A 114,801-nucleotide genomic window follows, 5' to 3' on the forward strand; every position below is an offset into this window, starting at 1 on the left:
CCGATCGGGTGACACCCGTCGGGTCGATCTGCGCGCCGATCCAGCTCCCGATCGGGTGACACCCGTGCGCGCGGCGCGCTCCCGATCGGGTGACACCCGTGAGCGCGGACACCCGTGCGCGCGGCGCGCTCCCGATCGGGTGACACCCGGCGAACGGACGCCCGGCGAGTGCGCTGACACCGGAGCGCGCGGGTCAGCGATCCATGACGGAGCGCGCGAGGCCGTAGACGACCCAGGCGCCGGCGCCGGCGATGGCGAGCATCGCCAGCAGGGCGAGGCGGGCGCGCCAGGACAGCGGCTCGAGGTCGCGCCGCATCGAGACCCGCATGCCGACCATCAGGGCGACGCCGGCCACCCCGGCCATGGCCAGGACCAGCCCGATCACCTGGGGTGGTAAGTACGTCACGCGGGCCATGGATACCACGCCGCCGGGGCGTAAGCCTTCGGGATCGCAGCGGTCCTGTCCAGCGCGAGAATGCGTCGCGGCGGTGTCAACCGCTGGCCCGCGGTGGGGCTCCTTGCCGGTACAGTGTTCGCGCGAGGCCCAACCCTCTTGACCAGCGACTCCGTGCCCATCGCGCCGGGCGCCAGCGAGCTGCGCGCCCGGGTCCTCTCCGAGCTGGCCGGCGCCCCGGCCCGCAAGGCCTACGCCATCGCCTACGACCTGCTGGGCAACCGGGCCGAGGCCGAGGAGGCCGTCCAGGACGCCCTGGCCCGGGCCTGCGAGAACCTCCACGAGCTGCGCGATCTGGTCGCGGCGCCGGGCTGGTTCCTGCGCATCGTGACCACCGGCTGCCTGCGCGTGCTGCGCCGCCGCCGCCTGCGCCGCGCGGTCTTCGGCCGCTGGCTCGAGCGGGTGTCGGACGACGGCGAGGCGACGCCGGTCGAGGGCGATGGCCTGCCGGCCGACGCGCTGGGCGCGCGCCTGCACGCGCCGGCGCCCGAGGCCGCCGACCACGCCCTCGGCACCCAGCAAGACATCGCCGCGCTGATCGCCCGCATGGGCGACCTTCCATCCAAGCAGCGCACCGCGCTGGTGCTCCGCTACGGCCACGACCTCCCGGTCCCCGAGATCGCCCAGATGCTCGGGGTCGAGCAGGCGACGGCCAAGACTCACCTGGTGCGCGGGCTCGCCCGGCTGCGTGAACTCCTCGAGGTGTCGCCATGACTACCCCCGTCCGTCCCGCGCTCGCTCCCTCCGATCGCTGCAACCTCGTCGCCGGCGCGGTCGCCACCGGCGCGCCGCTGACCGACGCCGAGCGCGCGCACCTCGACGGCTGCGCCGACTGCGCCGCCCTGGTCGCGCTGCCGCGGGCGCTGGCCCGGACCGCGCGCGCCGCGGATCCCGGCCCCGGCTTCTCCGCCCGCATGACCGCGGGCGCGCACCGGCGGATCGTCGTCCGGCGCCGCCGGCGCATCACCACCGTCGCGGTGGCGGCGGCCGCGGCCGTGCTGCTCATGTTCGTCAGCGTGCAGCAGGTCCGCCACGCGCCCCGCGACCAGGCGCTGCGCCCCGCGCTCGCCACCCACGTCCCGTCCGAGCAACCCGCGCGCGCGCGCGAGCTGCTCGAGCTCGCCCGCTTCGATCGCGCCATGGCGCCGGCCGCGCCCTGGCAGGACATCGAGGCGCCCCTGCGCTCGCACCGAGCGCTCCTCGATCAGCACCGACTTCGCACTGGAGGATCCCGATGACCCGCACCACCGTCGCGCTCACCTCGTTGCTGGCGGGCATGCTCGTCAGCGCCACCACGCTGGTCGGATCGGCCGGCGCCCAGCCGGCGCCGCCGGCGCCGCCGACCGCGCCCAAGGGCCCCAAGCCGCCCAAGCCGCCCAAGGCCCCCAGGCCCCCGGCGATGCCCGACATCAGCGCGCAGATCAAGGTCGAGATGCGCGCCGCGCTCGCCGAGACGATCGCCGAGCTCGAGGGCAACGACGACATCCCGCCGTCGATCAAGGCCCGCATCCTCAAGAGCCTGAAGAAGGCCCAGAGCTCGGGCAACCCGAGCGACCTGATCGACCTGTCGGATCTCAACGGCCTGGGCGCCGATCTGTCCGACAAGATCACCGACGAGGTCGAGCGCGCGCTCAAGCAGGCCGGCAAGGACGCCAAGATCCGGATCCACAAGGGCGGCGTGCGCATCGACCTCGGCGGCGATCCGTGGGCGCCGGGCGCGCACAGCTCGCCGTTCGACGATCCCGATCTCGGCTGGCTGCGGGGCCTCCCGTTCGGGCCGTTCGGCGGCGACGTCGACGCGCCGGACCTCGACCTCGACCTCGACCTCGACCTCGACTTCGATCCCGACGACGTCCAGCTCGATCCGGCCAAGGTGACCGCGCTCGAGAAGATCGCGGCCGACGAGGACAAGATCACCGAGCCGGCCCAGAAGAAGGTGGTCGAGCTCGGTCGGCAGCTCAAGAAGGTGGTCGCGGGCGCCAACCCCAACCAGGCCGAGATCGATCGCCTGGTCGACGCGATCACCGCCGAGGAGGCGAAGATCCGGAAGGCCCGGCTCGGCGCCTTGACCCAGACCCGGAAGGTGATCGGGAAGTAGGGCGGGGCGCGGTCGCGGCCAAGACCGCGATCGCGCGGGTCAGCTCGGCCGGCGTGTGCGGCGCGAACACCAGGCGCAGCGCGCCCGGCTCGTGGCCGTCGAAGGTGTAGCGCGCGCCCGGCGCGACGAACACCTGGCGCGCGGCGCAGGCCGCGGCCCAGGCCTCGAGGTCGACGCCGGGCGCGACCGCGGCCCACAGCGAGATGCCGCCGCGCGGGCGCGCGACCGTCAGGTGCCCGGCGAGCTGGGCCTCGATCGCGGCCACGAGCGCGTCGCGCCGGGTCTGGTAGGTGACGCGCATCCGGCGCATGTGCCGCTCGAGCTCGCCGTCGTCGATCAGCTCGGCGACCGCGGCCTCCATCGGCTGATCGCCCTGGCGGTCCATCGCGCCGCGCCAGCACGCGAGCAGCGCGATCACCGGCGGCGGCGCCACGACGAAGCCGAGCCGCAGCCCCGGCGCCAGCACCTTCGACAGCGTGCCGATGTAGACGACGTGGCCGTCGGGGTCGTCGGCGGCCAGGGGCGTGACCGGGCGGCCGTCGTAGTGGAACTCGTGATCGTAGTCGTCCTCGAGCACGACCCAGCGGTGGCGGCGCGCCAGGGCCGCGAGCGCGAGCCGCCGGGCCGCGCTCATCGTGACCGTCGTCGGGTACTGGTGGTGAGGCGTGGTGTAGACCGCGCGGATCGGCGCGCGGGCGTGGGCGGCGGCCAGCGCGTCGACGTCGAGGCCGTCGCCGTCGACCGCGATCGGCACCAGCTCGGCGCCGGCCAGGATCAGCGCGTGCCAGGCCGGGCGGTAGCCGAGCGCCTCGACCGCGACCCGATCGCCTGGGCGCAAGAGCGCGCGCGCGCACAGGTCGAGGGCCATCTGGCTGCCGCGCGTGACCAGCACGTGCGCGGCGGTCGCGGGCACCGCGCGGGTCGAGCGCACCAGCGCCGCCAGCGCCTGGCGCAGCGCCGGGTGGCCCTCGGGCGGGCCGTAGGTGAGCAAGGTCGGCGCCGCGCGCCGGACCACGCGCCGCCAGGCCCGGGCCAGCGCGTCGACCGGGAACAGCCGCGGATCCGGGATGCCGCCGTCGAGCGACAGCGCGCCCCGGCGGCGCGGCGGCGGCGCGCGCGGGGTGATCAGCGCCGGCGGCAGCACGAAGCCCGCGCGCTCGCGGTCGCGGGTCGGCGCCCGGGTCGGCTGCGCCGGCAGCGCCTCGGACACGAACGTGCCGCGGGCCGGCGCGGTCGTGATCCAGCCCTGGGCCTGGAGCTCGGCCAGCGCCGCGAGCACGGTGTTGCGGTGGACGCCGAGGTCGCGCGCCAGGGCCCGGCTCGACGGCAGGCGCGCGCCCGCGACCAGGCGGCCGCGGCGGATGTCGTCGGTGAACGCCCGCGCGATCGCCAGGAACCGCGGGCCCTCGGGCCCGACCTGCGGGGACAGCGGCGCGCGCGGCATGGCGATCGCCAGCGTAGCCGCGCCGGGCGCCGGTCCGAAACTGGTCTAGTCGAGTTTTCGAGACTGGCACTCATCACCAGACCAGTTCGCGGCCAGGGTGTGGCCATGCGTCGCTCCGAGTTCGCGATGGCGCCGGCCGAGGCCCGCGCCTTCCTCGCCACCCAGCCCACGTTCCACCTGGCCACGACCACGCCCGACGGCTCGCCGCTCCTGCGCACGCTCCACGGCGTGATCGTCGACGACTACCTGGCGTTCCACAGCGCGCCCAAGGGCGAGAAGACCGAGGCGGTCGGGCGCCCGGCGGTGGCGGTGGCCGAGGAGGTGGTCGCGGTGGTGCCGAGCACCTTCTTCGATCCGGTCAAGGCGTGCCCGGCCACGACCTACTACCGCAGCGTCAGCGTCCACGGTCCGATCGAGCTCCTGACCGAGCCGCACCACAAGGCGCGGGCGCTGCAGGCGCTGATGACCAAGCTGCAACCCGACGGCGGCTACCGCCCGATCACCGCCGACGATCCGATGTACCGCGCCGCGGTCAACGGGCTCATGGTCGCCGGCCTGCGGCTCGAGCGCGTCGACGGCAAGGCCAAGCTGGCGCAGAACCGCACGCCGGCGCAGCTCACCTCCCTGCTCGCCAGCCTGTGGCAGCGCGGCGAGCCCGGCGACGTGCGCGCGATCGAGCTGGTGCGCGCCGCCAACCCGGCCGCGCCGACGCCCGCGTTCCTGGCCGCGCCGGCCGGCGTGACGCTGCACCCGTGGCTGCCGCCCGAGGCCGCGGACGACGTGGCCGCGCTGCTCGACGGCACCTACTGGAACCTGGGCTTCACCCGGGCGCAGCTGGCCGCGGCCCAGCGCGGCTCGACCGCGTGGGTCGGCGCCCGCGCCGACGGCGGCGCGCTGATCGGCAGCGCCCGGGCGCTCAGCGACGGCGCCAAGCGCGGCTGGATCTACGACGTCATCGTCGACCCGGCCTGGCGCGGGCGCGGCGTCGGCCAGGCGCTGACCCGGCTGGTGCTCGATCACCCGGCGGTGCGCGCGACCGCGACCGTCATGCTCGGCACCCGCGACGCCCAGGGCCTGTACGCGAAGTTCGGCTTCGTCGATCGCGCGACCGTGCCGCCCCGCGGCTTCGTCACGACCGAGATGGTGCGGACCGTGTGACCGGCCGAGTGGCGCGGACCGCCTGGACTCGCCGAGCTGGCGCGGACCTGCCGACGGGCCGAGCTGGCGCGGACCGCGTGGCCGCGCCGAGCTGGTGCGGACCGCGTGATGCGCGCGCCGCCGATCACACGAACCGCCAGGTGCGGCGGGCCACGGTCAGGTCGACGAACCCGCGCACCGCGGCCGACAACAGCCGCGCGCTCGGGTAGACCACCTGGATCGGCAGCGGCGGCGGCTCGAACGACGGCAGCACGACCTGCAGGCGTCCGGCGGCGAGCGCGTCGACGACCTGGTACGACAGCACCATCGCCACGCCGCCGCCGAGCTCGGCGTGGCCGATCGCGGCGTCGGCGCTGTTGGTGACGAAGGCCGGGCGCAGCGGCACGCGCAGCTCGCGGCCGCGGCGCACGAACCGCCACTCGCGGGTCGCCTGCAGGCCGGTGAACTGGATGTGCGCGTGGTCGGCGAGGTCGGCGGGCGCGCGCACGCGCGTGCGACCGGCCAGGTAGCTCGGCGCCGCCACCAGCACCCGCCGGGTCTCGCCGACCTTGCGCACGGTCAGCGACGAGTCGTCGAGGTGGCCGATCCGCACCGCCACGTCGACGCCCTCGTCGATCAGGTGGACCACGCGATCGGCCAGGGTCAGCTCGCCGGTCACCGCCGGGTACCTGGTCAGGAACTCGCACAGGAGCGGCGCCACCTCGCGCCGACCGAACACCGTCGGCGCGGCCACGACCAGCCGGCCCGCGGGCGCGCTCTTGTGGGCGCGGGCGGCGGCCTCGGCCTCGGCGACGTCACCGAGGATGCGCCGGGCCCGCTCGAGGAACCGGGCGCCGGCGTCGGTCAGCGCCACCGAGCGGGTGGTGCGCTGGAGCAGGCGGATCGACAGCCGGGCCTCGAGCCCCGCCACCAGCCGCGTCACCGCCGGCGGCGACAGGCCCAGGCGCCGCGCCGCCGGCGCGAACCCGCGCAGCTCGGCCACGGTGACGAACGCGGTCATGGCGTCGAGGCGGTCCATTTCGTTATTTCATATTCTGAAATGATGTCGTGTCAACTGCGCTGATTGTTGCAACTCGGCGCGGGGCCCATGGTGGCGCTCATCGGCCGGCACTGTCGCCGCCGCAACCAAGGACCCCGACCATGTCTCGCATCGCCATCCCCGCCACGATCGCCGACGTCCCCGCCGCCGCCCGGCCGCAGCTCGAGGGCGTGCAGCGCCAGCTCGGCAGCGTGCCCAACCTGTTCCGGCTCGTCGCCACCAGCCCGGCCGCGCTCGCGGGCTACCTCGGCCTGGCGGGCGCGCTCGGCCAGGGCGCGCTCGACGCCCGCACCCGCGAGCGCATCGCGGTCGCGATCGCCGAGACCAACGGCTGCACCTACTGCCTGTCGGCCCACAGCTACCTGGGCGCGCACCGGGCCCAGCTCGACCTTGCCGAGCTGGCCGCCAACCGCGACGGCGGCTCGAGCGATCCGGTCGCGGCCGCCGCGGTCCGGTTCGCGGTGCAGGTCGCGCGGGCCCGCGGCCACGTCCGCGACGCCGACCTGGCCGCGGTCCGGGCCGCCGGCTACGACGACGCGCAGGTGCTCGAGATCGTCCTGCACGTCGCGCTCAACACGCTCACCAACTACGTCAACAGCGTCGCCGACACCGACGTCGACTTCCCGGTCGTCGCGGTCCGCCCGCGCTGAGCTTCCAGGAGCTGTGGCCCCCCCGGGGAAGCCCGCCCTCAGGACGCGAACTCCCGGGGACCGGGCAGAACAAGCCTGACCCACCACCCCCAGCAACCGCGACCTCGCGTTCACGCCGTCGGTGCAGGCCCTCCAGGCCCGCGCCGGCAGCCGCCGGGCCTACGGGCGCGCCCGCACGACCGCGGGGCCCGACCGCCTGGGCCCCGACGAGCGCGCCTTCATCGGCGCGCGCGACAGCTGCTACCTGGCCAGCGTCGGCGCCACCGGCTGGCCGTACGTGCAGCACCGTGGCGGCCCGCCCGGGTTCGTGCGCGTGCGCGACGACGCGACGCTCGCGTTCGCCGACTTCCGCGGCAACCGGCAGTACCTGACCGTCGGCAACCTCGCCGACGACGACCGGGTCGCGCTGATCTTCGTCGACTACCCCAACCAGGCGCGGCTCAAGGTGCTGGCCCGGGCCCGCGCGGTCGAGGCCGCCGACGATCCGGCGCTGATCGCCGAGGTCGCGGTGGCGGGCTACGACGCCAAGGTCGAGCGCGCGCTGGTGCTGACCGTCGAGGGCCTCGACTGGAACTGTCCGCAGCACATCGTGCCGCGCTACACCGAGGCCGAGGTCGACGCCGCGGTCGCCCCGCTGCGGGCGCGCCTGGCCGAGCTCGAGGCCGACAACCGGGCGCTGCGCGCGGCGCGGCCCGGCTGAGCCAGCGCCGCGATCACGACCGGTCGGCCAGCGCTGCGTTCACGACCGGTCGACCAGCGCCGCGATCACGACCGGTCGGCCAGGGCTGCGATCACGCCGGGGCGACCAGCGCCGCGATCACGACCGGGGCGGTGCGGCGATCACGCCGGGGCGGCCCGCGCGGCGATCACGAAGGGGCGGCCCGCGCGGCGATCGCGCCGGGGCGGCCCGCGCGGCGATCGCGCCGGGGCGGCCCGCGCGGCGATCAGGACAAGTCGGCCAGCGCCGCGATCACGACGGATCGGGCTTGGGGGTCTTGGGGCCCGACTTCGGCAGCTCGGGCTTGGTGATCAGATCGGTCGGCAGGTCGCCGGTGAGCGCGTCGAGGAACGCGACGATCAGCTTGACCTCGTCGTCGGTGAAGCTCTTGGCGAGCTGCAGCCGGCCCATCTCCTTCACCGCGGTCGGCAGATCGGCGATCTTGCCATCGTGGAAGTACGGCGCGGTCTTGGCGATGTTGCGCAGGCTCGGGACCTTGAACATGAACTTGTCGGTCTCGACCTTGGTCACGCCGAACCGTCCGAGGTCGGTGGTGTCGGCGTACGGCGCGGTCAGGCCGGTCTTCATGTACATCGAGCCGCCGAGCAGCGGGCCGGTGTGGCACGCGGTGCAGCCGCTCGAGACGAACAGGGCCAGGCCCTTGGTGGCGTCCGGGCCGAGCGCGGCGGCGTCGCCGGCCAGGTACTTGTCGAACGGCGCCGGAGTCGCGAGCTTGCGCTCGAACGCGCCGATGGCCTTGGCCGCGTTGTCGAACGTGATCGCGTCGGCTGTGCCGGGGAACGCCTTGCCGAACGCGTCGACGTAGCCGGGGATCGACTTGACCACCGCGACCACGTGGGCGTCGTCGGCGAGCGCCATCTCGACCGGGTTCAGCATCGGCCCCTTGGCCTGCTCCTCGATCGTCGCGGCCCGGCCGTCCCAGAACTGGGCGAAGTGACCGGCGGCGTTGTAGACCGTCGGCGAGTTGCGGGCGCCGACCTGGCCCTTGTGACCCTTGGACACCGGCAGGCCGTCGACGCCGTAGGTGTCGAGGCCGTGGCAGGTGTTGCACGACACGTCCTGGTTCTTCGACAGGCGCGTGTCGAAGTACAGCTGCTTCCCCAGCGCGATCTGCTCGGCGGTCGCGGGCGCGGTCGCGTCATCGAAGTTCGCGGGCAGCGGCTTGAACAGCGCCGCGATCTGCGCCGGGTCAGGTCCGACGGGCGCGGGCGGCGGGGCGGGCTTCGGCGCGGGCGCCGGCGCCGGCGCGGGGCCCGCGCTGCCGCTGTCGGACGACTTCTTGCCGCAGCCCGCCAGCGCGAGGGCGGCGAGGGCGGCGACGAACACGGGCGTACGGATCGACTGCGTCATCATGGGCCGCACCATGTCGCCATCTCGGGCGAACCCAAGGTGGCGACTCGTCGCGCGCCACCCTGCCGCACCTCCCACGTCTGCGCGTTGTCGTCGCCACACGCGCCGTGGCACGATGGCCCCTTGCCGTTCTCGTCACCGCTGCCGTCCGCGTGGTCGCCGTCGCCGCTGACCGACGAGGAGTTCGACGGGCTCTTGCCCGAGGCGCTGTGGAAGGTGGCGCCGGTGCACTTCACGCCGGTGGCCGTGGCGGCGCTGGCGGTGCGGCTCTTGGCCCCGGCCGCGGGCGCCCGGGTGCTCGACGTCGGCGCCGGCGTCGGGAAGTTCTGCATCGCGGCGGCGCTCTACTACCCGCAGGCGACCTTCGTCGGGGTCGAGCGCCGGCCCACGCTGGTCGCGACCGCGCGCGAGGTGGCGCGCCAGCTCGGCGCCCGCAACGTCGAGTTCATGGTCGGCGACGCGCTCGACCTCGACTGGGCTGACTACGGCGGCCTGTACCTGTTCAACCCGTACGGCGAGCAATCACACGACGGCGCGGCGCCCCTCGATCCCGCCGACGGTCGCGATCCAGCGGCGTTCTTCGCCCAGGTCCGCGCCACCCGCGAGCGCCTGCTGGCGCTCCCGACCGGCCGCCGTGTCGTCACCTACCACGGCTACGGCAACCGCGCGCCAGCGGCGTTCGACGTGCTGCAGGTCGACCACGCCACCGGGCCGCTCGAGCGCTGGACCCGGCGCTGACCGTCGGGCACGCGGTCGAGGCGGGCGACGCTGCGCGCAGGTCCGATCGGCGACGCGGCCGGCGCGGAGCGCGGCGGGGCGACGCGGCCAGCAGGGAGCGCGGGTCAGATCGTCGACGCGCTCGACGCCGTCGGCGCGACCGCGGCCGGCTCGGTCACCGGGCGTCCGAGATCGTGGAGGTGACTCAGGCACTGCCCGAGCGCCGACAGGTAGCCGCCGCAGTCGCGGTACGGCAGGCCGAACTCGGCGCAGGTGGCGCGCACGATCGGCGAGATGGTCGGGTACAGATAGATCGACGTGCTCGGGAACAGGTGGTGCTCGATCTGGTGGTTGAGCCCGCCCGACACCCAGTTGGTCCAGCGCTTGCCCGAGCCCCAGTTGGCGGTGCCCTGCACCTGCTGCTCGGCCCAGTGCGCGCCGGGCCGCGGCACGAGGTCGGCCTGCAGGTGGTTCACGATGAAGATGCCCTCCATGTAGTAGGCGCCCACCGCCATCATCACCATCGTCGTGGCCAGGCCGTGGAGCGGACCCAGCAGCACGACCGGCGCGACCACGTTCATCCCCAGCCAGAGGGCCTTGCCGATCACGACCTGCACCCAGGCGGCGCGCGGCACGTGGAAGCTGGCGTGGATCGCGCGCCCGCGCCACAGGTGGCTGAAGTCGGCGAAGAGCCACTTCACCAGCCCGACGCTCATGCCCACCGCCAGCGTCAGCACCTGCACGCGGTGCCAGCGTCGGCGCGGCAGCGCCGGGTGGAAGCGCAGCAGCGGGAACCCGATCTCCGCGTCGTTGTCGGCGCCGCTGACGTTGGGCTGGCCGTGGTGCGAGACCTGGTGGGCGTAGCGCCAGACCAGGGTCGAGCCGCCGATGAAGTCCATCAGCCCGCCGAGCACGCGGGCGCCGCCGCCGCGGCGGCTGGTCGCGGCGTGGTTGCCGCTGTGCATGACGAAGCCGAGCCGCGCGACCACGAGGCCGCCGACCACCGCCGCGAGGTACGAGCCGTAGCGCACGCGCACCGCCCACGCGGCGACCAGCGCCAGCACCAGCACGGCCGCCTCGAGCGCGACCAGCCAGCCGAGGCTGTGGTAGCCGAGCCCGCGCGCGCGCAGGTGATCGTCGACGCGCCCGCGCACCGCGTCGAAGAACGCGGGATCGCCGTAGGGGGTGCGCTCGGCCGGCGCCAGCGTGCCGACCAGCGTGCCGCGCGCGGCCAGGGCCTTGCGCGCGCGGTCGAGCGACGGCCCCGGGTGGTAGGCCTCGAACAGCGTCGTCGCGGGACGCCCGGCGCCCAGCGCCAGGAGCCCGCCGCCGGGGTGGCGCGCGCTGAAGCCGCTGACGTCGTAGATCCGATCGTCGAGCTCGATCCAGTAGCTGCCGCCCTGGCCGCCGTGGCGCGCCAGCTCGGCCAGGGTGATCGTGGGCAGGGCTTCGGTGGGAGCGGGCGCCGACACGGCCGCAACCTAGCTCAGGGTGGGGGCCGGCCCTGTCACGGTCTGGTCAGCGCGCGATCATTCGGCGGACCGGCTCGACCAGGGCACCAGCGCCAGCCGCGGCGCCAGCGCGGCGACCTCGTCGAGGAAGCGGGCCTCGGCCGCCCGGCGCCGGACCAGCACCGGGTCGCGGACCGTCAGCGGGGTCAGGCTCTGGTTCACCACCCACGCCCACGGGCGGATGTCGGCCCGCGCCAGGTCCCGGGCCAGCGCCGCGGCCTCGTGGACCGGCGTGGCCTCGGGCAAGGTCACCAGCACGATCCGGGTGAACGCCGGGTCGCGCAGGCGCGGCAGGAGCCGCCGGACCTCCTCGGGCGCGTGCCCGGCGGTGCGCAGCACGTCGCGGTGGTACGTCTCGGCCGCGTCGAGCAGGAGCAGCGTGTGCCCGGTCGGGGCGGTGTCGATGACGACGACGCCGTGGTCGCCCTCGTCGACCAGGCGCGCGAACGCGCGGAACACCGCGATCTCCTCGGTGCACGGGCTGCGCAGGTCCTCGGCCAGGAGCGCGCGGCCGGCGTCGTCGAGGCCGGCCCCGGCGGTGGCCATCACCTCCGCGGAGTACGCCGCGGTCTCGGCCGCGGGATCGATGCGGCTGACGCGGATGCCCGCGACCTCGGCGCCGAGCGCGGTGGCGGCGTGGCCGGCCGGGTCGGTGGTGGTCAGGTGGACGGCGTGGCCGGCCTGGGCCAGCGCGCGCGCGATGGCGATGGCGACCGAGGTCTTGCCGACGCCGCCCTTGCCCATCGTCATGATCACGCCACGGCCGTCGCTGGCGAGGCCCGGCACCAGCTCCGCCAAGGTCGGCAGGGCCGGCCGCTCCGACGGCGCGGCGGTCGCGGCGGTCGCGGCGGTCGCGGCGGTCGCGGCGGGATCGCCGGCCAGGGCGCGCAGGGCGTCGACGCCGATCAGGCCGAACGGCACCAGCGGCAGCTCGGTCCGCGCCAGCGCGCGCAGGCCCGCCGGCACCGCCGCCAGCGCCGCCTCGCCGCGGCGCTCGAGCTCGAGGGCGATCGGATCGTCGCGATCGGTGGCGCGGAACCGGCCGTTGACCACCAGCTCGAGCCGCGCGAGCCCGAGCTCGCCGAGCTCGCCGCGCGTGCGCTCGGCCTCGGTCAGCGCCGCGCGCTCGGGCCGGGTCACGAGCACCACCGCGGTCTGGTCCGGATCGGCCAGCGCCGCGCGCGCCCGCTGGTAGAGGTCCGCCTGCGCGGCCAGCCCGGCCAGCGGGCCCAGGCACGACGTGCCGCCGACGTTCGCGGCCAGGAAGCCGGACCACGCGGCCGGCAGCTCGAGCAGACGCAGCGTGTGGCCGGTGGGCGCGGTGTCGAAGACGACGTGCGCGAACGCGCGCGTCGTGGCGGCGTCGCCGAGCAGCGCCGCGAACTGATCGAACGCCGCGATCTCGACCGTGCACGCGCCGGACAGCTGCTCCTCGATGCTGCGCACCGCCGCGTCGGGCAGCACGCCGCGGTACGGGCCGACCATGCGCTCGCGGTAGGCCGCGGCGGCCTGGACCGGATCGATGTCGAGCGCGGCCAGCCCGGGCACGGCGGCGATCGGGCGCGGCGTCGAGCCGAGCGCGGTCGCGAGGACCTCGCTCAGGTTCGAGGCCGGGTCGGTGCTGACCAGCAGCACGGCGCGGCCGCGCGCGGCCAGCGCCACCGCGGTCGCGCACGCGACCGAGGTCTTGCCGACGCCGCCCTTGCCGGTGAAGAACAGGTTGCGCGGCGCGCGGGCGACCAGCTCGGCCAGCGCCGACATCAGCAGCAGCCCGATTTCGGCGCGCAGCCGCCGGCCACCGGCAGCTTGCGCACGACCACGCCGGCCAGCGCCGCGAGGGTGTCGCGCGAGGGGTACGCGCCCTCGATCGCGACGCGATCGTCGACCATGATCAGCGGCAGCACCTCGGTGCCGCGGGCCAGCGCGTCCTTGACCGCGGGCGTGGTCGCGAACGCGGCCGGCTGCTGCGCCAGGTTGAAGCGCTCGACCGCGACGCCCTGCTGCTGCAGCCACGCCACGTCGGCGGCGAACCGCGCCAGCTCGGGATCGATGCCGGGCCCGCACACGCCGGTCGCGCAGCACATCGCCGGATCGAACACGCGGATGGTGACGGACATGCGGAACTCCTCGGGCTCGATCGAGCCGAGCCCAACGTACGGCCGCCGCGGCCGTCGTCAATGCGCCGTCGCGTCGCAGGCGTCCCAGGTTCGGCGACGAACCCTCTGGAACTCACGGATGGTGCGGCGGCGGCGCCGTGGTCGCGCGGGCCCAGCCGTCTTGATCGACCACCTGCTGGCGCCAGGTGGCGTGGCACCCGGTGCACGCGGTGAGCGTGGCCGTGAGCGCGGTCAGCACCTGACCGCGATCGCCGGCCCGGGCTGCGACGCCGATGCCGTCGGCGGTGCGGTGGAACGCCAGCGCCTGATCGGTGAAGCCCGGCGCCGCGGCGCCCATGTGCTCGCACATCTGGCCCATCGACTCGGACATGCCGATGCGCCCGGCCGCGGTCGCGATCGCCGCGTAGTCGTCGGTGGCGAGCGCCGCGACGATCTCCTGGACGGCCACGAGGTGGTCGCGCATGTTCTGCTTCTGGTGGTTGGCCATCATCGGCAGGAGCGGGATCGGCTTGCGCCCGTCGAGGGCGTCGAGCACCGCGGCGGCCGAGGCCACCGGCGGCGCCTCGGCCGCGCCCGGCGTGGTCGTCGGCGCCGGGGCGGGGCGCGCCTCGTGGCGGTCGCACGCGCTGGCGCTCGCGACGACGAGGAGGAACACGGGCAGGGACGGACGCATGGACTTCACCTCGATGGGGGCTGGGCGTGGAGCGGCAGGGCCTCGACCGCGCGCGCCAGGAGCGCGAGCGCGTCGACGACGTCGGCCCGGCGGCGGGCGGGGACCGCGGCCAGGAGCGCGGCGAACCGCTGGTGGCTGGCGCGCTCGACCGTGCCGGCGACCCGGCGCCCGGCGGCGGTCAGCTCGACGACGCGGCTGCGGCGGTCGCCGGGCGGCGCGGCCTGGCGCGCGTGGCCCTGCGCGACCAGGCGCGCGCCCAGGCGGGCGACGGTGCTCTTGTCGACGCACAGGATCGCGCCGAGCGCCTGGTGGGTGAGCGGGCCGTGCTCGGCCAGGATCATCAGCGCGTGGGCGTACGCCATCGACAGCGGCTGGCCGCACGGCGTCGTGCCGCTGGCGAGCGCGCCGAACCGCCGCACGACGCGGTGCAGGTGCGCGCGGAGCTGCGCGGGCGCGGGGGTCGGCACGCGCCGACGGTGCCACGAGATAGTTGCGCACGCAACTACATGGGCGGGCCGCCGGCCCGGGGCCGCGCGGCCCGGTCCGCGGGCCGCGCGCTCGCTGCGCACCGTCGAGCCGCGGGCCGCGCGGCCCGGGTCAGCGCGCCATCTGCTGCGCGAACTTGGCGTTGAGCGTCGGATCCTGCGCCAGCTTTTGGCCCCACGCCGTCGCCACCGACGCGTAGCCCATCATGTCGAGGCCGTACTGGCCGAGCGCGCCCATCATGTTGCCGGACTGCATCGCCTTCATCAGGCCGACGTAGTCCGAGAGCCGGGCGACGCGCTGGCCGGGGAACACCACCGGGTCGGGGTCGCCGCCGCCGCCGCTGGCGAGCTGTTGCTGCGCCGCCTGCGCCGCCGACACCTCGGCCGCCATGTCGAACTTCTTGGCCTCGATCTGGCACATGTGCACCGACGACGAGCCGGTCTTGCCGTCGAAGATGCTGGCCTTGTAGTCCTCGAGGCGCTTCCGGGTCACGTCGTCGACGTCGGGGAAGGTCAGCCAGGTCACGACCAGCGGCAGCTCCCAGCAACAGAAGCCCGCGCGCGGGATCTGCTGGAACAGCCAGCCGAACGCGGCCACCACCTCGGCGCGGATCGCCGGGTCGCGCCGCGCCAGCACGCCGAGCGCGACGATCGCCGCGCCGGTGGTCCAGTCGCTCGGGCCGTACAGCAGCGCGTACAGCGCCTGCTGCCGCTGGCTGCCGGCCCACGGCGTGTGGCCGTCGCAGTGGGCGATGATCAGGGTCGTCGCGATCTGCGCCCGCTGCACCCACGGCAGCACGCGCCACGCCGAGCCCGGCGGCCGCGGCGGGAACACCAGCGTGCCGAGCAGCCCGCCGATCGCGGCGGCGCCGCCGAGCTTGGCCGCGGTGCGCTCGGCCATCGGCGCCCACACGTCGAGGGCGAACGGCTCGCCGGCGAGGCCGTGGACCGCGGTGACGATCGGGGCCGGCGGCCGCTCGACCGTGGGCTTGGGCTGGGTCCCGTCCCACGACCAGACCGTGAACGGGACCTGGGTCTTGGGCAGGCGCGGGTCCGGCGTCTGCACGGTCTCGACCTGGTAGTCGAGGCCGACCTGCGGCCCCCACATCTCCATCTGCAGCCAGAACGACGCGACCACGCTCGGCGACTCGACGTGCGACAGCTTGAGCCGCACCGTCGAGCCGTGGTGCTCGGCCGGGTTCTGGAACATCTGCTGGAAGATGTCGTCGAGCGCGTTGGCCGAGGCGTCGGCCGGGTGCGGCAGCCGGTTGATGAAGAGCCGCGGCGGATCGATCTTGGCGTAGAGCTCCTTGGCGCGGTGGTTCGGGGGCTCGTCCTCGGTCAGGCGCAAGAGCGCCAGCTTGGTGCCCTCGTCGCGGTTGGCCAGGAATCGCAGGTACAGGAGCGACGCGGACGCCCACGGGTGGTCGGCCTCCTTGCGGGTCGCGGCCTCGTACTGCTGCTGGGCGTCGGCCAGGCGGTCGGCGTCGAGCATCATGTCGCCGCAGTCGAGGTGGGCGCTGACGTCGGTGGCGTCGTGGCTGCCGGCGCGCGCGAACCACTGGGCGGCCTCGTCGACGCGCGCGGCGTCGCGCAGCGCGTTGGCGACGCCGATCGCGCTCTTCCACGACGGATCGATCTGGTAGGCGTGCTGGGCGAACTGCAGCGCGTCCTCGGCCCCCCCGAGGCGGCGCGCCACCATCGAGCTGCCGAACCACAGCAACCCCTCGCGCGGGTGCAGCCCGCGCAACGTCGCCAGGATCCGCGCGCCCGACTCGAGCGTGGCCTTGCGGGGGTCGTCGGCCGGGATCGGCACCGGACACTTCGAGGCGATCTTCAGGATGTCGACGGCGATGCCGCTGATCAGCTCGGGCAGCGGGATCGACTCGACGACCCCGGCCTGGCTCATCCACCACTCGCACCACAGCATGTACGGGATGTCGGGGCGGATCTCGGCGACGTCGGTGATGAGGTCCATGGCCTCGGACCAGCGCCGCATCCACGCCAGCACGTAGCTCTTGTTGGCGGCGTCGACGAAGCTGACGTCGCCCTCGAGCTGGACCAGCGCCATCGGATCGGGCGCGGCCGCGATGATCTCGTTGAGGAGCTGCATGCGCTCGCGATCCATCGGATCGTGGGTGAGCGCGCAGCCGATGTGGTGCAGCGCGTGCGGCAGGTCGCGCTGGGCCAGGGCCTGGCGCGCGAGCGCGACGTCTTGATCGGGTGAACCCTGGCGTGGATCCGACATGGCACCAGGATGGAGCCCGCGCCGGCGGCCGTGTGACCTCGCGGGGCAAAAAAACGCGCGACGTGGCGCCGCGCCGCGGCGGCGACGCTACGGCTGGGCCGCGACCGCGACGCCGGGCACCCACAGCGGCGTCTCGGCGCCGCCGACCTCGAGCTCGTAGTAGCCCTGCAGCGCCTGGCGGACGACCGCCGAGTGCAGGAGGCCGTCGGCCAGCGCGACCAGCACGCGCGTGCCCGCCGGCAAGGTCGCCGGCTCGGTCGGCACCTCGATCGCCGGGGCCGAGGTGGCGGCGACGGTGTCGGGGCTGGGCTCCTCGGGCGGCGGGCCCTTGGCGGTGTCCTCCACCGCGGGCGCGGGCTCGGCCGTCCCGCCGATGGCGCCGGAGGCCTCGGCCTTGCCGCCGATCATGCCGGACGCCTCGGCCTTGCCGCCGATCATGCCGGACGCCGCGGCCTTGCCGCCGATCATGCCGGAGGCCGCGGCCTTGCCGCTGATCATGCCGGAGGCCTCGGGGGCGCCGCCGATCATGCCGGCGGCCTCGGGGGTGCCGCCGATCATGCCGGAGGCCTCGGGGGTGCCGCCGATCATGCCGGAGGCCTCGGGGGTGCCGCCGATCATGCCGGAGGCCTCGGGCGCGCCGCCGATCCAGCCGGACGCCTCGGCCGCGGGGTTGCCCCGGGCGGCGGGGGCTGGCGCCCCGCCGTTGGGGGGCGTGGCCTCGGGCGGCGCCGACCAGCTCGGCGTCGGCATCGGCGCCGGCATCGGCACCTCGAGCGGCTGCAGATCGGGGCCGACCTGCAGGATCTCGAGGCTCGCGAAGCGGCCGAACTGGACCCCGAACACCGAGCCGACCGTCGGGTTGTAGGCCGACAGCTCCTCGGCCAGCGGCCCCCACATCGATGGATCGGTGACCGCGCGCGGCGACCCGGCCATCGCGATCTTGCGCGGCAGCACCTTGCCGAGCAGGCGCTGGACGCTCTGGGCCACGCTGTGGGTGAGGCCGTCGTTGATGCGATCGAACGGCAGCCCGACGAACTGCGCCACCAGCATGCCGGGATCCGAGACCCGGACCAGCACGCTGCCGCTGGCGCGCACGATGACCTGGGTCCCGGTGCCCGGCAGCGCGAACTGCGTGACCATGTCGAACGGCACCTCGACCGGGCCGACGAGCACGAAGTAGACGGCGAGCGGCTTGCTGGGCTCGGGCGACTGCCACTGGTGGCGGCCGGGGCCCAGGAGTCCGCCGACCGCCCAGGCCGGGCACAGGACCACGACCTCGTCGGCGCCGCACGAGACGTCGACCACCGGCCCCACCGCATACGGGTACGCGTAGACGAGCTGGTCGGCGGCGACTGCGTCTCGGACAACCATCATCGGCGCCAGAATACTAGCGGACCCGGGACGCCTCCGACAACGCGGATCGGCGCCTCCCGGAGGTCACGCCGCGGTGTCCGCGGCCGCGTCGGCGGGCGGCCGGGGCAGCCCGACCGGGTGGATGCGGACCCGGCGGACCCGGCGCGGCGACGCCTCGATGATCTCGAGGATGGTGCCGTCCTCGGTGGTCAGCCGCTCGCCGGCCTGCGGGATCGCCTGGGCCAGCGACATGCACAGGCCGGCGATCGTGGTGCGGTCGGCGCCGACCGGCAGGTCCAGATCGAGCGCGCGGTTGACCTTGCGCACCGGCGCCCAGCCCTGGGCGATGGCGGTGCCGCTGGCCTCGCGCACGATCAGCGCGTCGGGCTCGTCGTCCTCGCTGAAGATGTCGCCGACCAGCTCCTCGACCAGATCCTCGATCGTCACCAGGCCGGCCAGGCCGCCGTGCTCGTCGGTGACCACCGCCATCTGCACGCGCCGGCGCTGCATCTCGCGCAGCAGATCGAGCGCGCGGGTGCGCTCGCCGACGACGTACGGCGGCCGCAGGATGTCGGCGAACTGCACCAGCCCGCGCTCCCAGGTCAGCGCCAGCACGTCGCGCGCGACCACGTAGCCGACGATGTTGTCGATCTGGCCGGCGTAGACCGGCATGCGCGAGTGGCCCTCCTCGAGGATGGCCCGCTGGATCTCCTCGGCCGGGGCGCCCTGCTTGAGCGCGACGACGCGGTTGCGCGGCACCATCACCTCGGCGACGGTGATCGCCTCGAACTCGAGCGCGCGCGACGCGATCTCCGAGGCGCGCGGGTCGACCGAGCCGGTCTTGGCGGCCTCCTCGACCAGCTCCTGCAGCTCGTCGCGCGACAGCCGGGTCTCGGTGAAGGTGGTCTTGTCGCCGAACGCTCGCAGGACCACGTTCGAGACCCCGGTCAGGAGCCACACCAGCGGCCGCATCACGTGCGACAGGAACAACACCGGCCGCGCGACCACGAACGAGAACGTGTCGGAGTAGCGCAGCGCGAGCGACTTGGGCACCAGCTCGCCGATGATCAGCTCCGCGAACGAGATCGCCACGATCACCAGCGCCAGCGCGATGGTGTCGGCGGAGTGATCGACGCCCATCGATCGCAGCAGGTCCGCGATCGAGCTGGCGCCGTGGGCGCCGCCGAAGGTCGCCGCCGCGGTCCCGACCACGGTCAGGCCGATCTGCAGCGTGGCCAGGAACCGCTCGGGCCGGTTGCGCAGCGCCTGGACCGCGATCGCGCGCCGGTCGCCCCGCCGGATGAACTCGGTCAGGCGGGTCTTGCGGACCGAGAGCAGCGCGATCTCCGCCCCCGCGAACACGCCGTTGCCGACGATGAGGACGAAGATCAGGAGGAAGTCGAGCATCCCACGGGCGTGCCGCACCGGCGGCCGGCCGGCAGTGTACCCGAAGGTGGGCGTCCGGACCATGCGCCGGCGTTCGTGTTACGCCCTCGCGATGAACGCCATGTACCTCGTCGCGCCGATCGCCATCATCGGCGTGATCGCCTACAGCATGATCATGGTGCGGCGCACGCGCGCGCACGTGAGCGCGGTCGGCGCCGAGCAGGCCCTGACCGACACCTACGGCGCGGCGTTCGAGCTGGCCCCGGGCGAGCTGCTGCGCAACCTGTGGATGGGCCAGCTCTACACCGGCCCGGCCGTGCCGGAGTTCCACGACTCGGTCGGCGACAAGGCCGGGCGGCTGGCCAAGCAGGCCGGCGCCGCGCTGCTGGGGGCCAAGCTGCGCTACGTCGCGATCCAGGTGCACGTGGCCGCGACGACCCAGGGCCGGCTCGTCGTCGCGCGCACCGGCACCGAGGGCGGCGACGATCTCGGCCTGCGGCCGCACTCGGGCTGGGCCCTGGGCCAGCCGGGCGTGGCGTTCGCGCCCGAGCTCGGGCTCGACGTCGGCGGGCCGCCGGCGTTCGACAACGGCTACCGCGGCGAGGTCGGGTTCGTCATGTTCGGCACCGCGCCGGGCCAGCGGCTGCCGGTGTGGCTGCCGGCCGACGGCATCGCCGCGATCGCGGCCTGGCGCGGGGCCGCCGCGTGAGCCGCTGGCTGGTCACCGGCGCCAACCGCGGCATCGGCCGCGAGCTGGTGCGGCAGCTCGGCGCGCGCGGCGACGCCGTCGTCGCGGTCGTCCGGAATCCGGACAGTCTGGCGCCGGGGCCCGGGCTCGAGGTCATCGGCTGCGACGTCGCCGACGGCGCCGCGGTCGCGCGCCTGGCGGCGGCGCTGGGCGACGGCGCGCTCGACGTGATCGTCAACAACGCCGGGGTCTGGCCCGACGACGGCCAGGCCCTGGGCGGGCTCGACTTCGCGGAGCTCGAGCGGTCGCTCGCGGTCAACGCGCTGGCGCCGCTGCGCGTGACCGAGGCGCTCCTGCCGCACCTGCGGCGCGGGCGCGGCAAGAAGGTCGCGCACATCTCGTCGGGGCTGGGCTCGATCGCCGACAACACCAGCGGCGGCTGGTACGGCTACCGCCTGGCCAAGGCCGCGCTCAACATGGCGGCCCGGACCCTGGCCCGCGACCTCGTCGATGACGGCATCCACGTCGCGGTGATCGATCCCGGCTGGGTCCAGACCGACATGGGCGGCGCCAACGCGCCGACCGCGGTCGCCGACTCGGCGCGCGGCATCCTGGCGCAGATCGATCGGCTCGACGCGCGCACGTCGGGCGGCTTCCTGCACTGGCAGGGCGGCACGACGCCGTGGTGAGCGGGCCGGTCCGCGCGCGGAGCTCGGATCGATCGCGCACCGGTCCGCGCGTCGGGCGGCGCGTCGGGCGGCGCGTGTCCGTCAGCGCGGCTTGACCGCGCGCGGCAAGAGCGCCCAGTACTGGCCCTTGCCGCCGAGGTGACCGGCGACGTCGCCGTCGGCGGCGTCGGGGCCCCAGTACAGGTCGGCCCGGACCGCGCCCTTGATGTTGCCGCCGGTGTCCTGGGCGACGACCAGGTGCCGCCACGGCTCGGTGCCGCGGGCGTTGACCCGGGGCGCGTCGGTGTCGATCCACAGCGGCGTCGACGCGGCGATGAAGTTGCGGTCGACCGCGGCCGACCGCTGCGGTGTCAGGATCACGTCCTGGGAGCCGATCGCGCCGGCGCGGTCGCCGAGCTTGAAGAACACCATCGAGGCGTCGCCGTCGATGATCTCGTGCATGCCGTCGCCGTGGGCCGTGAACGCCGCGCGGATGCCGGCCATCGTGCCCTGCCCACGCGGCAGCTCGCCGCGCGCGCGCAGCAGCCGGGCCGGGCCGGTGTAGGGCTGGCCGTTCTTGCCGTCGTACTCGACCCAGACCTCGGTGCCGTCGTCGAGCGTGGCCCGGCCTGAGCCCTCGATCCGCAGGAACAGCTCGTCGACCGGATCGTCGACCCACAGCAGCTCGAGGTCGCGGCCCGCGAAGGCGCCGGCGCGGATCTCGGCGCGGGTCGGCAGCGGCACCAGCGCGTGGGTGGCCGGATCGAGCCGGCCCCACTGCTTGCGCCCGCGCCCGGTCGGGCTGCACTTCGACCAGTCGATCATCACCAGCTCGGGCGGCCGGCGGTAGATCGGGTACTGGTACTGATCGTGGCGGGTCCGCGACGCGCGCAGCGGCTGCACGAAGTACGCGGTCATCTTGCCGACCGGGCCGCGCTTGCCCGCGACCTGCCACGGCGCGAACTCGCGTTCGAAGAACCCGCGGGCCGCGGCGTCGTCGCCGGCCGGCAGGTCGGCCACCGCGGCGCACGCGCGGCGCCACTGCCGGGCCCGGCCGAACCGGCGGTCGAGGCCGACCCACGCGGCGTCGGCCAGCTCGGCCAGCTTCGGGCACGAGCGCGCGAACGCGGCCGCGGCCGCGGCGTGGCGGTCGTCGGCCCAGGCCGGCAGGTCGGCCCAGGTCGCGGCCGCGAAGCGCATCCGATCGAGCGGCGGCGGCGGCCGCGGCGTGACCTTGGGGCAGGGCGGCTCGATCGCGGTCACGGGCGCGCCCGGGGCGACGACGGTGGCGGCGACGGTGGGAGCGACGGCGGCGACGACCGTGGCGGCGACGGCGGCGCGCGCGTCGCTCGGCGCGGCCGCGGCGGTCGCGCCGGCAGGATCGTCCGTCCGCGCGACCGGCGCGGGCGCGCTCGTGCCCCCGCTGCACCCGAGCGCGATGGTCACGACGGTCGCGGCGAGGCGTCGCACTGTTCGATCGTACGCGCCGGCGGGCCGGCGTGTTCCCGAAATCGGTCGGCGACCCGCGCGCCGCGATCGCCGAGAACGCTGGCTCGCGCGCGCGCCCGGCGTACACTGCGCGCGATGTCGGTCCGTGATCGCACCCCTCGCCCGCCCACGGCGAAGTACATCACGCCCGAGGGCGCGAAGCGGCTCCGCGAGGAGCTCGAGTGGCTGTGGACCAAGGAGCGGCCGCGCGTGACCCAGGCGGTGTCCGACGCCGCCGCGCTCGGCGACCGGTCCGAGAACGCCGACTACATCTACGGCAAGCGGCGCCTGCGCGAGATCGATCGCCGGATCGAGTACCTGGCCAAGCGGCTCGACGTGGTCACGGTCGTGACCGAGACCCCGCGCGATCGCGGCCGGGTCGCGTTCGGCGCCTGGATCACGCTCGAGGACGACGACGGCGGCGAGCAGGTCTACCGCCTGGTCGGGCCCGACGAGTTCGATCCCAAGCAGGGCTTCATCAGCGTCGACTCGCCGGTGGCCAAGGCGGTCCTGGGCAAGCGCGCGGGCGACGAGGTCACGGTCGCCCGGCCCAAGGGCGCGGCCACGTTCACGATCGTCGGCGTGCGCTACCGCGAGGCGTAGGCGGTTGACGCCGGCGCGCCGGTTGCGGACAATGGTCGTGGCATGCGCCCGACGCTGGTGTTCGTGACCGCCGCGATGATCGCGGGTTGCTCGGTCGGGATGGGGCCCAACACCGCGGCCTCGCGGCCGGTCCTCGGCTGGGTGACGAGCAGCGACAAGGCCACGATGTGGTCGGTGGCCAAGGACCAGACCGGCGTGCCACCCGGCTTCGTCCGCGTAGATCTAGTGGAGGACGGCTTCGCAAAGATCTTCAACTTCTTCTCGATCGTGAGCGCGGTGCGCAAGGGCAACGTGGCGGCCACCGGCGACGGCGTGGTCGCTGGCGACCGTGACGTGGTCGACCTCGACCTCGCGTTCCTGGCCCGGTTCCCGTTGCCCGTGGGCGCGTTCTGCGTCGGCGTCGGCCACGCGTGGGCGCTGCAGGGTGCCACCGACCTGACCGGCTGGGGCGTGCGGGCGTCGGTGGCGCCGATCGGCCAGCTCTCGCTCGACTTCGCCCACAGCTGGGGTGACGGCAGCGACCAGCTCGCCGACGGATCCAGCCGCGCGATCGACGGCACGCACACCAGCCTCGGCGGGACCGTGCTCCTGTTCGGCTACCGCTACTTCCGGTGGGGCGTCTCGGTCGCGCGCACCTGGACCCGCGCCGATCCCTACGCCAGCGACGGCTACACCTACTCGTTGGTCGGCACGATGTACTGACGCGAGGTCGCGCTGGAGGCGGCCGCGGCGCTTGCCGTGGGCGGGCCCGCCGTCGACAATGCCGCGATGTCCGCGCCTCGATCCGGTCGCCGCCTCGGCGGTGCGCTCGCGGTCGGGCTCGGCATCTTCCTGTCGCGCGTCGCCGGCCTCGTGCGCGAGCGGGTGCTGGCCTACTACCTCGGCCTCGGCGACGCCGCCGGCGCGTTCCGCGCGGCGATGCGCATCCCGAACATGCTCCAGAACCTGCTGGGCGAGGGCGTGCTGTCGGCGTCGTTCATCCCGGTCTACGCGCGGCTGCGCGCCGAGGGCAAGGACGACGACGCCGAGCGGATGGCGCGGGCGGTCGGCACGCTCCTGACCCTCGTCGCGACCGCGGTCACGCTCGTGGGCGTGCTGGCGTCGCCGGTGCTGGTCGACCTCGTGGCCCCGGGCTTCCACGGCGCCACCCGCGCGCTGACGGTGCGCCTGGTCCAGATCATGTTCCCGGGCGTCGCGCTGCTGGTGCTGTCGGCGTGGTGCCTGGGGGTGCAGAACAGCCACGGCAAGTTCTTCCTGTCGTACGTGTCGCCGGTGGTGTGGAACGCGATGGTGATCGCGGCGGTGGTGGTCGCGGCCCAGCGCTGGGCCGGCCGCGGCGACGATCTGGCGGTGGCGGCGGCGTGGGGCGCGGTGGTCGGCGCGGCGGCGCAGCTCGCGGTGCAGCTGCCGACGGTGTGGCGGCTGCTCGGCAGCCTCCGGCCGACGATCGCGCGCGGCGATCCGGGCGTGCGCGCCACCTGGCGCGCGTTCGTCCCGGTGTTCATCGGCCGCGGCTCGGTGCAGATCTCGTCGTACCTCGATCAGATCCTCGCGAGCTACCTCGGCCCGGCGATGGTCGCGGGCATGAGCGCGGCCCAGACGCTGTACGTGTTGCCGGTCAGCTTGTTCGGCATGGCGGTGTCGGCGGCCGAGCTGCCGGCGATGGCGCGCGCCACCGGCGACGCCGACGCGATCGCCGCGGCCCTGCGCGGGCGCCTGCGCAGCGCGCTCCGGCGGGTGGTGTTCCTGGTGGTGCCGTCGGCGGTCGCGTTCGTCGCGCTCGGTGACGTGATCGTCGGGCTGGTGTTCCAGAGCGGCCGGTTCGACGCCGGCGACACCCACGCGGTCTGGATCATCCTCGCCGGCTCGGCGCTCGGGCTGTCGGCCGGGACCCAGGGCCGGCTGCTGTCGTCGGCGTTCTACGCGCTGGGCGACACCAAGACGCCGCTGCGCGCCGCGCTGGTGCGCGTGGCGATCACCTTCGTCGCGGGCTGGGCGTTCGCGCTGCCGCTCCGTCATCACTTCGGCTACAGCGCGGTGTGGGGCGCGTTCGGCCTGACCGCCAGCGCCGGCGGGGCCGCGTGGATCGAGTACGAGCTCTTGCGCCGCTGGCTGGCCCGTCGGATCGGCCACGTGCCGGTGCCGGTCGCGCTCATCCTCGGGGCGGTCGGCGCCGCGGTGGTCGCCGGGGCGCTGACGTGGATGGTGCTGCACGCGCTCGCGCCCCGGGGCGTGCTGGTCAGCGCCGCCGTGGCCCTGCCGCTCTATGGCGTGCTGTACCTATGGCCAATGGTCGCGTTCCGGGTGCCCGAAGTGAGCGCGCTCACGCGGCGGCTGCGGCGCTGACGGCGCCGCCCGTCGACAAGTGGCAACACCATCCGCCGGTGTGTTCACATGTGACGCACGTCGTCCGCGTGTTCTCGCGCGGTTAGTTCGCCTTGACCCAGGGCATGAAAGTTGCTGACATGGCCGGGACCGCAACGGAGCTATGTCCGGGGGGCGGTGGCCGCTCGCTTCGAGCGGCGCGACTCAAACGGAAGGACGCAACGATGCGTGGACTCGTGCTTGTGGGACTAGCGATCGGAACCACCGGTTGCCTGATGTCGGGCAACTATCACTCGGCCAAGACCCTGAACAAGGGCGAGTCGGAGGTCGGCGTCACGTTCTCGGCCACCCGCTACGAGTCGACGACGACCGATCCGAACACCGGCCAGACCGAGACCGGCGCGGTCGTGCTGCCCAACCTGATCCCCGAGATCTCGTACCACATCGGCATGGCCGACGACGTCGAGGTCGGCGGGCGCGTCGGGCTCGGCTCGCTCGCGCTCGAGGGCGACGTCAAGTACCGCTTCTACAAGAGCGAGAAGCTCCACCTCGCGATCGCGCCCGCCATCAGCTACCAGTCGATGATCATCATCCAGGGCGTCGGCCTCCGGCTGCCCGCGATCTTGACCTACCAGCTGGCCGACAACATGGACTTCACGGCCGCGGTGTTCGGCTCGACCACCAAGTACTCGAACGTCGACTCGTCCGATTCCGACAACAGCCTCGGGACCTTCGGCGGCAGCCTGGTCAGCACCGGCGGCGCCGTCGGCTTCGATCTGCACGGCGAGACCTTCAGCATCCGGCCGGCGATCGAGTTCACGCGCTACGTCGCGCGCCTCGACGACACGGACGGGAGCTCCGACTTCAGCACCTTCAACTTCCTGGTCCACATCGCGTGGATCGGCGGCAAGGAGAAGCAGCAGCTCAACCGGATCGAGAAGAAGATCGACGCGCTGTCGGCGCCCGCGCCGATGGCCCCCGCGCCGGCCCCGGCGCCGATGGCCCCCGCGCCGGCCCCGGCGCCGGCGCCGATGGATCCCGGCCCGCAGTAGCGGCCGACCAGCCTCGTCTCGACGGCTCGGCTCGCGCTGGGCCGTTTGGCGTTTCGGCCGAGATCGCGACCACAATGTCGCGATTCCCGGCGCGGTCCGAGCACCGGCGCGGCGCGGCGCCGATCGATCGATCGCCGAAGACGCGAGCAATTCAAGTTGGTTGATCGTCGTTGCGGGGTGTGGCGCGGCGGTTGCTGTTGGCTCGGTCATGACCAAGCTCGCCGTCCTCGGCCTGGTGTTGACCACCGCCGCCGTCGCTGTCGCCCAGCCCGCCGAACCGCAGGCCGTGACCACGACCGGCACCGTCGTGGTCGTGTCGCCGACGCCGGTGGTGGTGACGAGCGCCGCCGCCATCGCCGGGCCCGCTGCGGCTGCGCCCGTGCCCGTGCCCGCGGCAGCGGTCGCCGCCAGCGCGCCCCAGACCCACGCCTGGGAGGAGGTCAACCACATCAACGGTACGCTGGTCCCGGTCGGGCAGGAGAACGACTACCTGAAGAGGTTCAGGCGCTGGAACGTGTCGACCAACCCGATCGGCTACATGTACGGCAGCTACGGTGTGTCGGTCAGCTACGGCCTCAACAGCAACCTCGCGATCCGCGGCGACCTCAACTACTTCGATCCGCCCGGGTCGAACTCGTACGAGGCCACCGGCGTCGATGTCGGCGTCGCCCTGCCGATCTACTTCCGCCGCACCTATCAGGGCCTGTTCCTCGAGCCCGGCATCATCTCGCGCACCTTCAGTGAGCGCTGCGGTGGGTGTCGGTCGTCGAGCGATACCAACACCACCTTCGGGCCGCAGGTGCTGGTCGGCTGGCACTGGACCTGGTCGAGCGGCTTGAACTTCGCGGTCGCCGCGGGCGCGGGGCGCAACTGGGCGGCCCGGGACAGCGAGTACGGCTCTGACGAGGTGTTCGGCAACGGGTACATGCGGTTCGGCTACGCGTTCTGATCGAGCGAGGCGCAGACCGAGCGGGCGACGCGCGGCGGCACCCGCGCCTCGCCCCGGCGGCGGCGCGATCCTGGCGGTGCTCCACGGTGGAGCAGCTGGTCGATCTCGACGCAGCGCCGTCGATCGCAAGTGCGCGAAGCCAGGGGCCGACGGCCTGGCGCAGCGGCTGCAGTAGTCCTCCACGTCGCGAGTCGATTCCCCTCGCGACGAGGAGTACGCATGTCTCACGAGCTGTCGGTTCATTTTCACGGTGTGCGCGGCTCGATCGCCGCGCCGGGGATCAGCACGGCGCGCGTCGGCGGCAACACCAGCTGCGTCGAGGTGATCGCCGGCGACACCCGGATCGTGTTCGACGCGGGCACCGGCCTGCGCGGGCTCGGCGACCGCCTGATCACCAGCGGCCCGTCGGCGACGACCCTGTTGCTGTCGCACCTGCACTGGGACCACATCCAGGGCCTGCCGTTCTTCACGCCGATCTACGTGCCCGGCAACTGGGTCGAGGTCGTCACCGGCGGCAACGGCGTCATGCCGCTCGAGGCGGCGCTGCGGCGGCAGATGTCGGCGCCGTTCTTCCCGGTCGAGCTCGACGACGTGCGCGGGCAGCTGCGCTGGCGCGAGCCGCGGGTGGGCGAGGCGTTCGCGGTCGGCGACGTCCGCGTGACGATGGCCAAGCTCAACCACCCGGATCCGGTCTACGGCTACCGGCTCGACTACGCCGGCGCGTCGATCGTCTACGCGACCGACACCGAGCACTTCGCGTGCGTCGACCCGCACCTGGCGCGGCTGGCCGCCGGCGCCGACGTGCTGATCTACGACGCGCAGTACACGCCCGAGGAGTACCCCGGCAAGGTCGGCTGGGGCCACTCGACCTGGGAGGCGGCGAACGCGCTCGCTGACGCCGCCAGCGTGCGCCAGCTGGTCCTGTTCCACCACGATCCGCGCCGCTCGGACGACCAGGTCGCCGCGATCGAGGCGCGGGCCGCGGCGGCGCGCCCCGGCACGATCGCGGCCCGCGAGGGCGCGGTGCTGCACGTCGAGACCCGGGCGACCCGGCGGACCGAGGTCTCGATGGCGGCGGTGTCGGTGGCGTGATCGGCCCGGCCGCCGATCGGCGCGCTATGCTGCCCCGCCCGATGAGCGAAGACGAGCAGCGGTTCGAGCTCCTCGCCGATCTCGGCGCGATGATCGCCCGCGAGGTCGAGCTCGACGAGCTGCTGGCGTCGTGCGCCGATCGGGTGGCGCGGGCGATCGGCGCCGAGCGCGCGACCCTGTGGGTGGTCGACGGCGCCACCGGCGAGCTGCGCGCGCGCCTGGCCGACGCGCTCGATCTCGACGCCCTGACCCTGCCGGTCGGGCGCGGCGTGGCCGGCGCCGTGGCCGCGACCGGCGAGCCGGTCATGATCGCCGACGCCGCCCGCGATCCGCGCTGGCACGCGGAGATCGATCAGCGCACCGGGTACACGACCCGGTCGATGCTGTGCGTGCCGGTGCGCGGCCCCGACGCGACCCTGCGCGGCGTGCTGCAGGTGCTCAACCACAAGGCCGGCGCGTTCTCGGATCGCGACCGGGTCTTCGCCGCCGCGCTCGCCGATCAGATCGGCCGCGCGCTCGAGTTCACGACCCTGCGCGGCCACCGGCAGCGCCCGGGCGTGGCGGTGCGCGGGCGCTACAACCACGTCGTCGGCCAGTCGCCGACGATGCGCGCGGTCTACGACGTGATCGCGCGCGCGGCCCAGACCGACGCGACCGTGCTCCTGCGGGGCGAGACCGGCACCGGCAAGGGCGTGTTCGCGCGCGCGATCCACGTCAACAGCGACCGCCGGGACGCGCCGATGGTCGCGGTCGACTGCACGACCCTGCCGGCCAACCTGGTCGAGAGCGAGCTGTTCGGCCACGAGCGCGGCGCGTTCACCGGCGCCGACGCCCGGGTCATCGGCAAGGTCGAGGCCGCCGCCGGCGGGACGCTGTTCCTCGACGAGCTCGGCGAGATCCCGCTCGAGCTCCAGGGCAAGCTCCTGCGGTTCGTCCAGGACCGCAAGTTCGAGCGGGTCGGCGGGCGCGAGACCCTGACCAGCGACGTGCGGCTGGTGGTCGCGACCAACCGCGACCTCGCGGCGATGGTCAAGGCCGGGCAGTTTCGCAGCGATCTCTACTTCCGGGTGCGGGTGATCGAGCTCGAGCTGCCGCCGCTGCGGGCCCGCGGCGACGACGACATCCTGCAGCTCGCCGAGCACTTCGCGGCGGTCTACGGCCGCCGCCACCGCAAGGTCGTGCCGGTCGTCGCCGACGACGCGCGCGCGGCGCTGTGCGGCCACACCTGGCCCGGCAACGTGCGCGAGCTCGAGCACGCGATCGAGCGCGCGGTGGTGCTGGCCCGCGGCCCGGTCATCGACGCGGCGGCGCTCGCGCTCGACCGCGGCGCCGAGGTCGACGCGGGCGCGGGCGTGGTGGTGCCGCACGAGCTGACGCTGGCCGCGGTCGAGCGCCGCTACGCCGCCGCCGCGGTCGAGCGCGCGGGCGGCAACCAGTCCGCCGCGGCGCGGACGCTGGGCATCGGACGCAACAAGCTCGCGCGGCTCCTCAAGGGCTGACGCCGCTGCGGCGGCCTGCGACAGGGTGCGACGGTCGCAGGTACCTCGCGCATCGCTCGTGCGGCGCGCCCAAGTCCTCGTCGACGCTCGCCGCGGCGACGGCGCCGCGGCGGCCGCACCTGGCCCGCGATGTGAAATAGCGATCATTCGTCAGCGCGTGTCAGCCGGCGCGCTGCTTGGCGCATCTACCTGAGCGAAGGAGCCAACCATGACCACCACGACCAACCGCTACGACGAGATCATCGGCCGCAACCGCGCCACCCGCGTGCGCGACTTCGGGTTCGCGCTGTTGCTGGCGGCGGTGACCGCGTTCGCGCTCGGCTCGATCGGCACCGCGGGCAGCACCGCCCACGCCGCCACGCCGACCGCCGGCGCCGCCCACGCCTGCGCCGTCACCGTCACCACGTGCTGAGCCGATCGAGCGGCGCGCCGCCGACGCAGGTCGCCGGCGGGCGGCCCGGTCGTCCCGGCGGACCCGCGCGGCGCAGTCGCGGCGCCGGGCGCTGGCCACCCGGTCGCGGCGCCGGGCGCCAGGCACCTGGTCGCGGCGCCGGGCGCTGGCCACCCGGTCGCGGCGCCGGCGGTCGCCCGGATCGTTCGAGCGCGGGGCCGATCCCGCGCCGGTCCTGAGGCGGCCGCGGATCGACGCCGGGCGCGCGCGCGACCCGGCGGTCGCCCGCGGGTCGTCCGGCGGGCGCATGCTACCATCGGCGACGTGCACGGGGACCATGCTCACGGTTTGAGGGTCTGATGTGGGCCGCGATCCGTCTGCTGCGGGCGACCGCCGTGTTCGGGATGATCTTCCTCAGCTACCTGTGGGCGCTGTCGTTCGCGCGGCTCTGGCCCAAGCGGCTCGACACGCCCGAGCGGTGGCGCAAGATCCACCGCACCAACGCCCGGCGCATGTACCGCGGGTTCGTGAGCCTGCGCGGCGTCTACATCAAGCTCGGCCAGATCCTGTCGATCATGGGCACGTTCCTGCCCAAGTCGTACACCGAGGAGCTCGAGGGCCTGCAGGACGAGGTCCCGCCGCAGTCGTACAAGATCATCGCGCGCGCGTTCGAGAAGGCGCTCGGGCAGTCGCCCAAGGCCGCGTTCGCGCGGTTCGAGGAGACGCCGATCGCCGCGGCGTCGCTGGGGCAGGTCCACGAGGCCCACACCGCCGCCGGTGAGCGCCTCGCGGTCAAGGTGCTCTACCCCAACGTCGCCGACATCATCCGCATCGATCTCAAGGTGCTGGGCTGGGCGCTGCGGGTCTACCGGAACTTCGTGCCGATCCACCAGATCGAGCGGGTCCACGAGCAGCTCGGCGACATGCTGGCGCGCGAGACCGATCTGGTCAACGAGGCCAGCTGCCTCGAGCGGATGAGCAAGAACTTCGACGGCGACCCCGACACGCTGTTCCCGACGGTGTACCCGACGTGGAGCTGCAAGACCGTGCTGACGATGTCGTTCATGGACGGCGTCAAGATCAGCAAGAAGGACGCGCTGTCGACGCTCGGGCTCGACCCGTACGCGGTCGCGACCAAGCTGACGCAGGTGTTCTACAAGCAGCTGTTCATCGATCGCTTCTTCCACGCCGATCCGCACCCCGGCAACTTCTTCGTGCAGAAGGGCCCGGGCGGCGAGGTCCGGATCGTCGTCCTCGACCTGGGCTCGGCGACGTCGCTCGAGCCCAACCTGGCCGACGGCATGCTCGACATCCTCCAGGGCCTGCTGACCAAGAACGACGACATGGTCGTGCGCGGCATCGGGACGATGGGCTTCGTCGCCGAGGGTGGCGATCGCGGGCTGCTCGAGCGGACCGTGCGCAAGTACTTCGAGAAGCTGCTCAACCTCAACATCACCGACTTCTCGCGGATCGATCCCAACGTCGCCCAGCAGCTCGCCGACCCCGACATGAAGCGCGACGAGCTGCGCGAGCTGATGAAGTCGATCGCGTACCCCGAGGGCTGGTTCTACGTCGAGCGCGCCGCGGTGATCATGTTCGGGCTGTCGTCGCAGCTCGCGCCCAAGCTCAACACCGTCCAGGTCGGCATGCCGTACGTGATGAAGTTCATGATGGCGCGCACCGCCGAGCGCCAGGCCAAGGCCGCCGCCGCCCCCGCGGTCCCGCCGGCGCCGGTCCCCGCCGAAGCCTCCTAGCCGCGCCGGCGGCCGTCGCGCGGGCGAGGGAGCCGGAGCTCACGGGCGTCAGCGATCGGGATCCGGCACCGCGCCCCATCCGCTGTCCGGCGATCGGTCGGGCGGCAGGGGCGGTCGTGCGGCCGTCGGGTGTCAGCCGATCGGTCGGGGGCGGCGGCCGACGGGTGTCAGCCGATCGGTCGTGCGGCAGCTGTCGGGTGTCAGCCGATCGGTCGTGCGGCAGGGTCGGTCGTGCGGCCGACGGGTGTCAGCCGATCGGTCGGGGGCGGCGGCCGACGGGTGTCAGCCGATCGGTCGGGGGGGTCAGCCGATCGGTCGGGTGTCAGCCGATCGGTCGGGGCGGTAGCGGTCGGGTGTCAGCCGATCGGTCGGGGCGGTAGCGGGCGGGTGTCAGCCGATCGGTCGGGGCGGCGGCCGTCGGGTGTCCGCCGATCGGTCGGGGCGGCGGCCGACGGGTGTCCGCCGATCGGGCGGGGCGGCGGCCGACGGGTGTCAGCCGATCGGTCGGGGCCGCGGCCGTCGGGTGTCCGCCGATCGGTCGGGGCGGCGGCCGTCGGGTGTCCGCCGATCGGAGGGTCGATGGCTGTGAATGTCTTGCAGTAACAGGTGGTTACTTGAATCGGAAGGAATGTCTTGTCAGAAACGTAAACGTAGTTTACTTTGTGCTCGTGATTCACGAAGTGGTCGAAGCCAGCCCGCGCGCGCGCCGTCGCGAGGCCAAGCTCGAGCGGATCCTCGACACGGCCCTGGCGGTGGTCGCGGCCGACGGTCTCGAGGGCCTGCACATGGCGCGGCTGGCGGCGGCGGTCGACTACACGCCAGGCGCGCTCTATCGCTACGTCGAGTCCAAGGACGCGCTGGTCGCGACGCTGGTCGCGCGCACCCTGGGGCAGGTCGAGGGCGCGCTGCGAGCGGCCGAGGCCGAGCCGGCGGCGCCGCCGTCCGGGCTGGCCCGCATCGGCGTCCTGGTCAGGGCCTACCGCAGCTTCGTCCAGGCCGAGCCCCACCGGTTCGGCTTGCTGGCCCTCGCGCTCGCCGAGCCGCGGGTGCTCGTCGGCGATCCCGAGCACGCGCGCGCCACGGCCGCGGCGGTGATCGGCGCGCTCACGCCGCTGGCCGAGGCCCTGACCGCGGCCGCCGCCGACGGCGCGCTGACCGCGGGCGACCCGGTCGCGCGGACCCTGTGCGTGTTCTCGCTCGTGCACGGCCTGTCCCAGCTGCCCAAGCTGGCGCGGGTCGCGCCGACCTCGTTCGACATCGACGCGCTGGCCCTCGCCGGCGTGCGCGCGCTGCTGATCGGCTGGGGCGCGTCGCCCCATGCCGTCGACGCGGCGCTGACCTGACCTCGCTGGATCCGGAGGACCCATGACCTCGCTCGTCGTCACGTTCGCGCTCGGCGCCTGCAGCTGGACCCTGCTCGAGTACGTCATCCACCGCTGGCTCGGCCACGATCGGCGGTTCCGCGGCAACCCGTTCGGCGTCGAGCACGTGCGCCACCACGCCGAGGGCAACTACTTCGCGCCGACCGTGAAGAAGCTGATGGTCGCGGTGGTGGTCGCGCTCGGCGTCGGCGGACCGGCGACGCTGCTGGCCGGGGCCCACGGCGCCGCGGCGGTCGGCGGCCTGCTGGTGATGTACGGCGCGTACGAGGTGCTGCACCGCCGCGAGCACACGCACCCCGGCATCGGCCGCTACGGCCGGTGGGCCCGCCGGCACCACTTCCACCACCACTTCGTCGACCCGCGCACCAACCACGGCGTCACGACGCCGCTGTGGGATCTGGTGTTCGGGACCTACCGCACGCCCGAGGTCATCCCGGTGCCCGAGAAGCTGTGCATGCGCTGGCTCCTCGACGACGCCGGCTCGGTCCGGCGCGAGCACGCCGATCGCTACACGCTGCGCCCGGCGCGCGCGTGACCGGCGCGCGCGCCGATCACCGCAGCCCGTAGGCCATGCGGATCGCGCGCTGGCCGGCGCCGTAGCGGCCGACGTCGAGCGCGACCGCCGCGAAGCCGGCGCGCTCGTACATCCGCTGGGCCCGGTGGTTGTGCTCGGCCACGCACAGGCGCAGCTCGGTCAGGCGCCCGGCGCGGGCGGTGGCGCGCGCCATCGCCATCGCGTGATCGAGCAACGCCCGGCCCAGGCCGTGGCGGCGCCACACCGGCTCGACCGAGATCGCGAGCAGGTCGGCGACGTGCTCGCCGGTGGCCTCGTCGCGGTAGAACGCCAGCATCGTGAAGCCGCGCCGCGGCGCCGGATCGTCGATCCACGCGGCGACGTTGGGCTGGGCGAGCCACGCCGGCAGCACCTCGCGGTAGTCGCCGAGGTCCGCGAAGGCGCGGATGCCGAGATCGATCAGCCACCCGTGGTCGAGCGGCGTGGCCCGCCGGATCGCCGGAGGCGCGACCGCGGGGCGCAGCAGGGTGACCACGCCGTGAGTGTTGCGCAAGACCCGGGCGCGTGCACGCCCTCCGGTCGGGGCGCGCGACCGGCGTCAGCCCGCGGACGGACGGCGTCAGCCCGCGGGACGGGACGGCGTCAGCCCGCGGACGGCGTCAGGCCGCGGACGGACAGCGTCAGCCCGCGGACGAGCTGGCCGTGCCCTGGCGCGGAGCGTCGCGCTTGGCCGGCAGCGCGGCGGCGCGGTCCTGCTTGAGCGCGGTGGCGGCGATCGGCGTGGTCTCGGCGGTGTCGGCGCTGGTCGCGGCGGCCGCGGCGGTCGGCGCCACCAGCTCGCGCAGCGTGTAGCGGCCGGGCGAGGCGCGCACGAACCGCGAGCTGTCGCCCTGGCGCTTGATGTCCATCGCGAGGTCGCGGGCGACCACCGTGTCGGGAGTCTTGGACTTGCTCGGCAGGCGTGCACCCGCGCGCGCCACGATCTCGCGCACCGTGATCGGCGCGCCCGACGTCCTCAAGATCTCCTCAACCACGGCTAGCGTGCTCATCGTGAATCCCCCTGGGAAGACGTCCCCGCGCTCGGCGGTGGCCACTTCCCCCTGGCCATTCGGTGCCTGCTTCGTGCTGGTCTTCGTGTCGTGACGTGCGCGGCGTGCTGCTCGAGCACCACCGCCCGAGTCATCCTACCCACGTGGCTCGACGCTACCAGTCTTGACATGCTCGAAAAATCCGGCGGGTGTCCGCGGCGAAAATGATCCGCGAGCAGAGTTGCAATTTCACCCCGATCGATCCGGGCGCAGGTGCTACACCGACCGCAACAAGGAGTCGTCGATGAACCTGTGGGAACCCATCCTCGCCATGATCATGGCGCTCACCAGCTTCGCTATCAAGCCCAACCCCAAGGCGCCCACGGCCGAGGTCGTGCTCGAGCACACCGTCGACGACGCCGACGTGTTCGTCCACCTCGACCTGACGCCGACGGTGATCGACAACTACGCGGTCTGGCAGAAGCTCGTGGACGAGCCGCTGGTCAAGCAGATGCCGGCGCTGCGCGACGGCCTGCGCGACGCCTCGACCCAGGCCGAGGGCGGGCGCGCGATGGTGAAGAGCCTGATCGGCGTCGATCTCGCGGCCGACCTGACGTCGATCACCGCGTACGCGAAGTTCAAGCCGAGCGGTCCGCCGGACGTGCTCGTGGTCGTGCGCGGCGCGATCGCGGCCGACCTGCCGCAGCGCCTGAGCCAGAACATGGGCGGCAAGCCCGAGACCATCGACGGGCGGGTCGCGGCCACGACCTCCGACGGCATGATGATCGGCACGGCCAAGAGCGGCGCGCTCCTGGTCGGCACCCGCGCCTGGGTGGCGCCGCGCCTGGCCGACGGGTGGAAGGCGGCGCCGCGGGCCCGGGGCTCGGCCTGGGCGCACATCGCCACGGCGCTGACGCCCAAGCCGTTCTTCGTGCTGGCGTCGAAGCCGTCGTCGTCGGCGGCGGCCCAGCTCGCGACCCAGATCCCGGCCAGCTTCGGCCGCGAGCTGGTCACGCAGCACACGCTCGCGATCGTCACCGCGAGCGCGACCGGCATCGGCTGGACCTACCAGGCCAAGGACGCGGCGTTCGCGGCCCGGATCAAGCTGGCGTCCGAGGGCTGGATCGAGCTGATGCGCGCGGCCCACATCGCGCCGCGCGGCATGGCCGAGCTCGCGGTCGCGGCGCTGCCCAGCTACGCCGGTCGGGGCGCCGCGCTCGACGACGCGATCAAGCACAAGGACCAGATCCTCGCGGCGGTCGGCGAGCTGACCGGCGACGGCAAGTTCCAGGCGACCGTGAAGCAGAGCGGCACCCTGGTGACCGTGACCACCCGCGGCCGCCGGATCTCCGACGTGGTCCCGGTCGGCCTGGTCATGGGCCTGGGCGCGCTGGGCTGGGTCTCCGCGACCGCGCCAGCGCCGGCCCCGGCCACCGTGCCGGCCCGGCCGACGCCCCGTCCGACGACGGTGCGGCCGCCGCCGACCCGCTCGACCACGCCGCGGCCCGCGCCGAAGCCGTCGGCCGGCTCGGCCCACCCGTGATCGGGGCGTGACGGTCGTCTAGACCGCGACGCGCTCGAGGATCCGCGTGAGATCCTCGAAGTCGCAGTCGCTGGCGGGGCTGGCGGCGGGGACGATGGCGATCGGCCGCACCGGGCCGAGGTCGTCGCCCTCGACGCTCATCTCGACGATCATCTCCTCGTCGATCGCGACCCACTCGCCGTCGCGCAGCTCGCGGCGCTGGCCGACGCGGCGCTCGTACTGGAACACGCGGGTGTCGGCCTTGCCGATCCGGCGATCGATCTGCCGGCGCTCGCGGGTGAGCGCGGTGCGCAGGTCGGCGATCGTGGTCGGCATCGGCTCGAGGATCTGGACCTGGCCGTGGCACGAGAAACACATCGGGTGCCAGCCGCCGAGCAGCTCGACCGAGCGCAGCAAGCGCCGGCGGCGCTCGAGGCAGGTCACGCACCGGGCGCCAGCGCCCACCGGGCGGGCGTCGACCCAGCGCGCGTAGCAGCCCCAGCAGCGGCCGCGCCGCAGCTCGTGGACCTTGGCGTGGCAGACGTCGCACTCGTGGGTCGGCAACACCATCGTGGGATCGGTGGTACGCGGCGGCCTGGAGCGGGGCAAGTTTTTGGCGGGGCGCTGCGTCCCGCGGGCGGGCGTGCTAGGTTCGTCGACGGGGAATCGTGCCGACGACGCGCGCGCTCATCCATGCTCCGTGGTCGGCCTCGAAGGTGTCGACCGCGCTCCGGTGCCCGCGGTTGTTCCACTTCCGCTACGTCGAGAAGGTGCCGGAGCCCGAGGTCAGTCCCGAGGCCCGCATCGGCAAGGCCATCCACGTCGCGCTCGAGCACGCGCTCCAGGGCACGCCGCCGGCCGAGGCCGCGGCCAAGGGCCGCACCGCGCTGACCGACGAGCACGAGCAGCTCCGCTACGACGCGCTGACCGGCGGCGTGGCCCCGTTCACCGAGCGCATCAACCGGTTCCGGCGCCAGCGTCGGGTCCAGCGCCAGTTCGTCGAGTACTCGCTGGCGGTGCGCGAGGATCTGACCCAGACCCAGTTCTACGCCGGCGACGCGTTCTACCGCGGCGTGGTCGACGCCGCGTACCTGTACGACGACGAGCACCTCGCCGTGGTCGATCACAAGACCGGGCGCCGGTTCCCGGGCAGCTCGATGCGGGACCAGCTCGAGGGCTACCTGGTGCTGTCGGCGGCGTGGTGGAAGAGCGCGCGCACGTTCTGGCTGGGCCTGCACTGGGTGGCCGAGCGCGCGGTCGAGTGGTCGCCGCCGGTGGCCGCCGCCGAGGTCACCGACCGGCTGGCGCCAGCGGTGCTCGACAACATCGAGGCCGCGGCCCTGGCCATCGACGACGGCCCGCGCACCAACCCCGGCCCGTGGTGCGATCGCTGCGCCTACCGGTCGCTGTGCCCGGCCAGCCAGGATCGCTGGGAGCCGGTCGACTACGACGAGGACGACGAGTAGCGGGTCGGGGCGGCGCTCAGTCGTCGTCGCGGTCGCCGCCGAGCCAGCCGCGGCGTCGGAACCACAGCACCATGCCGCCGGCGATCGCGGCCATGGCCCCGAGGAGCGCGGCGAACGCCCAGCGCCGGTGCACGCCCGGCAGCGACTCGAAGTTCATGCCGTAGACCCCGGCGACGAAGGTCAGCGGGATGAAGATGCTGGCCATGATCGTCAGCGTCTTCATGACCTCGTTGCTGCGGTGGCCGACCAGCGACAGGTAGGTGTTCATCAGGCTGTTGATCAGGTCGCGCTGCGCGTCGATGACCTCGACCAGCTGCGTGCAGTGGTCGAGCGTGTCGCGCAGGTACAGGCGGACGTCGGCCGGGAACGGGCCGGTGGGCTCGCGCAGCAGGCCGGCCAGCGCCAGTTGTTGCGGCGCGAGCGCCCGGCGCGCCTGCACCAGCTGCGCGCGGATCGCGTTGAGGCGCTGCAGCACGCGCGGCGAGCTGTGCTCGTCGAGGCGGTCCTCGATCCGCTCGAGCCGCTCGGTCAGCTGCTCGATCAGCGGGTAGTACCCGTCGACGATCGCGTCGACGATCGCGTAGGCCAGGTAGGCCGGCCCGGCGGTGCGCATCTTGCCGGCGCCGTCGTGGAGCCGGCGGCGGATCGGATCGAGGCAGTCGCCGTGCTGCTCCTGGAACGAGATCAGGTAGCGGGGGCCGATGACCATCCCGACCTGCTCGATCTCGACCCGCGCCGCCGCGGCCGGGCGGACCATCCGCGCGATGACCAGGACCTGGTCGGGGTACTCCTCGATCTTGGGCCGCTGGGGCGCGTTGACCACGTCCTCGAGCGCGAGCGGGTGGATGCCGAACAGCTCGCCCAGGGACCGCAGCACCGCCTCGTCGCCGAGCCCCTGCACATCGATCCACGTGGTCCCCGGCCGCTCGAGCAGCGCCGGCAGCTGCGCGACCTCGGTCACCTGCGTGGTCGTCAGCCCGGCGGCGTCGTAGCTCTGGACCGTGATCGTCGGCGGCGGCGCGCCCGCGGCCACCACCAGCGTCCCGGGGCGGGCGCCGGCGGGCGGGTGGCGCTTGCGGAACGTGCGCAGCACGCCGGGCAGCTTCTCGTGCAGGGACACCCGTCAGTGGTACCGCGGGCGCGCCGCCGGGGCGAGCCGGCATGTGGCGCCGGGCGTCGGTGGCCGCTCAGCGCTTGAACCTCGGTCGAACAATGGTCCACGCGCTGGGCGTCTCGTGGGGGCCCTGGCGGGGCTCGCCCGAGCCACCGACGCGGTCCGGCGTGACCTTCGGGCGCCCCGGCACCTGCCTGAGGAGGCCTGGCGGCCTGGCGGCAGGCCTCCCGGGAACATCAGCCGCCGCGGCCGGCGCCGCGCCAGCGCAGCACCCGGGGCGGCCACGGCGGCAGGCCGTCGGCGGCGCGCTTGGCGGCGGCGCGCGCGGTCAGGCGCGCGAGCATGCGCAGGTCGTCCTCGGCGGCGGCGTCGGTGGCCGCGGCCACCGCGGTCAGCGCGACCGCGCCGGTGTCGTCGAGCTCGGCCTGGTAGGCGTGCTCGGCCGTGGCGGTGAGCACCCACGCCGCGTAGGTCGCGCGGGTCGGCTCGGCGGCGACGCGGTCGAGCAACAGCCGGGCGCCGTCCTGGGGCCACAGGCCCCGCCGCTCGGCGTCGCTGATCGGCATCTACTCGCCCATGTCCTCGGCGAACCGCGCGCTGACGTTGGCGGCGTTGCCCCAGACCGACTTCTTCCAGTCCTTGTTGAACGTGCGCAGGAGCCACAGCGGATCGAGCACCGTGCGGCCGCCGATCGCCGCGGCGGCGTCGCCGGTCAGCGACTTCATCTCGTCGGGATCGGCCGCGAGGTCGTAGACCCGCAGGTTCGCGCCGCCGGAGATGCGCACCTTCCAGTCACCCAGGCGGGCGCCGTGGCTGTCCTCGTACATCGACGACAACGACAGCCGGCCGTAGCCGGCGCCGACGCCGTTGGCCAGCGGCACCAGCGACTGGCCCTGCCACTCGGGATCGGTCTGCACGCCCAGCGCGTCGGCGACGGTCGGGACGACGTCGATCAGCTCGGTGCCCTCGGCGTGCTTGCCGGCCGGGAACATCGGCGGGTAGTGGATCAGCAGCGGCACGTGCACGAGCATGTCGCGGCTCGACGCGCCGTGGCCGACCCGGCCGTCCTCCCACTGCTCGTCGCCGTGATCGGCGGTGATGATGAGCATGGTCTCGTTCCAGACGCCCGCGGTCTGGAGCGCGGCGATCAGATCGCCCAGGACCTTGTCCTGGTAGCTGACGTTCGAGTCGTAGAGCGCGCGGACGTGCCGGGTCTCGGCCTCGGTCAGCTTGCCGCCCGACGCGGCGGCGGCGGCGTCGGCGCCCGAGAACACGTCCTTGAACCGGCCGCTGTAGCCGGGGTCGTACTTGGCCAGCCACGGCTCCTTGGCGCGCCACGACACGTGCGTGTCGACGGTGCCCAGGTACAGGAACCACGGCTCCTTGCGGGCGCCGACGAACTTGAGGCCCTTGGCGAGGATGTCCTCGGCCTTGAGGCCGAGCGCCTCGTGGATGTGGTTCGAGTACGCGTCCCAGGCGGTGCCGAAGCCCCAGCGCTTGGGATCGACGTAGCCGTTGGCGCTGGCGCCGGCGACGAACTTGCCGCCGGTCTTGGCCACCTCGTCGATCGTCGTCCACTTGGGGTCGAGCTTCTCGCTGGCGCCGATCATCGAGTGCTTGATCGGGTACAGCGACGACCACAGCGACGCGTGCGAGACCCGCGACTCGTTGCCCTGGACGTAGTGCTGCATGAACACCGCCGAGGTCTCGGCCAGCTTCTCCCAGGTCGGGACCTCGGGCCGGGCGCCGGGCGAGAACACCCGCACGCGATCGGCGCGCAGCGAGTCCATCACGAACATGACGACGTACTTGGGCGCGGCGCCGCGCGCGGGCGTGGGCTCGGTGCCGGCCACGACCAGCGCGGCGTTGGCCAGCTTGGCCTCGGGGCAGCCCGCGGCGGTCAGCTCGAGCCGGACCGCCTTGCCGCCGAGCGCGGCCAGATCGACCGCCGAGCCCAGGCCGGTGAGCTTGCCGTCGGCGCCGGCGCCGTCCGCGGCCGTGGCCTTGACCGTCACCTCGCACGCGCCGTCGGCCAGGTCGCCGGTGACGCGGCCGCCCTCGGGCACCTGCACGTAGTAGGCGAGGCCGCCGCCGTCGGGCAGGACCAGGCTCTTCGTGGCCGGGTCGTAGAACCTGGTCGCGGTGGCCTCGGCCGGCGCGGCGCCGCCGACCTGCACCCAGTCGACCGCGAGGCCGGGGCCGCGGGTGAAGAACAGGAGCTCGTTCTCGCCCTCCTTGAACTGCCCGGTCGGCGGCTTGAGCTCGATCACGGTCCAGCCCTCCGCGGCCTGGCCGTTGACGTCCTTGTTGCCGTTGACGCGCACCGAGAACGCGCGCGGCGCGGCGCTGTACACGCGCACCCGGATCACCGGCTCGCCGGCCAGCTCGGCGGCGGTCACCGGCACGTCGAGCCGGGCCGACGCGCCCGACATGATCGCGACCTTGGACTGATCCTGGGTCTGGCGCAGCTGCCAGGCCGGGGTCTTGATCTTCTCGGTGTTGCCGAAGCGGGTGTACTTGGCGAACCCGGCCGAGCCGCCGGCCAGCACCAGGCCGCCGTTGCGGTGCAGGTGCGCCGCCAGGCGGTTGTCGATCAGCGAGTACACCGCGCGCTCGGGGCCGCGCGCCGGCGCCTTGGTCGGGGCCTTGCCGGCGGCGCTGGCGGTGCCCGCGCTGCTGCCGGCGCCGGTCGGCGCGGGCGTGGGCTTCTTGTCGCCGCCCTTGCAGGCCAGCGCGAACGAGGGGAGCAACGCGACCAGCGTGGCCGCGCAGAACTTCGAGGTCATCGCGAAACCCTAGGCATGAGGTGAGCGGGTGGGCAAGTAACCGACGGTGGCGTGCGGCCGCGCCCGCCCGCGGCGCGCGGCGCGCCGACGCGCAACGCGCAGCGTCGGCGGTGTATTGCACGCGGCCGCGGCGGTCAAGGCGTGCGCACGCGCCAGCCGTGGCTGTACACGTTGAGCCGCGGCGCGCGCACGAACCCGCACAGCGTGACGCCGAACCGCTCGGCGACGTCGATCGCGAGGCGGCTGGGCGCCGACACCGCGACCACCACCGGCACGCCCGCCAGGACCGCCTTCTCGAGCAGCTCGTAGCCGGCGCGGCCGGTCAGCACCAGGACCCGCTCGGTCCACGGCAGCGCGCCGTCGGCGAGCGCGGCGCCGACCAGCTTGTCGACGGCGTTGTGCCGGCCGACGTCCTCGCGCACGGCCAGGACCGCGCCGGCGCGATCGCACAGCCCGGCCGCGTGGACGCCGCCGGTGCTGGCGAACGTGGGCTGGTGGGCGCGGACCGCCTCGGGCAGCCCGGCCACGAGCGCGGCGTCGATCTGCCAGTCGCCGGCGACCGCCCGGGCCCGACCCTCGAGCGCGGCGACCTCGATGCGCCCGCACACCCCGCACGCGGCCGACGCCAGGACCGCGCGGCTGGGCAGCTCGTCGGCGTCGGCGTCGACCTCGACCCGGTGGGGCTCGGCCTGGGCGATGGCGCGGCCCGCGACCGCGGCCCCGGCCTCGGCGAACAGCAGCCCGCGGACCAGCGCGACGTCGTCGCCGGGGGTGCGCATGATCGTCGCGATCGGCCGGCCGCGGGCGGCGATCACCAGCGCGGCCTCGTCGACGATGGCGTCGAGGTCGGGCCGGCGGGTGCCGGCGGCGGTGTCGAGGCGTTCTACCCGGCGCGCTGCCACGCGTATGTATACGGCGGCGCGCCCGCCCCGCAAAGTTGACACCGGGCCCGGCGCGGCCGACGTTCGGGGCGTGCGCGACCGGGTGTTCCGCGATCCCGTCCACGGGCTGATCGAGCTGCGCGGCGACGATCGCCCGATCGCCGACCTGCTCGAGACCCGCGCCATGCAGCGCCTGCGCCGGATCCGGCAGATGGGCCTGGCCTGGCTGGTGTACCCGGGCGCCGAGCACTCGCGGTTCTCGCACGCGCTGGGCGCGCTGCACATCGCGCAGCGGGTCAGCCGGCAGCTCCGGCTCGAGCCCGAGCTGGCGCTGCACGTCAAGGTCGCGGCCTTGTGCCACGACGTCGGCCACGGCCCGTTCTCGCACGCGTGGGAGCACGTGTTCCCGGGCGCCGACCACGAGGCCTGGGGCGGGCGGATCGTCGCCGAGGACCCCGAGCTGCGGGCCGCGCTCAACGCGCTCGCGCCCAACCTGGCCGACACGCTGGGCGGGTTCTGGAGCAAGACCTACCAGCCGGCGTTCGTGCGCAAGCTGGTGTCGTCGCAGCTCGACGTCGATCGCCTCGACTACCTGCTGCGCGACGGCCACTACTCCGGCGCCGGCTACGCCACCTACGATCTCGACTGGATCCTGCACGCGCTCGCGGTCGAGGACGTCCGGGTCGGCGCCGACGATCCCCGCGACCTGGTGATCGACTACCGGCGCGGCATGTACGCGGTCGAGCAGTACCTGTTCGCGCGCTCGTACATGTACGCGCAGGTCTACCACCACAAGACCGTGCGGGCGGCCGAGTGGATGTTGATCAAGGCGTTCGAGCGCTACGCGCAGCTGGCCCGGGTCGGCGCCGAGCCGCCGGGGCTGCCAGCGGCGGCGCAGCTCGCGCGCGGCGCGGTGCTGCCGGTCGACGACTACCTGCGCCTGCACGACACCTCGGTGACCGCCGCGTTCGACACCTGGTCGGGGCGCGGCTTCGGGCCGCCCGCGGCCGACGCGGTGCTGCGCGATCTGGCCGGGCGCCTGGTCGACCGGCGGCTGTTCAAGACGTTCGATCTCGGCGACGACCCGCGCGTGGTCGAGCGCGTGCGCGCGCCGGCGCTGGCGGTGGCCGAGGCGACGTTCGGCAACGCCGGCGGCGCGTACCTGGCGATCGACACCACGCGCCAGGTCGGCTACGCCGCCGCCGACGACGAGGAGCTGCACGTCGTCGATCACCCGCGCTACGGCGCGGTCACGCTGGGCCGGCTGCTCGAGGACATGCCGCTGGGCCAGCCGATGGCGACGATCCGGCTGATCTGCGCGCCCGAGCTGGTCGAGCCGATGCGCCCGGTGGTCGAGGCGGCGCTGGGCCGCCCGCGCGGGCGCCGCTGACCGCCGCGGGCTACCACTTCCAGACGAGCGGCGTGCGGATCGTCAGGCCCAGGCCGAACTGCAGCCGGCCGACGTCGGCGCCGAGCTGGCGGACCGCGGCCTCGGCGTAGACGCCGATCGCGTAGGTGCCGAGGAACAGCCCCTCGGGCGACACGCCCACGCCGGACAGGTAGACCTCGGCCTCGAGCTTGGCGCTCGCGCCCAGGCTGGTGCGGCTCTCGCCGAGCCCGTCGCTGCCGAGGTACTCGCCGCGGCCGAGCGCCCAGGTCCGCCAGTAGTCGCCGCCGCTGAGCGTCTTGCCGAACTCGCCGTAGACCCCGCCGTACGACAGCACCTGGTGATCGCCGGCGGCGTCGAGCGGGGTCCGGCCGTTGGTCATCGCTCCGCCGAACACGCCGAGGCCCACGTCGAACGTGGTCGGCTCGGGCGACAGCGACGCCCAGTGGATGCCGATCGACGCCTCGGCGCCGCTGAGCAGCCCGTAGTCCGAGTCGGCGCCGATCGCGCCGATGTCGATGCGCATCGGCGCCATCAACCGGGGCCCGCGGTGGCGGCGGTAGCGCCGCTGTGGCGGCGGCACCGGATGGATCTCGGCGCCGCCCTGGACGACGACCGAGCCCTCGACGCCCGCGTGCGCGACGGTCACGACCGAGGCGACGGGCGCGACGGTCGCGAGGGACACCAGCACGACGGCTACCACGGTTCGATTCACAGCATGCTCCTGCGCAGACGGACGGCCCGATGAGCGTACGCCGAAACCGGCGGCGCCGGGTCCGCGGCCGTGGTGCGCTGTGACGGCGACGACACCGCGGCCCGGTGGTAGAACCCGGCCATGGAGCCGACGACATCGACGCCCGAGGTCCTGCGCCCGCGGGGGCCCTTGATCGCGCTGGGCCTGGCGGGCGCGGCCCTGGCGCTGGCCGTGATCACCACCGTGGTCGTGCTGACTCGCCACGCGCCGACGCCGTCGACGCCGACCGCGCCGGCCGTGCCGCCGCCGGTGGCCGGGGCCATCCGCCCGCTGCTCGAGACCCGGACCACGACCGACGCGCTCCTGGCCACGATGGCCGGGACGCCGTTCACCGACGCGACCGGGCGCGTGGTCGCGACCGACGCGGCGGCGCTGGGCCTGGCGCCCGGCGACGTGATCGTCAGCGTCGGGGGCCGGCCCGCGCGCCGCGCCGCCGCGGTGACCTTCGCGCTGCGCACGCTGGTGCGCGAGCAGGCCCCGGCGCTGCTGTTCGAGATCGAGCGCGGCGGCGCCCCGGCGGTGGTGCGGGTCGCGGTCGCCGGCGATCTGGTCAAGCTGTCGCTCGACATGCGCCGGCCGCGGCCCGCGGCATCGGCGCCGGCCGCGCCGGGCGCGCCCGGGCTCGATCTCGACGATCTGGCCGCGGGCATCACCAAGCTCGACGACGAGCACTACCAGATCACCCGCGCCGCCATCGACGCGGTCGTCGCCGACCCGATGACGCTGGCCCGGGGCGGGCGGGTCGTGCCGTCGGTCAAGAACGGCACCCCCGACGGGCTCAAGCTCTACGCGATCCGCCCCGGCTCGCTGCTGGCGCTGCTCGGGTTCGTCAACGGTGACACCGTCCACCGCGTCAACGGCGACGCGGTCGACTCGATGGACCGAGCGCTGGACGTCTACGCGAAGCTGCGGGTCGCCGATAAGATCGAGTTCGAGCTGACCCGCCGCGGCCGCCCGGTAACGCTGGTCCTCGAGGTGCAGTAGCTACGCACGACCGCGGCGCGCGACCGCCGCGCACACGACCGCCGCGCACGACCGCGGCTCGCTACCACGAGCGGCGGGCGCGTCGACGCTGCCCGTACTCGGCGAAGCGGCGCCGGACGTTGTCGAGCTCGGCGTGGTCGAGCACGTGGGGCGGGCCGAGCTGCACGGCGTGCCAGTACTGGCTCGCCAGGGTCTCGATCTCCGCCGCCAGGCGCAGCGCCGACGGCAGATCGGCGCCGAGCGCGACCATGCCGTGGTTCGCGAGCAGGCAGGCGTTGCCGCCGCGCAGCGCCGCGACCGCGTTGGTCGCGAGCTGGGCGCTGCCGAAGGTCGCGTACTCGGCGCACGGGATCTCATCGCCGCCGGCCCGGACCACCATGTAGTGGATCGCCGGGATCGGCCGGCGCTGGCACGAGATCGACGTGCAGAACAGCGAGTGCGTGTGGACGATCGCCTGCACGTCGGGGCGGGCGCCCAGCAGATCGCGGTGGAGCTGCCACTCGCTCGTGGGCGTGCGCTGCCCCGGCGTCATCGTGCCGTCCGGCTTGATCTCGACGAGGTCGTCGCCGATCAGGTCGCCGTAGGGCATGCCCGACGGCGTGACCAGCAGGCCGGCGGGGCTGCGCACGCTGACGTTGCCGGACATGCCGGGGGTCAGGCCGAGCTCGCTCATCCGCTGGGCCGTGCGCACCAGCTCGTCGCGGAGCCGCATCGTCATGCGCGGACGTGCTCCGGGAACAGCGCGGCCAGGCCGGCGGCCGACGCCGCGGTGGTGCCGCGCTCGGTGATCAGCCCGGTGACCAGGCGCCGCGGCGTGACGTCGAAGGCGGGGTTGGCGACCGGGCTGCCCGGCGGCACCGCCTCGACCCGGGCCGGGCGGCCGTCGGGGCCGCGGCCAGCGACGAAGCGGACCTCGTCGCCGTCGCGCTCCTCGATCGGGATCTCGTCGGGCTCGCCCACGGTCCAGTCGATGCTGGGCGACGGCAGCGCCACGTAGAACGGCACGCCGCAGTCGTGGGCCGCGAGCGCCTTGAGGTAGGTGCCGATCTTGTTGCAGACGTCGCCGTTCCTGGTCGTGCGATCGGTGCCGACGATGCACAGGTCGACCAGGCCGCGCTGCATCAGGTGGCCGCCGGCGTTGTCGGCGATGACCGTGTGCGGCACGCCGTGCTGCGCCAGCTCCCAGGCCGTCAACATGCCCTGGTTGCGCGGGCGGGTCTCCTCGACCCAGACCTCGACCGCGAGCCCGGCCTCGTGGGCCTTGTAGATCGGCGCGAGCGCCGTGCCCCAGTCGACCGTGGCCAGCCAGCCCGCGTTGCAGTGCGTGAGCACCCGCACCGGCTGTCCGGGGCGGCGCGCGGCCGCGGCCCGGAGCAGCGCCTCGCCGTGGCCGCCGATCGCCTCGCACTGGGCGACGTCCTCGTCGGCGATCCGCGCGGCGGCGGTGAACGCGGCCGCGGTCCGGTCGGCGGCCGGCACCGGCGCCAGCTCGGCGCGCATCCGGTCGAGCGCCCAGCGCAGGTTGATCGCGGTCGGTCGCGCCGCCGCCAGCCGCGCGTGGGCGTCGGCGAGCGCCGCGTCGCTGGGGTCGGCCAGGAGCGCCAGCGCCACGCCGTAGGCCGCGGCCGCGCCGATCAGCGGCGCGCCCCGGACCCGCATGTCGCGGATCGCGGCGACGGCCTGGTCGAGCGTGTCGAGGCGCAGCCACGCGATCGCGTACGGCAGCGCCGCCTGGTCGAGCACCATGACCGCGCGGCCGTCGTCGGTCGGCTCGATCGTCCGCCGCCAGCGGCCCTCAACCTTCATCTTCGGTGAACCCGCACAGGGAGAAGACCGGGCAGTGCCGCTCGAGGCGGGCCCGGCCGGGCAGATCGAGCAGGTCGATCACGAACGCGCACTCGACGACCTTGGCGCCGACCCGCTCGAGCAGCGCCAGCGCCGCGCCGGCGGTGCCGCCGGTCGCGAGCAGGTCGTCGACGACCACCACCCGCTCGCCGGCGGCGACGCCGTCGACGTGGACCTCGACGCGGTTGGTCCCGTACTCGAGATCGTAGTCGTGGCCGATCGCCGCGTGCGGCAGCTTGCCCGGCTTGCGCATCGGCACCAACCCGACGCCGAGCGCGTGGGCGATCGGCGCGCCGAAGATGAAGCCGCGGGCCTCGATCGCCACGACCTTGTCGACCTTGCCGCGGTAGCGCTCGGCCAGGGTGGTCGTGACGTAGTGGAACCCGGCCGGGTCGGCCAGCAGCGGGGTGATGTCGCGGAACCGGATGCCCGGCTTCGGGAAGTCGGGGACGGTGCGGATGAGCGCCTTGAGGTTCACGCCGCACCGCCCGCGCGCAGCACCCGGCCGGCGACCGCGTCGAGGCGCGCCATGACCTCGGGGTCGCGGGCCTCGGGCGCGGTCAGGATCGCGAACTCGAGCGCGCGGTCGCAGCCGTGCGGACACGGACCGGCGCCGTGGCCGAGCCGCGGGATGACCTGCTGCAGCAGCCGGCGCGCGTTGTGCGCGTTGGTCTTCATGACGGCGATGACGTCGCTGACCTGGACGTGATCGTGATCGGGGTGCCAGCAGTCGAAGTCGGTCACCATCGCGACGGTGGCGTAACACAGCTCGGCTTCGCGGGCGAGCTTGGCCTCGGGCATGTTGGTCATGCCGATCACGTCGGCGCCGAAGCCGATGTGCAGCTGCGACTCGGCGAGGCTCGAGAACTGCGGCCCCTCCATGACGACGTAGGTGCCGCCGTCCTGCATCGGCAGGTCGAGGTCGCGGGCGACGCCGACCAGGTGGCCGCGGACCCGCGCGCAGGTGGGGTGCGCCATCGACACGTGCGCGACCAGGCCGGTGCCGAAGAAGGTCTTCGGCCGGCGGAGCGTGCGATCGATGAACTGATCGACGAACACGAACGTGCCCGGCGGCAGGTTCGCGCGCAGCGACCCGACCGCGCTGACCGAGATCACCGAGGTCACGCCGGCGCGCTTGAGCGCGTCGATGTTGGCGGCGAAGTTGATCTCGTGCGGCGGGATCCGGTGGCCCCGGCCGTGGCGCGGCAGGAACACGATCGGCTGGTCGCCCAGCCGGCCGAACAAGAGCTCGTCCGACGGCGCGCCGAACGGCGAGTCGACCTTGACCCACCGCTGGTCGGTGAGCCCGTCGAGGTCGTAGAGGCCAGTTCCGCCAACGATGCCAATGGCGCCAGGGGGGGACATCGGGGCAAGGGGTACCACAGAATCGTCATTGTCTCGGCCGGGGGACCTCTGCTATCCACCCGGGATGGCGGCGACGAGCACGGACGCGATCCCGACGAAGCAGACCCAGAAGCGACGGGGCTACTGGCGCCCGCAGGTGCTGGCCTACGGGCCCCACCTCGCGCAGCTGGTCATCACCCGGCGCTGCAACCTGACCTGCGGCTACTGCAACGAGTACGACGAGGTCTCGCCGCCGGTGCCGACCGAGGTGCTCAAGCAGCGCATCGACAAGCTCGCCAGCTTCGGGACCTGGTTCCTCGAGTTCAGCGGCGGCGAGACGCTCCTGCACCCCGACCTGATCGAGCTGGTCGCCTACGGCGCGCGCTACAAGTTCTTCGAGCGGTGGATCATCACCAACGGCTACCTGCTCAGCCCCGAGATCGTCATGCAGCTCAACGACGCCGGGCTGACCCACCTGCAGATCAGCGTCGACGGCGTCACGCCCAACAAGACCACCGTCAAGACCCTCAAGCCGCTGCGCAAGAAGATCGAGCACCTGCAGAAGCACGCCAAGTTCACCGTCCAGATCAACGCGGCGATCGGCGCCGGCAACGACGAGGAGGTGCTCGAGGTGATGCAGTTCGCGCGCGAGGCCGGCTTCCGCCCGCGCGCCTCGGTGCTCCACGACGGCACCGGCGCGATGGCGCTCGACGAGCGCGGCCGCGAGATCCTCGACAAGGTCGCGGCGGCGGTGGGCAAGCGGTTCTCCGAGTCGGGCGACTACCGCGCGAAGCTCATGGCGACGGGCGCGGCCGACTACAAGTGCCGGGCCGGCTCGCGCTACCTCTACGTCGACGAGTTCGGCGACGTGAACTGGTGCTCGCAGACCCGCGGCGTCTTCAAGAAGGCGCTGCTCGACTACACCTGGGACGACCTCAAGGGTCAGTTCTACACCCGCAAGACCTGCGCGCCGACCTGCACGCTCGGCTGCGTCCGGACCGCCAGCCGCCTCGACGAGTGGCGGGCCCAGGATCGCGAGTTCGTCGCGCCGCCGCCCGCGCCCGACGTGCCGGTCGACGCCCTGGTCCGGCGGTGAGACCCAAGGAGGGCGCTTCGAAGGGGAGCGTCAGGGCGTGGCAGGGGCGCGGGTGACGGTGTAGCCGCGCGCGGCCAGGAGCGCGGGCAGGCCGCCGTCGCCGAGGAGGTGCGAGAGGCCGACCGCGACGAAGCCGCCGTCGGTGGCCAGGTAGCGCTCGAGCTGCGGCAGCCACGTCGCGTTGCGCGCGGTGATGAGCGCGCCGGCGCCGGCGACATTCAGGTGCCGCGCCATGCGGTCGGCCTGGCCGGCCTCGTACGAGGCGCGCATCGCCGCCAGGTCGCAGCGCATCGTCGCGCGCGCGTGCAGCGCCTCGCTCAGATCGGTCAGGGTGACGGCGTCGGCGACGGTCGTGAGCTGCGCCTGCCAGGTCTCGAGCGCGTCGATCGGTCGGCCCAGCGCGTGGGCGCGCTCGGCCAGCGCCACGTCCATGGTCGGCGCCGGCCCCGGCGCGACCCGGGCGGTCACCATCGACATCGCATACCACGGCCGCGCGCGCCGCAGCGCCTCGGGCTTGATCACCCCGCGCAAGAGCTCGCTCAGCTCCCACCAGTCGTCGACCGGCAGCAGCACGTCGAGGCCCTTGCCCCGGGGCAGGGTCGCCAGGTCGTGGATCAGCTCGGGATCGGGCTCGGCGTCGCCCAGCTCCGAGGCGAACCGCGGCGCGGCGGCCAGCGCGGTCCAGGCCGCGTCGGGGACGCTCGCGGCGCCGGCGTTGTGGATCGTGCCGAAGAGCCACAGCACCGGGCCGTCGTCGCGCTGCGCGCGCCACAGGAACGGGGCGTCCAGCGGCAGCGGCACCTGCGGGCACGGCCGCGGGCGGGCGCAGGCGCTCGCGAGGGTGACCGCGACCGCGAGCGCGACGCGGACGAGGGCCGAGGTCGGGGCGCGCGCCATCGCGCCGAGTATCACCCGGGCCCGGCCGCGCCGGCAGCGAAGCGCAGCCGTCGACCTCCCCGCCGACCCGTGGCACCATCCCGCGCATGCGCGCGTCCGGCCTGCTGTTCGCCTCGCTCCTGACCGCCGGTGCCTGCACCTCGGTCGACGTCCCCGACGATCGCCCCGGGGCGCCGCCGGTCCACAGCTACCGGCAGGTGGCGGAGCTCGACCTGGCCGCGCGCGGGCCCGTCGACGTGGTCTGGGACGAGGCGCTCGATCGGCCGCGCCAGGTCGTGGGCGAGTTCGCGGTGACCGGCCCGACCGAGGCGGCGGCGCGCGGGTTCCTGCGCGCCCACGCGGCGCTGTTCCAGCTCGCCCGCGACGGCCGCGACCTGACGCTGGCCACGACGCGCCAGGGCCTGGCCGGGACCTACCTGCGGTTCCAGCAGGTCGTCGGTGATCTGCCGGTGTTCGATCATCAGGTGGTCGTGGCGCTGTCGGCCGCGGGCGACCGCGTGCGGGCCGTCACGCTCGGCCACGCGCCGGTGACGCTGCCGCCGCCCGGCGCGGACGTGGGCGCCGCCGCCGCGCTGGCCACCGCCCGGGCCGCGGTCGGCGCGCCGGTCGAGGTGGCCGCGCCGACGACGCTGGCGGGCGTCACCGTCGACGGTCCCGCGCCGCGCCGCGCGTACCGGGTCACCCTGGTGACCGCGCGCGCGACCTGGGACGTCGGCGTCGACGCCGGCACCGGCGCGGTGCTGTGGCAGCGCGATCGCACCGTCACCGTCAACGGCACCGGCCTGGTGTTCGACGCCAACGCGGTGTCGTCGACCGGCATGACCGCGCTGACCGACAACAACGACGCCACGTCGGCGGCGCTCGACGCCGCGCGCGTCACGGTGACGCTGCCCAACCTCGACGGCAGCGGCGTCCTGCGCGGCACCTACGCCGACGCCCGGCCGACCAACATCAACCAGCGGGCCCAGAGCGCGACGCACGTCTTCAACTACGACCGCGCCGACAACCGCTTCGAGGAGGTGGTCACCTACTACCACCTCGATCGCGCGCAGGCCCGGATCCAGGCGCTCGGCTTCACGATGGTGAACAACCGGGTCCAGATCGCGGTGGTCAACGACGGCAACCAGGACAACTCGTTCTACAGCCCCGGCACCCGGCAGCTGTCGTTCGGGGCCGGCGGCGTCGACGACGCCGAGGACGGCGACATCGTGCTGCACGAGTACGGCCACTCGATCCAGGACAACCAGGTCCCGGGCTGGGGCGGCGGCAACCAGAGCGCGATGGGCGAGGGCTTCGGCGACTACCTGGCCGGCTCGTTCATGGCGACGCTGGCGCCGGCCGCCGGTCACCCGCAGCTGGCCGATCCGGCCTGCGTCGGTGACTGGGACGCGGTCTCGTACGACAACCGGACGCCGAAGTGCCTGCGGCGGCTCGACGAGCCCAAGCACTACCCCGAGGCCGCGACCGGCGAGGTCCACGACGACGGCGAGATGTGGTCGGCGGCGCTGTGGCGCGCGCGCACCGCGGTCGGCGCCGACGTCGCCGATCGGATCGTGATCGAGGCCCACGAGCTGCTGGGCACGTCGGCGACGTTCGATCAGGCCGCGAGCGCGGTGCTCGCCGCCGATCAGATGGTGTTCGCCGGCGCCCACGTGCCGATGGTGCGGCGCGCGCTCTACCGGCACGGCGTGCTGCGGACGCCGCTGACCGGCCCCGGCTTCCCGACCGTGACGATGATGCAGACCGTCGACGTCGGCAACCCGGTGACCGGCGGCCAGTACGCCAACAACCTCGACGACACCCAGACCGTGACCCTGGCCGGCGCGACCGCGGTGCGGGTCCACTTCGTCTCGGTCGACACCGAGCTCGACACCGGCTGCCTCGCCGGCGCGTGCGACAACATCTACCTGTCCGACGCCGCCGGCGACCTCTACCAGATCGTGAGCGGCGTGCAGACCAACCTGACCAGCGTCCAGATCCCCGGCGACACCGTCGTGGTCCGGCTGGTCACCGACGGCTCCGTGACCCGCGCCGGCTACCGCATCGACCGCATCGAGGCCCTGGGCGGCATGCAGGCCATCGACGCCGCGCAGCCGATCGACGCCGCGCCGGCGATCGACGCGCCGCAGCCGATCGACGCGGCGCAGCCGGTCGACGCGGCGCAGCCGATCGACGCCGCCTCCGGCGACGACGGCGGCGCCGGCATCGACGCCGGGGCCGGGCCCGACGCCACCGATCCCGGCAAGGGCGACGAGAGCGGCGGCTGCTGCCAGACCGGCGCGGGCACGCCGCCGGCGTCGACGGTGCTCGGCCTGGCGCTGGTGCTCGGCTGGCTGCGCCGTCGGCGTCGCTGACCCGCGCGTCGCGGGCGCCGGGCTGCGGTCGACCGGCGCTTGCCGCGTCGGACGTACGCTGCGCGCCCGTCGGGGGCACGCTGCGCGCCCGTCGGGGGCACGCTGCGCGCCCGTCGGGGGCACGCTGCGCGCCGTCGGGCGCACGCCGCGCACCTGTCGGGCGCACGCCGCGCACCTGTCGGGCGTACGCTGCGCGCCCGTCGGCGCGCGTCAGGCCCGCGCGTGCGGCTTGCGGAACAGGTGCAGCGCCAGGCGCTCGGGCGCGAACCGGCCGCGGTCGTCGGTGACGGTCTCGCCGGTGAAGCCGACGCGCCCCAGGACGCCGTCGCCGGTGCCCGCGGCCGAGGGCAGCTCGGGCACGCTCGTGAACACCAGCCGGTAGCCGGCGGCGTGGGCGGCGGCGACGACGCGCGGATCGTGGGCGCCGTGCGGGCACGACATCGACACCGGCGCCGCGCCGACGTGGCCGGCCAGCGCGGCGCGGGCGCCCCCGAGCTCGCCGTCGAGGTCGGGCGCCCGGGTCAGGGGCGTGTGGGTCTTGCCGTGGGCCCCGATCGCCACGAAGTGCCCGGCCAGGTTGCGCAGCTGATCGCCGGTGACCATGTACCGGACGCCGTCGTCGAGCACCGGCGCCAGCTCGGCCAGGAGCGGCGCGCGCGTCGCCGCCGTGAGCTGCTCGAGCTGCGCGATCACCGCGCGCACCGGCGCGAGGTCGGCGCGGTCGCCGAACGTCGGCGTGCGGGCGGGATCGCCGCCGGCGGCGCGCCACAGGGCGCCCGCGCGGGCCGCGTCGAGCCGGCCGCCGAGCCAGGCCCCGACCAGGCGCTCCTGGAAGAACGGCTCGTGGCGCCCGACCACGTCGGCGACCACGAACAACAGCGACGGCAGGCCAGCCCGGCGCAGGTGCGCGAGCGCGAACTCCTCGTTGTCGCTCCAGCCGTCGTCGAAGGTGATCAGCAGCGGCCGCGGCGGCAGGCGCGGCCCGCCGGCGCGGGCGGCGAGCACGTCGTCGAGGGCGACGACGTGGTAGTGGCGCTTGAAGAAGTCGAGGCACGCGGCGAAGAGGTCGTCGCGCAGGCTGTACTCGGGGTCGGCCGTGGCCCAGCGCGGATCGGCCGGCGCCAGCACGCGGTGGAACATGATCACCGTCAGCTGATCGCGGTTGCGGCGGCGGTGGTAGGCGTCGAGCGCGCCCGAGTAGTACAGGGCGCGCTGGACGGCCGACGACTTGGCGAGCTGGGCGAGGCGGGCGCGCGCGGTCACGGCCCAGTCGTACCGCACCGCCCGGGCGCGGTCCACGGTCCCGACCGACGACGGCTGCGCCCGATGGTTGACGCTTCGCCAGCGCCGGGCGAACAATGCACCGTGGCCGTGCCGCGGGTGTCCGCCGTGATTCCGACCTACAACCGGTCCGCCGACGTGCGGCTGGCGGTGGCGTCGGTGGTGGCCCAGACCTACCCGGCCGAGGCCCTCGAGATCGTCGTGGTCGACGACGGCGGCGCCGACGACACCGAGGCAGTGCTGGCCCGCGAGTTCGGCGACCGGGTCCGCTACCTGCGCAAGCCCAACGGCGGGGTGTCGGCGGCGCGCAACTTCGGCATGGCCGCCGCGACCGGCGAGCTCCTGGCCCTGCTCGACGACGACGACGAGTGGCGGCCGACCAAGATCGCGCGCCAGGTCGAGGTGCTGACCGCGCGACCCGAGGTCGGGATGGTGATCACCGACGTCGAGCGCATGGACGAGCGCCGGGTCGGCTTCGAGATCTTCCGGCGCCGCGAGTTCATCCCCGAGGACGGCTGGGTGCTGCCGCACGTGCTCCGCAACCCGGCGCTGGTGCCGGCCTCGGCGATGCTGCGCCGCGCGGTCTTCACCGCGACCGGCGGGTTCGACGCGGCGCTGCCGACCGCCGAGGATCTCGACTTCCACCTGCGCGTGGCGGTGCGGTTCCAGATCGCCGTGGTGACCGAACCGCTGACCCGGGCCATGCGCGGCCACCAGGGGCTGTCGGCCCAGGCCCGGACCAACCGCGACTACGTCGACGCGGTCGAGCGGTTCGTGCGCGCGCACGCCGACGCGATCGCGCCGCGGGATCGCGCCGCCGCGCTGTTCTGGGCCTACGCGCGCAACGCCCGCGGCCTCCTGGCCACCGGGACGCTCACCGAGGCGGCGCGGCTGGCGCTGTGGGCCGGGCTGCACGCGCGCGGGCCGGCCGAGGCCCGGGAGCTGGCCCGGCTGGGCGTGGTCATGTCGAAGAACGCGGTCGTGCGCGCGCGCCGCCGGCTGGGGGCCGCCTGATGGGCACGCGCGAGCGCGCCGCCGCGGTCCTGCACCGGCTCGGGGCGCTGGGCGTCGCCATGCGCGTGCGCGCGCTGGCCCCGGCGCGCTCGCTCGTGGTCGTCACGTACCACCACGTCTGCGACCCGGGCCCGGCCTACGCGTTCGATCCCGACGTGGCCGACGTGACGCCGGCGCAGTTCCGCCGCCAGCTCGCGCTCTTGACCCGGCACTTCAACGTGATCGATCTGGCGACCCTCGCCGGCGGGCTCGACGGCGGCGCGCTGCCGCCCAACCCGTGCCTGATCACCTTCGACGACGGCTACCGCTCGAACCTGACCGAGGCGCTGCCGGCGCTGCGGGCGGCCGGCGTCCCCGCGACCTTCTTCATCGCCACCGGCTTCACCACCCAGCGCCGCATGTACTGGTGGGATCGCATCGCGTACCTGGTCCGTCACGCCACCCGCCCGCGCGTGAGCCTGACCTACCCGCGCGCGCTCACGCTCGATCTGGCCGCGCCCGCGGTCGGCCGCGCGGCGCTGGTCAAGCTGGTCAAGAACACCGATGGCCTCGACCTCGAGCGGTTCCTGACCGAGCTCGCGGCCGCGGCCGGGGTGCCGTGGGACGCCGCGCGCGAGCGGGCCCTGGCCGACGAGCTGATCATGACCTGGGACGAGGTCCGGACGCTGGCCGCGGCCGGGATGACGATCGAGTCGCACACCCGCGACCACCGCGTGCTCGAGACCCTGCCGGCCGAGGCGCTGGCGGACGATCTGCGCGGCGCCCGCGCCGAGCTGGCGCGTGAGCTCGGCGTCACCAGCCGCGCGATCGCGTACCCGGTCGGGCGCACGATCGCGCGCTACCCGGCCGTGCGCGCCGCCGTGGCCGACGCCGGCTACCAGCTCGGCTTCACCAACGCCAGCGGGCTGGTCGATCTGCGCCGCCGGGCGCGCCTCGATCGCCTCGACCTGGCGCGGATCGCGGTCGACCGCGATCTGTCCGACGCGATGTTCCTGGCCCAGCTGGCGGTGCCAGGGTTCGCCTACTCGCGCACCCCCGAGAACGTATGAGCACCAAGGACGACCTCCTCGCCGCCTACCACCACCTCCGCAGCGGCGACGTCCGCGCCGCGCTGGTCGAGCTCGACCTGCCGACCCGCACCGCCGCCGCGCGCGCGCGCGCCGAGCAGGTCGTCCGCCGCGCCTGGATGAAGTACGCGCTGCGCACCGTGCGCCAGAACGACGCCCACGACCGGCTCGACCTCGCCTACAAGATGCCGGACCCCTGGCACATGGCCTCGGCCCAGGAGCAGGCGCGGTTCGCCGAGACCAACGCGATCATCGCGCGCGAGCTGGGTGACCACCACGAGACGCTGCTCGAGATCGGCTGCGGCGAGGGCCACCAGACCGAGCACCTGATGGCGCTGGCCGACCGCGTGACCGGGCTCGACGTGTCGGCCACCGCGGTCGAGCGCGCGCGCGCGCGCCTGCCCGACGCCGAGTTCGCGGTCGGCGACATCTACGCCCAGCCCTGGGCCGAGGAGCGCGGCCGCTTCGATCTGGTGACCGCGTGCGAGGTCATCTACTACATGAGCGACATGCCCGGCTTCCTGCGCACGATCGACCGGCTCGGCCGCGAGTGCCTGGTCACCTACTTCGCGCCGGCGGCGCGCAAGGTCGCGGTCCACGTCGACGCGATGCCCGGCGTCGAGCAGACCCGGTTCCGCTACCAGGACGTCGAGTGGGTGGCGGCGTGGTGGCCGGGCGCGGCCCAGCGCAGCGCCTGACGTAGGGCCCACGCGTGAACAACTCGGTCGGTCTCGCGGCCGATCCATCCCGGCTGGCTGCGTTGCCGGCTCCGGTCCTCGGGTCACGTCCAACGGGGACGCTCCCCTCCGGTCCTCGCCGTCGCCTTGCCATCCGGGCGCCTCGTCCGCGATCCTCGATCGACTTGTTCACGCGCGGGCCCTTACAGAGGGTTCGTCGCCGAACCCAGGCAGGTGCAGGGGTGCGCCGCAGTCCGAGGTCTCGTCCAGCCCAGGTCGGCGTCTCGAGGGGCAAGCCCCGATGGGGCCCCCACCCAGGACCACCCAGGACGCGAAACTCCCGGCGCGGGGACCGGTGCTCGACCGAAAAGACTCACGAGCGCTGACTTCCAGCGGGCCGTGCGCCGAACCCAGGCAGGTGCAGGGGGCCTCGGCGGTCCGCGGTCACGCCCGGATCACGTCGGCACCGCCCGGGGCCAGCTCCGCCGAACCGGCCACCCGCGACGCGAGCCGCCCGGCGCGGGGACCGGTCCTCGACCGAAGCGGCGACGAGCGCCGCGCCGCGCGCTACTGGTAGAGGTAGACGATGAAGCCGATCGGCACGGTCAGGCCGGCGCCGACGAACCACTTGCCGCGCCCGCGCAGGCCGCGGTCGCCCTTCATCATGGTCATGCCGGTCAGCGCCAGGAAGATCAGCGCGACCGCGAACAGATCGGCGACGTAGGTCCAGACGCCCTTGAGGTTGTTCAGGTGCAGCGCGTTGAGCTCGAACAGCACCGCGCGCCGGGTGATCGTCTTGAGCGTGCCCCGGCCGGTGGTCACGTCGAGCCGGGCCTCCTGGCCGTCGCCCAGGAAGATCCGCAGCTCGCGCTCGGTCTCGAGGAAGTGGCCGCGCACGGCGGCGCGATCGAGGCGGAGGCGCGCGACCGCGGTCGCCTCGAGCTCGGCCGGCGGGCCCGGCGGCAGCGGCCCGATGTCGAACGAGCGCTGCGTGAACCGGTAGTTCGGGTTCCAGTCCTCGATGTGGTTGACCGCCAGGCCCGACACGCCGTACGCGATGATCAGCGCGACCGCGACGTAGCCGACGTCGCGGTGGAGGATGCGGAACCACTTCCGCCACATCACGCGCGCCACGCGCGTCACATCTTGTCGCGGATGAGCGCGCCGGTGCCGTCGAGGCGGACCACCGTGATCGGCGCGGTCACGCTGGCCGGGTCGAAGGTCTCGCCCTTCTCCTCGGCCTGGTACTTGGCGTAGTCGACGCTGTCCTCGAGCGACATCTCGGTCACCGCGACCACGCCCTCGGCCACCGCGTGCTTGCCCTTGGCGTCCATCGGGAAGACCATCTCGCCGTCGACGACCTTGAAGCGCAGCTTCTCGCCGGGCGCGGCGCCGGCCATCTCGAACCAGCAGCCGCGCTTGGGGCACACGTCGACGATCATGCCCTCGGCCCGCACGGTCTTGCCGGCGAAGGCCTTGGGGTCGGCGAGGATGCTGGCGATCGGGGTCGACTCGCCCAGCTTGACGCCAGCGCCGAACGCCTGGCCGTCGGCGGTCGCGACCGCGGTGCCCTCGGGCTTGGCGGCGGCGGCGGCGGTGTCGGCCGGCTTGGCGGCGGCGGTCGGCGCGGCGCCGGTCTTGGGGCCCTTGTCACAGCCGGCGGCGGCGACGAGGAGCGCGAACGCGAGCAACGAAGATGGACGGATCATCATGAGGGGGCCTCGACGGGTGGTCGCGCGCAGTCTGCGTCGAGGGCCGCCGCCTGTCAACGCGGCGGTCGGCCGCAGCGCCGCGTCATTCGGGCGGCTTGACGCGGGCGGTCGCGGGCGGTAGCTCGGCGCGCTTGCCGCCCAGCGCCTTGGCCTCGCGCTTGGTCCGGCGGCGCGCGTCCTTGGCGCTCTCGCCCGGCAGGCGGGTCTCGATGTCGACGCCGCCGAACATGATGAGCCCGGTGATCCGCAAGACCGGGCGCTCGGGGTCCGGCGACGCCGGGGCCCGGTGGACCTCGCCGAAGCCGCCGAACAGCGCGGTCGCGTCGGACTCGACCGCCAGCCACGGCGGCACGATGATCGTCATGCCGCCGAACAGGCACCGGATCCGCAGCTCGGTCACCCCGGGCGCGAGGTTGGCCTCGCGGAAGTCGAGCTCGGATCCGCCGAACATGGTCACGGCGGTGACCTGGCGGGCCGGGGTCCAGGTGCCGCCCTTGTCGACGCCGCCGAACACCGCGATCACGCGACCGCGCGCGGGCCAGGCGCCGCCAGCGGGTGTGGTCGGGGACGGCACGAGGGCGGTCGTGGTGGTCGACGCCGGCAGATCGGCGATCAGCGCGTCGAGCGCGGCCACGGTCTCGGCCCGCTGGGCCAGCTCGAGCCGGCGCTCGAGCTCGTCGACGTCGAGCGCGTCGGCGCTGAACTGGTCGGTCAGGACCGCGATCACCTGATCGCGGCGATCGCGCAGCGCGATCAACGGCCCGGGCGCGTCGCTCATGGCGCGAGCATACCGGGCGCCGGCCCGGGCGCCAGCGCGGCCCAGCGGGTCGCGGTGTCGTGGGCCAGGCGCGCCAGATCGACGCCGAGGGTCGCCGCCAGCGCCAGCTCGCGCTGGTAGCTGGTCGCCAGCGGCTCGGGGTCGTCGCTGCCGAGCACGCACCGGACGCCGGCCCGCTGCAGCGCCGCCAGCGGCGTGGCGCCGTGGGCGGCCTCGAGCGCCGCCACCGCCGACGGGATCAGCAGCAGGTTCGAGGTCGGGCACACCTCGAGCGTCACGCCGGCGTCGATCACCTGCGCGAGCACCGCCGGATCGTCGAGCGCGCGCACGCCGTGGCCGATCGCCTGGGGCGCTAGCGCCAGCGTGCGCGCGACCGAGTCGGCGCCGGCGAACTCGCCGGCGTGGATCGTCAGGTCGGGCAGGTCGGGGCGGAGCTGCTCGATGATCGCCACCAGCGCCGCCGGCATCGGCTCGCGATCGTCGCCGCCGACGATGCCGAGCACGTCGAGCCCGACCAGCGCCGCCGCGTGCTCGCGCACCATCGCCGCCAGCGCCTGGTAGTGGGGCGCGCTCTCGAACGTGCGCGACAGGCCCAGCCGCAGCAGGATCGGCACGCCGGTGGCCGCGACCACGCGCGCGCGCGCGGCGATCACCGCCGCCAGGATCGGGCTGGCGTAGCGGCTGGCGAACTCGACCGGCGCCACCTCGCGCCAGGCCCGGCGCTCGTGCTCGATCAGGGTGCGCGCCATCGAGAACAGGCTCAGGCGCAGCTCGCACCCGGCGGCGTCGGCCGCGGCCTCGTCCATCGCCCGCTCGGCCAGGGCCGCGATCGCCGGCACGCTGACGTAGGCGGCCCGGCTCGCGACGATGCAGCCGTAGAACGCCGACGGATCGTCGGACGGCGCGGTCACCGTCACCGCCGCGGCCAGCTCGGCCTCGGTGCGGAAGCGCCCGGCGGCGTCGTCGTAGAAGGTCGGGCTGCGCAGATCGAACTGGCGCGCGATCGCGGCCAGGGCCGCCGCGCTGTGCGAGCCCTCGAGGTGACGGTGGAGATCGAGTTGCACGGCGCTGGTGTACCGCACTGACGTCGGGCGGGTAGCGCCGCCTGGTGTTTGTCGGCGCCGGGCCGGCGCCGGGCCGGCGCCCGATCGCGTATGGTGCGCGCGATGGCGAGCCGCGCTGACCTGAAGCGAGCGCTCCTGGCCGCGGCCGAGGCCGCCCTGGCGACCGCGCGCGCGGCCCACGCCGCCGCGGTCGAGGGCGCGACCCACGCCGAGGCCCGGGCCGAGAACGACAAGGACACGCGCGGCCTCGAGCAGTCGTACCTGGCCCGCGGCCACGCCGCCCGGGTCCAGGAGATCGAGGCGGCGTTGCCGGCGCTGGCGGCGCTGTCGGTCGGCCGCGCGCCGAGCCAGGTGGCGCTGGGCGCGATCGTGACGGTCGACGACGACGGCGCGACCGTGCGCTACTACCTGGCGCCGTGGGGCGGCGGGGTCACGGTCGGCGGCGACGTGGCGGTCGTGACGCCGCAGTCGCCGATCGGCCGGGCGCTGCTGGGCCGGGCCGCCGGCGACCTGGTCGAGATCCGGCGCCCCGGCGGCGTGCGCGAGGTCGAGGTCACGCGCATCGACTAGTACCTCGCCACAGGGAATCTGATCGGTTGAGGACGCCGATCCATCGCCGATCGCTGCGTTGCAACTCCTCGAGTTCCAACGAGGGGCCCGTCGTCGTTGCGCCTTGCGCTCGGCGCGCCTCGGCGCCCGCAACCAATCATCTCCCCTGTGGCGAGGTACTAGCGCGCGGTCGCGTCCGCGCGGCCGGGTGTCAGCGGTGTCAGCCGATCGGGCGTTCGGGTGGGTGTCAGTCCGGTCGGTCGCGTCAGCGCGGCCCGACGCCCGCGTCGCCGGCCACGGCCTCGTCCTTGGTCGCCTCCTTGTACCCGGCCTCGACGCCCCGCTTGACCTTCTCGACCACCGGCTTGGCCTTCTCGCTCACGCCCTCGCGCATGTCCTTGGCCTCGCTGGTCGACCAGATCGCCGACACGTGTCCGAAGAACGTGCGCTTGCCCAGCTTCACGGTGGCGCCCATGAAGATGAGCACGCCCACCAAGATCAAGGTGACGACGGAGCGGATCACGCCGTCAGCCTAACGCGGCCTCGGCCGTGGTGCGAGCCGGCTGCAGGCTGCGGCCCGCATGCGGGCGCTGGCCTGCACCTCGGCGGCACCGGCGCCGCGCGGTTCCGCGGAGTTGCGCCGCTGCCGGGGAGGCACGGCGCCTGCAACTGCCTGCCTGCGATGGACACCGCCCGCACCAGCTCGCCCTCGCACTCCGCCGCGCTCGCCCCGTCGCCGTCGCCGTCGCCGCGGGTCGAGCACCTCGCCCGGGGCACCAGCCCGCCGGCCGCCGGCCGGACCCGCCTGAGCCCCAGCGTGCCGACGGCGATGGCGACCACCTTCGCGCTCCGGGTCGTCAGCGGCCCCGACCTCGGCGGCGACGCCGTCGCGGTGACCGAGCCGCTGGCGATCGGGACCGCGGCGACCAACGGCCTGGTCCTGACCGACGCGCTGGTGTCGCGCTACCACTGCGAGCTGACCGCGACGCCGGCCGGCCTCTACCTGCGCGACCTCGGCTCGACCAACGGCACGCTGGTCGACGGCGTCCGGATCGAGGCGGCGTACGTGCGCCCCGGCTCGCGCATCGCGATCGGCGGCACCCAGCTCGCGGTCGAGGCCGGCGCCGACGAGATCGTCGAGGCCCTGCCGACCGCCGATCGGTTCGGCCGCGCGCTCGGGACCTCGCCAGCGATGCGCCGGGTGTTCTCGGTGATGGAGCGGGTCGCGCGGACCGACTCGACGATCCTGCTCGAGGGCGAGACCGGCACCGGCAAGACCCTGATGGCCAAGATGATGCACGAGCGCTCGGAGCGCGCGGCCGGGCCGTTCGTCGTGATCGACTGCAGCTCGATCCCGCCGACCTTGATCGAGAGCGAGCTGTTCGGACACGAGAAGGGCTCGTTCACCGGGGCCCACGCGGCCCGCGCCGGCGCGTTCGAGGCGGCCGCGGGCGGGACGCTGTTCCTCGACGAGATCGGCGAGCTGCCGCTCGACATGCAGCCCAAGCTGCTGCGCGCGCTCGAGGAGCGCGTGATCAAGCGGGTCGGCTCGAACGAGCAGGTCCGGCTCGATCTGCGCCTGGTCGCGGCCACCAACCGCGACCTGCGCCAGGAGGTCAACCGGTCGAGCTTCCGCGCCGACCTGTACTACCGGCTCAACACCGTGCGCGTGAAGGTGCCGGCCCTGCGCGAGCGGCCCGAGGACATCCCGCTGCTGATCGCGAGCTTCTACCAGCTCTACGCCGGGCCGGGCGCGGCGCCGTCGGCGGCGCTCCTGACCGAGCTGATGCGCCGGCCGTGGCCCGGCAACGTGCGCGAGCTGCGCAGCGCGGTCGAGCGCGCCGTGCTCCTCGGCGAGGTCAGCGACGACGACGATCCGACGGTCGACGACGGCGGCGGGCCCGATCTGTCGGTGTCGTTCCGCGACGCCAAGGACGAGGCGGTCGCGCGCTTCGAGCGTCGGTACGTGCGCGACCTGCTCGGCGCGCACAAGGGCAACCTGTCGCGGGCGGCCCGGGCGGTGCGCATGGACCGCAACCACCTGCGCGATCTGGCCAAGCGCCACGACATCCCGATCCGGGTGTGAGCCGCGGCGGCGGCCGATCGCGCACGCGCGCGGCGCGGCTCGTCCGACCGGCGGCGTCACGGGCAGTCGTCGCGCACGCTCTCGCTGACGTCGTCGCCGACCTGCACGAACCAGCCGTCGGGCAGGTAGTCGATCTGCGCGACGGCGTCGGCCGGGACCCGATCGGCCAGCGCCTGGGCCCAGACCGCGGCGAGCGGGCACCGCGGCTGCGGCCGCAGCGGCTCGTCGCAGACCTCGCGGGTGACGACGTAGGCCTCGACGCCGGCGGGCGTGACGTCGACGTAGACCATGCACGGGAGCTCGACCGGCACGCCCGCGGGCACGTGCGGGCGGGCCGAGCGCGACGGCGACCGGAACTGGTAGGTGGCGTCGAAGTCGGGCGCCAGCGTGAGATCGGCCAGGCCGCTCGCCGCGACCCCGTCGACGTCGAAGCCGACCAGCAGCGCGTCGGGCGCGAGCTGGACCGCGCGCGCGTGGGCCCGCGGCAGGTACGCGATCGCGTCGAAGCGCGCCGGGTCGAAGTCGGGCGCCGCGGTCGTGCTCGGCGCGGCGCTCGCCACCAGCGTGACCCCGGCCGGCGCCGCCGCCGAGGTCGGCGCGCGGCCCCCGGCGCCGCGCTGGCTGACCGCGAGCGCGATCACCGCGGCGACGACGACGGCGCTCGCGCCGACGATCCGGGCGCGGCGGCGACGGGCCGCGGTCGGCGGCGCCATGGGGTAGGTGTGGCCGTGGGCCAAGGACGACGACGACGGCGCGGCGGGCGCGGCCGGCTCCCGCGGCGGCGGCCACGCGCCGCCCGGCAGCCCGGCGGTGGCGGCGGCGAGCGCGGCGGCCATGGCCGCGGCCGACGGGAACCGATCGTCGGGGCGCTTGGCCAGGGCCCGCATGATCACCGCGGTCACCGCCGGCGGCAGGTCGGGGCGCAGGCGATCCGGCGGCGGCGGCATGACCTCGACCTGCGCGCGCAGCAGCTCGAACAGGTTGGCGCCCGCGAACGGGCGCTGGCCGGTCACGCACTCGTAGATCAGCGCGCCCAGCGCGTACAGATCGGTGCGCCCGTCGATGGCGCCGCCGGCGACCTGCTCGGGCGCCATGTAGTCGGGCGTGCCCAAGAGCGCGCCGGTCGCGGTGCGGGGCGAGTCGCCGCGCTGGAGCTGCGGCGCCAGCTTGGCGATGCCGAAGTCGAGCACCTTGGCGTGGCCGGCCGCGGTGACCAGCACGTTGTCGGGCTTGAGATCGCGGTGGACGATGCCGATCGCGTGCGCGGCCGCCAGCGCCGACAGCACCTCGGCCATCAGCGCCGCCACCGCCGCCACCGGCAGCGGCCGGCGCCGCACCAGCGCGCCCAGGGTCTCGCCGTCGACGAACTCCATGACGATGTACGGGCGGCCGTCGTCGAGCCAGGCCAGGTCGAGCACGCCGACGATGTGCTCGTGGCGCACCAGGTTGACCGCGCGGGCCTCGGCGAAGAACCGGTCGACCAGCTCGCGGTCGCGCGCGCACGCCTCCGACAGCACCTTGATCGCGACCCGGCTGCCGATCGCCGGCTGGACCGCGAGGTAGACCCGCCCCATGCCGCCCTCGCCGAGGACGCGGGCCAGGCGCCAGCGGCCGATCGTCAGGCCGAGCAACGTGTCCTTGCTGGTCGCCAGGACCGCGCCGTCGTCGCCGCAGTGCCCGCCGCTCGGCCACGACCGTCCGCATTCCGGACAGATGTGGCTCACGGCTCCTCGCCCGGCCACGCCACCGGCGGGCACGCCCGGCCCAGCGCGGCGGCGGCGGCGGCGGCGGCCTCGGCGTAGGCGCGGGCCGCGGCCGCGGCGCCCAGGCGGCGCGCGGTGCGGGCCCGGGTCCACCACACGAACACCGCGTCCTCGGGATCGGCGGTGTCGCGCCGCGCCTGCTCGATCACCGCGTCCCAGCCGACCTCGAGCTCGTCGGCGCACACCAGGAGCGCGAGATCGCGGGTCAGCGTCAGGAACGGGTTGTCGCCGAGATCGTCGACGCGCAGGCTGTCGAGCTCGCGCCGGGCCGCGGGCAGCTCGCCGGCGGTGGCGAGCAGGAGCGCGTACCACACCGACGCCACCACCGGCGGCGCCTCGCGGAAGCGCTCGCTGCCGATCCGGTGGGCGGCCTCGCTGGCGGCGAGCGCGCCGGCCAGGTCGCCGGCCCAGAAGCGCAACAGCGATAGATCGTACCAGCCCCACAGCTCGACCTGATCGAGCCCCATCCGGTTCGCGATCGCGATCGCGCGCTCGGCGTCGGCGGTGGCCGCGGCCGGGCGGTCGAGCTGGCGCCAGACGTTGACCCGGTTGAACAACCCGATCGCCAGGTGGAAGTGATCGCCGGCCAGGTCGCACTGCGCGATCGCGCGGTCGAGCACGGCCAGGCCCTCGTCGAGCTGGCCGAGCCGGCGCAGCACGCCGCCGAGCATCAGCCGCGAGCCGATCGCGGTCGCGTGATCGCCGAGCCGGTCGGCGGCGTCGATCGCCGCCGTGAGCAGCGCGCGGGCGTCGTCGAGGCGCTCCTGCCGGGCCCGGACCACGCCCAGCCAGTTGTCGAGCCGGGCCCGGACCGCGGCCGGCAGCCCCGCCGGCGCGGCGGCGGCGGCGTCCTCGATCAGGCGCGCCGACTCGCCCAGGCGCTCGGTGAAGTCGCACACCGCGCCGTCGGCGACCTGGAGATCGATCGCCGCGGCCGGGTCGCCGAGCGCCAGCGCCAGCTCGCGCGCCGCGCGCAGATCGGTCTGGGCCGCCTCGTAGTGGGTCAGCAGCCGGCGGGTGTGGCCGCGCGCGCCCAGCAGGCGCAGGCGCGCGGCCGGTGGTGGATCGTCGCCCAGCTGATCGAGCGCGAGCGTCAGCCAGCGCTCGGCCTCGAGCGGCGCGTGCCGGGCCTGGGCGTCGGCGGCGAGCCGCTCGGCCGCGCGCACCGCGGTCGCGGCGTCGCCGGCGCGGGCCGCGTGGAACGCCATGCGGGCCCAGGTCGCCGCGTCGTCGCCGCGCGCGCGTACGTGGGCCAGCGCCGCGGCGTGGACCGCGCGCGCGACCGGCGCCGGCGCGGTGTCGGCGATCGCGTCCTGCTCGGCCTCGCTGTGGAACCGCCAGCTCGCGCCGTGCGCCACCACGACGCCGGCGCGCGCGAGCTGGTCGAGCCCGACGCCGGGATCGATGCGGACCCCGGCCGCAGGCACCTGGGTGACGGCCTCGACCACGTCGTGCTCGAACTCGGCGCCGAGCAGCGCGATCGCGCGCGCCAGCTCGGCCAGCCCGGGGCCGAGGCCGGCGAGCTGGCGGGTCACGAACCACTGCACGCCCGGCGCCGGCGGCAGGAAGTCGAGCTCGTCGGCGGCGACGAACCACACCTCGCTGCCGGGATGGCGCCGGATCACGCCGGCCCGCCGCAGCTCGCGCGCGAGCGCGGTCAGCACGCCGGGGCTGCCGCCGCACCGCGCCGCCAGCCGCGCCACCAGGGCCTCGGGCACGCGCCGCGCGGGCGCGAGCGCGCGCCGCAGCAGCACCCGCGCGTCGGCGTCGTCGAGCGGCGCCAGGCGCTCGACGCTGACCCGGGCGCCGTCGAGCCAGGTCGGCCGCGCCGCGGCCAGCGCCTCGGTCGCGGTCGCCGCCAGCCACAGCGGTCCGGTCGCGGTGCGGGCCGCGACGCCGAGCGCGGTCATCAGCGCGTCGTCGATCCAGTGGGCGTCGTCGACGACGATCGCCAGCGGGCCCACGGTCAGGGCCGCGTCGATCGCCGCCCGGACCTCGGCGGTCAGCGGCAGCGCCGCGCTGGGGTCGGGCCCGGGCGCGATCGCGTCGAGCTGGGCCCGCAGCGCGCGCACCGCGGCCGCGGCGCCCGCGCCGAACGTGCGCGCGCCGGCCAGCCGGACCACCGCGGCCTCGGGGTGGGCGGCCGCCACGCGCGCCGCGAGCTCGTCGACCAGCCGGCTCTTGCCGGCGCCGGCCGCGCCGAGCGCGAGCCAGGTCGCCGGCGGCCCGTCGGTCAACGCCGCGGCCGCGCTGGCGAGCGCCGACGCCACCCGCGCGTCGGCCCCGAGCATCGGCCCGGTCGTCGCGGGCGCGGGCGCGGCGTCGACCTCGGGCCGCGGGCGCAGGCGCTGGCCGCCGTCGATCGTCTCGACCTGGCCGCCGTCGAGCTCCCGCGCCGCCGCGGCGGTCAGCAGCACGCCGCTCGCGGTCGAGGTCGGCAGCCACGCACCGGGCTGGTCGAGCGGCGGGCCGAACAGCATCGCGCGCCCGTCCTTGCCGCGGCGGACCACGAGCTGGGTCACGTGCACCGCGGTGCGCGCGCCCAGCTCGGCCAGGGTGGCCGCGGTCGCCAACGCCGCCGCCACCGGCGCCGGGCAGTCGTCCGGCACGAACGCCAGGATCGCGCGGCCCGGGGTCTGACGTGCGACCTGACCGCCGCGCGCGCGCACCAGCGCGTCGAGGTTGTGGGCGGTCGGCGCGCGCTCGACCGCGACCAGCGCCACGCTCGAGCGGTTGGCGACCGCGACCGGCGCGACGCCGGTGACGAGCTCGGCGCCGTCGATCGCGGCCAGCGCCGTCACCACCGCCGCCGCCGACGCGGGGCGCTGGGCCGGCGCCTTGGCCAGGCACGCGGCCAGCAGCTCGTCGAGCTGGGGCGGCACCGGCCGCACCGTCGACGCGCGCGGCGCGCGGAAGCTCAGGTGCCCGAGCTCGACCGCGGTGCGATCGCCGACGAACGGCGGCCGCGTGGTCACCGCCTCGAACCCGACCGCGCCCAGCCCGTACAGATCGGTCGCCGCCGACAGCGGCTCGCCGCGGACCTGCTCGGGCGCCATGTACAGCGTCGTGCCCCCGGCGGTCGCGGGCGCGCCGTCGTCGACGAGGCGTCGGGCCATGCCGAGATCGAGCAGGCGGACCGCGCCGTCGGCGGCCCGGACGATGTTGTCGGGCTTGAGATCGCCATGGACGACGCCGGCGGCGTGCGCGAGGGTGAGCGCGCCCGCGACGCCGCGCAGCCACGCCAGGGCCTCGTCGATCGCGAGCGGCCCCGCGGCGCGCGCCAGGTGGGCGCCCAGGGTCGTGCCGGCGACCAGCTCCATCGCCAGGTACGGGCGCCCATCGGGCAGGGCGCCGTCGGCGAACACCGTCGGCACCGCCGGCGGGCCGATCGTCCGCATCGCCGCGGCCTCGCGCGCGAAGCTGGCCACGACCTCGGGGCCGCCGGCGTGCGCGACCTTGATCGCGGCCTCCGCGCCGTCGTCGCGGCGGCCCCGCCACACCGCCGCCTGGCCGCCGCTGGCGATCAGCTCGGCGACGCGCCAGCCGGGCACCACCGGCGGCGCTGGCGGGGCGTCGTCCTCGTGCTCCTCGCGGGTCGGCTGCGCGCCGTCGGCCGGGCACGCCATGTCCCGGGCCAGCTTGCGGAAGCAGCGCGGGCACCTCACGCGGCCATGCTACCTGCGATCAGGCGGCGTCCGCGCACAGCGACGCGCAGCTCGCGTCACCCGGCGCGCCCTCGCCGGCGGCGTCATCGAGCATGGCGTCGGCACCGGCGTCGGGCGGCGTCGGCGCGTCGGGCGGGGCGGCGTCGATGCCGGCGTCGGGCGGCGTCGGCGCGTCGGGCGGTGTGGCGTCGATGCCGGCGTCGGGCGGCGTCGGCGCGTCGGGCGGGATGGCGTCGGCGCCGGCGTCGGACGGCAGCGGCGCGTCGGGCGGGGTGGCGTCGGCGCCGGCGTCGGACGGCAGCGGCGCGTCGGGCGGGGTGGCGTCGGCGCCGGCGTCGGGCGGCAGCGGCGCGTCAGGCCCGCCGTCGATGCCGGCGTCGAGCACCGGGCCGTCGACGCCGGCGTCGGTCGGCGGCGGCACGACCGGCGCGTCGGGCGGCGGCGGCAACCAGTTACCGGGCATCTCGAACGGCAGCATGCCGTTGGCGAGCGGCGACTCGCACGCCACCAGCCAGTCGACGTCGGTCGTCTGGCCCAGCGCCGACTCGAGCGCGAGCTGCGACGCGATCCGCCCGACGCCGAGGCCGGTGATCGCCATCGCCGCGCCGTTGGCCTTCCAGCTCGAGTAGTTGTGGTAGCGGTTGTTGTTGAGCGAGTTGCCGGCGTAGAGCCCGGCCCGGTACGGCGACGGTCCCGAGCCCAGGTGCGTGCTGGCCGCGGCCATGCGATCGCCCGGCGGCAGCGGCGCGACCTGCGCCTGGACGCTGTCGAGGCTGCCAGGGTTGGCGCGCTCGGGCGCGGTGAGCTCGAGCGGCGCGATCACCGCGCCGCCCCAGCTCGGCGGCAGGCGCACCGACGACGCCGCGCCCAGGCCGCGCGCCAGCGCGAACATCGCCACCGGCGTGCCGTCGCGGGTGAAGAACGACAGGAACGAGTGCTGGTCGGGATCGACGGCCGCCGGGTGCTGCACCCACGACGCGTTGCCCAGCGCCAGCGCGCCGCGCCACAGGAACTGCGCGTTGGTGATCGCCGCCCCGCTCGCGCTCACGAAGTCGAGCGCCGGCTCGCCGTGCAGCGCCACCGGCAGCGACGCGTAGAACGCGAACTTGAACCACAGCGCGCCGGTCTGGAGCGCGACGCTCTGCGGGACGTTGGGGTTGTCGCGGTACTCGTCGCGCGGCACCGTCGTGATCGCCTGGACCATGTCGGTCCGGACCTCGAACGGGTCCCCCGGCAGCTCGGGCAGCCGCACCATCGGCGCCCAGGTCACGAAGCCGTGGTGCGCGAACACGCCGACCGGGCCGGCGTTGTCGCACGACGACAGCTCGAAGATCGGCCACGCGTACCAGAGCGCCTGCCGGAACACCATCGTGTCGACCCGGCGCAGCCGGAACACGACGTCGGCGACGCCGAGGTAGCCGTCGTAGACGTGGCCGGGGAACTGGATCTCCTCGCCCATCGCCAGCCGCGCCCGCTGGCCGCCGGTGCGGGCGACCTCGACGTCGGGGCCGATCGCCGCCGCGGCGGTGCCGCTCGAGCTGAGGAAGTTGACGCTGGTGACGCCGGCGGTCGCGGTCGCGCACAGCGGCGGCACGGCGCCGTCGTACTGGATGCCGTAGATCGTCGCGTTGTTGAGCGTGCCCGGGCCGGTCGGGCCCCAGGGCGGCGAGCCCCGCAGGCCGGTGATGGTCGAAAACGAACCGAGGTTGCCGCTGTAGCTGCCGGAGTTGCGGTCCCAGCCGCCGCGCTCGATCGCTCGGCCGCCGTCGTCGCCCGTGCACGCGACGGCCGCCACCAGGGCGGCGACACCGACGACGACGACGGATCGCGAGGAGCGCATCGGGACAGGACTCTGCATGGAGCGTACCGGGAGCCGAGGGCGCAATGGAGGGCGCATCGAGGACGGTGCAGGCGCGAGCCTGCAGGCTGGCGGCATCACCTGAGGGCCGGACCCCGCAGGCCCCCCGACGACAGAGGTATAGTATCCCGAGATGACAGCCTCGTTCACGCAGCCTGGCGACGGGACCATGCTGCTCGACCGCGCAGGTCGGGAGATATCCTACCGACGCATCAAGGTCGAGGTCATCAGCGGCGTCGACCAGGGCAAGACCTTCGTCGCCGAGGGCGGCGAGATCTCGATCGGCACCAGCGACGGCAGCGACCTCCAGCTCACCGACCCGGCGGTGTCGCGCCACCACTGCGCGGTCGCGGTCGTCGCGCGCGGCTACCAGCTCGCGGATCTGGGCTCGACCAACGGCACCACGGTCGCGGGCATCGGCGTCGAGCGGGCGCTGGTGCGGCCCGGCGCGATCGTCGAGATCGGCCAGACCCGGCTGCGGTTCGACGTCGGCGACGATCGCGTGCGCGAGCCGCTCGCGGTCGAGGAGCGCTGGGGCCGCGCGCTCGGACGCTCGAGCGCGATGCGCCGGATCTTCGCGATCCTGCCGCGCCTGGCCGGCGGCGACACGTCGCTCCTGCTCGAGGGCGAGACCGGCACCGGCAAGTCGCTCCTGGCCGAGGTCATCCACGACGCCTCGAACCGCCGCACGCGCCCGTTCGTCGTCGTCGACTGCGGCGCGATCCCGCCGACGTTGATCGAGAGCGAGCTGTTCGGTCACGAGAAGGGCGCGTTCACCGGCGCGGCCGCGGCCCGCCGCGGCGTGTTCGAGGCCGCCGAGGGCGGCACGGTCTTCCTCGACGAGATCGGCGAGCTGCCGCTCGAGATGCAGCCCAAGCTCTTGCGCGCGCTCGAGGACCGCGTGGTCCGGCGGGTCGGCGGCAACGACACGGTCAAGCTCGACGTGCGCGTCATCGCCGCGACCAACCGCGACCTGCGCCAGGAGGTCAACCGCGGGCGCTTCCGCACCGATCTGCTGTACCGGCTCAACACCGTGCGCCTGCGCGTACCGCCGCTGCGCGAGCGCCGCGACGACGTCGGGGTCCTGGCGGCGCACTTCTGGACCCAGTTCGCCAACGATCCCCACGCGGCGCCGCCGGCCGAGCTCTTGACCGACTGGCTGCGGCGGGACTGGCCCGGCAACGTGCGCGAGCTGCGCAGCGCGGTCGAGCGGGCGGTGCTGCTCGACGATCCGCTGATCTGGGCCGAGATCTCGACGACGATCGAGGTGCCGGCGTCGGCCGAGGTCGAGCGCGCGTTCGAGTTCGACGAGGCCGCGTCGTTCCGCGTCGCCAAGGAGCGGGCGGTCGGCGCCTGGGAGCGCGGCTACGTGCGCGAGCTGGTGCGCCGCCACGACGGCAACCTGTCGCGCGCGGCCCGCGCGGCCCGCATGGATCGCAACCACCTGCGCGAGCTGCTGCGGCGCCACGGCGTCTCGGCCAGCGACGATTGAGCGGCCGCGCCCGTCGGTGCAGGCCCGGGCCTGCACCGGAAACGCGGTCGGCGGCGTCGGCGCGCGTGGTACCCTGAGGCGTGCACGGCGCCGACTCCACCGGCTTGCCCCTGGCGGCGCTCGGCGACGCGGCGGTGCTGCCGTCGGGCACGCGCCTCGACGGGTTCCGCCTCGAGGCGATGATCGCGCAGGGCGGGTTCGGGCAGGTCTACCGCGCGACCGAGGTCGACAGCGGCCGCGTGGTCGCGGTCAAGGTGCTGCACGGCGAGCTGTGCGGCGCGCCCAGCGCGGTCGCCCGGTTCCTGCGCGAGGCCGAGGTGACGGTCCGGGTCCGGCACCCGCACGTCGTCGAGCTGGTGTCGTGGGGCACCGTCGCCGACGGCCGGCCGTACCTCGTGATGGAGTTCCTGACCGGCACCGATCTCGGGCGCGTGCTGGCGCAGCACGGGCGGCTGTCGATCGAGCGCACGCTCGCGATCGTCGCGCCGATCTGCGCGGCGCTGACCGCGGCCCACGCCCAGGCGGTCGTCCACCGCGACGTCAAGGTCGGCAACGTGTTCTTGGCCCAGGGGCCCGACGGCGTCGAGCGCGTCGTGCTGATCGATTTCGGCATCGCCAAGCTGGCCGCGCCCGAGGCCGCGGAGCTCACGACCTCGCGCCAGCTGGTCGGCACGCCGGTGACGATGGCGCCCGAGCAGATCGCCGGCGGCGCGGTCGACGCGCGCACCGACGTCTACGGCCTCGGCGTGATGACGTTCCACCTGCTGACCGGCCGGCTGCCGTTCGAGGACGAGTCGGCGACGATCGTCCAGTACCTGCACGCCCACGCGCGCCGGCCGCGGGCCTCGGCGTTCGCGCCGGTGCCGACCGAGCTCGACGACGTGCTCGCGCGCGCGATGGCGATCGATCCGGCGCAGCGCTACCCCGGCGCCGACGCGTTCGCCGCCGCGCTGCGGGACGCCGTCGCGACGCCCAGCGCCAGCGCCGACGAGCTCGAGCCGCGTCCGGCGGTGGCGATCCTGGTCGAGGTCCGCGCCGACGACGACGCCATGGCCGATCCCGACGACGCGCTGCTCGCCGACCTCGAGGGCCTGCTGCCCCTGGCCGAGCGCCACCTCGCCAGCGCCGGCTTCGCGATGGCCTTGCACAGCGGCAACTTGCTGCTCGCGGGCCACGCGATCGACGGCGACGACGCGACCGCGCGCGCCGCCGCGATCGACGTCGCGCGGGTGCTCGCGGCCGAGCTCGAGGTCCGGCCGGCGCGCGATGCGCGGGTCGGGTTCGTGGTCGTGGTCCACGCCGGCGTCGCGCTGTGCGCCGGGACCGCGGTCCGGGCCGGCGAGCTCACCGACGTCGCCTACTGGACGCCCGATCCCAGCGTGCGCGGCCTCGTCGCGACCCGGGCGGCCCTCGACGGTCTGCCGGTGCTCAGCGCCGCGGTCAGCGACTCGCGTGTCTGGCAGGTCCGCTGACCCTCCATCCTGGACGCTCGCTTCCACAACGGAACGATCGGGCGTAACCTCGCGGCCGAACCCCGCGTAGGTACATCACATGCGCGCCGCCGATCTCGCCCTGGTTGAGCTCCTGGACTTCGTCCCGGCGGAGGGCCGGATCACCCTGCGCGATCGGCGGATGCTGCTGTGGGACGCCGACGCGTTCGGCAACCTGCGGCGCGAGCTGATCGAGAACCTCGGGGCCGAGGTCGCGCGCGGCATCCTGCGCCGGTTCGGCTTCGCCAACGGCTACCGCGACGCGCTGTCGACCAAGACCCTGGCCGAGTGGCCGAGCGACGCCGAGTGGTGGCTGACCTGCCCGGCGCTCCAGGCCCACCAGGGCAAGGCCCGGCCCCAGGTCAAGACGCTCGAGCTCGACCGCGCGGCCGGCCACTTCGTGCTCGAGGTCGACTGGCACGGCTCGTACGAGGCCGACCAGCACGCGCGCATCGGCGCGACCGCCGACCTGCCGGCGTGCTGGACCCTGGCCGGCTACGCGTCGGGCTTCTCGACCGCGGTGATGGGCGAGGAGGTCTTCGTCGTCGAGCAGCAGTGCCGGGCCCAGGGCCACCCCGCACTGCGTCGTCGTCGGCAAGACCCGCCGGGCCTGGGGCGACGCCGGCGCCGAGATCGCCCGCGAGTACCAGGCCCGCGACCTGGCGCACGAGCTGACCGAGCGTGAGGCCGAGCTGCAGCGCACGGTCGCGGCGCTGGCGCAGCGCGACGACGAGCTGCGGGCGCTGCGCGGCGAGCCGCCGGCCGACGACGGCCTGGTCGTGCGCGGGCGCGCGATGACCGCCGTGATCGACCTGGTGACGCGCGTGGCCCAGGTCGACGCGACCGTGCTGATCAGCGGCGAGAGCGGCACCGGCAAGGAGCGCATCGCGCGGCTGGTGCACGCGCGCTCGCCCCGGGCCGGGCGCGCGTTCGTGGCGATCAACTGCGGCGCGCTGCCCGAGCCGCTGCTCGAGAGCGAGCTGTTCGGCCACGTCAAGGGCGCGTTCACCGGCGCCACCGTCGACAAGCCCGGGCTGTTCGCCGCGGCCCGCGGCGGCACGGTGTTCCTCGACGAGATCGGCGAGATGACCGCGGCGACGCAGGTCAAGCTCTTGCGGGTCCTGCAGGAGCGCGAGGTCCGCCCGGTCGGCGCGACCGCGTCGATCGCGATCGACGCGCGCATCGTCGCCGCGACCCACCGCAACCTGGCCGAGATGGTCGCGGCCGGGACCTTCCGCCAGGACCTGTACTACCGGCTCAAGGTGGTCTCGGTCGCGGTGCCGCCGCTGCGCGAGCGCACCGAGGAGATCTTGCCGCTGGCGCGCCACTTCTGCGAGCGCACCAGCGCGGCCTACAAGCTGCCGCCGCGGCTGTTGTCGCCCGAGGTCGCGGCGCTGCTGACGCGCCACGCCTGGCCCGGCAACGTGCGCGAGCTCGAGCACGCGATCGAGCACGCCGTGGTCCTGGCCGGCGCCGACGGCAAGCTCGCGGTCGAGCACCTGCCGGCCGAGCTGCGGGCCGTGGCCGAGGCGCCGGTCGCGCGGCTGCTCGACGCCGATCTGCCGCTGGCCGAGATCGAGCGGCGCTACACGCTGCTGGTGCTCGAGCGCAACCGCGGCAGCCGGGTCGCGACCGCGCGCGCGCTCGGCATCGGCACCAACACGCTGTGGCGCAAGCTCAAGCTCTGGGGCGCCGACGGCGCGTCGAGCTGAGCGCCCGCACCCGTCGCCACACTCCAACCTGGAACGCCGGGACTCCAACATCGCACCCTGAGGGCCGTGGCGCGCCGTCGCAGGCCGGTTCGGCGGTGGCACCGATCGTGCTGAACCGGTCCGCATGTTCGCCCGGCCCCCGTTCCCCGTCGCCGCGATCGTCCGCGCACTGCTGTCGGTCGCGGTCGATCGCTGGCGCGGGGGCGCGTGGTGATGATCGCCACGCCGACGCCGCTGGCGCGGACCGTCGTGCGTGCGACCGTGCTGGCCGCGCTGGTCGGCTCGGTGCTCGTGCTCATCAACCACGGCGATCACCTCGCGCAGGAGCCGATCTGCCCGGGGTTCTACTGGAAGGTCGCGCTGTCGTACGCGGTGCCGTTCACCGTCTCGTTCGTCTCGACGTCGCTCGCACACGGCGATGCGCGTCGTCGTTCACAGGTTCAGGACTCAAGGAGCACTCACCGATGACCCCCTCGCTCAAGCACGGAATGTTGATCGCCATGGCCGCGGGCTCGCTGTTCGCCGCCGCCTGCAAGAAGGCCGATGACAAGGGCAACACGGCGCCGGCCGCGGCCAAGCCCGAGGCCACCAAGGCCGACCCCGGCAAGGCCATGCCCGCCGCCACCACGCCGCCGGCCGAGCAGACCGCCAAGGTCCACTGCAGCGGCGTCAACGCGTGCAAGGGCCAGGGCGGGTGCAAGACCGCCGCGAACGCGTGCGCCGGTCAGAACGGCTGCAAGGGGCAGGGCTTCGTCGACGTGCCGTCCGAGGACGACTGCAAGACCAAGGGCGGCACGGTCATGGCCGGCATGATGTGATCCCACTCGATCGTCGCGCGCACCCGCGCGTCTCGACCGCCGCTCGCGCGCCCCGCGAGCGGCGGTTCGCGTTTGTGCGCGCGGGCGCGGGGGTGGCGCGTCGACGTTCCTCCATCCTGGCGTGCCGCGTTCCAGGTTGGCGCGTCGAGGCGGCCGCGCACGGCGACGGCGGCCGCGCGACGCTGGCCCGAGACGTGCTGATGCCCAGGTCAACACCATGCTGACCACGCTGACGACCCGCATCCGCTCGCTGACCGATCGCGCTCGGTGGCTGCCGCCGCTGCTCCTGCGCATCGTCCTCGGCGTCACCTTCATCAAGACCGGCTGGGGCAAGCTCCACCACCTCGACCGCGTCGAGCAGTACTTCCGCTCGCTGCACATCCCGGCGGCCGGGCTGCAGGCGCCGATGATCGCGACGATCGAGTTCGTCGGCGGCCTGCTCCTGCTCGCGGGCCTGGCCACGCGCGCGGTGGCGCTGCTGCTGACCGGCGTGATGGCGGTCGCGATCTACACCGCGATCTGGCCCGACGCCGACGGCGTCACCGCGGTGCTCGGCGGCGTCGAGGCCATCTACCTGGCCGCGTTCGTCCACCTCGCGATCAGCGGCGGCGGTCCCATCTCGCTCGACCGCGTCGTCGGGCGCTTCGTCCCCGCGCTCGCGCCTGCGCCGATCCCGGCGTGACTCGTCTCGTCTCGTCTCGTCTCGTCTCCAACCTCACCGCACGACCAAGGAACCGATCATGAAGACCACGACCACCTCGCTCCTCCTCGCCGCCGCCCTCACCGGCGCCCTGTCCGCCGCCGCCGCCGCCGCGCCGCTCGCGCCCACGTCCGCCGCCGCCGTGCGCATGGACGACGGCAAGACCGCGCCGCCGGCCGACAAGAAGGACGCGGACAAGCCCAAGGACGACGGCAAGAAGGACGCCGACAAGCCCAAGGACACCGACAAGCCCAAGGACAAGTCGGCGTGCGGCGGCAAGGACGGCTGCGGCGCGAAGAAGTGATGGACCGCCGCCGATGACCGCCCACCGCTGGAACGCCCACGCCCACCTCGGGGTCGGCCTCGGGCTGCGGGCCGCGCACGTCGACGACATCGTCGCGTCCGCGCCCGCGGTCGGCTGGTTCGAGATCCTCGCCGAGAACTTCCTCGGCGACGGCGGGCGTCCCCGCGACACGCTCGAGCGCATCGGCGCGCGCTACCCGCTGGTGCCCCACGGCGTGTCGCTCTACGTCGGCGCCGCCGACGGGGTCGATCGCGCGCACCTGCGCCGGCTGCGGGCCCTGGCCGACGCCGTCGACGCGCCGTGGGTGACCGACCACCTGTGCTGGGGCGCGGTCGACGGCCACGTCAGCCACGATCTGCTGCCGCTGCCGTTCACGCCGGCGGTGGCGCGGCTGTGCGCCGAGCACATCCGCCGGGTCCAGGACACGCTCGGCCGCCCGTTCGCGATCGAGAACGTCAGCTCGTACGTCGAGTGGCAGGCGTCGACGATGACCGAGTGGGACTTCGTCGCCGAGGTGGCCGAGGCCGCCGACTGCGGCATCCTGCTCGACATCAACAACGTCTACGTCAGCGCGCGCAACCACGGCTTCGATCCCCGCGCCTACCTGGCGCGGATCCCGGCCGAGCGGGTCGCGCAGCTCCACCTGGCCGGCCACGCGCCCCATGACGGCTACCTCATCGACACCCACGATCGCCCGATCGCCGAGGCGGTGTGGACGCTCTACGCCGAGACGATCGCGCGGCTCGGCCCGACGCCGACCTTGATCGAGTGGGACGCCGATCTGCCGCCGCTCGCCGTGGTCGTCGCCGAGGCGGCCCGCGCCGCCGCGATCGTCGCCGCGGCGCGGACGCCGGAGCAGGCCCGTGCGAGCTGAGCCCGCGGTCACGCCGCGGCCGCTCGGCGACGCGGCGCCCGCGGCCCAGCTGCGCGCGCTGCAGCGGCAGTTCCTGGCCGCGCTCGCGCGGCCGTTGACCGGCGCCAGCCGGGCCCGCACGGCGCTGCCTCCCGACGACGAGGTCACGTCGGGGGTGTCCGCGATCGCGCGGCCGTCGGCCCGGGCCGGCCGAGCCCGGACCGGGCTGCCGATCGACGACGAGGTCGCGTCGGCGTTCGCCGCGGTCGCGCGCGCGCTGGTCACGCCGTCGGCGACGCTCGCGGCGCCCGCGCGGCTCGAGCTGTACCACCGGCAGTACTGGTTCCGCCTGCTCGACGCGCTCGCCGACGACTTCCCGGCGGTGGCGTGGCTCCTGGGCCCGACCGCGTTCGCCGCGCTGTGCGAGCGCTACCTGCGCGCGCGGCCGCCGGCCACGCACACGCTGGCCGACCTCGGCGCCGGCCTCGCGCGCTTCGTGGCCGCGACGCCCGCGGCGACGTCGTCCCCGCACCACGTCACCGAGCTGGCCGCGCTCGAGTACGCGTGGTGCCACGCGTTCACCGCCGGCGCCGGCGCGGCGGTCGCCCCGGCCGCGCTGGCCACGACGCCGCTCGCGCTCGCGCCGCACCTGACGCTGATCGCGGCGCGGACCTCGGTCGATCGGCTGTGGCTGCGCGCGCGCGCCGGCGCCGCGCCGGGGCGGCCGGGCGCGGTGGCCGCGAGCCCGCGCCGCTTCGTCGCGGTGTTCCGCGACGGCCTGGCGCGCGACGTCGAGCGCCTGCACCCGGCGGCGCACGCGCTGCTCGCGAGCATCGCCGCCACCGGGGCGCTGCCCGCCGCGCTCGAGGCCGCGGCGCCGCGCTTGCCGGCCCGCCGCGGCGCCGCGATGGTCGGCGCCTGGTTCCAGACCTGGACCGCGCGCGGCTGGCTAGTCGCGCGCGCCGCGTAGCGCGCGCGGTGGCGCGGTGCCGTGCCGCGCGCGCGGCGTGCGTGGCGGCGTGCCGTGCCGAGTCGTGCTGGCCGTCGTGCGCGTCGCGCCGTGCAGCGCGTGTCGTGCGTTCGCGCCGCGCGACCTCGCGCTACTTGACGTCGAGCTTGAGCTCGACCGAGTGCTTGCGCGGCTCGCAGGTCGTGTCGGTGCACAGCGCGAACTTGAGCTTCAGGCCGATGCGCTTGTCGCCGGCGACCTTGGGCGTCAGCGCGAGCCGGAACGTCGCCCGGTCGTGGGAGATGGTCGCGTCGCCGCGGCCGAGCTTGGCCTTGGCGACGCCGACGTCGGTCGGCGCGGTGATCTCGACCGCGATCGGGTACTCGTCGTTGACCTTGTAGCCACCGCCAGCGGTCACGACCAGCCCGACCTCGACCGCGGCGCCCGCGACCGGCTGGTCGGTTGTGGTCGCGGTCACGACGAAGCCATCACCGGACCAGCGCTGGGTGTCAGCCAGGGCGAGCGCGGGTGCGGCGGTGATGAGGGCGGCGACCAGGAGCGGACGGAAGATCATCGCGAGTTCCTATTCATGCCACGTGCCAGGCGTCCAGGCCATGCCCGCCGGCCTGCGCGCGCGGAATCGTTCCAGCGTGGCGCGGTCGGGGGTCCAGATCGGCGGGGCCAGACCCGGCGGAGCGGCGCGACCTCGGCGGCGAGGGCCAAGCGCTCGTCGACCTACCAGCGCTCGACCGCGCGGCGCGCTCGAGCGCACGGATCATGGTGCCGCCTCGGGGCCGGTCAGCGCGCCGGCATCGAGCCAGCGGATCAAGAGCGCGATCGCCCGGTCGGCCGGCTCGTCGGTGAGCGGCGCCAGCGCGGCGCACACGTCGGCGAAGCGCGCGGCGGCCGCCAGGACCGGGGCGACGACGGCCTCGTCGGGCTCGAGCGTGCGGTGCACGACCTCGAGCCCGCGCCGCCACACCAGCACGGTGCGCGCGGTCGCGGCCGGCTCGATCCAGGGCGCGTCGCGCTCGAGCGCGGCCCAGCCGTCGTCGACGGTCCACGCCAGGGTCACGACCGCGCTCGCGGGCACCCACGCCAGCGCCAGCGCGGCCAGGGCGTCGGGCGGCAGCGCGGCCACGTCGTCGCGCCCCAGCGGCGTCGCGTCGGCGCCGTCGAAGACCTCGACCCGGGCGCGCTCGAGCCGCGCCAGGTCGCCGGCCCAGGGCGGCACGTCGGCGGCGCCGTCGAGGTACGCGCCCAGGGCGACGCCGAGGTCGCGCAGGGTCCACGTCGACGGCGGCCGCGCCGCGACGTAGCCGTCGACCTCCTCGTCGAACCGGGCCGGGCCGAGCGACGCCTCGAGCTTGGGGTGGTCGGCGCGCAGCGCGTCGCGCAGGCGCGCGCCGTACGCGAACGCGTAGATGCCGAGCTCGCCGGCGGCGATGAGCCCGCGCGGATCGCCGCCGCCGCTGGTGACCAGCGCCTGGAACGCGCGCTGTTGCTCGAGCAAGCTAGCCGGCATCGCGGACCTCCGCCGTCGGCGCGCCGGCCGCGATCGCGCGGGCCTGATCGAGCTCGGCCACCAGCTCGGCCAGCGGCGGCAGGTGATCGTCGCGCTCGATCATCGTCGCGACGCCCGGGAACCGCGCGCACGCCTCGGCGAACAGCGCCCACACCTCGGGGCACACCGGGTGATCGTGGGTGTCGACCAGCCAGCGGCCCTGCCGCGAGTGCCCGGCCAGGTGCAGCTGCCCGACCCGCGCCGGCGGGATCGCCGCGAGGTACGCGCGCGCGTCCCAGCCGTGGTTGGTGGCGCTGACGAAGACGTTGTTGACGTCGAGCAGGATGCCGCAGTCGGCGCGGCGCGCGACCTCGGCCAGGAACTCGGCCTCGCCCAGCGCGCTGGCCGCGAACGTGACGTAGCTCGACGGGTTCTCGAGCAGGATCCGGCGCCCGAGGCGGTCCTGGACCTGCCCGACCTTGGCCACGACCAGCGCCAGCGCCTCCTCGGTGTACGGCAGCGGCCACAGATCGTGGCTCTGGTGGCCGCCGAGCGAGGTCCAGCACAGGTGATCGGACACCAGCGCCGGCTCGACCTCGTCGACCAGCGCCGCGAGCCGGGCCAGGTAGGCGTCGTCGAGCGGCTCGGCCGAGCCGATCGACAGCGACACGCCGTGCAGCACCACCGGCCATCGCGCGCGCACCGCCCGGAGCACGCGGCGCGGGTTGCCGCCGGCGACCATGACGTTCTCGCTGATCACCTCCCACCAGTCGACCACCGGGGATCCGGCCTCGACCTCGGGATAGTGCGGCGGGCGCAGCCCGAGGCCAAAGCCCAGCGCAGGGAACACAGCCTCGATGCTACGCCCCGGCGCGGCGGTGGTTACCGCCGTTCCGTTCTGGCGTGCGGGCGCTCCACGCTGGAACGGTCCCGGCCTCGGGGGCGCAGGTTCGAGCATCGCCAAGGAGCAATGCACCCCCCGCGCCAGGCCGCGCGTCACTTCACCAGCGCCAGCGCGACCTCCGCGGCCAGCGCCGCGTCTCCGATCAGCCTCGCGACCACGTCGGTGACGTCGGCGCGCACGCGCGCGTGCTCGACCCGCGCCGCGACGATCGCGGTGCCCAGCCAGGCCGTGGGCAGCGTGACGGACCGCCGGTCGAGGCCGAGGTGCAGCATCGGGTCGTCGTCCCGCTCGGTCAGCGTGACGCGATCGCCGACGAACTCGATCCGCAGCATCGGGTGACCGATCCACAGCAGGTCGTCACGCGGCCGCTCCGCCAGCGCGGCGCTCCACTCGTCGAGGTCGCCCAGATCTCCGCAGCACCCGGGCAAGTGCACCGGGATGTCGTCGACGACCAGGGCGTACCCCCCAGCGAGCGCGCCGACGCGCTCGATCGGCGGGCAGTCGTCGGGTCCGTCAGGATCTGGGAAGTTGGGCAGGCCGGTGTCGGCCAGCCGCTCGGCGATCAGGCGGTCGAGCAGCGGGTGGCCGGTGAGGTCGCGCGCGCGCACGAAGTGAGCGCCTGGCGCGATCAGCGCCACGGCCTCGAACCCCGCGTCGGCGACGCACTCACGAAAGTGTGCATCCCAGGCCGCGGCGTGCGCGCGCGCCGGACCGTCCGCAGGCAGCGGTCGATCGCTCAGGCGCCACGGCTCCACCTCGAGCACGGGCACCAGCTGGACGTCGCGGGTCGCGGTGATCAGAGACATCGTGCCGCTCCGTGATCCCGTTGGGGAGGCCTGGCGACCCGCAGTCAGCCCCCTGCGACTCAGCGCTCTTTCGGTCGCCGGGGAGTCCCTGGAGACTCAGCGCGACTTCGGTCGAGCACCGCGCCTCGCGCCTTGGGTGGTCTCGGGTGGGAGCCCTGTCGGGGCTTGCCCCCGAGCTACCGCCGTGGTCCGGGCGTGACTCGGACCTCGGAGCACCCCCTGCACCTGCCCGGGTTCGGCGACGAACCCGCTGCCGCTCAGTTCTGGTCGTTCGAGCGCTTGAGGATCAAGAACTCGACGCGGCGGTTCTTGGCCCAGGCCGCCTCGTTGTGGCGGTTGTCGAGCGGCTGGGTCTCGCCGTAGCCCTGCGACTCGAGGCGATCCTTGTCGATGCCCTTGTCGAGCAGGTACTGCTTGACCGACGCGGCGCGCTTGGTCGACAGGTCGAGGTTGTAGGCGTCGTTGCCGCGCTCGTCGGTGTGGCCCTGGACCTCGATCAGCTGGATGTCGGGGTTGCCCTCGAGGGTCGCCGCGACCGCGTCGAGGATCGGGAACGACTCGCTCTTGATGACGGCCTTGTTGTACTCGAAGAACACCTTGTCGAGGATCTCGATCTTGGTGCCGGTGAGGATCACGCGGCCGCGGTCGGGGCAGCCGTCCTCGTCCTCGAAGCCGTTGCGGGTCTCGGGCTCGTTGGGGCAGCGGTCGTCGTTGTCGAGGATGCGGTCCTTGTCGTTGTCGGGATCGGGGCAGCCGTCCTCGTCCTCCCAGCCGTCCTTGTCCTCGGGGTCGTTGGGGCACAGGTCGTCGACGTCGAGGATGCCGTCCTCGTCGTTGTCGGGATCGGGGCAGCCGTCCTCGTCCTGGAACTTGTCGAAGTCCTCGGGGTCGTCCGGGCACTGGTCGACGTCGTCGAGCAGGCCGTCGCCGTCGCGATCGTTCTTGTTGCCCTCGGGGCAGCCGTCCTCGTCCTCGAAGTTGTCCTTGTCCTCGGGGTTGAGCGGGCACTTGTCGTCGACGTCGAGGATGCCGTCCTTGTCGTTGTCGGGCTCGGGGCAGCCGTCCTCGTCCTCGAAGTCGTCGAAGTCCTCGGGCTCGTTCGGGCACCCGTCGACGTCGTCCTTGTAGCCGTCACCGTCGCGGTCGCCGATGTTGGGCTCGAAGACGATGCCGATGAACGCGCGCGCGCGCGGGTTGCCGGCCTTGCCGGGGACGACGCCGGCGCCGCCGCCGATCGTCAGGAACGAGTTGCGGGCGAGGTAGACCTTGATGCCGCCGATCGCCTCGAGCGGCTGGTAGTTCTCGCCGGCCAGCGCGGCCGCGCCGTAGATCTCGCCGAGGATGTCGAACTTCTGCGGCGCCAGCGCGTAGGCCAGGCCGAGCCCGAACGGGATCTCGTTGCCCGACTTGATGGTCTCGCCGGTGGCGGGCGACCCGACGTCGCCGGAGCCGGTGTCGGTGTACTCGGTGGCGCCCGTGCGGATCCGGAAGCCGGCGTTGATCGCGGCGCGGAACCGCCGATCGCGGCCGAACTCCTTGTCGACCACGACCAGCACCTGCGGCACCAGCTTGTCATCGCCGATGAACTTGTTGCGGGGGCTCGAGTCGCCGCCGAACGTGCCCAGGTACAGGCTGCCGATCAGGCCGACGCCGATCTTGGGGCCGCGCGAGGTCTTGAGGAAGCGGGTCTTGAGGTGCAGGCCGATGTTGCCGACGCCCTGGCCCGACATGCCGAAGGTGAGGTCGTCGTTGGGGTTGGTCGGCGTGCCGCCGTCGGAGTCGGGCCCGCGATCGCCGGCCATGACCACGAACGGCACGGTCGCGCCGAACTCGAGCTCGGCGGGGCCGATCTTGAGGCCCGCGGCGGCCAGCAGCGTCGGCGTCACGATGTGCGTGACCTCGAACGTGGTGCCGGCGTCGCCCTCGAGCGACACCAGCTTGAAGCCCCAGTCGGTCACGAGACCGAAGGCGAACTCCTTGTTGCCGAGCACCTGTGAGGCGTTGACCGTCAGGTAGCCGCGCGAGTCCATCGCGTGGTGGAACGGGTTCACGCTCACATCACCGGCCTGGGCGCGAGCCAGTGACGGGGCGGCGACCAGGGCTGCCGCGGCGATGAGTCCGAGGCCGAGAGCGGTCCGACGAGCAGGCGAGTGCATGAAGCCTCCGGAAGGCGGGCGTGCGCCGACGGGCGCGCAGCAGCAAGGGGTGCCTTGAGTTACACCAGGATGGCGCGGGGGGTCAAACCGCCCGGCCCGGCCTTTCGCGGCCTCGGCGCACATGGACACCATTCGGCGAGGTAGTGCCCCGCGGCCACGCGGCGGTTACGCGCGATCGGTCGACCCGCCGGCCCGGGACCCGGTATCCACCGGACCGGGTGTCACCGGATTGGGTGTCACCCGATCGGTCGGCGGGACCCACCGGCAGCGGACCGGTGTCACCCAGCGGACCGGGTGTCACCCGATCGGTCGGCGGGACCCACCGGCTCCGGACCCGGTGTCACCCAGCGGGCCGGGTGTCACCCGATCGGTCGGCGGGACCCACCGGCAGCGGACCGGGTGTCACCCAGCGGACCGGGTGTCACCCGATCGGTCGGCGGGACCCACCGGCGGTCGGGTGTCACCCAGCGGACCGGGTGTCACCCGATCGGTCGGCGGGACCCACCTGCACCCGACCGGGTGTCACCCGATCGGTTCGACATCGGAAGCGCCACCGGCACCTGACCGGGTGTCACCCGATCGGTCGGCGGGACCCACCGGCCGTCGGACCGGGTGTCACCCGATCGGTCGGCGGGACCCACCGGCACCCGACCGGGTGTCACCCGATCGGTTCGACATCGGAAGCGCCAGCGCCGACCGGTGTCATCCGATCGGTTCCCGTTCCACCGCCCGCCCTCGGTCCGACCAGCGCTACTCGGCGCCGGGATCGAACTTGGCGACCCGGAGGCAGGTCTGCCGGATGCCGGTCTTCGCGCCGGAGGTCGCGCGCGAGTAGTACATCTTGGCCTTGGCCTGGTTCTTCAGGTTGCACGCCGAGAGCGCGGCGATGTTGATCGCCTTGGTGATCTGCGGGGTCGGCGCGCCCGACATCTTGATGACCTGCTCGGCCAGGGAGAGCGCCCGCGCGTACTGGCCGTTGACCGCGGCCGAGCTGGCCTCGGCGGCGATCGCCGTGGCGTCGCCGGAGGGGGGCGGCGAGCCACCGCCACCGCTGCTGCCACCGCTGCTGCCGCCGCTGCCGCCGCTGCTGCCGCCGCCGCCGCCCGGCGGCTTCACGGCCACGGTGTCGTCGCAGTTCACGTCGCGCACGGCGGCGCCGGCGTCGGAGAACACCTTGCTGGCCTCGGTGGCGAGCTTGTCGAGGTCCTTGCAGCGCTTGGACTTGGCCAGGCTCGCGGCCTGGCGCTTGGTCTCCGACAGGTACTGGCTGTGCAGCTTGTCGTAGCCGTCCCGGGCCTTGTTCTTGTAGACCGAGTTCTCGGGGATCGCCTCGAACGCCGCCACCGCCGACTCGTACTGGCGCCGGCCCGCGGCCGCGGTGAAGTCGCTGTACAGGTTGCTGTTGGCGGCCTCGCGGTGGGCCTGGTCGGCCAGGGTCTTGGCCTCGGCGTTGTTGCGGTCGAGCGCGAGGATCTCGGCGGCGCGCTCGGCGGCGGGCCCCCACTTGTTGTTCTCGATCGCGGCGCGGGCCTCGGTGAGCAGCGCGGCGACGTTGTCGCTGACCGACGGGACCGCGCTGCCGCTGCCGGCGGGCTCGACCGCCGAGCCGGGGCTGGGGGCCGTGTCGCTGCCGCTGCCGGCCGGGTCGGTCGGCCCCGCGGCCACGCCGGGGTTGGTGGCGGGGGTGCCGGCGCTGCCAGCGCTGCCCCCGCTCCCGTCGCTGCCGCGCGCGGCCATCTCGGGGTTCTTCTTCCCGCCGCCGCCGCCGCCCGACGCGACCACCGCGATCACGCCGCCGACCACGACCACGCCGAGCAGCGCGAAGATCCAGGTCTTGCTCTTGCCGGTGGGGACGTCGACGATCTGGGCGTCGCGCCCGAACAGAAAGTCCTCGCCGGCCTCGACGAAGCGGAACCGGACGTGGCCGAGATCGATCGTGTCGCCGCGGCGTAGCTCGACCTTGCCGTAGTCCTCGCCGTTGACCCGCACGCCGTTGGACGACTGCAGATCCATGATCGTGTAGCGGCCGGTGTCGGCCTCGCGGACGATCTTGGCGTGGTTGCGGCTGATCGAGCGGTGGTTGATGACGACGTCGTTGTCGTCGGTCCGGCCGATGACCATCTGCTGCTTGGTCAGCTGGAACTCGCGGCCGGCGAAGTTCGACGACAGCACCACGATGCGGGCGTGGCCACCGGGCGCGGCGACCGCCGCCGGCGCCACCGCGCGCGCGGTCGGGTCGGTGTCGGCCAGGCCCATCGGCACCGCCATCGGCGCCGCCGGCATCGCCGCGGCGAGCTGGGCTGGATCGAGGCGCTCGATCGGCTGGGTGCGGGCGTCCTCGTAGGGCACCGGCGCCTCGACCCCCTCGGCCTTGAGCTCGATGAGGTAGTCGCCGATCTGGACCCGGTCGCTGACCGCCAGCACCGTGCGCTGGGAGATCCGCGTGCCGTTGACGCGCACGCCGTTGTAGCTGCCGAGGTCCTCGATCGCGACCGCACCGTTGGCGCGACTGATCCGCGCGTGCTTGCGCGAGACGTTGCGCTCGGTCAGCCGGATGGTGTTGCCTTCCTTGCGGCCGATGGTGATCTCGTCCCGCACCAAGGGAACGACGGTGGTCTTTCCCTCATCATCCTGGATCACTAGCTTGAACATCGGCTCATCTCCGCTGGCGACGGCCAGCGTCTACGCCCGCGGGATGCGGACCTCACTTGGACCCCAGCCAGCGCTGGGCGGTTTGGTAGGCGATGCGAAGTTGGTAGTCGTCCTCGAGCCTGGCGTCGAGTATCGCACGGTTGTCCGGGGCTTGCACCGCGTCCGGAGGCCCGGCTGGGGTGGCCCCGGCCGCCGTGCCACCTCCTGCCACCACGATCTCGGCCTCGAACTCTGGCACCTCTAGATCAGGGGAGATCCCGTGGGCCTCGACCTCGTGGCCGGCCGGGGTCAGGTAGCGGTTGGTCGTGAGCTTGATGCCGGAGCCGTCGTCCAGGTCGAAGTAGGTCTGGATGGCGCCCTTGCCGTAGGTCTTCATGCCGAGCACCGTGGCGCGGCGGTGATCCTGCAGCGCGCCGGCCAGGATCTCGGCGGCGGAGGCGGTCTCGGCGTTGACCAGGGCGATCACCCGGGCGTTGACCGCGAGCCCGCCGCGGTGGGCCTTGTGGACCTCGACCTCGGTGGTCCGGCCGCGGATCGTGACGATCAGCCCGTCGTCGAGGAACTCGTCGGCGACCGCCATCGCCTGATCGATGAGCCCGCCCGAGTCGGTCCGCAGGTCGAGCAGGATGACCTCGGCCGCGTTCGCGCGGATGAGCGCGCGCAGCGCGGCGGCGGTGTCGGTGGCGGTGGCCTCCTGGAAGCGGCGGATCGACAGGTAGCCGATGCGCGGCGCCAGGACCTCGGACGCGACCGAGGGCACCTTCACCTGGGCCCGCACCAGCTCGACCATGCGCGGGCCGGCGCCGCCGACCCGGACCACGCCGACGGTGACGCGCGACCCTGGGCTGCCCCGGAGCTGCTGATCCCAGTAGCGATCGTCCTGGGCGTCGTCGCCGACCGTCGACGCGCCGTCGATCAGGACGATCCGATCGTCGACCGCGATGCCGGCCCGGGCCGCGGGCGAGTCGGGCACGACCTCGTCGACGATCGGCCAGCCCAGCGCGTTGGGCATGGCGTCGTCGGGGCCGCCCGGACCGAGCGCGAGGCCGACGCCGCCGAACTCGCCCTCGGTGTCCTGCCGCAGCCGGCGATACTCGGTCGGCGAGAAGAACGCCGAGTACGCATCGAGGCTCGCGACCATGCCGCGCGCGGCCGCGTACAGGAGCTGCCGCTCGGACACCGGCTCGACGTACTGCTGGCTCGCGAACGACAGCGTCTGGGCGAACGTGTCGAGGCTCTGGTAGCGGACCGCCTGGGCCCGCTGCGGGCGGGCCGCCACCGACACCGCCGCGGCGATGGCGCAGCCCGCGGCGAAGCAGGCGACGTGGCTCGCGCGCGACACGCCTGCGATGGTAGCGCGATCGTCTGGGCGGCGCCGGGCCTACCTCGGCAAAAGGTAGGGCTCCGGGTCGACCGGCAGGCCGCCGGGCCCGACCGGCACCCGGACCTCGAAGTAGACGCGGGTCTTGTGCGGGGTGCCCAGACGCTGGCCGGCCTCGACATGGTCGCCGGTGGCCACGGCCAGCTCGCCGAGCTTGCCGACGACGGTCCAGACGCCGCCGTGGTCGAGCACGGCGCCGCGGTCGAGCCCGCGGATCGGGCCGGCGTAGCGGACGATGCCGTCGGCCGGCGCCACGACCTCGGCGTCGCGCGCGACCTCGAAGTCGAGCCCGCGCCGCGCCAGCACCGCCCGGCTGTCGTCGTGAACGAGCGTTCCAAACCGGCGGGCGATCGCGCCGGCGACCGGGCGGCGCAGGCGCAGGTCGGCCGGGGGCGCCGTCGCGCGCGCGCGATCGGCGTCGATGCGCAGCGCCGCGCTGGTGAGGCTGTCGACCTCGCGCGCCAGCAGCGTGACCTCGGCGCGATCGCGCGCCAGCAACAGCCGCGCGGTGGCCCGGCCGCGCGCGACGGCCATGCGCTCGCCCGGGGCGATCGTCAGCGGCGCCGACGCGTCGCGCAGGAGCTTGTAGGCCAGGCGGACCCGCTGCACCCGCGCCCGCTGGCGCTCGTGCTGCTTGGCCAGGACCTGTTCGCGCGCGCGCGCGACCGACGCCGCCTGGGCGTCGAGCTGCTCGTCCAGGCTCGGGCCGGCCTCGGCCGCGCGGGTCAGCGCGGCGATCGCGAGCGCGCCGCCGAGGAGCCAGCTACGCATCCCGCGTCCCCGCCACCACGCCGCCGGCGAGGCCGAGGCCGGCGCCGAGCGCCATGATCAAGCCGACCGCGGCCGGGGTCCACGCCCGCGCGTCGGTCAGCGCGCCCAGATCGGCGCTGGCCCCGACGGCGCGCCCGACCGCGAGCGCCACCGCGGCGCCGAGCACGCCCAGCGCGATCCCGGCGCCGTAGGTCGGCGCGCGGGTGAGCCACGGGCCCGCGCCCAGCAGGCGCAGCGCCGCGCGCTCGCGCTGATCGGCCGCGAGGTGCAGCCGGATGGCCGCGGCGACGGCGATCACGCCGCCGACGCCGACCACGACGAACAGCGCCCACGCCAGGCGGGCGAGCCGGGCCAGGGCGTCGGCGAGCGGCGCGCTCGCGTCGCGCGTGACCTCGACGTCCTCGACGCCCGCGGTCCCGCGCAGGAGCCCGACGATCGGGCTGGCGGCGGCGACGTCGGTGACGCCGGGCGCGAGCGTGATCTCGAGCGACAGCGGCAGGCTGCTGGGCTCGACGCCGTCGAGCAGCTGGTCGTGGGCGCCCAGCGCGACCCGCAGGCGGTCGCTGGCCTCGTCGGCGCTGACGACCGCGACCGCGTCGACGCCGCCGGTGGCGCGCAGCCGCTCGGCCAGGGCCGTGGCCTGCTCGGCGGTGGCGCCCTCGTCGAGGTAGACCACCATCGACGCCTGGGCCCGGGCGCCGTGGGACCACGCCCCGACCTCGCGCGCGGCCAGCCGGGTCGCGGCCACGCCGACCAGCGCCGCGGCGATCGCGGCGATCGCCCAGGCCGAGGCGCGGGGGTCGCGGGTGAGCAGCCGCAGCGAGCGCGCCAGCAGCGACGCCAGCGCGGTCATCGACGGTTCCCCGCCGAGCGCGCCACCGGGAACGGCACGACGTTGGGGACGGCCTCGGCCTCGGGCGTCGGGCGCTCGATCTCGGCCTCGACGTGGGGCGCGGCGTCGATGGCCTCGACCACGACGGTCGCGGGATCGACCAGGCGGTGCCGGTGGATCGTCAGCACCCGCCAGCCCAGGCGACCGGCCGCGGCCAGGAGCGCCGGATCGCGCGACGTCACGACCGCGGCGGCGCCGTCGGCGATCCGCGCGCGCAGCGCCTCGACGAAGCGGGCGGTGCCGTCGCCGTCCTGGTGGCAGGTCGGCTGGTCCGCGATCACGACGTCCGGATTCCGGACGAAGGCGCGGGCCCACGCGACCCGCTGCCGGGCCGCCATCGACAGGCTCGCGATCGCGCGGTGGGGGGCGACGTCGACCGCGGCCAGCGCGGCGGTGGCCCGGCGCCGGCGCTCGCGGGCGCGGACCCCGGCGACCTCGAGCGCGAGCTCGACGTTGGCGCCGGCGGTCGCGTCGGCGACGAGCGCCAGGTCCTGGGGGACGACGCCGAGGCGCCGGCGCAGGCGCACCAGCGACGACGCGCGCAGCCGCGCGAGGTCGCGGCCGACGACCGCGACCGTGCCGACGGCCTGGCGCTGACCGGTCAGCAGCTCGATCAGGGCGGTGGCGCCGGCGCCGGCCGGCGCGCCGATCACCACCACCTCGCCGCCGGCGACCGCGAGGTCGACGTCGACGAAGACCGGGCGGTCGTCGTACGCGAGGCCGGCCTGGCGCAGCGCGATCATGGGCTCGCTCATCACCCTCGGTCGTACGCCCCTGGGGCGGGTGGGGCAAAAATTCGGCCGTCACCGGCGCGGCGCCCGGGTCCGCAGGGCTACGATCCGGGCGTGCGCGCGCGGCTCTTCTCGGCGGCCCTCGGCCTCGCGCTCGCGAGCTGCCGCGGCACGTCCCCCGACGGCCGCGTCGACGAGCTGAAGCGCCGGCTGGCCGAGGCCGAGGGGCGCCTCGAGGCGATCGAGCGCACCGGCACCCGGGTCGACGCGCAGCGGGTCGCGCGCGAGCTCGCGGCCCAGGGGCCCAGCTCTGGGCTCGCAGGTCCGCTCGGCCCCGAGGGCCCGCCCGGCATCCCCGGCCCGCAAGGACCGCTCGGTCCGCCCGGCCCCGCCAGCGCCGGTCCCGAGGGCCCGGTCGGCCCGCCCGGCGTGCCGGGCCCGGTCGGCCCCGAGGGAGCGCAGGGCGTGCAGGGCCTCCAGGGACCGCAAGGCCTGCAAGGGCCCCAGGGGCCTCAGGGGCCGCGCGGCCCCGCGGGTCCCCCGGGCGCGTACGCAGGCAAGACCGATCTGTCGCGGCGCGAGGCCCGCGTGTCGGTCGGGCCCGGGCAGGTCGCGTCGGTCGTGGCCGCGTGCGAGCGGGCGCGCGATCTGGTCATCACCGGCGGCTGCTACGCCGATCCGATGTGGATCGCCGAGCTCGTCGCCGCGCGGCCCACCGGCCTCACCGATCCGACCGCGGCCTCGAGCTGGCGCTGCGACTACCGCAACACGTCGACCGGGCAGGCCATCGAGGTCGTGGCCGAGGTCTACTGCGTCGCGCCGCGCGAGTGACGGGCGCTGGTGCCGTGACCGGCGGCGTCGCGCTGCACGCGTGGACGCGCGCTGATCGCGTGACCGGCGGCGTCGCGGGCGCGCTGTTCGAGCGCCGCGTCGCGTCGCCCGCGCGAGTGCGGCGCGCTGGTCGCGTGACCCGCCGAAACGGCGAACGCCCCGCGTCGGCGGGGCGTCGGGGCACGCGCGGGCGCCGGTCAGGGCGCGGTGTACGTCGCGGTGATGCTGTAGCTCGACGCGGTGTAGCCGTTGGCGCCGACGTAGAACGAGGTGGCGCCCGAGGGCACGGTCAGCGTGCAGGTCTCGCTCGCGGTCGACAGGTACGGGCGGCAGGCGAACCGCGACTTGGTCGGCGCGCTGTTCCAGCGCACGTACAGGTCCGCGTCGCCGGTGCCGGTCATGACGACGGTGAGCGTCGTGCCGACCCGGGCGGCGATCGGTCCGCCGACGACCTTGAACTGGTTGAGCGCCAGGCTGCCGCTCCAGCTCTGGGTGCCACCCGACGACGGCGGCGGCGGCGGCGGCGGCGGCGGCGGGTTGCCACCACCGGGCGCGCCGTAGAGCGCCGCGATGCCCTCGGCGTCGCGCTGCGTGAACGAGAGGTCGCTCGACGTGCCGTTGCACTGCGGGTAGTGCATCACCGACGCCGAGTCGTACGGCGTCAGCGGCTGCCAGTTGTTGTCCTCGAAGCACGCGCCCGACTCGGGCCGGGTGTGCTCGTGGCGGAACCCGAGCGCGTGGCCCAGCTCGTGGGCCAGGATGTTCTTGAGCGGCCAGCTCAGGCCGGGGCTGAACGCGGTGTTGTCGATGAGGACGTTGCGGCTCGAGCGGGCGTTGTTCGGGAAGAACGCGCGCGCGAGGTACTGGCCGTTGACGTTGACCGGGTTGACGTCGAAGACGACGTTGTTGTTGCTCGACGTGCAGGCGCTGTCCTGGGCCGGCACGTAGACGAAGTTGACGTTGCCGCGCACCTCCCAGCCCAGGTCGGTGGCCTGGCGCAGCGCCTCGACGACGGCGGCCTTGTTGCCGCCGAAGTTGTTGCTGACGCAGTAGGTGAGGTTGAGCTTCTGGACGTCGGTCCACTTGGTGGGCACGCCGCCGGCGGTGTTGACGATCAGCGGCTGGCCGTCGTAGAGCGCCTGCCACTCCTCGTAGAGCGCCTTGTCGTTGTCGACCGGCGTGTCGCCGTCGATGATGTACGCGCCGCCTTCCCACGGCTCGTGGAACGTCAGGTCGCGGAACTCCTCGAACGTGAGCTGGTCGGAGAGGGTGGCGGTGGAGTCACCGACCATGCAGCCCACGAGCTGCGAGGTCGCGACGAGGCCGAGAGCGAACAGCGAGCGCTTCATGCCCGCGGCTCACTTCAACAAGGATGCCATCGACGCGCGCGGGCGTGATCGCCGCCACGGCGCGGCTGCGCCAGATCGGCGCGCGCTGCCAGACCCACATCAGCGCTCGCGAGGTCGACGCCGCACGCGCGCGCAGATTGGTAAGCGCGGTGACGCCCATCGCATGCGGATCCCCTGACAGGGGCCGGCGGATCGTCGGCTTCGGTCAGCGCGCTGTCAGCGCCGGCGCCAACGTGATCTCCGACGGTGCGCAGCGCGCTGCGGCGCGACTCCGGCGCGACGAGGCGGCTCGTGACAGGGCGGCGCAGTGGCGCGCGGGGGCGAGGCGCCTTTTGCCTCGGCGTGCGCGTGGGATCAGGTCGCACACTGTCTGTCGTCGACGGAGATCGCGCTGCATCCGCCTACGGCGATCGCCGCGTCGGTGGTCGTCGGTGCATCGGCGGCGCGGGTCGACGATGTAGGAGAAGCGCGCCGGGCGTGGACGCTCCAGCGAGTGCAACCGATCGGTTGCAGGTCCACGCGTCTCGCCTACATCTCGTTACCACCGCACATCCGCACGCACGTACAGCGCGCGACCGGGCAACGGGAAGCCGACCAGGTCGGAGATCGCGCGCGGCACCTCGGTCAAGTCGGGCCGCGGCGGCGGGGCGAGCGCGACCTGCTCGACCCGGCGATCGAGCAGGTTCTTCAGCTCGACGGCCAGCGCGACGCGGCGGGTCAGCTCGAGCTTGGCGCCGACGCCGACGAGCGTGCGCGCCGGGACCGCCGACAGGTTGGCCTCGTCGACGAACGCGCCGTCGCTGTACGACACGTCGGCGAAGCCCGCCGCCAGGTGCCCGGCCAGGCGGCGCGCGGCGTCGACACGTATATATGCGGCGTGGCGCGGTCGGCCCGGCAGCGCCGCGCCCGAAAGGCTGGGCTGGCTCGAGCGCTGCCGCGCGTCGAGGAACGTGTAGTTGCCGGTGACCGTGACCGCGCGCCAGCCGCGGACCGAGCCGGCCAGCTCGACGCCGACCAGCGTGGCGCCGGGCAGGTTGACCGGGCGCGTCACCAGGCCGCCGGTGGTCACCAGGGCGATCACATCGACCGGGCGGGCGCCGAAGCCGGCGACCTCGACGTAGATCCGATCGAGCGGGCCCCGGCGGGTCGCCGGCGCGAACACCGCGCCCAGGTCGGCGCTCCAGCCGCGCTCGGTGCGCAGGTCGGGGCGGCCGACGATGAAGCCGCGGTCGCCGAACAGCTCGAGCGCGGTCGGCACCCGGGCGTAGCGCCCGACGCTGGCCTTGATCGCCAGGTCGGGGGTGGCGAGCGCGCGGGCCGCCAGGCGCGGGCTGAGCAGCAGCTCGGTGCGGGGCGGCGCGGCGGTCGTGGTGCCGGCGGCGGCGTCGACGAGCGGCACCGTGCGCAGGACCTCCAGGCGCAGCGCCGGCTCGAGCGACACCCGCCCGCACGCCACGCTCAGATCGTCGGCGACCGCGACCGCCGCGCCGAGGCGCTCGCCGGCGGTGGCGATCGGCGCCGCCGGGCCGACCTCGCGATCGCGGTAGTGGTCGGCGCGCAGCTCGACCGCCGCCGTCGCGCGGTGGTGACCGCGCCGCCACACGGCCGCGCCCTGGGCGCCGCCGCCCAGCGTCAGGTAGCGTCGATCCTGGCCGCTCGTGCCGAGCTCGTCGTCGGGATCGCGGAACCGCTGCACCTCGACGGTGACGAAGCCCGAGCCGCGCACCGCCAGGCCCGCGACCGCGCCGGGCTCGTCGACGTCGACCGCGCCGTCGGCGGTGCCCCCGACGGTGTCGAGCCGGGTCGCCAGCGCCTGATCCCAGCCAGTGCCGGGCACGCCCTGCCGCCGGCCCAGCGCGCGGACGCCGCCGCGCCACGACCGGGCGCCGCGCGCCCCGGCCGCGCGCACGACCCCGTCGAGCTGATCGTAGCCGTTGTTGGCCCGGGTCGCGGTGCCGTCGTCGGCGGTGGTCAGCGGCGTGCCGCGGTCGTCGAAGAACGTGTAGTCGCCGGTGGCGCCGGCGTAGCCGAGCTCGGCCGCGATCGCGCGCTCGGCCGGATCGCCGTCGCCGAACCGCAGCCGCGCCGCGCGGGCGCCGAACGAGCCGCCGCCCAGGCTCAGGTGCCAGCGCTCGCCGGTCGCGGCCCGGCCGACCCGGCTCACCAGATCGAGCGCGCCGCCGACCCCGGCGCCGCCGAGCGTCACCGGCACCGCCCCGCGGTACAGCTCGATGCGCTCGAAGCTGTCGAGGTCGTAGCGCGCCAGGTCGGCGGTGACCGATCCCAGGCGCGACAGGGGCACGCCGTCGATCGACACCTGGGTGTTGCCGGGCGCGTTGCCGCGCACGGTCACCGCGGCGAAGCTGCCCAGGCCGCCGAGGCTGCGGCTGTCGGCGCCGACCGTCGCGCCCAGCGCGTCCGCGACGCCGCGGGTCTCGCCCTCGCGCTCGTCGACGTGGACCACGGTCACGAACTCGGGCGCCGCCAGCGCGCGCCGCCGGTCGCGGGCCTCGGGATCGGCGCCGGTGAGGTCGTCGGTGCCGCCGCGGGGGCCGTGGTCGACCAGCACGATCGTCTCGGTCGCGCCGGTCACCGGCTCGTCGGCGCGGGCCGGCGCCGCGACGACCAGGGCGAGGAGCGCGGCGCGACGCATGGCCGGCGAGCCTCCCTGCCGCCGTCGGCGCTGTCAACCTTGACCGCCGGTGGGGCCGGCGCGACCATGCTGGGATGCGCCTGTCCACGATGCTCGCGGCGATCTCGGTGGTGGCGCTCGGGTGCGGCGGCGACGACGGCCCGCCGGTCGATGACGGCGACGCCGCGGTCGGCGATCCCGACGGTGGCGGCGGCCCCGACGCGCCCGGTCCCGACGCGCCGCCTGTGGTCGGCGAGCCGCCCGGCCTGGTCGGCATCGTCAACGCCCACAACGCCGAGCGCGCGCTGGTGGGCGTCGGCCCGCTGACCTGGGATCCGGCGCTCGCCACCATCGCCGACACCTGGGTGCGCCAGTGCGTCGACACCGCCGCGCCCATCGGCCTCGTCGATCACAACGCCGGGCGCTCGAACGGCTACCCGACCTACGTCGGCGAGAACATCTACGGCGCCGGCGGCCAGGCCAGCGGCACCGCCGCCGCCGCGCTGTGGATCTCCGAGAAGCAGTACTACCACTACGACACCAACTCCTGCGACGCCGGCCGGAGCTGCGGCCACTACACCCAGGTCGTCTGGCGCAACACCACCAAGATCGGGTGCGCGATCTACACGTGCCCCGGGCTGCAGTACGGGTCCACCGTCGTGTGCGACTACGGCCCCGGCGGCAACATCGGCGGCCAGCGGCCGTACTGAGCGCGCGGCCGGCCGGCGTCGCACGCCGGGGCAGGCGCACGCCGGGGCAAGGCGCACGCCGGGGCAAGGCGCACGCCGGGGCAAGGCGGGTCACGCGTCGAGCGGGGCTGGCACCTGCTTGCCACGTGCTTCACGGCATATGCCTGGCGCACGCTCGGCGGCCTGTATCGCGCGCTGCGCGCCGCGCGCGGATCACGCGTCGCTCGTCCCCGGCACGTGCCGCAGGCTCGACGGCGCGCGATCGCAGCCTCGGCGGCGCGCGGCCTGCGCCGAGCGCGCGCGGGACGGGGGCGCCGGCGGCGCGTGGCCGCAGGCTCGACGGCGCGGCTGCGCCGAGCGCGCGCGGGACGGGGGGCGCCGGCGGCGCGTGGCCGCAGGCTCGACGGCGCGGCCTGCGCCGCGCGCGCGGGACGGGGGCGCTCGCCGCCTGGCGCCTGCCAGAGGCGTGGCGGCGCGGCCTGCGCCGAGCGCGCGCGGGGCCGGCGTCGAGCGCCGACGGACGGGGCGTGGCGGCACCTGCTCCGGCTCGGCGCGCGTGCGTCGATCGCCGGCGGCACCTGCTTCCGCCTCGGCGGCACGCGGCCTGCGCCGCGCGCGCGCGGGACGGGGGCGCTCGCCGCCTGGCGCCTGCCAGAGGCGTGGCGGCGCGGCCTGCGCCGAGCGCGCGCGGGGCCGGCGTCGAGCGCCGACGGACGGGGCGTGGCGGCACCTGCTCCGGCTCGGCGCGCGTGCGTCGATCGCCGGCGGCACCTGCCTCCGCCTCGGCGGCACGCGGCCTGCGCCGCGCGCGTGCGCGTGCGCGGGTCAAGCGTCGATCGCCCCCGGCACCTGCCACAGGCTCGGCGGCGCGCCGCCCCGGCGCCATCCATCCGCGAGCAGCCACGTCTGCGGCCGCGCCGACGGCAGCGGCTCGAAGCCGCGCGGCCAGGCGAACGGCACGCCGTCGCGCTCGGCCCAGCCGACGAACCAGACCGCGGTCGAGTACGGATCGACCTGCGCGCGGCGCTGACCGAGCGCGGCGTGATCGGCGCGATGACGCCGCCAGTTGTTGAGCACGTACGCCAGCGCGTTGCGGGCCTGGCGCGGGGTCGTGATCGGCGTGGCGTGGTAGCGCGCCGCGAACACCCGGCCACGCCGCCGGACACCGCGCTCCTCGGAGATCGCCAGGTTCAAGCGTCGCGCCGCCGAGATGCACAGCCCGCGGACGCCGTTGGCCAGCGCGAGGCGGTCGTCCGCCTCGCACAAGAGGTGGATGTGGTTGCCCTGGATCGACACGTGGACCACGCGGAAGTCGTGGCGCCCCAGCGCGCGGACCATCGCCCAGCGCATCGCCTGGTACGCGCTGCGCCGGCGCAACCGCCCGACGTCACCGACGACCTTGAGCACGACGTGCACCGGCTGCCGCGGATCGTGCACAGGTCGAGCGCGGTGCGGCGGTGTCTGCGCGCCTCGGCGCTTACGGCCCGCGCCCTTGCGCCGACCGCCGTGGCCGACCCGCGCCTTGGTCACCCCGAACTCCAGTTGCGCTCGCCGCCGCCCAATCATGATAGGGCTAATATACATTCAATGATGATGTTGTCGAGGGCAGGATGAGGTGAAAATGAGAGATGCGGCGCCCGGCATCGGACTCCGGCATAGCCGTCGGCGTCGGCGTCGGCGTCGGCGTCGGCGTCGGCGTCGGCGTCGACCTCCATCGTCATCGTCGGTTTTCCCCGTCGGCGGCGACCTCCAGCGTCGGCGTCGGTTCCCCCCGCGGCGACCTCCAGCGTCGGCGTCGGCGTCGGCGTCCAGCGTCGGCGTCCAGCGCCAGCGTCGGCGTCCAGCGCCGGTTTTTCCCGTCGGCGTCGACCGCCAGCGTCGGCGTCCACCGCCAGCGTCGGCGTCCAGCGCCAGCGTCGGCGTCCACCGTCGGCGTCGGCGTCGACGTCCAGCGTCAGCGTCGACCTCCAGCGTCAGCGTCGGTTTTCCCCGTCGTCGGCGACCTCCAGCGTCGGCGTCGGTCCCCCGGCGGCGACCTCCAGCGTCGGCGTCGGCGTCGGCGTCCAGCGTCGGCGTCGGCGTCCAGCGTCGGCGTCCAGCGCCGGTTTTTCCCGTCGGCGTCGACCGCCAGCGTCGGCGTCCACCGCCAGCGTCGGCGTCCAGCGTCGGCGTCGGTCCCCCCGTCAGCGTCAGCGTCGGCATCGGCGTCGGCGTCGGCGTCAGCGTCGATCTCCAGCGTCGGACCTCCGGCGTCCCGGCGAGCCACGTCCTGCTGCTGCCGTCCTGGGGCCTGCGTCCCGCGTGGTCCCGCGTGTCCTGCGCGACACGCCGCCACGCCGACCCGAAGGGACGATGGGAACGTGGGCTGGCTCCCGGAGCGCTGATGGAGTTGACGCGGTGTGGACAGCCACACCGCAGGCGGCGTGGTGGCGTAGCGGACCGCCCAGGACGGCGGTGTGCCTGACCCACACCGCTTGGACACCGGCGACGCGTGCGTGCGGTCAGGCCGCGATCGAGTTGGCGCCGGTGCCCACAACCCCACAGCGCCCGCTGGCCGTGAGTTTGTTGATTCTTGAGAGAGATGACGGCGGAGCGGACCCGATCCCGGCGACCAGGAATGACGCTGGGGCGGCTCGCCGGGCGGCTCGCCGGGATCGGATCTGGTCCCGCGACCGCAGGGTCTCCGGACGATCAAATCAAACTCACGGAGCAGGCGGGCGCTGTGGGCTGGGCGCCCACTCCCACGCCGCGCGCAGGCGTACACGCCTCGCCGGTGTCCAAGCCGGAGTGGGCAGGCGCGCCGCCGGCACGATCGCTGAGGCGGCCACCACTGCGGCGCGCGGTGCGGCTGTCCACGCCGGCGGCAACTCCATCAGCGCTCCGGGTGACCGGCGCCCACACGTGTTCGACGCGCGGAGGGCGCCGAGCCAGCGGCAACACAACCGCGCTCTCTTCCCCGGACGGCACCTCCATCGCCGCGCCAGGCGCGACGGCACCGCGATCAGGCATGCAGCGGCGGCCTCATTGCCGTCACCCGCCGTCCGCCGCGCCCCGCCGCCGTCCGCCGCGCCCCGCCGTCGCCCGACGCGTCCGACGCGCCACGAAGCACGCGAACGCGCCACGAAGTCCTGCTGCTGCCGTCCTGGGGCCTGCGTCCCGCGTGGTCCCGCGTGGTCCCGCGTGTCCTGCGCGACACGCCGCCACGCCGACCCGACGGGACGATGGGAACGTGGGCTGGCTCCCGGAGCGCTGATGGAGTTGACGCGGTGTGGACAGCCACACCGCAGGCGGCGTGGTGGCGTAGCGGACCGCCCAGGACGGCGGTGTGCCTGACCCACACCGCTTGGACACCGGCGACGCGTGCGTGCGGTCAGGCCGCGATCGAGTTGGCGCCGGTGCCCACAACCCCACAGCGCCCGCTGGCCGTGAGTTTGTTGATTCTTGAGAGAGAGATGACGGCGGAGCGGACCCGATCCCGGCGACCAGGAATGACGCTGGGGCGGCTCGCCGGGCGGCTCGCCGGGATCGGATCTGGTCCCGCGACCGCAGGGTCTCCGGACGATCAAATCAAACTCACGGAGCTGGCGGGCGCTGTGGGGTTGTGGGCACCGGCGCCCACTCCACGCCGCGCGCAGGCGTACACGCCTCGCCGGTGTCCAAGCCGGAGTGGGCAGGCGCGCCGCCGGCACGATCGCTGAGGCGGCCACCACTGCGGCGCGCGGTGCGGCTGTCCACGCCGGCGGCAACTCCATCAGCGCTCCGGGCGACCGGCGCCCACACGTGTTCGACGCGCGGAGCGCGCCGAGCCAGCGGCAACACAACCGCGCTCTCTTCCCCGGACGGCACCTCCATCGCCGCGCCAGGCGCGACGGCACCGCGATCAGGCATGCAGCGGCGGCCTCATTGCCGTCACCCGCCGTCCGCCGCGCCCCGCCGCCGTCCGCCGCGCCCCGCCGTCGCCCGACGCGTCCGACGCGCCACGAAGCACGCGAACGCGCCACGAAGCACGCGACGCGCCCCGCCGCCGCCCAACGGCCCGACGCCGTGCGACGCCGCCCGCCGGCCCCGCCGCCGCCCGCCGCGTCCGCCGCGCCCGCCGCGTTCTCACGCGTCCATCGACACGCACCCCGACTGGCCGCCCCGCCGCCGCGCCCGCCGCCCCGCCGCGCGCGCCGCCCCGCCGCGCTCGCCGCCCCGCCGCGCTCGACGCGCCCGCCGCGCCCGCCGCGCCCGCCGCGCCCCGACAGCGCCGCCCCGACGGCGCCCCGACGCCGCCCGCCGCCCCGACGCCGCCCGCCGCGCCCGCCGCGCCCGCCGCCCCGCCGCGCTCGACGCGCCCCGACGGCGCCCCGCCCCGCCCGCCGCCCTGACGACGCGCCCGCCGCGCCCCGACGGCGCCGCCCCGACGGCGCCCCGACGCGCCCGCCGCCCCGCCGCCGCGCCCGCCGCCCCGCCGCGCCCGCCGCCCCGCCGCGCCCCGCCCGCCGCACCCCGACTCGCCGCCCTGACGACGCGCCCGACGCGCCCCGACGCGCCCGCCGCCCCGACGTCGCCCCGACGCCGCCGCCCCGACGGCGCCCCGACGCCGCCCCGCCGCCCCGCCGCCGCCCCGCCGCCCCGCCGCGCCCGCCGCGCCCGCCGCGCCGCCGCCCCGCCGCCGTGCACCGACGCCCCGACGCCGTACGCCGCCGCCCCGACGCCGTACGCCGCCGCCCGACGCGCCCGCCGCCCCGGCGTGCCCCGGCGGCCACATCGGCGGCGCGGTCGGCGGCGCGATCGGCGGCACGATCAGCGGCACGATCGGCGGCACGATCGGCGGCCAGCGGGCCCGCCGCCCCGGCCTGGACCCTGAACCACCGTCGCGAACGAACTTCCCGGCCGGCGGTCGCCCGGGGGCAGGGCGGTGCTATGCTCCGCGCCGATGTTTGGCATGGGCATGACCGAGATCCTCGTGATCCTCGTGGTCGCCATGCTCTTCCTCGGCCCGGACAAGCTGCCGGACGCGGCCAAGACGATCTCCAAGCATATCAGGGACCTGCGCAAGCAGACCCGGGAGTTCACGGACACGATCGAGAACGACACCGAGATCGGTGGCGCCATCCGCGACATCAAGAGCGCGCTCCGGGGCGAGGAGATCCGGCGGCCGGCGCGCAAGGTGGCGCCCAAGATCGATCCTGCGCTGGCGGCTGGGGCCGCGGTCGCAGCTGACGGCGCGGTCGCAGCCGAGGTCGCAGCCGATGGCACCCCGGTGCCAGCGGGCACGCGGATGTCAGACGCGATCGCCAGCGCGGTCGCGGCGGCCGCGGCAGCCGAGTCGACTGACGCGACGGTCAGCCCCGCCGCCGTCGACGCCAGCCCCGCGGCATCGGCCGAACTCGGCAGCCCAGCCACCGTTGGCGTCAGCGCCGCCGCGCTGGTCGCGATCGTCCCGGCCGAGCCTCCAACCTCCGCCGCACGACCCGTGCGCGCCGCCGCGGGCGCGACCACCACCGCCATGACCACCGCCGCCACCGCCGCCAGCGCCGAGCCCGCCGCTCCGGCTGAGCCCGTGGACGCCGAGCCGACGGACGCCGAGCCCGCGGACGCGGACGCCGACCTCGAGCCCGAGGATCCCGATGCCGCCGAGCTGGCCAAGCTCGTGCGCCCGGCCACCGGCACGATCGGCCGCGGCCAGGTCTCCTGACGATGGCGACCGCCGATCCTGACGCCGAGCTCGACGAGGGACGCATGCCGTTCCTCGAGCACCTGCGCGAGTTCCGCGATCGCCTGCGCAACGCCGCCATCTGCTTCATGGTGGCGACGATCGTGTGCTGGTTCTTCGCCCGCGACATCTACGCCGAGCTGCGCGTGCCCCTCGACCAGGCGATGGCGCACTACCCGCAGTTCGCGTCGATCAAGATGAAGTACAACGTCTTGACCGAGCCCTTCTGGGTCTACATGTCGGTCGCGCTGTGGGCCGGCGTGTTCGTCGCCAGCCCGCTCATCTTCTACCAGCTGTGGAAGTTCATCGCGCCCGGCCTGTACAAGCACGAGCGTCGGATCGGCGTCGTCTTCGCGACCTTCTCGGGGCTGTTCTTCGTCGGCGGCGCGCTGTTCTGTCACCAGTTCGTGCTCGAGCCGATGTTCCAGTACCTGCTCGGCGTCACCGGCGAGGACGCCGAGCCGGCGCTGACGATGACCGGCTACCTCGATCTCACGCGCGACATGATGCTGGCGTTCGGCGCGGTGTTCGAGATGCCGTTCGTCATCTACTTCCTGGCCAAGATCGGCCTGGTCACCCACAAGAGCCTGTGGCGCTTCAACCGCTGGTTCGTGGTGCTCGCGTTCATCATCGGCGCGATCCTGACGCCGTCGGCCGACGTCGTCTCGCAGTGCCTGATGGCGCTGCCGATGATCGCGCTCTACAACCTGTCGATCATCGTGGCGTGGGTGGTCGTGCGCAACAAGGAGCGCGCGGCCAAGGCCGCGGGCTACACCGAGGCGCCGCCCGACGACGACGACGAGGCCTGACCGCCGCCGGCCTGACGGGGGCCGGCGCGCAGCACGGCGCACTCGCCGCGTGCACCTCCCTCGCACGCAGCTCTCCGCACACCTCACCGCGCGCAGCTCACCGCGCGCAGCTCACCGCGCGCACCTCACCGCGCGCAGCTCACCGCGCGCAGCTCACCGCGCGCAGCTCACCGCGCGCACCTCACCGCGCGCACCTCACCGCGCACACCTCACCGCGCGCACCTCACCGCGCACGCCTCACCGCGCGCACCTCACCGCGCGCAGCTCACCGCGCACACCTCACCGCGCGCAGCTCACCGCGCGCAGCTCACCGCGCGCAGCTCACCGCGCACAGCTCACGACGCGCAGCTCACCGCGCGCACCTCACCGCGCGCAGCTCACCGCGCACACCTCACCGCGCGCAGCTCACCGCGCGCAGCTCACGACGCGCACCTCACCGCGCGCAGCCTTCACCTCACCGCGCGCAGCCTTCAGCACACCGCGCGCCGCGCAGGCCCAGATCGCCGCCGAGCGCGCACCTCATCGCGCGCAGCCTTCCGCACACCGCGCGCCGCGCAGGCCCAGATCGCCGCCGAGCGCGCACCTCACCGCGCGCAGCCTTCAGCACACCGCGCACCGCGCAGGCACAGTTCGCCGCCGAGCGAGCCGCAGTCGAGCCCGCGGTCGACGATCGCCGCGCAGGCGGTCCAGCGCACGCACTCGCTGTCGCCGAGATCGAGGCCGTCGGACGCGGCGTAGTCGAGGCGCCAGCCGCCGCCGGCTGGCTCGCCGATCCAGCCGACCGCGGCCCGGGCGTCGGCCAGCGGCTGATCGACCAGCACCCGGAACGTCTCGCCGCGGCCCCGCGCCGCCATCGCGCACGCCCGGGCCCAGGCCGGGTTCGCCGGCGCGTCGTCGGAGGCCGTCGCCGCGCCGCGGTCGACCGAGGCGCCCGCGCGCTCGGCCAGGAGCGCCACCGGATCCTCCTCGGGTAGGTCGCACGCCGCCGCCATCACCACCAGCGCGAGCGCGCGTCTCAGGCCTCGAACGCTACGCCCGCGCCGCGGCCGCCGCTGGCGGACACCGCTGACACCCGCGCGCACTCCGCCGCCGCCGGGTCACGGCCAGGCGGCGTCGAGCACGCCCGGCGACGCCAGCGCGATGCGCTGGAACCGGAACAGCCGCGCGCGGTGGTAGTCGCCGAGCAGCTGCAGCGCCAGCTCGTCGAAGCTGACCGTGCGCACCCAGCGGTAGCCGCACGCCGCCAGCACCGGCGTGATGTGATCCGAGCCGAACCGCACCGGCTCGGCCAGGTCGCCGATGAAGTCGCGCATGCCGTGGTCCTGCGCCGACAGCTTCTGGCCCGCGGCCATGTTCTTGCCGACGTAGTCGAACGCCACCAGCGACCGCGGATCGAGCCCGCGCGCCAGCGTGGTCGCGGTCGCGCGCACCGCGGCCTCGGTCAGGTACGGCACGACGCCCTCCCACAGGACCAGCGTCGGCTCGAGCGTCGACAGCCCGGCCGCGCGCAGCTGCTCGATCGGGTCCTCGCGCTCGAAGTCGCACGGCGCGTAGGTCGCGGCGTCGATCGGATAGCCGGGCAGGGCGGCCAGGCGCGCGCGCTTGGCCGCCTGGGTCTCAGGGTGATCGACCTCGAAGTAGCGCACGCCCGCGCGCGGCAGCCGCGCCGCGCGGGTGTCGTAGCCGGCGCCGAGCACGACCACCTGGCGCGCCCCCAGGCGATCGGCCGCCAGCCCCACCAGCCGATCGAGGTACGCGACCCGCAGCGCCAGCCAGGTCTCCATCGCCGGCCAGTGCGCGTCGAAGCCCGCGGCGATGCGGTGGCCCTCGTCGCCGGCGAGCGCGTCGGCCCAGCGATCGGTCATGATCGGCCGCGTCCACCTCGACGCGCGCGCTCGGTACGCGCACACCATGAGCGCCGTGCTGCTCGGTCCTTGCATCCGGCCTCTATAGCGCGGGCGCCCGCGGCCCAGGCGACGAGACAGGCGTGTAAGGGGCGCTACTCGATCCCTTCGCCCGGCGGCGACCGCACCGCGCCGATCCGCGCGCGCACCTCGGCCGGCACCCGGTACGCACGCAGCGCGTCGTCGTCGTCGCCGAAGCCCAGCGCGCCGCGCAGCACCACGTAGCTCCACGCGTAGTACGCCGCCACGTCGACCAGCTCGGCCCGCGGGCGTCGGTCGCCGACCGCGTGCGCCGCCAGCGCGCCCAGCGCGCCCTCGAGCGCCCGCCCGGCGCGGCCCAGGCTGGCCGCGCTCTCGGCGGCTAGCTCGGCGGTGATCGTGTCCATCGCGTCGCTCATGGGGCGTCCTCCCGCGGCACGTCGTCTGGATGCCGCGGGCGCGCGGTTCGGTGCGTCAGCGCTTCGCGGCCCGCGCGATCTCGCGCTGGTCGTCGGCGGCGCGCTTGGCCGCGCGCTTGTCGTACTGCTTCTTGTGGGTCGCCAGGCCCAGCTCGATCTTGACCTTGCCCTCCTTCCAGTAGAGGGACAGCGGGATCAGCGTGAAGCCGCGCTCGCGGGTCTTGGCGACCAGCTTGGCGATCTCGGCCTTGTGCAAGAGCAGCTTGCGGACCCGGCCGACGTCGTGGTTGTCGCGGTTGGCCCACGGGTACTCGTTGATCTGCACGCCGTGCAGCCACGCCTCGCCCTTGCGGATCTCGGCCCAGCCGTCGGAGATCGTCACCTTGGCGTCGCGCAGGGACTTCACCTCGGACCCGACCAGCACCAGCCCGCACTCGAACCGCTCGTGGATCATGAAGTCGTGCGTGGCCTTGCGGTTCTGCGCGATGAACTTCTGCGCCGCAGATCGAGCATCGGCCATGGCGGCGCGTTCTTAGCACGCAACCGGCGCCGCGCGCGGTCGATAGCACCGACATGCAAGTCCTCGAGCGCGCGCTGTCCACGCTGTTCGTCCCCCAGTGCACCGCCTGCGACGCCCGGGTCGCCCCGCCGGCCCCGCTGTGCCCGCCGTGCGCGGTCAGCCTCGATCCGGTCGGGGTCGCGTGCCCGCGCTGCGCCGAACCTCAGGCGGCCCCGCCGGCCGTCGAGTGCGCCCGGTGCCGGACCGGCGACTGGCCCCTCGAGGCCCTGGTGGCCCCGTGGCGCTACGGCGGCGAGCTGGCCCGGTCGCTGCGCCGCCTCAAGTTCGCCAGCCGCCAGGCCCTGGCCCGGGAGCTGGCGCCGCTGTACGCCCCGTTCCTCGCCGCCGCGGTCACCCACGGCGCGATCGATGTGATCGTGCCGGTGCCGCTGCACTGGCGGCGCCTGGCCGCCCGCGGCTTCAACCAGGCCGAGGCCCTGGCTCGCCACGCCCGCCGCGTCGCCGGCGTGGCCCCGCGCCTCGACACCCGGATCCTCCGGCGCACCCGCGCCACCGCGCCCCAGACCCACCTCGACGGCGCCGCCCGGCGCGCGAACCTCGATGGCGCGTTCGCCGTGCGCCAGCCGCGCCGGGTCGCCGGCCGCCGGGTGCTGCTGCTCGACGACGTCGTCGCCACTGGCGCGACCATGGCCGCCGCGGCCCACGCCCTGCGCGCCGCCGGCGCCGCCGCGGTCATCGGCTTCGCCTGCGCCCGCGCCGAGCGGTGACCGATCACCGCTGGCGCCGCCGCGGTCAGCGCCTCCGCCCGCGCCCGGGCCGCCGCCGCCCGCGGTCATCGGCTGCGCGTGCGCCAGGGCGGAGCGGTGATCGCCCGCCGATGTGCCGCCGCCGCCCGCGGTCATCGGCTGCGCGTGCGCCCGCGCGGAGCGGTGATCGACCCACCGACGCGGCCGCCGCGGTCATCGGCTGCGCGTGCGCCCGCGCCGCCGCCGCGGTCATCGACTTCGCCTGCGCCCGGGCCGCGGCCGCGGTCATCGGCTGCGCGTGCGCCGAGCGGTGATCGCCCGGGGCGCCGGCGACGCCCCAGTCCTCGGCTGCGCGTGCGCCCGCGCCGAGCGGTGATCGCGCGGGTCGCCGGCGACGCCCAGTCATCGGCTGCGCGCGCGCCCGCGCCCGCGCCGAGCGGTGATCGACCGCCGGCGCGCCGCCCCTGGCCCCCGCCGCTACTGCCGCTCGAAGATGATGAACTCGACGCGGTCGTTGATCTGCTCGGCGCCCTTGGCCTTCTTGGGCACCAGCGGCCGCTTCGAGCCGATGCCGCGCGAGTCGAGGCGCTCGGGCTCGACGCCCCAGTTGACCAGCCAGGTGCGGATCTCGTCGGCGCGCTTCTGCGACAGCGCCTCGTCGCCGGGGCCGCGCGGGTGGACGTGGACCGTGATGCGCAGCCGCTTGATCTTGCGGTCGGCCCGCATCGTCGCGCCGATCTGCGACAGCGCCTTGGGGGCGTTCTTGCTGAGCTTGGTGGTCGTGCCGACGAACGTGACCGGGTCGAGCACCTCGATGCGATCGGGCATGACCATGATCAGCGAGTCGCCCTTGTCGGGGCAGCCGTCCTCGTCGGCGTTGCCGTTGATGGTCTCGGGCTCCATCGCGCACTGGTCGAGCACGTCGGGCACGCCGTCGCCGTCGTTGTCCGGCTCCTCGCAGCCGTCGTCGTCCTGGAAGCCGTCCTTGTCCTCGGGCTCGGACGGGCACTTGTCCTCGGTGTCGGGCACGCCGTCGCCGTCGTTGTCGGGATCGATGCAGCCGTCGTCGTCCTCGAACCCGTCCTTGTCCTCGGGCTGGTTCGGGCACTTGTCGTCGGCGTCGAGCAGGCTGTCCTTGTCGTTGTCGGCGTCGGGGCAGCCGTCCTCGTCCTCGAAGCCGTCCATGTCCTCGGCGTCGAGCTTGCACGCGTCGTCGGCGTTGACCACGCCGTCGCCGTCGTCGTCGCCCACGTCGCGCGGCGGCGGCGGCACGTAGATGTGCAGCGGCGCGTCCTTGCGGGCCTTGGGCGAGAACGACAGCATCAGGAAGCCGCGCACCTTGGGCGCGCCGATGCCGGCGCGGAGGCCGGTGCCGCCGCCCAGCGACAGCGCCACGCTCTGGCCCATCCGGTAGCGCAGCCCGACGGTCGCCTCGATCGGGCTGGCCGCGGCGGCGTCGTCGCTGCCCAGGCCCATCCGGCCGAAGGTCTCGCCGATCAGCCACAGCTTCTCGAGGGTGCGCACCGACACCCCGGCGCCGAACAGCACCTGGTGGCCCTGGGTCATGCCCGCGAACTCGGTGGCGCCGCCGCGCACCAGGAAGCCGGCGTTGGCGGCCAGGGTGATCCGCTTGCCGGCGGCCTGCGACAGCAGCAGCCGCGCGGCGCCGGTCACCGTGCCCGAGCCCGCGAACTGATCGGCCTTGGCGGTCGGCGCGGTGATCGTCGCCGACGCGCCGACCTTGGTCTTGGCGCCGTCGACCAGGGCGTAGCGGGCCAGCACGCCGATGTCGCCGATCGTGCTGCCGCCGCCGTTGCTGAAGTCGAGGCCGGCGATGCCGGGGTTGGCGCCCTGCTGCGACAGCAGCGGGACCCGCACGCCCAGCTCGAGCTTGGCGGCGATCGCGTACGCGAACCCGAGCTCGACCGCGGTCCGGCCCGAGACGATGTCGCCGCCCGCCATCCCGGTGTCGGCGATCGTCATCGGCGACACCGCGTGGTTGAACGCCAGGTCCAGGGCCCACGCGCCCTTGGCGCCGACGGTCGGCGACTCGATCGCGAACATCTGGCCCTCGGTGGCCGGGGCCGGCGAGAACGTGCTGAGCTCGAGGTCGCGCGAGCCCTGGGCCGCCGCCGGCGCCGCGGTGGCCGCGACCGCCGCGATCACGGCCAGCGCCAGCACGCCGCGCGCGGCCCGCCGACGGCGCATCGCGACCGCCAGCGCCAGCACCAGCAGCGCGACCGTGCCGCGGCCGCCCTTGCCCGACGTGCTGCAGCCGCCGCCGCCGCGGACCTGGACGTCGACCGCGGTCAGGGTGACCGGGATCTGCGCGTGCGGGAAGGTGTCGCCGTCGAGGTAGACGTCGGCGGTGAAGGTCACGTCGCCCGCGGTCTGCGCGGTGATCGTCAGGTCGTAGACCTCGGTCTCGCCCATCGCCAGCTCGCGCTCGGCGTCGCCGACCACCTCGACCCGGGCCTGGGCCGACGTCGGCCGCAGCTCGATCGTGAAGGGCTCGGCCGGGATGGCCTCGTTCTTCGCGGTCAGGCCGGTCGGGAACACCTCGGTCAGCCGCACCGGCACGCCCACCGCCAGCACGTCGGTCGCGGTCACGCCGCTGGTGACCGTCACGGGGCGCACGATCGAGGTGCCGCTCAGCGTGACCTCGGCCATCGCGTTGCCCTCGTCGTCGTTCATCACGGTGATCGCGCCGGTGTAGCTCTGGTAGGCCTCGTCGGCCGGCCGGAACTCGACGGTCACGTCCTGGCACACCGGCGCGCCGCCCGGCGCCGCGACGCCGGTCAGGCTCAGCGTCGACGCGCTGGTGACGTCGAACGGCGCCGCCGGGTCGGTGATCATCGACACCGCCAGCGCGGCCTCGCCGGTGTTGCACACCGCCACGGTCTTGACCGCGCGCGGGTCGTCGGCCCGCGGGTTGCGATACACGTCGCCGAACGCGATCGTCGGGGCGCTGACGCTGACGTGCTGATCGACGCCGTAGCCGGTCAGCGTGATCGCCTGGCCCAGCGGCTGGCGCACGCCGCCGACGTAGTAGCCGGTGGTGTTGATCGTGAACGACGACGACTCCATCGTCGCCGCCGAGCGCTCGACCGACGGGTCGAAGCGCACCATCATCGTGACCGACTCGCCGCTGGCGATCGTGCCCGGCATCGCGCCGACCAGCGAGAACGACCCGGTCGGGTTGGTGACGCCCGAGATCACCAGCGGGGCCGCGCCCGCCGGCAGCATGTTGGTGACCGTCAGCGGTAGCACCCGGCCGCCGACCAGGTCGACGTCGACCCCGCCGAAGTCGAGCGCCGCGCCCGGGTTGAGCGCCATCGTCGGGCCGACCGAGGTCATCGTCAGGGCCACGGTGCGGTGGGCGTCGGCCCCCGGCAAGGTCGAGGTCACGTCGAGCGTGGCGGTGAACACCCCGAGCATCGCGTCGTTGGGATCGGCGGTGACCGTGACGTCGAGCTGCTGGCCGGTGATCAGGGTGGGCAGCGTCCCCGGCACGCCCGCGATGGTGTAGTTGCCGGCGGCCCCGATCAGCGTCACCGAGGTCAGCGGCGCCGCCGCCTGGCCGATGTTCTTGAAGCAGAACCCCTGCGGCCGGGACGCGTCCCACGCGACCTGGCCGTAGTCGTACGCCGACAAGGTGTTGACGCAGCCCGCGCCCGCGCCCGGCATGATCACCAGGCCCGAGTCGACGCCGTCGCCGGTGACCGTGAAGGCCAGCGTGTTCCAGTCGGTCGCGAGCGTCACGGTCGCGGTGCCCTGGGTGTTCAGGGTCGGCATGAACGTGATCGGCAAGGTGATCGTCCCGCCCGCCGGCACGACCATCGCCGAGGCCGCGCCGAGGGTGTAGCCCTGGGCCGCCGGCGCCGAGGTGATCGTGCTGATCGTGACCGGGCGGTTGCCGATGTTGGAGATCGTGACCGTGGTCATCTTCGACTGGTTGAGGAACGTGGTGCCGAAGTCGATGGTGTTGGTCGGCTGGGTGTAGGCGAACGGCGTCGCCGAGGTGACGACGATGCGGCCGCGGATGGCCGAGCAGCTCAGGCCCACGTCGACCGCGGTGTCGTTGTTGCTGTCGTTGACCACGGAGATGGTGCCGGTGCGGGTGCCCTGGGTGTCGGGCGAGCACGCGACCGTCCAGCTGGCGGTGCCGGCCGGCGCGATCGTGGTCGTGGCCGGCCCCACGAGGTCGAAGTCGGCGGTGTTGCTGTTGGTCACCGAGGTGATCGTCAGCGTCATCGAGCCGGTGTTCTGGACCGTGATGGTCTGGGTCGCCGAGGTGGCGCCGACGTTGGTGTCGGTGAACGTCACCGCGCCGCCGACCGTCGGCGGCGCCGACGGCACCGGCGCGGTCAGCGCGACCAGCGGCTCGACGCCGGTGCCGCTCACGGCGATGTTGACCGACGGCGTGCTGACGTCGCTCGAGGCGACGTTGACGTTGCCGGTCACCGGGCCGGTCACCGTCGGCCGGAACGACACGGTCACCGTCACCGCGGTGGCGCCCGGGTTGAGGGTGCCGGTGCAGCCCGGGGCCGAGCACGCGATCGAGAAGTGCTGGGCCGGGGGCGACACCGTGTAGGTCATCGCCGACGTGGTCGTGCCGGCCGGGTTCGAGATCGTGAAGGTCCGGGTGGTCGGGCTGGTGTTGTTGATGCGCTGGTTGCCGAAGTCGGCCAGCGGCGTGCCGGCGATCTGCAGGTCCGGCGTCGCGCCGGTGCAGGTGAGCGAGACGGTCTTGGGCGAGGCCGGGTCGTCGGTCGGGATGTTGAGGGTGCCGGTCTTGAGGCCGATCGTCGCCGGGTCGCACCGCAGCGTGATCGTCGTGTTGCCGCCGGCGGCGACCGAGGGCAGCGAGCTGCAGGTCTGGCCGGTCGTGCACGAGCCGAAGGCGAAGGTGAAGTTGCCCGACGGGTCGCCGGTGATCGTCATCGAGCCGACCAGGTTGAGCGAGACGCCGCCGGAGTTGGTGATGACCAGGGGCTGCGTCACGCCGCCGGCCGCGGCGATGTCGACGGTGCTGAAGCTCAGCGTGTTGGCCGCCGACACCGTCGAGATCGCGCCCGTGCCGGCGACCGGGATGACCTTGGTCGCGTCCGTCGGATCAGGGTCGTTGGTCGTGAGCGTGATCGAGCCCGAGCGGGCGCCGACCGCGGTGGGGACGAACCCGACCTGGATGGTCGCGTTGGCGCCGGCCGCGACCGTGCCCGTGCACGTCGGGTGGGTGACGCAGGTCAACGGGAACTCGCCGGCGGACGAGGTCACCGCCGTGTAGGTCAGGGCCTGGGCGCCGGCGGCGTTCGAGATCGTGATGGTCTTGACCGCGGCCGGGGTCCCGACCCGGATCGTGCCGAAGTTGGTCGGGGTCGTCACCGACAAGGTCGGCGGCACCGTCGTGCACGACAGCGTCACCACGTCGGTGGCGCTGACGCCGTCGTCGCTGGTGATGGTCAGGGTCGCCCCGAAGGTGCCGCCCGTGGCGCTGTTGCAGCGCACGACGAACGGCTCGGTGACCGACATCGCGATCGCGCCCGGGGTGGTGCAGGTCTGGCCGGTGCAGCCGTGGTCGGTGAACGAGAACACCGACGCGCCGGCGCCGGTGATCGCCATCGTCGCGATGTTGAGCGGCTCGACGCCGGTGTTCTGGACGCTGAGCGTGTTCGTGGCCGCCGTGCCGGCCGGCGTCGGGCCGATCGTCAGCGTCGCGGCCACCGTCAGCACCGACTGGGTGCCGGTGCCGTTGAGCGTGATGTTGGTGGGGACGTCGGGCGAGTCGTTGGTCGCGCCGATCGACAGCGTGCTGGTCTTGGCGCCGTTCGACGCCGGGTTGAACGTGATCGGCAGCGTCGCCGTGCCGCCGTTGCCCGCGATCGTGCCGCTCAGCGCGCCCAGCGAGAAGTCGGTCGAGTTGGTCAGCGAGGTGGTGAACTGCGCCACCGTCACGTCGAGCTCGCCGTCGTTCTGGACGGTCAGGTTGCGGACCTCGGGGGTGCCGCCGTTGTGGCGCTGCGGGTTGAAGTTGATCGTCGGCTGGGTGATCGACAGGGTCGAGGCCAGGCCGTCGCCGTCGACCGGGATCGTCGGATCGCCGCCGCCCGGGCCGTTGGCCGTGATCACGCAGCCCGACAACGCCGCCCGGCTCGCGGGCGTGAAGATGACGTCGACCGTGATCGAGCCGTCGGTGGACCCCACGCGCATCGGCACGACGACCGTGGCGCTCGGGCTGAACGACAGCGTGCCCGCGCACCCGCCGCTCGGCTGCATCGTCACCGACGCCGTGGCCATGTTGTCGTCGTTGGTGATCGTCACCGTCTGCGGCGCGCTCGGCGTGCCGACGTTCACCTGAAGGAAGTCGAGCGTGGGTGGGCTCACGGCGATCGCGGCCGACGCCGCGCCGGCGGTCCAGCCGAGCGTCCCCACCCCAACCACGAATAGAACTGCAAGACGAGCGCGCATGTAGGCTCCGAAGGGTTCGCGCACCCGGCCCCCGAGCCAGGTGTGCGTGCGGAAATGGTAACCCGCCCTACCACATGATCGGAAGCCCCCACGGCCCCCGTGTGACCCACGTAACCCTTGCTCGTCCCTCGCGAAAATCGGCCCCCGCCGGCTGCGATCGGCCGCCTGGGTTCCGCCGCCCGCGTCAGGCCCTCCCGGCCGCTCGCGAAGATCGGCCCCCGCCGCCTGCGTTCCGCCCTTGTGGCCGTCGACGTAACCCTTGCTCGGGGCTCGCGAAGATCGGCCCCCCGCTGCCTTCGTTCCACCGTTTCGGCCGTCGACGTAACCCTCGCTCGGGGCTCGCGAAGATCGGCCCCCGCCGCCTGCGTTCCGCCCTTGCGGCGGTCGACGTAACCCTCGCTCGGGGCTCGCGAAAATCGGCGCCCGCCGCCTGCGTTCCGCCCTTGTGGCCGTCGACGTAACCCTTGCTCGGGGCTCGCGAAAATCGGCGCCCGCCGCCTGCGTTCCGCCCTTGCGTCGGCCCCTCGCCGGCCCCATGATGCCGCCTGGGCCCTCGGGGCCGGTTCTATGACAAGGGGGCGTACCGGTTTCGACGAGGATGTCGACGTTCGAGCTGCGTGCCGTGGCGCCCATGGCCACGTAAAAATGGGCAACCCTGCAACTGCGAACGATAACGCTGTTGCTCTCGCGGCCTGACCTAGTCAGGACCACGACGGGTGCGTAGGCTTCCGCCTGGAGCCCGCGTAGCCGAAATAATCAGGCTGGCCTGCCAGGAGCGACGATCGCCCGGCAGGCGAGATTCAGGATCGACTCGCGCTGGTGATGGCTGCCACCCACCTCTCACCAGGGCCAGACAAGACGAGCGGTGGCTACGCACGTAGTAGCTCATTCGAAAGCATTCTCGGACCCGGGTTCGACTCCCGGCGCCTCCACTTATATTGCTGAGTCGTTCCGTGGCCTCGCGGTCGCGGCCCGCAGCGCGGTCGCCGCGGCGGCGTGCAGCCGCTTGGCTGCCCGTGCCTCCAGCAGCGCGGCGGTGAAGGCGATGGTCGCCACGACCGCGACGATCGCGGACAGGACGAGGAACGTCCAGGCGACCGCTGGGGCGAGCGCCAGGCCGATCGCGGCCGCAGAGCCCTGCGGCTCCGGCGCGCGGGCGAGGCCGCGCAGCGCGAGGCCGGAGAAGACCGCGGCGGAGGCTCCCGCGAGGCTGAACAAGCCAGCGATGAACATGCGCAGCGGGCGACGCGCGGTGCGGCGGCCTCGAGCTCGTCATCCTCATCGGCCTCGTGTGCCATCTCATCCCCCACCTTCGGTGCTCGTCGGCTGGTCGTTCGCCGTGCGCCGCCACCGTGACGAAGTTGGTCGTGGGCAAAGCGTTACCCCATGGTCAGCCGCTTTCAAGCCGAAGTCGTGCCTGGCCGACTACCTGGCCCCAGCCGCGGCGCCAGCTCGTGACCATGTCGGCCAGCACCGGGTGCACCGGGATCGCGGTGCCCTGGCCGATCTGAAGATCGGCCAGCGGTCCGCAACCGCACCCCGTTGCGGTCGATAGGCCACGCGATGGACGCTCACACCCCCACCGCGCTCGGGTCTTCCAGGAGGCTCCAGCGCAGGCCCGCGATCGCGCCGAGCCGCAGGCCGGCGAGGCCGCCGAGCGCCGCGAACACCCGCGCGGGCTCCGGCAGCGTCTCGGAGCCGATCATCAGCTCGAACTGCGCGCGCGTGTAGCGACCGGCGCCCTCCACGCTGCCCTCGTCGTCGCCGAGCTGGGTCTTCGTCAGGATCGCCGGGTTCTGATCGACGTGGCCCGCGACCGCCGCGTCGCGGAACATCGCGC

General features: G+C 74.6%; 102 protein-coding genes, 1 other RNA gene and 1 pseudogene (1 of these 104 only partly in view). 47 read left to right on the forward strand and 57 right to left on the reverse strand.

Translation table 11 applies throughout. The features are described 5' to 3' along the window. Positions 1-193: 193 nt before the first annotated feature. Positions 194-406, reverse strand: coding sequence for a hypothetical protein (locus IPL61_21440; protein MBK9033796.1), 213 nt, complete (start codon positions 404-406; stop codon positions 194-196). Between the two features lie 162 nt (positions 407-568). Between IPL61_21440 and IPL61_21445 the strand changes: the two genes are divergently transcribed. From IPL61_21445 to IPL61_21455, 3 genes are read left to right on the forward strand one after another with little or no spacing between them, the layout of a single operon-like run. Beyond that, positions 569-1,168, forward strand: a complete 600-nt coding sequence (locus IPL61_21445; protein ID MBK9033797.1) for a sigma-70 family RNA polymerase sigma factor — start codon at positions 569-571, stop codon at positions 1,166-1,168. Continuing rightward, positions 1,165-1,692 carry a hypothetical protein gene (locus IPL61_21450; protein MBK9033798.1) on the forward strand — a complete coding sequence of 176 codons (528 nt, stop codon included), beginning with the start codon at positions 1,165-1,167 and terminating at the stop codon, positions 1,690-1,692. Before IPL61_21445 ends, IPL61_21450 begins: the two co-directional genes overlap by 4 nt. After that, positions 1,689-2,552, forward strand: coding sequence for a hypothetical protein (locus IPL61_21455; GenBank protein ID MBK9033799.1), 864 nt, complete (start codon positions 1,689-1,691; stop codon positions 2,550-2,552). The genes IPL61_21450 and IPL61_21455 overlap by 4 nt, the downstream gene beginning before the upstream one ends. On the opposite strand, the gene IPL61_21460 is transcribed toward IPL61_21455, so the two are convergent. Continuing rightward, on the reverse strand, positions 2,476-3,996 hold the full coding sequence (locus IPL61_21460) for a PLP-dependent aminotransferase family protein (GenBank protein MBK9033800.1): 1,521 nt from the start codon (positions 3,994-3,996) through the stop codon (positions 2,476-2,478). The two genes, IPL61_21455 and IPL61_21460, sit on opposite strands and share 77 nt — an antisense overlap. Before the next feature lie 105 nt (positions 3,997-4,101). Here IPL61_21460 and IPL61_21465 point away from each other — a divergent pair, with 105 nt between their 5' ends. Then, positions 4,102-5,154 (forward strand): GNAT family N-acetyltransferase, encoded by a 1,053-nt coding sequence (locus IPL61_21465; GenBank protein ID MBK9033801.1) that lies wholly within the window; start codon positions 4,102-4,104, stop codon positions 5,152-5,154. 124 nt (positions 5,155-5,278) lie between these two features. Here IPL61_21465 and IPL61_21470 read toward each other — a convergent pair whose 3' ends face one another. Continuing rightward, entirely contained in the window at positions 5,279-6,172 is an 894-nt protein-coding gene (locus tag IPL61_21470; GenBank protein ID MBK9033802.1) for a LysR family transcriptional regulator, read from the reverse strand. A 122-nt stretch (positions 6,173-6,294) separates the two neighbouring features. Between IPL61_21470 and IPL61_21475 the strand changes: the two genes are divergently transcribed. Together IPL61_21475 and IPL61_21480 are read left to right on the forward strand one after the other, a co-directional pair. Continuing rightward, entirely contained in the window at positions 6,295-6,843 is a 549-nt protein-coding gene (locus IPL61_21475) for a carboxymuconolactone decarboxylase family protein (GenBank protein ID MBK9033803.1), read from the forward strand. 121 nt (positions 6,844-6,964) lie between these two features. Continuing rightward, the gene (locus IPL61_21480; protein ID MBK9033804.1) at positions 6,965-7,543 is read left to right on the forward strand and encodes a pyridoxamine 5'-phosphate oxidase family protein; all 579 of its coding nucleotides are present in this window, start codon (positions 6,965-6,967) and stop codon (positions 7,541-7,543) included. A gap of 270 nt (positions 7,544-7,813) precedes the next feature. Here IPL61_21480 and IPL61_21485 read toward each other — a convergent pair whose 3' ends face one another. Further along, complete coding sequence (locus IPL61_21485; protein ID MBK9033805.1) at positions 7,814-8,935, reverse strand: c-type cytochrome; 1,122 nt, start codon at positions 8,933-8,935, stop codon at positions 7,814-7,816. Between the two features lie 120 nt (positions 8,936-9,055). Here IPL61_21485 and IPL61_21490 point away from each other — a divergent pair, with 120 nt between their 5' ends. Further along, a complete protein-coding gene (locus IPL61_21490; GenBank protein ID MBK9033806.1) occupies positions 9,056-9,670 on the forward strand; it encodes a class I SAM-dependent methyltransferase in 615 nt (204 codons plus the stop codon). A 104-nt stretch (positions 9,671-9,774) separates the two neighbouring features. Here IPL61_21490 and IPL61_21495 read toward each other — a convergent pair whose 3' ends face one another. From IPL61_21495 to IPL61_21530, 8 genes are all read right to left on the reverse strand, one after another. Further along, complete coding sequence (locus tag IPL61_21495) at positions 9,775-11,121, reverse strand: fatty acid desaturase (GenBank protein ID MBK9033807.1); 1,347 nt, start codon at positions 11,119-11,121, stop codon at positions 9,775-9,777. Positions 11,122-11,178: 57 nt separating this feature from the next. Then, positions 11,179-12,921 carry an arsenical pump-driving ATPase gene (arsA, locus tag IPL61_21500; GenBank protein ID MBK9033808.1) on the reverse strand — a complete coding sequence of 581 codons (1,743 nt, stop codon included), beginning with the start codon at positions 12,919-12,921 and terminating at the stop codon, positions 11,179-11,181. Further along, a complete protein-coding gene (gene arsD / locus IPL61_21505; protein ID MBK9033809.1) occupies positions 12,921-13,277 on the reverse strand; it encodes an arsenite efflux transporter metallochaperone ArsD in 357 nt (118 codons plus the stop codon). The genes arsA and arsD overlap by 1 nt, the downstream gene beginning before the upstream one ends. A gap of 112 nt (positions 13,278-13,389) precedes the next feature. Further along, positions 13,390-13,950 (reverse strand): hypothetical protein, encoded by a 561-nt coding sequence (locus IPL61_21510; GenBank protein ID MBK9033810.1) that lies wholly within the window; start codon positions 13,948-13,950, stop codon positions 13,390-13,392. A gap of 5 nt (positions 13,951-13,955) precedes the next feature. Then, a complete protein-coding gene (locus IPL61_21515) occupies positions 13,956-14,417 on the reverse strand; it encodes a MarR family transcriptional regulator (GenBank protein ID MBK9033811.1) in 462 nt (153 codons plus the stop codon). Positions 14,418-14,547: 130 nt separating this feature from the next. Beyond that, on the reverse strand, positions 14,548-16,683 hold the full coding sequence (locus IPL61_21520; GenBank protein MBK9033812.1) for a hypothetical protein: 2,136 nt from the start codon (positions 16,681-16,683) through the stop codon (positions 14,548-14,550). A gap of 87 nt (positions 16,684-16,770) precedes the next feature. Beyond that, positions 16,771-18,057 carry a hypothetical protein gene (locus IPL61_21525; protein MBK9033813.1) on the reverse strand — a complete coding sequence of 429 codons (1,287 nt, stop codon included), beginning with the start codon at positions 18,055-18,057 and terminating at the stop codon, positions 16,771-16,773. Positions 18,058-18,120: 63 nt separating this feature from the next. Further along, positions 18,121-19,443: an HlyC/CorC family transporter gene (locus IPL61_21530; protein ID MBK9033814.1), complete on the reverse strand. Its 1,323-nt coding sequence runs from the start codon at positions 19,441-19,443 to the stop codon at positions 18,121-18,123. Positions 19,444-19,534: 91 nt separating this feature from the next. Here IPL61_21530 and IPL61_21535 point away from each other — a divergent pair, with 91 nt between their 5' ends. Together IPL61_21535 and IPL61_21540 are read left to right on the forward strand one after the other, a co-directional pair. After that, positions 19,535-20,131 (forward strand): hypothetical protein, encoded by a 597-nt coding sequence (locus IPL61_21535; protein ID MBK9033815.1) that lies wholly within the window; start codon positions 19,535-19,537, stop codon positions 20,129-20,131. Next, complete coding sequence (locus IPL61_21540; protein MBK9033816.1) at positions 20,128-20,799, forward strand: SDR family oxidoreductase; 672 nt, start codon at positions 20,128-20,130, stop codon at positions 20,797-20,799. The genes IPL61_21535 and IPL61_21540 overlap by 4 nt, the downstream gene beginning before the upstream one ends. Positions 20,800-20,880: 81 nt before the next feature. Here IPL61_21540 and IPL61_21545 read toward each other — a convergent pair whose 3' ends face one another. Further along, positions 20,881-22,248 (reverse strand): murein transglycosylase A, encoded by a 1,368-nt coding sequence (locus IPL61_21545; GenBank protein ID MBK9033817.1) that lies wholly within the window; start codon positions 22,246-22,248, stop codon positions 20,881-20,883. A 114-nt stretch (positions 22,249-22,362) separates the two neighbouring features. On the opposite strand from IPL61_21545, the gene greB reads away from it, so the two are divergent. The 11 genes from greB to IPL61_21600 all read left to right on the forward strand — a co-directional run bounded on the left by greB (position 22,363) and on the right by IPL61_21600 (position 33,848). Further along, entirely contained in the window at positions 22,363-22,869 is a 507-nt protein-coding gene (greB, locus tag IPL61_21550; GenBank protein ID MBK9033818.1) for a transcription elongation factor GreB, read from the forward strand. Between the two features lie 42 nt (positions 22,870-22,911). After that, positions 22,912-23,571, forward strand: coding sequence for a hypothetical protein (locus IPL61_21555; GenBank protein MBK9033819.1), 660 nt, complete (start codon positions 22,912-22,914; stop codon positions 23,569-23,571). A 66-nt stretch (positions 23,572-23,637) separates the two neighbouring features. After that, the gene (murJ, locus tag IPL61_21560; GenBank protein ID MBK9033820.1) at positions 23,638-25,215 is read left to right on the forward strand and encodes a murein biosynthesis integral membrane protein MurJ; all 1,578 of its coding nucleotides are present in this window, start codon (positions 23,638-23,640) and stop codon (positions 25,213-25,215) included. Positions 25,216-25,469: 254 nt separating this feature from the next. Beyond that, positions 25,470-26,246: a hypothetical protein gene (locus IPL61_21565; protein ID MBK9033821.1), complete on the forward strand. Its 777-nt coding sequence runs from the start codon at positions 25,470-25,472 to the stop codon at positions 26,244-26,246. Positions 26,247-26,454: 208 nt separating this feature from the next. After that, positions 26,455-27,195, forward strand: coding sequence for a DUF3575 domain-containing protein (locus tag IPL61_21570; GenBank protein MBK9033822.1), 741 nt, complete (start codon positions 26,455-26,457; stop codon positions 27,193-27,195). 219 nt (positions 27,196-27,414) lie between these two features. Continuing rightward, positions 27,415-28,287 carry an MBL fold metallo-hydrolase gene (locus IPL61_21575; protein ID MBK9033823.1) on the forward strand — a complete coding sequence of 291 codons (873 nt, stop codon included), beginning with the start codon at positions 27,415-27,417 and terminating at the stop codon, positions 28,285-28,287. A gap of 26 nt (positions 28,288-28,313) precedes the next feature. Continuing rightward, positions 28,314-29,786, forward strand: a complete 1,473-nt coding sequence (locus IPL61_21580) for a sigma-54-dependent Fis family transcriptional regulator (GenBank protein ID MBK9033824.1) — start codon at positions 28,314-28,316, stop codon at positions 29,784-29,786. A gap of 208 nt (positions 29,787-29,994) precedes the next feature. Further along, entirely contained in the window at positions 29,995-30,198 is a 204-nt protein-coding gene (locus tag IPL61_21585; GenBank protein MBK9033825.1) for a hypothetical protein, read from the forward strand. A gap of 338 nt (positions 30,199-30,536) precedes the next feature. Further along, positions 30,537-31,931, forward strand: coding sequence for an AarF/ABC1/UbiB kinase family protein (locus tag IPL61_21590; protein ID MBK9033826.1), 1,395 nt, complete (start codon positions 30,537-30,539; stop codon positions 31,929-31,931). Positions 31,932-32,599: 668 nt separating this feature from the next. Then, on the forward strand, positions 32,600-33,274 hold the full coding sequence (locus IPL61_21595; protein MBK9033827.1) for a TetR/AcrR family transcriptional regulator: 675 nt from the start codon (positions 32,600-32,602) through the stop codon (positions 33,272-33,274). A 22-nt stretch (positions 33,275-33,296) separates the two neighbouring features. After that, the gene (locus tag IPL61_21600; protein ID MBK9033828.1) at positions 33,297-33,848 is read left to right on the forward strand and encodes a sterol desaturase family protein; all 552 of its coding nucleotides are present in this window, start codon (positions 33,297-33,299) and stop codon (positions 33,846-33,848) included. 16 nt (positions 33,849-33,864) lie between these two features. Here IPL61_21600 and IPL61_21605 read toward each other — a convergent pair whose 3' ends face one another. Both IPL61_21605 and IPL61_21610 read right to left on the reverse strand, forming a co-directional pair. Then, positions 33,865-34,164: a GNAT family N-acetyltransferase gene (locus IPL61_21605; GenBank protein MBK9033829.1), complete on the reverse strand. Its 300-nt coding sequence runs from the start codon at positions 34,162-34,164 to the stop codon at positions 33,865-33,867. 343 nt (positions 34,165-34,507) lie between these two features. Next, positions 34,508-34,876, reverse strand: a complete 369-nt coding sequence (locus IPL61_21610) for a winged helix-turn-helix domain-containing protein (protein MBK9033830.1) — start codon at positions 34,874-34,876, stop codon at positions 34,508-34,510. A gap of 283 nt (positions 34,877-35,159) precedes the next feature. On the opposite strand from IPL61_21610, the gene IPL61_21615 reads away from it, so the two are divergent. Continuing rightward, a complete protein-coding gene (locus tag IPL61_21615; protein ID MBK9033831.1) occupies positions 35,160-36,398 on the forward strand; it encodes a hypothetical protein in 1,239 nt (412 codons plus the stop codon). A gap of 18 nt (positions 36,399-36,416) precedes the next feature. Here the strand turns inward: IPL61_21615 and IPL61_21620 are convergent, their stop codons facing one another. After that, positions 36,417-36,947 (reverse strand): hypothetical protein, encoded by a 531-nt coding sequence (locus tag IPL61_21620; protein MBK9033832.1) that lies wholly within the window; start codon positions 36,945-36,947, stop codon positions 36,417-36,419. A gap of 98 nt (positions 36,948-37,045) precedes the next feature. On the opposite strand from IPL61_21620, the gene IPL61_21625 reads away from it, so the two are divergent. Further along, entirely contained in the window at positions 37,046-37,843 is a 798-nt protein-coding gene (locus IPL61_21625; protein MBK9033833.1) for a PD-(D/E)XK nuclease family protein, read from the forward strand. Positions 37,844-37,859: 16 nt separating this feature from the next. On the opposite strand, the gene corA is transcribed toward IPL61_21625, so the two are convergent. The 4 genes from corA to fdhD form a co-directional block, all read right to left on the reverse strand. Beyond that, positions 37,860-38,963 (reverse strand): magnesium/cobalt transporter CorA, encoded by a 1,104-nt coding sequence (gene corA / locus IPL61_21630; GenBank protein MBK9033834.1) that lies wholly within the window; start codon positions 38,961-38,963, stop codon positions 37,860-37,862. A gap of 230 nt (positions 38,964-39,193) precedes the next feature. Continuing rightward, a complete protein-coding gene (locus tag IPL61_21635) occupies positions 39,194-39,523 on the reverse strand; it encodes a hypothetical protein (protein MBK9033835.1) in 330 nt (109 codons plus the stop codon). After that, a complete protein-coding gene (locus IPL61_21640; protein ID MBK9033836.1) occupies positions 39,524-41,743 on the reverse strand; it encodes a sulfatase in 2,220 nt (739 codons plus the stop codon). A gap of 134 nt (positions 41,744-41,877) precedes the next feature. Beyond that, a complete protein-coding gene (fdhD, locus tag IPL61_21645) occupies positions 41,878-42,645 on the reverse strand; it encodes a formate dehydrogenase accessory sulfurtransferase FdhD (protein MBK9033837.1) in 768 nt (255 codons plus the stop codon). Positions 42,646-42,715: 70 nt separating this feature from the next. On the opposite strand from fdhD, the gene IPL61_21650 reads away from it, so the two are divergent. Continuing rightward, a complete protein-coding gene (locus tag IPL61_21650) occupies positions 42,716-44,014 on the forward strand; it encodes an HD domain-containing protein (protein MBK9033838.1) in 1,299 nt (432 codons plus the stop codon). Positions 44,015-44,024: 10 nt separating this feature from the next. Here the strand turns inward: IPL61_21650 and IPL61_21655 are convergent, their stop codons facing one another. Next, on the reverse strand, positions 44,025-44,714 hold the full coding sequence (locus IPL61_21655; protein ID MBK9033839.1) for a hypothetical protein: 690 nt from the start codon (positions 44,712-44,714) through the stop codon (positions 44,025-44,027). A 132-nt stretch (positions 44,715-44,846) separates the two neighbouring features. On the opposite strand from IPL61_21655, the gene IPL61_21660 reads away from it, so the two are divergent. Further along, positions 44,847-45,749, forward strand: coding sequence for a hypothetical protein (locus tag IPL61_21660; GenBank protein MBK9033840.1), 903 nt, complete (start codon positions 44,847-44,849; stop codon positions 45,747-45,749). 61 nt (positions 45,750-45,810) lie between these two features. On the opposite strand, the gene IPL61_21665 is transcribed toward IPL61_21660, so the two are convergent. The 4 genes from IPL61_21665 to IPL61_21680 are packed head-to-tail and all read right to left on the reverse strand — an operon-like array spanning position 45,811 to position 48,959. Next, positions 45,811-46,467: a class II aldolase/adducin family protein gene (locus tag IPL61_21665; protein ID MBK9033841.1), complete on the reverse strand. Its 657-nt coding sequence runs from the start codon at positions 46,465-46,467 to the stop codon at positions 45,811-45,813. Next, positions 46,464-47,555, reverse strand: a complete 1,092-nt coding sequence (gene mtnA / locus IPL61_21670; GenBank protein MBK9033842.1) for an S-methyl-5-thioribose-1-phosphate isomerase — start codon at positions 47,553-47,555, stop codon at positions 46,464-46,466. Before mtnA ends, IPL61_21665 begins: the two co-directional genes overlap by 4 nt. Beyond that, positions 47,545-48,072, reverse strand: a complete 528-nt coding sequence (locus IPL61_21675) for an adenine phosphoribosyltransferase (GenBank protein MBK9033843.1) — start codon at positions 48,070-48,072, stop codon at positions 47,545-47,547. The genes mtnA and IPL61_21675 overlap by 11 nt, the downstream gene beginning before the upstream one ends. Further along, positions 48,069-48,959 (reverse strand): S-methyl-5'-thioadenosine phosphorylase, encoded by an 891-nt coding sequence (locus tag IPL61_21680; GenBank protein MBK9033844.1) that lies wholly within the window; start codon positions 48,957-48,959, stop codon positions 48,069-48,071. The genes IPL61_21675 and IPL61_21680 overlap by 4 nt, the downstream gene beginning before the upstream one ends. A 64-nt stretch (positions 48,960-49,023) precedes the next feature. On the opposite strand from IPL61_21680, the gene IPL61_21685 reads away from it, so the two are divergent. Next, on the forward strand, positions 49,024-50,034 hold the full coding sequence (locus IPL61_21685; GenBank protein MBK9033845.1) for a radical SAM protein: 1,011 nt from the start codon (positions 49,024-49,026) through the stop codon (positions 50,032-50,034). A 30-nt stretch (positions 50,035-50,064) separates the two neighbouring features. Here the strand turns inward: IPL61_21685 and IPL61_21690 are convergent, their stop codons facing one another. Next, on the reverse strand, positions 50,065-50,931 hold the full coding sequence (locus tag IPL61_21690) for a TraB/GumN family protein (protein MBK9033846.1): 867 nt from the start codon (positions 50,929-50,931) through the stop codon (positions 50,065-50,067). Positions 50,932-51,017: 86 nt separating this feature from the next. On the opposite strand from IPL61_21690, the gene IPL61_21695 reads away from it, so the two are divergent. Further along, positions 51,018-53,285, forward strand: a complete 2,268-nt coding sequence (locus tag IPL61_21695) for a M36 family metallopeptidase (GenBank protein ID MBK9033847.1) — start codon at positions 51,018-51,020, stop codon at positions 53,283-53,285. Between the two features lie 210 nt (positions 53,286-53,495). Here the strand turns inward: IPL61_21695 and IPL61_21700 are convergent, their stop codons facing one another. Next, positions 53,496-54,548, reverse strand: coding sequence for a polysaccharide deacetylase family protein (locus IPL61_21700; protein ID MBK9033848.1), 1,053 nt, complete (start codon positions 54,546-54,548; stop codon positions 53,496-53,498). 117 nt (positions 54,549-54,665) lie between these two features. On the opposite strand from IPL61_21700, the gene IPL61_21705 reads away from it, so the two are divergent. From IPL61_21705 to IPL61_21715, 3 genes are read left to right on the forward strand one after another with little or no spacing between them, the layout of a single operon-like run. Continuing rightward, positions 54,666-55,580 carry a glycosyltransferase gene (locus tag IPL61_21705; protein ID MBK9033849.1) on the forward strand — a complete coding sequence of 305 codons (915 nt, stop codon included), beginning with the start codon at positions 54,666-54,668 and terminating at the stop codon, positions 55,578-55,580. Continuing rightward, positions 55,580-56,629 carry a polysaccharide deacetylase family protein gene (locus IPL61_21710; protein MBK9033850.1) on the forward strand — a complete coding sequence of 350 codons (1,050 nt, stop codon included), beginning with the start codon at positions 55,580-55,582 and terminating at the stop codon, positions 56,627-56,629. The genes IPL61_21705 and IPL61_21710 overlap by 1 nt, the downstream gene beginning before the upstream one ends. Beyond that, positions 56,626-57,345: a class I SAM-dependent methyltransferase gene (locus IPL61_21715; GenBank protein ID MBK9033851.1), complete on the forward strand. Its 720-nt coding sequence runs from the start codon at positions 56,626-56,628 to the stop codon at positions 57,343-57,345. The genes IPL61_21710 and IPL61_21715 overlap by 4 nt, the downstream gene beginning before the upstream one ends. A gap of 546 nt (positions 57,346-57,891) precedes the next feature. Here the strand turns inward: IPL61_21715 and IPL61_21720 are convergent. The 4 genes from IPL61_21720 to IPL61_21735 form a co-directional block, all read right to left on the reverse strand. Continuing rightward, positions 57,892-58,458, reverse strand: coding sequence for a PepSY-associated TM helix domain-containing protein (locus tag IPL61_21720; GenBank protein ID MBK9033852.1), 567 nt, complete (start codon positions 58,456-58,458; stop codon positions 57,892-57,894). Between the two features lie 5 nt (positions 58,459-58,463). Next, positions 58,464-59,015, reverse strand: a complete 552-nt coding sequence (locus IPL61_21725; protein MBK9033853.1) for a DUF4920 domain-containing protein — start codon at positions 59,013-59,015, stop codon at positions 58,464-58,466. A gap of 103 nt (positions 59,016-59,118) precedes the next feature. Next, positions 59,119-59,814 carry a DUF1707 and DUF2154 domain-containing protein gene (locus IPL61_21730; GenBank protein ID MBK9033854.1) on the reverse strand — a complete coding sequence of 232 codons (696 nt, stop codon included), beginning with the start codon at positions 59,812-59,814 and terminating at the stop codon, positions 59,119-59,121. Further along, positions 59,811-60,620, reverse strand: coding sequence for a hypothetical protein (locus tag IPL61_21735; GenBank protein MBK9033855.1), 810 nt, complete (start codon positions 60,618-60,620; stop codon positions 59,811-59,813). The genes IPL61_21730 and IPL61_21735 overlap by 4 nt, the downstream gene beginning before the upstream one ends. Positions 60,621-60,980: 360 nt before the next feature. Here IPL61_21735 and IPL61_21740 point away from each other — a divergent pair, with 360 nt between their 5' ends. Continuing rightward, entirely contained in the window at positions 60,981-61,448 is a 468-nt protein-coding gene (locus IPL61_21740) for a GreA/GreB family elongation factor (GenBank protein MBK9033856.1), read from the forward strand. A 244-nt stretch (positions 61,449-61,692) separates the two neighbouring features. On the opposite strand, the gene IPL61_21745 is transcribed toward IPL61_21740, so the two are convergent. Next, positions 61,693-61,950, reverse strand: coding sequence for a hypothetical protein (locus tag IPL61_21745; GenBank protein ID MBK9033857.1), 258 nt, complete (start codon positions 61,948-61,950; stop codon positions 61,693-61,695). Between the two features lie 306 nt (positions 61,951-62,256). Between IPL61_21745 and IPL61_21750 the strand changes: the two genes are divergently transcribed. Continuing rightward, positions 62,257-63,513, forward strand: coding sequence for a sigma 54-dependent Fis family transcriptional regulator (locus tag IPL61_21750; GenBank protein ID MBK9033858.1), 1,257 nt, complete (start codon positions 62,257-62,259; stop codon positions 63,511-63,513). A gap of 56 nt (positions 63,514-63,569) precedes the next feature. On the opposite strand, the gene IPL61_21755 is transcribed toward IPL61_21750, so the two are convergent. Genes IPL61_21755 through IPL61_21765 form a run of 3 tightly spaced genes read right to left on the reverse strand, consistent with a single transcriptional unit; the run spans position 63,570 to position 70,781 of the window. After that, entirely contained in the window at positions 63,570-65,237 is a 1,668-nt protein-coding gene (locus IPL61_21755) for a serine/threonine protein kinase (GenBank protein MBK9033859.1), read from the reverse strand. Beyond that, complete coding sequence (locus IPL61_21760) at positions 65,234-68,941, reverse strand: protein kinase (protein MBK9033860.1); 3,708 nt, start codon at positions 68,939-68,941, stop codon at positions 65,234-65,236. Before IPL61_21760 ends, IPL61_21755 begins: the two co-directional genes overlap by 4 nt. A 19-nt stretch (positions 68,942-68,960) precedes the next feature. Beyond that, positions 68,961-70,781 (reverse strand): hypothetical protein, encoded by a 1,821-nt coding sequence (locus IPL61_21765; GenBank protein MBK9033861.1) that lies wholly within the window; start codon positions 70,779-70,781, stop codon positions 68,961-68,963. 151 nt (positions 70,782-70,932) lie between these two features. Here IPL61_21765 and IPL61_21770 point away from each other — a divergent pair, with 151 nt between their 5' ends. The 10 genes from IPL61_21770 (at position 70,933) to IPL61_21815 (ending at position 79,138) form a co-directional block, all read left to right on the forward strand. Next, positions 70,933-72,291 carry a sigma 54-interacting transcriptional regulator gene (locus tag IPL61_21770; GenBank protein ID MBK9033862.1) on the forward strand — a complete coding sequence of 453 codons (1,359 nt, stop codon included), beginning with the start codon at positions 70,933-70,935 and terminating at the stop codon, positions 72,289-72,291. Between the two features lie 80 nt (positions 72,292-72,371). Continuing rightward, positions 72,372-73,763 (forward strand): serine/threonine protein kinase, encoded by a 1,392-nt coding sequence (locus tag IPL61_21775; protein MBK9033863.1) that lies wholly within the window; start codon positions 72,372-72,374, stop codon positions 73,761-73,763. A 79-nt stretch (positions 73,764-73,842) separates the two neighbouring features. Continuing rightward, entirely contained in the window at positions 73,843-74,466 is a 624-nt protein-coding gene (locus tag IPL61_21780; protein MBK9033864.1) for a XylR N-terminal domain-containing protein, read from the forward strand. Positions 74,467-74,575: 109 nt separating this feature from the next. Then, on the forward strand, positions 74,576-75,493 hold the full coding sequence (locus IPL61_21785; protein MBK9033865.1) for a sigma 54-interacting transcriptional regulator: 918 nt from the start codon (positions 74,576-74,578) through the stop codon (positions 75,491-75,493). 207 nt (positions 75,494-75,700) lie between these two features. Beyond that, the gene (nrtS, locus tag IPL61_21790; GenBank protein MBK9033866.1) at positions 75,701-75,961 is read left to right on the forward strand and encodes a nitrate/nitrite transporter NrtS; all 261 of its coding nucleotides are present in this window, start codon (positions 75,701-75,703) and stop codon (positions 75,959-75,961) included. Next, the gene (locus IPL61_21795) at positions 75,958-76,311 is read left to right on the forward strand and encodes a hypothetical protein (protein ID MBK9033867.1); all 354 of its coding nucleotides are present in this window, start codon (positions 75,958-75,960) and stop codon (positions 76,309-76,311) included. Before nrtS ends, IPL61_21795 begins: the two co-directional genes overlap by 4 nt. Before the next feature lie 217 nt (positions 76,312-76,528). Continuing rightward, positions 76,529-76,993: a DoxX family protein gene (locus tag IPL61_21800; GenBank protein MBK9033868.1), complete on the forward strand. Its 465-nt coding sequence runs from the start codon at positions 76,529-76,531 to the stop codon at positions 76,991-76,993. A gap of 58 nt (positions 76,994-77,051) precedes the next feature. After that, the gene (locus IPL61_21805; GenBank protein ID MBK9033869.1) at positions 77,052-77,315 is read left to right on the forward strand and encodes a hypothetical protein; all 264 of its coding nucleotides are present in this window, start codon (positions 77,052-77,054) and stop codon (positions 77,313-77,315) included. Positions 77,316-77,328: 13 nt separating this feature from the next. Next, positions 77,329-78,189 carry a DUF692 domain-containing protein gene (locus IPL61_21810; GenBank protein ID MBK9033870.1) on the forward strand — a complete coding sequence of 287 codons (861 nt, stop codon included), beginning with the start codon at positions 77,329-77,331 and terminating at the stop codon, positions 78,187-78,189. Beyond that, positions 78,179-79,138 carry a putative DNA-binding domain-containing protein gene (locus IPL61_21815; protein MBK9033871.1) on the forward strand — a complete coding sequence of 320 codons (960 nt, stop codon included), beginning with the start codon at positions 78,179-78,181 and terminating at the stop codon, positions 79,136-79,138. The genes IPL61_21810 and IPL61_21815 overlap by 11 nt, the downstream gene beginning before the upstream one ends. 130 nt (positions 79,139-79,268) lie before the next feature. On the opposite strand, the gene IPL61_21820 is transcribed toward IPL61_21815, so the two are convergent. The 10 genes from IPL61_21820 to IPL61_21865 all read right to left on the reverse strand — a co-directional run bounded on the left by IPL61_21820 (position 79,269) and on the right by IPL61_21865 (position 90,938). After that, complete coding sequence (locus tag IPL61_21820) at positions 79,269-79,691, reverse strand: hypothetical protein (GenBank protein ID MBK9033872.1); 423 nt, start codon at positions 79,689-79,691, stop codon at positions 79,269-79,271. Positions 79,692-79,892: 201 nt separating this feature from the next. Next, on the reverse strand, positions 79,893-80,642 hold the full coding sequence (locus IPL61_21825) for a putative DNA-binding domain-containing protein (protein MBK9033873.1): 750 nt from the start codon (positions 80,640-80,642) through the stop codon (positions 79,893-79,895). After that, on the reverse strand, positions 80,632-81,579 hold the full coding sequence (locus tag IPL61_21830; protein ID MBK9033874.1) for a DUF692 domain-containing protein: 948 nt from the start codon (positions 81,577-81,579) through the stop codon (positions 80,632-80,634). The genes IPL61_21825 and IPL61_21830 overlap by 11 nt, the downstream gene beginning before the upstream one ends. Before the next feature lie 38 nt (positions 81,580-81,617). Next, positions 81,618-82,331: a hypothetical protein gene (locus IPL61_21835; protein ID MBK9033875.1), complete on the reverse strand. Its 714-nt coding sequence runs from the start codon at positions 82,329-82,331 to the stop codon at positions 81,618-81,620. A 257-nt stretch (positions 82,332-82,588) separates the two neighbouring features. Then, positions 82,589-84,382 carry an OmpA family protein gene (locus IPL61_21840; GenBank protein ID MBK9033876.1) on the reverse strand — a complete coding sequence of 598 codons (1,794 nt, stop codon included), beginning with the start codon at positions 84,380-84,382 and terminating at the stop codon, positions 82,589-82,591. Between the two features lie 855 nt (positions 84,383-85,237). After that, the gene (locus tag IPL61_21845) at positions 85,238-87,139 is read right to left on the reverse strand and encodes an FHA domain-containing protein (protein MBK9033877.1); all 1,902 of its coding nucleotides are present in this window, start codon (positions 87,137-87,139) and stop codon (positions 85,238-85,240) included. A 52-nt stretch (positions 87,140-87,191) separates the two neighbouring features. Then, the gene (locus IPL61_21850) at positions 87,192-88,481 is read right to left on the reverse strand and encodes a S41 family peptidase (protein MBK9033878.1); all 1,290 of its coding nucleotides are present in this window, start codon (positions 88,479-88,481) and stop codon (positions 87,192-87,194) included. A 39-nt stretch (positions 88,482-88,520) separates the two neighbouring features. Next, complete coding sequence (locus tag IPL61_21855) at positions 88,521-89,291, reverse strand: M23 family metallopeptidase (GenBank protein ID MBK9033879.1); 771 nt, start codon at positions 89,289-89,291, stop codon at positions 88,521-88,523. After that, a complete protein-coding gene (locus tag IPL61_21860; GenBank protein MBK9033880.1) occupies positions 89,284-90,144 on the reverse strand; it encodes a hypothetical protein in 861 nt (286 codons plus the stop codon). Before IPL61_21860 ends, IPL61_21855 begins: the two co-directional genes overlap by 8 nt. Then, positions 90,141-90,938, reverse strand: coding sequence for an ATP-binding cassette domain-containing protein (locus IPL61_21865; GenBank protein MBK9033881.1), 798 nt, complete (start codon positions 90,936-90,938; stop codon positions 90,141-90,143). The genes IPL61_21860 and IPL61_21865 overlap by 4 nt, the downstream gene beginning before the upstream one ends. Before the next feature lie 327 nt (positions 90,939-91,265). On the opposite strand from IPL61_21865, the gene IPL61_21870 reads away from it, so the two are divergent. Beyond that, positions 91,266-91,745 carry a hypothetical protein gene (locus IPL61_21870; GenBank protein ID MBK9033882.1) on the forward strand — a complete coding sequence of 160 codons (480 nt, stop codon included), beginning with the start codon at positions 91,266-91,268 and terminating at the stop codon, positions 91,743-91,745. Between the two features lie 197 nt (positions 91,746-91,942). On the opposite strand, the gene IPL61_21875 is transcribed toward IPL61_21870, so the two are convergent. Next, complete coding sequence (locus tag IPL61_21875) at positions 91,943-93,094, reverse strand: matrixin family metalloprotease (GenBank protein ID MBK9033883.1); 1,152 nt, start codon at positions 93,092-93,094, stop codon at positions 91,943-91,945. 538 nt (positions 93,095-93,632) lie between these two features. Then, positions 93,633-95,747 (reverse strand): TonB-dependent receptor, encoded by a 2,115-nt coding sequence (locus tag IPL61_21880; GenBank protein ID MBK9033884.1) that lies wholly within the window; start codon positions 95,745-95,747, stop codon positions 93,633-93,635. 74 nt (positions 95,748-95,821) lie between these two features. Between IPL61_21880 and IPL61_21885 the strand changes: the two genes are divergently transcribed. Next, positions 95,822-96,436: a hypothetical protein gene (locus IPL61_21885; protein ID MBK9033885.1), complete on the forward strand. Its 615-nt coding sequence runs from the start codon at positions 95,822-95,824 to the stop codon at positions 96,434-96,436. Between the two features lie 804 nt (positions 96,437-97,240). Here the strand turns inward: IPL61_21885 and IPL61_21890 are convergent. The 3 genes and pseudogenes from IPL61_21890 to IPL61_21900 form a co-directional block, all read right to left on the reverse strand. Further along, positions 97,241-97,981: a transposase gene (locus IPL61_21890; GenBank protein MBK9033886.1), complete on the reverse strand. Its 741-nt coding sequence runs from the start codon at positions 97,979-97,981 to the stop codon at positions 97,241-97,243. Continuing rightward, entirely contained in the window at positions 97,978-98,304 is a 327-nt protein-coding gene (locus IPL61_21895; GenBank protein MBK9033887.1) for a hypothetical protein, read from the reverse strand. Before IPL61_21895 ends, IPL61_21890 begins: the two co-directional genes overlap by 4 nt. Before the next feature lie 151 nt (positions 98,305-98,455). After that, positions 98,456-98,648 (reverse strand): annotated as a pseudogene (locus tag IPL61_21900) (hypothetical protein). A 2,697-nt stretch (positions 98,649-101,345) separates the two neighbouring features. On the opposite strand from IPL61_21900, the gene IPL61_21905 reads away from it, so the two are divergent. Together IPL61_21905 and tatC are read left to right on the forward strand one after the other, a co-directional pair. Further along, positions 101,346-102,098, forward strand: coding sequence for a twin-arginine translocase TatA/TatE family subunit (locus IPL61_21905; GenBank protein ID MBK9033888.1), 753 nt, complete (start codon positions 101,346-101,348; stop codon positions 102,096-102,098). A 2-nt stretch (positions 102,099-102,100) separates the two neighbouring features. Beyond that, complete coding sequence (tatC, locus tag IPL61_21910) at positions 102,101-102,925, forward strand: twin-arginine translocase subunit TatC (protein ID MBK9033889.1); 825 nt, start codon at positions 102,101-102,103, stop codon at positions 102,923-102,925. A gap of 584 nt (positions 102,926-103,509) precedes the next feature. Here the strand turns inward: tatC and IPL61_21915 are convergent. The 4 genes from IPL61_21915 to smpB all read right to left on the reverse strand — a co-directional run bounded on the left by IPL61_21915 (position 103,510) and on the right by smpB (position 105,747). Next, entirely contained in the window at positions 103,510-103,923 is a 414-nt protein-coding gene (locus IPL61_21915) for a hypothetical protein (GenBank protein MBK9033890.1), read from the reverse strand. A gap of 99 nt (positions 103,924-104,022) precedes the next feature. Continuing rightward, positions 104,023-104,865 (reverse strand): class I SAM-dependent methyltransferase, encoded by an 843-nt coding sequence (locus IPL61_21920; protein MBK9033891.1) that lies wholly within the window; start codon positions 104,863-104,865, stop codon positions 104,023-104,025. A gap of 59 nt (positions 104,866-104,924) precedes the next feature. Next, a complete protein-coding gene (locus IPL61_21925; protein MBK9033892.1) occupies positions 104,925-105,227 on the reverse strand; it encodes a hypothetical protein in 303 nt (100 codons plus the stop codon). A gap of 55 nt (positions 105,228-105,282) precedes the next feature. Continuing rightward, a complete protein-coding gene (smpB, locus tag IPL61_21930; GenBank protein MBK9033893.1) occupies positions 105,283-105,747 on the reverse strand; it encodes an SsrA-binding protein SmpB in 465 nt (154 codons plus the stop codon). 53 nt (positions 105,748-105,800) lie between these two features. Between smpB and IPL61_21935 the strand changes: the two genes are divergently transcribed. Further along, positions 105,801-106,514 carry a ComF family protein gene (locus IPL61_21935; protein ID MBK9033894.1) on the forward strand — a complete coding sequence of 238 codons (714 nt, stop codon included), beginning with the start codon at positions 105,801-105,803 and terminating at the stop codon, positions 106,512-106,514. A 456-nt stretch (positions 106,515-106,970) separates the two neighbouring features. Here the strand turns inward: IPL61_21935 and IPL61_21940 are convergent, their stop codons facing one another. Then, complete coding sequence (locus tag IPL61_21940) at positions 106,971-112,934, reverse strand: choice-of-anchor D domain-containing protein (protein MBK9033895.1); 5,964 nt, start codon at positions 112,932-112,934, stop codon at positions 106,971-106,973. A 601-nt stretch (positions 112,935-113,535) separates the two neighbouring features. On the opposite strand from IPL61_21940, the gene ssrA reads away from it, so the two are divergent. Beyond that, positions 113,536-113,896: a transfer-messenger RNA gene (gene ssrA / locus IPL61_21945) on the forward strand. On the opposite strand, the gene IPL61_21950 is transcribed toward ssrA, so the two are convergent. Next, complete coding sequence (locus IPL61_21950) at positions 113,895-114,179, reverse strand: hypothetical protein (GenBank protein MBK9033896.1); 285 nt, start codon at positions 114,177-114,179, stop codon at positions 113,895-113,897. The two genes, ssrA and IPL61_21950, sit on opposite strands and share 2 nt — an antisense overlap. 353 nt (positions 114,180-114,532) lie before the next feature. Next, positions 114,533-114,801, reverse strand: part of the annotated coding region (locus IPL61_21955; protein MBK9033897.1) for a hypothetical protein (this coding region is incomplete at its 5' end). 423 nt of the annotated region lie beyond the right edge of the window; 269 of its 692 annotated nt are in view.

The sequence above is a fragment of the Myxococcales bacterium genome, assembly GCA_016717005.1.
Taxonomy (GTDB): domain Bacteria; phylum Myxococcota_A; class Polyangia; order Haliangiales; family Haliangiaceae; genus UBA2376.

Bases quoted from the DNA above. Each gene is read 5' to 3' on its own strand.
- IPL61_21450 (MBK9033798.1), top strand. From the start codon at position 1,165: ATGACTACCCCCGTCCGTCCCGCGCTCGCTCCCTCCGATCGCTGCAAC.
- IPL61_21455 (MBK9033799.1), top strand. From the start codon at position 1,689: ATGACCCGCACCACCGTCGCGCTCACCTCGTTGCTGGCGGGCATGCTC.
- IPL61_21460 (MBK9033800.1), bottom strand. From the start codon at position 3,996: ATGCCGCGCGCGCCGCTGTCCCCGCAGGTCGGGCCCGAGGGCCCGCGG.
- IPL61_21465 (MBK9033801.1), top strand. From the start codon at position 4,102: ATGCGTCGCTCCGAGTTCGCGATGGCGCCGGCCGAGGCCCGCGCCTTC.
- IPL61_21470 (MBK9033802.1), bottom strand. From the start codon at position 6,172: ATGGACCGCCTCGACGCCATGACCGCGTTCGTCACCGTGGCCGAGCTG.
- IPL61_21475 (MBK9033803.1), top strand. From the start codon at position 6,295: ATGTCTCGCATCGCCATCCCCGCCACGATCGCCGACGTCCCCGCCGCC.
- IPL61_21485 (MBK9033805.1), bottom strand. From the start codon at position 8,935: ATGATGACGCAGTCGATCCGTACGCCCGTGTTCGTCGCCGCCCTCGCC.
- arsA (MBK9033808.1), bottom strand. From the start codon at position 12,921: ATGTCGGCGCTGGCCGAGCTGGTCGCCCGCGCGCCGCGCAACCTGTTC.
- arsD (MBK9033809.1), bottom strand. From the start codon at position 13,277: ATGTCCGTCACCATCCGCGTGTTCGATCCGGCGATGTGCTGCGCGACC.
- IPL61_21510 (MBK9033810.1), bottom strand. From the start codon at position 13,950: ATGCGTCCGTCCCTGCCCGTGTTCCTCCTCGTCGTCGCGAGCGCCAGC.
- IPL61_21520 (MBK9033812.1), bottom strand. From the start codon at position 16,683: ATGTCGGATCCACGCCAGGGTTCACCCGATCAAGACGTCGCGCTCGCG.
- IPL61_21525 (MBK9033813.1), bottom strand. From the start codon at position 18,057: ATGATGGTTGTCCGAGACGCAGTCGCCGCCGACCAGCTCGTCTACGCG.
- IPL61_21530 (MBK9033814.1), bottom strand. From the start codon at position 19,443: ATGCTCGACTTCCTCCTGATCTTCGTCCTCATCGTCGGCAACGGCGTG.
- IPL61_21535 (MBK9033815.1), top strand. From the start codon at position 19,535: ATGAACGCCATGTACCTCGTCGCGCCGATCGCCATCATCGGCGTGATC.
- greB (MBK9033818.1), top strand. From the start codon at position 22,363: ATGTCGGTCCGTGATCGCACCCCTCGCCCGCCCACGGCGAAGTACATC.
- IPL61_21555 (MBK9033819.1), top strand. From the start codon at position 22,912: ATGCGCCCGACGCTGGTGTTCGTGACCGCCGCGATGATCGCGGGTTGC.
- murJ (MBK9033820.1), top strand. From the start codon at position 23,638: ATGTCCGCGCCTCGATCCGGTCGCCGCCTCGGCGGTGCGCTCGCGGTC.
- IPL61_21565 (MBK9033821.1), top strand. From the start codon at position 25,470: ATGTCGGGCAACTATCACTCGGCCAAGACCCTGAACAAGGGCGAGTCG.
- IPL61_21570 (MBK9033822.1), top strand. From the start codon at position 26,455: ATGACCAAGCTCGCCGTCCTCGGCCTGGTGTTGACCACCGCCGCCGTC.
- IPL61_21575 (MBK9033823.1), top strand. From the start codon at position 27,415: ATGTCTCACGAGCTGTCGGTTCATTTTCACGGTGTGCGCGGCTCGATC.
- IPL61_21580 (MBK9033824.1), top strand. From the start codon at position 28,314: ATGCTGCCCCGCCCGATGAGCGAAGACGAGCAGCGGTTCGAGCTCCTC.
- IPL61_21585 (MBK9033825.1), top strand. From the start codon at position 29,995: ATGACCACCACGACCAACCGCTACGACGAGATCATCGGCCGCAACCGC.
- IPL61_21590 (MBK9033826.1), top strand. From the start codon at position 30,537: ATGTGGGCCGCGATCCGTCTGCTGCGGGCGACCGCCGTGTTCGGGATG.
- IPL61_21600 (MBK9033828.1), top strand. From the start codon at position 33,297: ATGACCTCGCTCGTCGTCACGTTCGCGCTCGGCGCCTGCAGCTGGACC.
- IPL61_21605 (MBK9033829.1), bottom strand. From the start codon at position 34,164: ATGCTGGCGTTCTACCGCGACGAGGCCACCGGCGAGCACGTCGCCGAC.
- IPL61_21610 (MBK9033830.1), bottom strand. From the start codon at position 34,876: ATGAGCACGCTAGCCGTGGTTGAGGAGATCTTGAGGACGTCGGGCGCG.
- IPL61_21615 (MBK9033831.1), top strand. From the start codon at position 35,160: ATGAACCTGTGGGAACCCATCCTCGCCATGATCATGGCGCTCACCAGC.
- IPL61_21620 (MBK9033832.1), bottom strand. From the start codon at position 36,947: ATGGTGTTGCCGACCCACGAGTGCGACGTCTGCCACGCCAAGGTCCAC.
- IPL61_21635 (MBK9033835.1), bottom strand. From the start codon at position 39,523: ATGCCGATCAGCGACGCCGAGCGGCGGGGCCTGTGGCCCCAGGACGGC.
- IPL61_21640 (MBK9033836.1), bottom strand. From the start codon at position 41,743: ATGACCTCGAAGTTCTGCGCGGCCACGCTGGTCGCGTTGCTCCCCTCG.
- IPL61_21660 (MBK9033840.1), top strand. From the start codon at position 44,847: ATGGAGCCGACGACATCGACGCCCGAGGTCCTGCGCCCGCGGGGGCCC.
- IPL61_21665 (MBK9033841.1), bottom strand. From the start codon at position 46,467: ATGACGATGCGGCTCCGCGACGAGCTGGTGCGCACGGCCCAGCGGATG.
- mtnA (MBK9033842.1), bottom strand. From the start codon at position 47,555: ATGAAGGTTGAGGGCCGCTGGCGGCGGACGATCGAGCCGACCGACGAC.
- IPL61_21680 (MBK9033844.1), bottom strand. From the start codon at position 48,959: ATGTCCCCCCCTGGCGCCATTGGCATCGTTGGCGGAACTGGCCTCTAC.
- IPL61_21685 (MBK9033845.1), top strand. From the start codon at position 49,024: ATGGCGGCGACGAGCACGGACGCGATCCCGACGAAGCAGACCCAGAAG.
- IPL61_21690 (MBK9033846.1), bottom strand. From the start codon at position 50,931: ATGGCGCGCGCCCCGACCTCGGCCCTCGTCCGCGTCGCGCTCGCGGTC.
- IPL61_21695 (MBK9033847.1), top strand. From the start codon at position 51,018: ATGCGCGCGTCCGGCCTGCTGTTCGCCTCGCTCCTGACCGCCGGTGCC.
- IPL61_21710 (MBK9033850.1), top strand. From the start codon at position 55,580: ATGGGCACGCGCGAGCGCGCCGCCGCGGTCCTGCACCGGCTCGGGGCG.
- IPL61_21715 (MBK9033851.1), top strand. From the start codon at position 56,626: ATGAGCACCAAGGACGACCTCCTCGCCGCCTACCACCACCTCCGCAGC.
- IPL61_21730 (MBK9033854.1), bottom strand. From the start codon at position 59,814: ATGAGCGACGCGCCCGGGCCGTTGATCGCGCTGCGCGATCGCCGCGAT.
- IPL61_21735 (MBK9033855.1), bottom strand. From the start codon at position 60,620: ATGGACGAGGCCGCGGCCGACGCCGCCGGGTGCGAGCTGCGCCTGAGC.
- IPL61_21740 (MBK9033856.1), top strand. From the start codon at position 60,981: ATGGCGAGCCGCGCTGACCTGAAGCGAGCGCTCCTGGCCGCGGCCGAG.
- IPL61_21750 (MBK9033858.1), top strand. From the start codon at position 62,257: ATGGCGACCACCTTCGCGCTCCGGGTCGTCAGCGGCCCCGACCTCGGC.
- IPL61_21765 (MBK9033861.1), bottom strand. From the start codon at position 70,781: ATGCGCTCCTCGCGATCCGTCGTCGTCGTCGGTGTCGCCGCCCTGGTG.
- IPL61_21770 (MBK9033862.1), top strand. From the start codon at position 70,933: ATGACAGCCTCGTTCACGCAGCCTGGCGACGGGACCATGCTGCTCGAC.
- IPL61_21780 (MBK9033864.1), top strand. From the start codon at position 73,843: ATGCGCGCCGCCGATCTCGCCCTGGTTGAGCTCCTGGACTTCGTCCCG.
- IPL61_21785 (MBK9033865.1), top strand. From the start codon at position 74,576: ATGACCGCCGTGATCGACCTGGTGACGCGCGTGGCCCAGGTCGACGCG.
- IPL61_21795 (MBK9033867.1), top strand. From the start codon at position 75,958: ATGACCCCCTCGCTCAAGCACGGAATGTTGATCGCCATGGCCGCGGGC.
- IPL61_21800 (MBK9033868.1), top strand. From the start codon at position 76,529: ATGCTGACCACGCTGACGACCCGCATCCGCTCGCTGACCGATCGCGCT.
- IPL61_21805 (MBK9033869.1), top strand. From the start codon at position 77,052: ATGAAGACCACGACCACCTCGCTCCTCCTCGCCGCCGCCCTCACCGGC.
- IPL61_21810 (MBK9033870.1), top strand. From the start codon at position 77,329: ATGACCGCCCACCGCTGGAACGCCCACGCCCACCTCGGGGTCGGCCTC.
- IPL61_21820 (MBK9033872.1), bottom strand. From the start codon at position 79,691: ATGATCTTCCGTCCGCTCCTGGTCGCCGCCCTCATCACCGCCGCACCC.
- IPL61_21825 (MBK9033873.1), bottom strand. From the start codon at position 80,642: ATGCCGGCTAGCTTGCTCGAGCAACAGCGCGCGTTCCAGGCGCTGGTC.
- IPL61_21830 (MBK9033874.1), bottom strand. From the start codon at position 81,579: ATGCTCGAACCTGCGCCCCCGAGGCCGGGACCGTTCCAGCGTGGAGCG.
- IPL61_21835 (MBK9033875.1), bottom strand. From the start codon at position 82,331: ATGTCTCTGATCACCGCGACCCGCGACGTCCAGCTGGTGCCCGTGCTC.
- IPL61_21845 (MBK9033877.1), bottom strand. From the start codon at position 87,139: ATGTTCAAGCTAGTGATCCAGGATGATGAGGGAAAGACCACCGTCGTT.
- IPL61_21855 (MBK9033879.1), bottom strand. From the start codon at position 89,291: ATGCGTAGCTGGCTCCTCGGCGGCGCGCTCGCGATCGCCGCGCTGACC.
- IPL61_21860 (MBK9033880.1), bottom strand. From the start codon at position 90,144: ATGACCGCGCTGGCGTCGCTGCTGGCGCGCTCGCTGCGGCTGCTCACC.
- IPL61_21865 (MBK9033881.1), bottom strand. From the start codon at position 90,938: ATGAGCGAGCCCATGATCGCGCTGCGCCAGGCCGGCCTCGCGTACGAC.
- IPL61_21875 (MBK9033883.1), bottom strand. From the start codon at position 93,094: ATGAAGCGCTCGCTGTTCGCTCTCGGCCTCGTCGCGACCTCGCAGCTC.
- IPL61_21880 (MBK9033884.1), bottom strand. From the start codon at position 95,747: ATGCGTCGCGCCGCGCTCCTCGCCCTGGTCGTCGCGGCGCCGGCCCGC.
- IPL61_21885 (MBK9033885.1), top strand. From the start codon at position 95,822: ATGCGCCTGTCCACGATGCTCGCGGCGATCTCGGTGGTGGCGCTCGGG.
- IPL61_21890 (MBK9033886.1), bottom strand. From the start codon at position 97,981: ATGATTGGGCGGCGGCGAGCGCAACTGGAGTTCGGGGTGACCAAGGCG.
- IPL61_21905 (MBK9033888.1), top strand. From the start codon at position 101,346: ATGGGCATGACCGAGATCCTCGTGATCCTCGTGGTCGCCATGCTCTTC.
- tatC (MBK9033889.1), top strand. From the start codon at position 102,101: ATGGCGACCGCCGATCCTGACGCCGAGCTCGACGAGGGACGCATGCCG.
- IPL61_21920 (MBK9033891.1), bottom strand. From the start codon at position 104,865: ATGCAAGGACCGAGCAGCACGGCGCTCATGGTGTGCGCGTACCGAGCG.
- IPL61_21925 (MBK9033892.1), bottom strand. From the start codon at position 105,227: ATGAGCGACGCGATGGACACGATCACCGCCGAGCTAGCCGCCGAGAGC.
- smpB (MBK9033893.1), bottom strand. From the start codon at position 105,747: ATGGCCGATGCTCGATCTGCGGCGCAGAAGTTCATCGCGCAGAACCGC.
- IPL61_21935 (MBK9033894.1), top strand. From the start codon at position 105,801: ATGCAAGTCCTCGAGCGCGCGCTGTCCACGCTGTTCGTCCCCCAGTGC.